112 protein-coding genes, 2 tRNA genes and 1 pseudogene (1 of these 115 running past the window's edge) are annotated in these 111,671 nt (G+C 63.7%); 61 read left to right on the forward strand and 54 right to left on the reverse strand.

Annotation, left to right across the window (positions count from 1 at the left end; genetic code table 11):
- Together ATE71_RS02965 and ATE71_RS02970 are read left to right on the forward strand one after the other, a co-directional pair.
- A pseudogene (locus ATE71_RS02965) lies at positions 1-443 on the forward strand (hypothetical protein); the annotation flags it as partial.
- Positions 444-536: 93 nt separating this feature from the next.
- Positions 537-1,319 (forward strand): hypothetical protein, encoded by a 783-nt coding sequence (locus ATE71_RS02970; protein WP_063132288.1) that lies wholly within the window; start codon positions 537-539, stop codon positions 1,317-1,319.
- A gap of 73 nt (positions 1,320-1,392) precedes the next feature.
- Here ATE71_RS02970 and ATE71_RS02975 read toward each other — a convergent pair whose 3' ends face one another.
- Positions 1,393-3,489 (reverse strand): TonB-dependent receptor domain-containing protein, encoded by a 2,097-nt coding sequence (locus tag ATE71_RS02975; protein WP_235587883.1) that lies wholly within the window; start codon positions 3,487-3,489, stop codon positions 1,393-1,395.
- A gap of 79 nt (positions 3,490-3,568) precedes the next feature.
- On the opposite strand from ATE71_RS02975, the gene ATE71_RS02980 reads away from it, so the two are divergent.
- The 6 genes from ATE71_RS02980 to ATE71_RS03005 all read left to right on the forward strand — a co-directional run bounded on the left by ATE71_RS02980 (position 3,569) and on the right by ATE71_RS03005 (position 9,024).
- A complete protein-coding gene (locus ATE71_RS02980) occupies positions 3,569-3,976 on the forward strand; it encodes a MerC domain-containing protein (RefSeq protein WP_058801973.1) in 408 nt (135 codons plus the stop codon).
- 537 nt (positions 3,977-4,513) lie between these two features.
- Positions 4,514-4,939 carry a curli assembly protein CsgF gene (locus ATE71_RS02985; protein ID WP_235587885.1) on the forward strand — a complete coding sequence of 142 codons (426 nt, stop codon included), beginning with the start codon at positions 4,514-4,516 and terminating at the stop codon, positions 4,937-4,939.
- A gap of 59 nt (positions 4,940-4,998) precedes the next feature.
- Positions 4,999-5,907 (forward strand): CsgG/HfaB family protein, encoded by a 909-nt coding sequence (locus ATE71_RS02990; RefSeq protein ID WP_235587886.1) that lies wholly within the window; start codon positions 4,999-5,001, stop codon positions 5,905-5,907.
- 187 nt (positions 5,908-6,094) lie between these two features.
- Complete coding sequence (locus tag ATE71_RS02995) at positions 6,095-7,672, forward strand: beta strand repeat-containing protein (protein ID WP_058801974.1); 1,578 nt, start codon at positions 6,095-6,097, stop codon at positions 7,670-7,672.
- 133 nt (positions 7,673-7,805) lie between these two features.
- On the forward strand, positions 7,806-8,435 hold the full coding sequence (locus ATE71_RS03000) for a hypothetical protein (RefSeq protein ID WP_058801975.1): 630 nt from the start codon (positions 7,806-7,808) through the stop codon (positions 8,433-8,435).
- 16 nt (positions 8,436-8,451) lie between these two features.
- Positions 8,452-9,024 carry a hypothetical protein gene (locus ATE71_RS03005; protein WP_058801976.1) on the forward strand — a complete coding sequence of 191 codons (573 nt, stop codon included), beginning with the start codon at positions 8,452-8,454 and terminating at the stop codon, positions 9,022-9,024.
- Positions 9,025-9,199: 175 nt separating this feature from the next.
- Here the strand turns inward: ATE71_RS03005 and ATE71_RS03010 are convergent, their stop codons facing one another.
- Genes ATE71_RS03010 through ATE71_RS03020 form a run of 3 tightly spaced genes read right to left on the reverse strand, consistent with a single transcriptional unit; the run spans position 9,200 to position 13,832 of the window.
- Entirely contained in the window at positions 9,200-10,120 is a 921-nt protein-coding gene (locus ATE71_RS03010; RefSeq protein ID WP_058801977.1) for a tyrosine-protein phosphatase, read from the reverse strand.
- Between the two features lie 41 nt (positions 10,121-10,161).
- Positions 10,162-11,178: a 5'/3'-nucleotidase SurE gene (locus tag ATE71_RS03015; protein ID WP_058801978.1), complete on the reverse strand. Its 1,017-nt coding sequence runs from the start codon at positions 11,176-11,178 to the stop codon at positions 10,162-10,164.
- 17 nt (positions 11,179-11,195) lie between these two features.
- Positions 11,196-13,832, reverse strand: coding sequence for a TonB-dependent receptor (locus ATE71_RS03020; RefSeq protein ID WP_058801979.1), 2,637 nt, complete (start codon positions 13,830-13,832; stop codon positions 11,196-11,198).
- A gap of 334 nt (positions 13,833-14,166) precedes the next feature.
- On the opposite strand from ATE71_RS03020, the gene ATE71_RS03025 reads away from it, so the two are divergent.
- Together ATE71_RS03025 and ATE71_RS03030 are read left to right on the forward strand one after the other, a co-directional pair.
- Positions 14,167-15,213 carry a TetR/AcrR family transcriptional regulator gene (locus tag ATE71_RS03025; RefSeq protein WP_058801980.1) on the forward strand — a complete coding sequence of 349 codons (1,047 nt, stop codon included), beginning with the start codon at positions 14,167-14,169 and terminating at the stop codon, positions 15,211-15,213.
- A gap of 393 nt (positions 15,214-15,606) precedes the next feature.
- Complete coding sequence (locus tag ATE71_RS03030; RefSeq protein ID WP_058801981.1) at positions 15,607-16,701, forward strand: membrane dipeptidase; 1,095 nt, start codon at positions 15,607-15,609, stop codon at positions 16,699-16,701.
- 81 nt (positions 16,702-16,782) lie between these two features.
- On the opposite strand, the gene ATE71_RS03035 is transcribed toward ATE71_RS03030, so the two are convergent.
- The 16 genes from ATE71_RS03035 to chrA form a co-directional block, all read right to left on the reverse strand.
- Complete coding sequence (locus tag ATE71_RS03035; protein WP_235587887.1) at positions 16,783-19,689, reverse strand: TonB-dependent receptor domain-containing protein; 2,907 nt, start codon at positions 19,687-19,689, stop codon at positions 16,783-16,785.
- 522 nt (positions 19,690-20,211) lie between these two features.
- Positions 20,212-20,598, reverse strand: coding sequence for a hypothetical protein (locus tag ATE71_RS03040; RefSeq protein WP_058801982.1), 387 nt, complete (start codon positions 20,596-20,598; stop codon positions 20,212-20,214).
- Positions 20,595-20,726, reverse strand: coding sequence for a hypothetical protein (locus ATE71_RS23005; protein ID WP_268801404.1), 132 nt, complete (start codon positions 20,724-20,726; stop codon positions 20,595-20,597). The genes ATE71_RS03040 and ATE71_RS23005 overlap by 4 nt, the downstream gene beginning before the upstream one ends.
- Positions 20,723-21,142 carry a hypothetical protein gene (locus ATE71_RS03045; protein ID WP_152998620.1) on the reverse strand — a complete coding sequence of 140 codons (420 nt, stop codon included), beginning with the start codon at positions 21,140-21,142 and terminating at the stop codon, positions 20,723-20,725. The genes ATE71_RS23005 and ATE71_RS03045 overlap by 4 nt, the downstream gene beginning before the upstream one ends.
- Complete coding sequence (locus ATE71_RS03050) at positions 21,132-21,881, reverse strand: hypothetical protein (RefSeq protein WP_058801984.1); 750 nt, start codon at positions 21,879-21,881, stop codon at positions 21,132-21,134. Before ATE71_RS03050 ends, ATE71_RS03045 begins: the two co-directional genes overlap by 11 nt.
- The gene (locus ATE71_RS03055) at positions 21,874-23,094 is read right to left on the reverse strand and encodes a hypothetical protein (RefSeq protein WP_058801985.1); all 1,221 of its coding nucleotides are present in this window, start codon (positions 23,092-23,094) and stop codon (positions 21,874-21,876) included. Before ATE71_RS03055 ends, ATE71_RS03050 begins: the two co-directional genes overlap by 8 nt.
- Positions 23,095-23,100: 6 nt before the next feature.
- Positions 23,101-23,520, reverse strand: coding sequence for a hypothetical protein (locus ATE71_RS03060; RefSeq protein ID WP_152998622.1), 420 nt, complete (start codon positions 23,518-23,520; stop codon positions 23,101-23,103).
- Positions 23,504-23,764 (reverse strand): hypothetical protein, encoded by a 261-nt coding sequence (locus ATE71_RS03065; protein ID WP_058801987.1) that lies wholly within the window; start codon positions 23,762-23,764, stop codon positions 23,504-23,506. The genes ATE71_RS03060 and ATE71_RS03065 overlap by 17 nt, the downstream gene beginning before the upstream one ends.
- Before the next feature lie 56 nt (positions 23,765-23,820).
- Positions 23,821-24,081, reverse strand: coding sequence for a hypothetical protein (locus ATE71_RS03070; protein ID WP_058801988.1), 261 nt, complete (start codon positions 24,079-24,081; stop codon positions 23,821-23,823).
- 490 nt (positions 24,082-24,571) lie between these two features.
- Entirely contained in the window at positions 24,572-24,967 is a 396-nt protein-coding gene (locus tag ATE71_RS03075; RefSeq protein WP_058801989.1) for a hypothetical protein, read from the reverse strand.
- A 14-nt stretch (positions 24,968-24,981) separates the two neighbouring features.
- Positions 24,982-25,251: a hypothetical protein gene (locus tag ATE71_RS21985; RefSeq protein WP_152998623.1), complete on the reverse strand. Its 270-nt coding sequence runs from the start codon at positions 25,249-25,251 to the stop codon at positions 24,982-24,984.
- Positions 25,252-25,265: 14 nt separating this feature from the next.
- Positions 25,266-25,667 (reverse strand): hypothetical protein, encoded by a 402-nt coding sequence (locus tag ATE71_RS21990; RefSeq protein ID WP_152998624.1) that lies wholly within the window; start codon positions 25,665-25,667, stop codon positions 25,266-25,268.
- Positions 25,668-25,817: 150 nt separating this feature from the next.
- Positions 25,818-27,656 (reverse strand): tetratricopeptide repeat protein, encoded by a 1,839-nt coding sequence (locus ATE71_RS03080; protein ID WP_058801990.1) that lies wholly within the window; start codon positions 27,654-27,656, stop codon positions 25,818-25,820.
- 51 nt (positions 27,657-27,707) lie between these two features.
- Complete coding sequence (locus ATE71_RS03085; protein ID WP_058801991.1) at positions 27,708-28,553, reverse strand: winged helix-turn-helix domain-containing protein; 846 nt, start codon at positions 28,551-28,553, stop codon at positions 27,708-27,710.
- Between the two features lie 1,046 nt (positions 28,554-29,599).
- The gene (locus ATE71_RS22395) at positions 29,600-29,755 is read right to left on the reverse strand and encodes a hypothetical protein (RefSeq protein ID WP_160328001.1); all 156 of its coding nucleotides are present in this window, start codon (positions 29,753-29,755) and stop codon (positions 29,600-29,602) included.
- A gap of 46 nt (positions 29,756-29,801) precedes the next feature.
- The gene (gene chrA / locus ATE71_RS03090) at positions 29,802-30,989 is read right to left on the reverse strand and encodes a chromate efflux transporter (RefSeq protein ID WP_058801992.1); all 1,188 of its coding nucleotides are present in this window, start codon (positions 30,987-30,989) and stop codon (positions 29,802-29,804) included.
- Positions 30,990-31,221: 232 nt separating this feature from the next.
- Between chrA and ATE71_RS03095 the strand changes: the two genes are divergently transcribed.
- From ATE71_RS03095 to ATE71_RS03125, 7 genes are read left to right on the forward strand one after another with little or no spacing between them, the layout of a single operon-like run.
- Positions 31,222-31,653: a hypothetical protein gene (locus ATE71_RS03095; protein WP_058801993.1), complete on the forward strand. Its 432-nt coding sequence runs from the start codon at positions 31,222-31,224 to the stop codon at positions 31,651-31,653.
- A 59-nt stretch (positions 31,654-31,712) separates the two neighbouring features.
- The gene (locus tag ATE71_RS03100) at positions 31,713-32,996 is read left to right on the forward strand and encodes a TolC family protein (protein WP_058801994.1); all 1,284 of its coding nucleotides are present in this window, start codon (positions 31,713-31,715) and stop codon (positions 32,994-32,996) included.
- Complete coding sequence (locus ATE71_RS03105) at positions 32,993-34,234, forward strand: efflux RND transporter periplasmic adaptor subunit (RefSeq protein WP_058801995.1); 1,242 nt, start codon at positions 32,993-32,995, stop codon at positions 34,232-34,234. The genes ATE71_RS03100 and ATE71_RS03105 overlap by 4 nt, the downstream gene beginning before the upstream one ends.
- Positions 34,235-34,274: 40 nt before the next feature.
- Positions 34,275-37,478, forward strand: coding sequence for an efflux RND transporter permease subunit (locus tag ATE71_RS03110; RefSeq protein ID WP_152998636.1), 3,204 nt, complete (start codon positions 34,275-34,277; stop codon positions 37,476-37,478).
- A 58-nt stretch (positions 37,479-37,536) separates the two neighbouring features.
- Positions 37,537-38,259: a HupE/UreJ family protein gene (locus ATE71_RS03115; protein WP_082665053.1), complete on the forward strand. Its 723-nt coding sequence runs from the start codon at positions 37,537-37,539 to the stop codon at positions 38,257-38,259.
- 17 nt (positions 38,260-38,276) lie between these two features.
- A complete protein-coding gene (locus ATE71_RS03120) occupies positions 38,277-38,891 on the forward strand; it encodes a hypothetical protein (RefSeq protein WP_058801998.1) in 615 nt (204 codons plus the stop codon).
- Positions 38,892-38,951: 60 nt separating this feature from the next.
- The gene (locus tag ATE71_RS03125) at positions 38,952-40,286 is read left to right on the forward strand and encodes an MFS transporter (protein ID WP_058801999.1); all 1,335 of its coding nucleotides are present in this window, start codon (positions 38,952-38,954) and stop codon (positions 40,284-40,286) included.
- Between the two features lie 154 nt (positions 40,287-40,440).
- On the opposite strand, the gene ATE71_RS03130 is transcribed toward ATE71_RS03125, so the two are convergent.
- From ATE71_RS03130 to ATE71_RS03140, 3 genes are read right to left on the reverse strand one after another with little or no spacing between them, the layout of a single operon-like run.
- Positions 40,441-41,070 (reverse strand): tyrosine-type recombinase/integrase, encoded by a 630-nt coding sequence (locus ATE71_RS03130; protein ID WP_058802000.1) that lies wholly within the window; start codon positions 41,068-41,070, stop codon positions 40,441-40,443.
- A 47-nt stretch (positions 41,071-41,117) separates the two neighbouring features.
- Positions 41,118-42,941 (reverse strand): ATP-binding protein, encoded by a 1,824-nt coding sequence (locus ATE71_RS03135; protein WP_058802001.1) that lies wholly within the window; start codon positions 42,939-42,941, stop codon positions 41,118-41,120.
- 9 nt (positions 42,942-42,950) lie between these two features.
- Positions 42,951-43,181: a hypothetical protein gene (locus ATE71_RS03140; RefSeq protein ID WP_054588719.1), complete on the reverse strand. Its 231-nt coding sequence runs from the start codon at positions 43,179-43,181 to the stop codon at positions 42,951-42,953.
- Positions 43,182-43,458: 277 nt separating this feature from the next.
- Here ATE71_RS03140 and ATE71_RS21995 point away from each other — a divergent pair, with 277 nt between their 5' ends.
- The 5 genes from ATE71_RS21995 to ATE71_RS03170 all read left to right on the forward strand — a co-directional run bounded on the left by ATE71_RS21995 (position 43,459) and on the right by ATE71_RS03170 (position 48,330).
- A complete protein-coding gene (locus ATE71_RS21995) occupies positions 43,459-44,187 on the forward strand; it encodes a hypothetical protein (RefSeq protein ID WP_149037674.1) in 729 nt (242 codons plus the stop codon).
- 126 nt (positions 44,188-44,313) lie between these two features.
- Positions 44,314-45,786 (forward strand): ribonuclease H-like domain-containing protein, encoded by a 1,473-nt coding sequence (locus tag ATE71_RS21585; RefSeq protein ID WP_082665054.1) that lies wholly within the window; start codon positions 44,314-44,316, stop codon positions 45,784-45,786.
- A complete protein-coding gene (locus ATE71_RS03160; RefSeq protein WP_054588723.1) occupies positions 45,783-46,316 on the forward strand; it encodes a hypothetical protein in 534 nt (177 codons plus the stop codon). Before ATE71_RS21585 ends, ATE71_RS03160 begins: the two co-directional genes overlap by 4 nt.
- Positions 46,317-46,319: 3 nt before the next feature.
- Entirely contained in the window at positions 46,320-47,372 is a 1,053-nt protein-coding gene (locus tag ATE71_RS03165; RefSeq protein ID WP_054588724.1) for an adenylosuccinate synthetase, read from the forward strand.
- Positions 47,302-48,330, forward strand: coding sequence for a dCTP deaminase domain-containing protein (locus ATE71_RS03170; RefSeq protein ID WP_149037675.1), 1,029 nt, complete (start codon positions 47,302-47,304; stop codon positions 48,328-48,330). Before ATE71_RS03165 ends, ATE71_RS03170 begins: the two co-directional genes overlap by 71 nt.
- 86 nt (positions 48,331-48,416) lie before the next feature.
- Here the strand turns inward: ATE71_RS03170 and ATE71_RS03175 are convergent, their stop codons facing one another.
- From ATE71_RS03175 to traA, 4 genes are all read right to left on the reverse strand, one after another.
- On the reverse strand, positions 48,417-49,118 hold the full coding sequence (locus tag ATE71_RS03175; protein ID WP_054588726.1) for a hypothetical protein: 702 nt from the start codon (positions 49,116-49,118) through the stop codon (positions 48,417-48,419).
- 1 nt (position 49,119) lies between these two features.
- Positions 49,120-52,164 carry a class I SAM-dependent DNA methyltransferase gene (locus ATE71_RS03180; protein WP_054588727.1) on the reverse strand — a complete coding sequence of 1,015 codons (3,045 nt, stop codon included), beginning with the start codon at positions 52,162-52,164 and terminating at the stop codon, positions 49,120-49,122.
- Positions 52,165-52,418: 254 nt separating this feature from the next.
- Entirely contained in the window at positions 52,419-52,877 is a 459-nt protein-coding gene (locus ATE71_RS03185) for a DUF6118 family protein (protein WP_058802004.1), read from the reverse strand.
- 9 nt (positions 52,878-52,886) lie between these two features.
- Entirely contained in the window at positions 52,887-55,871 is a 2,985-nt protein-coding gene (traA, locus tag ATE71_RS03190) for a Ti-type conjugative transfer relaxase TraA (RefSeq protein WP_058802005.1), read from the reverse strand.
- 173 nt (positions 55,872-56,044) lie between these two features.
- Between traA and ATE71_RS03195 the strand changes: the two genes are divergently transcribed.
- Genes ATE71_RS03195 through ATE71_RS22785 form a run of 3 tightly spaced genes read left to right on the forward strand, consistent with a single transcriptional unit; the run spans position 56,045 to position 56,983 of the window.
- Positions 56,045-56,368 carry a conjugal transfer protein TraD gene (locus ATE71_RS03195; protein WP_152998625.1) on the forward strand — a complete coding sequence of 108 codons (324 nt, stop codon included), beginning with the start codon at positions 56,045-56,047 and terminating at the stop codon, positions 56,366-56,368.
- Between the two features lie 16 nt (positions 56,369-56,384).
- Entirely contained in the window at positions 56,385-56,600 is a 216-nt protein-coding gene (locus tag ATE71_RS03200) for a conjugal transfer protein TraD (protein ID WP_058802007.1), read from the forward strand.
- Positions 56,601-56,644: 44 nt separating this feature from the next.
- Complete coding sequence (locus ATE71_RS22785; RefSeq protein ID WP_152998626.1) at positions 56,645-56,983, forward strand: excalibur calcium-binding domain-containing protein; 339 nt, start codon at positions 56,645-56,647, stop codon at positions 56,981-56,983.
- 6 nt (positions 56,984-56,989) lie between these two features.
- Here the strand turns inward: ATE71_RS22785 and ATE71_RS03210 are convergent, their stop codons facing one another.
- The 4 genes from ATE71_RS03210 to ATE71_RS03225 form a co-directional block, all read right to left on the reverse strand.
- Positions 56,990-57,430, reverse strand: coding sequence for a MucR family transcriptional regulator (locus tag ATE71_RS03210; protein WP_058802008.1), 441 nt, complete (start codon positions 57,428-57,430; stop codon positions 56,990-56,992).
- A 103-nt stretch (positions 57,431-57,533) separates the two neighbouring features.
- Positions 57,534-58,469 carry a HEPN domain-containing protein gene (locus ATE71_RS03215; RefSeq protein WP_058802009.1) on the reverse strand — a complete coding sequence of 312 codons (936 nt, stop codon included), beginning with the start codon at positions 58,467-58,469 and terminating at the stop codon, positions 57,534-57,536.
- 61 nt (positions 58,470-58,530) lie between these two features.
- The gene (locus tag ATE71_RS03220) at positions 58,531-58,779 is read right to left on the reverse strand and encodes a sigma factor-like helix-turn-helix DNA-binding protein (RefSeq protein ID WP_058802010.1); all 249 of its coding nucleotides are present in this window, start codon (positions 58,777-58,779) and stop codon (positions 58,531-58,533) included.
- A complete protein-coding gene (locus ATE71_RS03225) occupies positions 58,776-59,669 on the reverse strand; it encodes an ArdC family protein (protein WP_058802011.1) in 894 nt (297 codons plus the stop codon). Before ATE71_RS03225 ends, ATE71_RS03220 begins: the two co-directional genes overlap by 4 nt.
- A gap of 546 nt (positions 59,670-60,215) precedes the next feature.
- Here ATE71_RS03225 and ATE71_RS03230 point away from each other — a divergent pair.
- Positions 60,216-60,449 (forward strand): helix-turn-helix transcriptional regulator, encoded by a 234-nt coding sequence (locus tag ATE71_RS03230; RefSeq protein WP_058802164.1) that lies wholly within the window; start codon positions 60,216-60,218, stop codon positions 60,447-60,449.
- Between the two features lie 57 nt (positions 60,450-60,506).
- Here the strand turns inward: ATE71_RS03230 and ATE71_RS03235 are convergent, their stop codons facing one another.
- The 4 genes from ATE71_RS03235 to ATE71_RS03250 form a co-directional block, all read right to left on the reverse strand.
- Positions 60,507-60,830 carry a DUF736 domain-containing protein gene (locus tag ATE71_RS03235; protein WP_058802012.1) on the reverse strand — a complete coding sequence of 108 codons (324 nt, stop codon included), beginning with the start codon at positions 60,828-60,830 and terminating at the stop codon, positions 60,507-60,509.
- 725 nt (positions 60,831-61,555) lie between these two features.
- Positions 61,556-63,331: a ParB/RepB/Spo0J family partition protein gene (locus tag ATE71_RS03240; protein ID WP_058802013.1), complete on the reverse strand. Its 1,776-nt coding sequence runs from the start codon at positions 63,329-63,331 to the stop codon at positions 61,556-61,558.
- A 423-nt stretch (positions 63,332-63,754) separates the two neighbouring features.
- The gene (locus ATE71_RS03245; RefSeq protein ID WP_058802014.1) at positions 63,755-64,966 is read right to left on the reverse strand and encodes a tyrosine-type recombinase/integrase; all 1,212 of its coding nucleotides are present in this window, start codon (positions 64,964-64,966) and stop codon (positions 63,755-63,757) included.
- Positions 64,967-65,162: 196 nt separating this feature from the next.
- Positions 65,163-65,248, reverse strand: a tRNA-Tyr gene (locus tag ATE71_RS03250).
- Positions 65,249-65,327: 79 nt separating this feature from the next.
- Between ATE71_RS03250 and rlmB the strand changes: the two genes are divergently transcribed.
- Positions 65,328-66,095: a 23S rRNA (guanosine(2251)-2'-O)-methyltransferase RlmB gene (rlmB, locus tag ATE71_RS03255; RefSeq protein WP_058802015.1), complete on the forward strand. Its 768-nt coding sequence runs from the start codon at positions 65,328-65,330 to the stop codon at positions 66,093-66,095.
- A 3-nt stretch (positions 66,096-66,098) separates the two neighbouring features.
- On the opposite strand, the gene ATE71_RS03260 is transcribed toward rlmB, so the two are convergent.
- The gene (locus ATE71_RS03260; protein WP_058802016.1) at positions 66,099-66,416 is read right to left on the reverse strand and encodes a 2Fe-2S iron-sulfur cluster-binding protein; all 318 of its coding nucleotides are present in this window, start codon (positions 66,414-66,416) and stop codon (positions 66,099-66,101) included.
- 102 nt (positions 66,417-66,518) lie between these two features.
- On the opposite strand from ATE71_RS03260, the gene ATE71_RS03265 reads away from it, so the two are divergent.
- Entirely contained in the window at positions 66,519-67,136 is a 618-nt protein-coding gene (locus ATE71_RS03265) for a DNA-3-methyladenine glycosylase family protein (protein WP_058802017.1), read from the forward strand.
- Between the two features lie 10 nt (positions 67,137-67,146).
- Here the strand turns inward: ATE71_RS03265 and ATE71_RS03270 are convergent, their stop codons facing one another.
- The 3 genes from ATE71_RS03270 to ATE71_RS03280 all read right to left on the reverse strand — a co-directional run bounded on the left by ATE71_RS03270 (position 67,147) and on the right by ATE71_RS03280 (position 69,928).
- On the reverse strand, positions 67,147-67,905 hold the full coding sequence (locus ATE71_RS03270; RefSeq protein ID WP_160328002.1) for a DUF4253 domain-containing protein: 759 nt from the start codon (positions 67,903-67,905) through the stop codon (positions 67,147-67,149).
- A 218-nt stretch (positions 67,906-68,123) separates the two neighbouring features.
- Positions 68,124-69,755 carry a trigger factor gene (gene tig, locus ATE71_RS03275; RefSeq protein WP_058802165.1) on the reverse strand — a complete coding sequence of 544 codons (1,632 nt, stop codon included), beginning with the start codon at positions 69,753-69,755 and terminating at the stop codon, positions 68,124-68,126.
- 88 nt (positions 69,756-69,843) lie between these two features.
- Positions 69,844-69,928 (reverse strand) — tRNA-Leu (locus ATE71_RS03280).
- A gap of 168 nt (positions 69,929-70,096) precedes the next feature.
- Between ATE71_RS03280 and ATE71_RS03285 the strand changes: the two genes are divergently transcribed.
- The 3 genes from ATE71_RS03285 (at position 70,097) to ATE71_RS03295 (ending at position 72,966) form a co-directional block, all read left to right on the forward strand.
- Positions 70,097-70,294, forward strand: a complete 198-nt coding sequence (locus ATE71_RS03285; protein WP_058802166.1) for a hypothetical protein — start codon at positions 70,097-70,099, stop codon at positions 70,292-70,294.
- Between the two features lie 115 nt (positions 70,295-70,409).
- Entirely contained in the window at positions 70,410-72,107 is a 1,698-nt protein-coding gene (locus ATE71_RS03290; RefSeq protein WP_058802019.1) for an amidohydrolase, read from the forward strand.
- A gap of 88 nt (positions 72,108-72,195) precedes the next feature.
- Positions 72,196-72,966, forward strand: a complete 771-nt coding sequence (locus ATE71_RS03295; protein ID WP_152998628.1) for a hypothetical protein — start codon at positions 72,196-72,198, stop codon at positions 72,964-72,966.
- 47 nt (positions 72,967-73,013) lie between these two features.
- Here the strand turns inward: ATE71_RS03295 and gatB are convergent, their stop codons facing one another.
- From gatB to ATE71_RS03320, 5 genes are all read right to left on the reverse strand, one after another.
- Positions 73,014-74,480, reverse strand: a complete 1,467-nt coding sequence (gene gatB, locus ATE71_RS03300; RefSeq protein ID WP_058802021.1) for an Asp-tRNA(Asn)/Glu-tRNA(Gln) amidotransferase subunit GatB — start codon at positions 74,478-74,480, stop codon at positions 73,014-73,016.
- On the reverse strand, positions 74,473-74,829 hold the full coding sequence (locus tag ATE71_RS03305) for a hypothetical protein (RefSeq protein WP_058802022.1): 357 nt from the start codon (positions 74,827-74,829) through the stop codon (positions 74,473-74,475). The genes gatB and ATE71_RS03305 overlap by 8 nt, the downstream gene beginning before the upstream one ends.
- A 1-nt stretch (position 74,830) precedes the next feature.
- Positions 74,831-76,312: an Asp-tRNA(Asn)/Glu-tRNA(Gln) amidotransferase subunit GatA gene (gene gatA / locus ATE71_RS03310; protein ID WP_058802023.1), complete on the reverse strand. Its 1,482-nt coding sequence runs from the start codon at positions 76,310-76,312 to the stop codon at positions 74,831-74,833.
- Positions 76,312-76,614 carry an Asp-tRNA(Asn)/Glu-tRNA(Gln) amidotransferase subunit GatC gene (gatC, locus tag ATE71_RS03315; protein WP_058802024.1) on the reverse strand — a complete coding sequence of 101 codons (303 nt, stop codon included), beginning with the start codon at positions 76,612-76,614 and terminating at the stop codon, positions 76,312-76,314. The genes gatA and gatC overlap by 1 nt, the downstream gene beginning before the upstream one ends.
- Before the next feature lie 65 nt (positions 76,615-76,679).
- Positions 76,680-78,440, reverse strand: a complete 1,761-nt coding sequence (locus ATE71_RS03320; protein ID WP_058802167.1) for a DUF4153 domain-containing protein — start codon at positions 78,438-78,440, stop codon at positions 76,680-76,682.
- Positions 78,441-78,642: 202 nt separating this feature from the next.
- Here ATE71_RS03320 and ATE71_RS03325 point away from each other — a divergent pair, with 202 nt between their 5' ends.
- The 5 genes from ATE71_RS03325 to ATE71_RS03345 all read left to right on the forward strand — a co-directional run bounded on the left by ATE71_RS03325 (position 78,643) and on the right by ATE71_RS03345 (position 83,035).
- The gene (locus ATE71_RS03325; RefSeq protein WP_058802168.1) at positions 78,643-79,941 is read left to right on the forward strand and encodes a DUF3089 domain-containing protein; all 1,299 of its coding nucleotides are present in this window, start codon (positions 78,643-78,645) and stop codon (positions 79,939-79,941) included.
- Between the two features lie 95 nt (positions 79,942-80,036).
- Complete coding sequence (gene ruvX / locus ATE71_RS03330) at positions 80,037-80,495, forward strand: Holliday junction resolvase RuvX (RefSeq protein ID WP_058802025.1); 459 nt, start codon at positions 80,037-80,039, stop codon at positions 80,493-80,495.
- Positions 80,495-80,812 carry a DUF1294 domain-containing protein gene (locus ATE71_RS03335; protein ID WP_058802026.1) on the forward strand — a complete coding sequence of 106 codons (318 nt, stop codon included), beginning with the start codon at positions 80,495-80,497 and terminating at the stop codon, positions 80,810-80,812. Before ruvX ends, ATE71_RS03335 begins: the two co-directional genes overlap by 1 nt.
- Before the next feature lie 13 nt (positions 80,813-80,825).
- The gene (locus ATE71_RS03340) at positions 80,826-81,821 is read left to right on the forward strand and encodes an aspartate carbamoyltransferase catalytic subunit (protein WP_058802027.1); all 996 of its coding nucleotides are present in this window, start codon (positions 80,826-80,828) and stop codon (positions 81,819-81,821) included.
- Entirely contained in the window at positions 81,812-83,035 is a 1,224-nt protein-coding gene (locus ATE71_RS03345; protein ID WP_058802028.1) for a dihydroorotase, read from the forward strand. The genes ATE71_RS03340 and ATE71_RS03345 overlap by 10 nt, the downstream gene beginning before the upstream one ends.
- A 26-nt stretch (positions 83,036-83,061) precedes the next feature.
- On the opposite strand, the gene ATE71_RS03350 is transcribed toward ATE71_RS03345, so the two are convergent.
- Positions 83,062-83,373, reverse strand: coding sequence for a hypothetical protein (locus tag ATE71_RS03350; RefSeq protein WP_058802029.1), 312 nt, complete (start codon positions 83,371-83,373; stop codon positions 83,062-83,064).
- Positions 83,374-83,553: 180 nt separating this feature from the next.
- Between ATE71_RS03350 and ATE71_RS03355 the strand changes: the two genes are divergently transcribed.
- Positions 83,554-84,126: a DUF4189 domain-containing protein gene (locus tag ATE71_RS03355; RefSeq protein ID WP_058802030.1), complete on the forward strand. Its 573-nt coding sequence runs from the start codon at positions 83,554-83,556 to the stop codon at positions 84,124-84,126.
- 102 nt (positions 84,127-84,228) lie between these two features.
- Here ATE71_RS03355 and ATE71_RS03360 read toward each other — a convergent pair whose 3' ends face one another.
- Genes ATE71_RS03360 through ATE71_RS03370 form a run of 3 tightly spaced genes read right to left on the reverse strand, consistent with a single transcriptional unit; the run spans position 84,229 to position 87,073 of the window.
- Positions 84,229-85,626 (reverse strand): SPOR domain-containing protein, encoded by a 1,398-nt coding sequence (locus tag ATE71_RS03360; RefSeq protein ID WP_058802031.1) that lies wholly within the window; start codon positions 85,624-85,626, stop codon positions 84,229-84,231.
- 20 nt (positions 85,627-85,646) lie between these two features.
- On the reverse strand, positions 85,647-86,333 hold the full coding sequence (locus ATE71_RS03365; protein WP_058802032.1) for a hypothetical protein: 687 nt from the start codon (positions 86,331-86,333) through the stop codon (positions 85,647-85,649).
- Positions 86,334-86,350: 17 nt separating this feature from the next.
- Positions 86,351-87,073, reverse strand: a complete 723-nt coding sequence (locus ATE71_RS03370; protein WP_058802033.1) for a ParA family protein — start codon at positions 87,071-87,073, stop codon at positions 86,351-86,353.
- A gap of 255 nt (positions 87,074-87,328) precedes the next feature.
- Here ATE71_RS03370 and ATE71_RS03375 point away from each other — a divergent pair, with 255 nt between their 5' ends.
- The gene (locus ATE71_RS03375) at positions 87,329-88,585 is read left to right on the forward strand and encodes an SPOR domain-containing protein (protein ID WP_235587888.1); all 1,257 of its coding nucleotides are present in this window, start codon (positions 87,329-87,331) and stop codon (positions 88,583-88,585) included.
- Positions 88,586-88,732: 147 nt separating this feature from the next.
- Here ATE71_RS03375 and bla read toward each other — a convergent pair whose 3' ends face one another.
- Positions 88,733-89,602: a subclass B3 metallo-beta-lactamase gene (gene bla / locus ATE71_RS03380; RefSeq protein ID WP_058802169.1), complete on the reverse strand. Its 870-nt coding sequence runs from the start codon at positions 89,600-89,602 to the stop codon at positions 88,733-88,735.
- A 205-nt stretch (positions 89,603-89,807) separates the two neighbouring features.
- On the opposite strand from bla, the gene ATE71_RS03385 reads away from it, so the two are divergent.
- On the forward strand, positions 89,808-90,683 hold the full coding sequence (locus tag ATE71_RS03385) for a LysR family transcriptional regulator (RefSeq protein WP_058802035.1): 876 nt from the start codon (positions 89,808-89,810) through the stop codon (positions 90,681-90,683).
- Positions 90,684-90,725: 42 nt separating this feature from the next.
- Positions 90,726-90,932, forward strand: a complete 207-nt coding sequence (locus ATE71_RS03390) for a hypothetical protein (protein ID WP_058802036.1) — start codon at positions 90,726-90,728, stop codon at positions 90,930-90,932.
- A gap of 148 nt (positions 90,933-91,080) precedes the next feature.
- On the opposite strand, the gene ATE71_RS03395 is transcribed toward ATE71_RS03390, so the two are convergent.
- Positions 91,081-91,431: a DUF2200 domain-containing protein gene (locus ATE71_RS03395; RefSeq protein ID WP_058802037.1), complete on the reverse strand. Its 351-nt coding sequence runs from the start codon at positions 91,429-91,431 to the stop codon at positions 91,081-91,083.
- A gap of 256 nt (positions 91,432-91,687) precedes the next feature.
- Positions 91,688-92,572 (reverse strand): phosphoserine phosphatase SerB, encoded by an 885-nt coding sequence (gene serB / locus ATE71_RS03400; RefSeq protein WP_058802038.1) that lies wholly within the window; start codon positions 92,570-92,572, stop codon positions 91,688-91,690.
- On the opposite strand from serB, the gene miaA reads away from it, so the two are divergent.
- The 9 genes from miaA to ATE71_RS03445 all read left to right on the forward strand — a co-directional run bounded on the left by miaA (position 92,571) and on the right by ATE71_RS03445 (position 101,508).
- On the forward strand, positions 92,571-93,533 hold the full coding sequence (miaA, locus tag ATE71_RS03405) for a tRNA (adenosine(37)-N6)-dimethylallyltransferase MiaA (RefSeq protein ID WP_058802039.1): 963 nt from the start codon (positions 92,571-92,573) through the stop codon (positions 93,531-93,533). The genes serB and miaA overlap by 2 nt on opposite strands.
- A gap of 74 nt (positions 93,534-93,607) precedes the next feature.
- Positions 93,608-95,362 carry a biosynthetic-type acetolactate synthase large subunit gene (gene ilvB, locus ATE71_RS03410; RefSeq protein ID WP_058802170.1) on the forward strand — a complete coding sequence of 585 codons (1,755 nt, stop codon included), beginning with the start codon at positions 93,608-93,610 and terminating at the stop codon, positions 95,360-95,362.
- 4 nt (positions 95,363-95,366) lie between these two features.
- The gene (gene ilvN, locus ATE71_RS03415) at positions 95,367-95,885 is read left to right on the forward strand and encodes an acetolactate synthase small subunit (protein ID WP_058802040.1); all 519 of its coding nucleotides are present in this window, start codon (positions 95,367-95,369) and stop codon (positions 95,883-95,885) included.
- Between the two features lie 107 nt (positions 95,886-95,992).
- Positions 95,993-97,033 (forward strand): ketol-acid reductoisomerase, encoded by a 1,041-nt coding sequence (ilvC, locus tag ATE71_RS03420; protein WP_058802041.1) that lies wholly within the window; start codon positions 95,993-95,995, stop codon positions 97,031-97,033.
- A 39-nt stretch (positions 97,034-97,072) separates the two neighbouring features.
- Positions 97,073-97,696, forward strand: coding sequence for a DUF6151 family protein (locus ATE71_RS03425; protein WP_058802042.1), 624 nt, complete (start codon positions 97,073-97,075; stop codon positions 97,694-97,696).
- A 91-nt stretch (positions 97,697-97,787) separates the two neighbouring features.
- The gene (locus tag ATE71_RS03430; protein WP_058802043.1) at positions 97,788-98,924 is read left to right on the forward strand and encodes an 8-amino-7-oxononanoate synthase; all 1,137 of its coding nucleotides are present in this window, start codon (positions 97,788-97,790) and stop codon (positions 98,922-98,924) included.
- The gene (gene bioD / locus ATE71_RS03435) at positions 98,921-99,529 is read left to right on the forward strand and encodes a dethiobiotin synthase (protein WP_058802044.1); all 609 of its coding nucleotides are present in this window, start codon (positions 98,921-98,923) and stop codon (positions 99,527-99,529) included. Before ATE71_RS03430 ends, bioD begins: the two co-directional genes overlap by 4 nt.
- A 143-nt stretch (positions 99,530-99,672) precedes the next feature.
- On the forward strand, positions 99,673-100,932 hold the full coding sequence (locus tag ATE71_RS03440) for an adenosylmethionine--8-amino-7-oxononanoate transaminase (protein ID WP_058802045.1): 1,260 nt from the start codon (positions 99,673-99,675) through the stop codon (positions 100,930-100,932).
- 168 nt (positions 100,933-101,100) lie between these two features.
- Positions 101,101-101,508 (forward strand): DUF805 domain-containing protein, encoded by a 408-nt coding sequence (locus ATE71_RS03445; protein ID WP_058802046.1) that lies wholly within the window; start codon positions 101,101-101,103, stop codon positions 101,506-101,508.
- 3 nt (positions 101,509-101,511) lie between these two features.
- Here the strand turns inward: ATE71_RS03445 and ATE71_RS03450 are convergent, their stop codons facing one another.
- Positions 101,512-101,997 (reverse strand): YHS domain-containing (seleno)protein, encoded by a 486-nt coding sequence (locus ATE71_RS03450; RefSeq protein ID WP_058802047.1) that lies wholly within the window; start codon positions 101,995-101,997, stop codon positions 101,512-101,514.
- A 159-nt stretch (positions 101,998-102,156) separates the two neighbouring features.
- Here ATE71_RS03450 and ATE71_RS03455 point away from each other — a divergent pair, with 159 nt between their 5' ends.
- The 5 genes from ATE71_RS03455 to leuA all read left to right on the forward strand — a co-directional run bounded on the left by ATE71_RS03455 (position 102,157) and on the right by leuA (position 106,342).
- Positions 102,157-102,570 (forward strand): hypothetical protein, encoded by a 414-nt coding sequence (locus tag ATE71_RS03455; RefSeq protein WP_058802048.1) that lies wholly within the window; start codon positions 102,157-102,159, stop codon positions 102,568-102,570.
- A gap of 132 nt (positions 102,571-102,702) precedes the next feature.
- Positions 102,703-103,347: a YceI family protein gene (locus ATE71_RS03460; RefSeq protein ID WP_058802049.1), complete on the forward strand. Its 645-nt coding sequence runs from the start codon at positions 102,703-102,705 to the stop codon at positions 103,345-103,347.
- 114 nt (positions 103,348-103,461) lie between these two features.
- Entirely contained in the window at positions 103,462-103,830 is a 369-nt protein-coding gene (locus tag ATE71_RS03465; protein ID WP_058802050.1) for a hypothetical protein, read from the forward strand.
- A 141-nt stretch (positions 103,831-103,971) separates the two neighbouring features.
- The gene (locus tag ATE71_RS03470) at positions 103,972-104,460 is read left to right on the forward strand and encodes a rhodanese-like domain-containing protein (protein WP_058802051.1); all 489 of its coding nucleotides are present in this window, start codon (positions 103,972-103,974) and stop codon (positions 104,458-104,460) included.
- Between the two features lie 205 nt (positions 104,461-104,665).
- Positions 104,666-106,342 (forward strand): 2-isopropylmalate synthase, encoded by a 1,677-nt coding sequence (gene leuA, locus ATE71_RS03475; protein WP_082665059.1) that lies wholly within the window; start codon positions 104,666-104,668, stop codon positions 106,340-106,342.
- Positions 106,343-106,398: 56 nt separating this feature from the next.
- Here leuA and ATE71_RS03480 read toward each other — a convergent pair whose 3' ends face one another.
- The gene (locus ATE71_RS03480) at positions 106,399-108,123 is read right to left on the reverse strand and encodes an AAA family ATPase (RefSeq protein WP_152998629.1); all 1,725 of its coding nucleotides are present in this window, start codon (positions 108,121-108,123) and stop codon (positions 106,399-106,401) included.
- Between the two features lie 140 nt (positions 108,124-108,263).
- Here ATE71_RS03480 and ATE71_RS22400 point away from each other — a divergent pair, with 140 nt between their 5' ends.
- The 7 genes from ATE71_RS22400 to ATE71_RS03510 all read left to right on the forward strand — a co-directional run bounded on the left by ATE71_RS22400 (position 108,264) and on the right by ATE71_RS03510 (position 111,183).
- On the forward strand, positions 108,264-109,271 hold the full coding sequence (locus tag ATE71_RS22400; RefSeq protein WP_058802053.1) for a hypothetical protein: 1,008 nt from the start codon (positions 108,264-108,266) through the stop codon (positions 109,269-109,271).
- A gap of 153 nt (positions 109,272-109,424) precedes the next feature.
- Positions 109,425-109,718, forward strand: coding sequence for a hypothetical protein (locus ATE71_RS03490; RefSeq protein WP_058802054.1), 294 nt, complete (start codon positions 109,425-109,427; stop codon positions 109,716-109,718).
- Complete coding sequence (locus tag ATE71_RS03495; RefSeq protein WP_058802055.1) at positions 109,715-109,930, forward strand: hypothetical protein; 216 nt, start codon at positions 109,715-109,717, stop codon at positions 109,928-109,930. The genes ATE71_RS03490 and ATE71_RS03495 overlap by 4 nt, the downstream gene beginning before the upstream one ends.
- A 305-nt stretch (positions 109,931-110,235) precedes the next feature.
- The gene (locus ATE71_RS03500) at positions 110,236-110,442 is read left to right on the forward strand and encodes a cold-shock protein (RefSeq protein ID WP_058802056.1); all 207 of its coding nucleotides are present in this window, start codon (positions 110,236-110,238) and stop codon (positions 110,440-110,442) included.
- A 3-nt stretch (positions 110,443-110,445) separates the two neighbouring features.
- Positions 110,446-110,709, forward strand: a complete 264-nt coding sequence (gene infA, locus ATE71_RS03505; protein WP_058802057.1) for a translation initiation factor IF-1 — start codon at positions 110,446-110,448, stop codon at positions 110,707-110,709.
- A 96-nt stretch (positions 110,710-110,805) separates the two neighbouring features.
- Positions 110,806-110,961, forward strand: coding sequence for a hypothetical protein (locus tag ATE71_RS22405; protein ID WP_160328003.1), 156 nt, complete (start codon positions 110,806-110,808; stop codon positions 110,959-110,961).
- 27 nt (positions 110,962-110,988) lie between these two features.
- Entirely contained in the window at positions 110,989-111,183 is a 195-nt protein-coding gene (locus tag ATE71_RS03510; RefSeq protein ID WP_058802058.1) for a hypothetical protein, read from the forward strand.
- Between the two features lie 11 nt (positions 111,184-111,194).
- On the opposite strand, the gene ATE71_RS03515 is transcribed toward ATE71_RS03510, so the two are convergent.
- A protein-coding gene (locus ATE71_RS03515) for a choice-of-anchor A family protein (protein WP_082665062.1) crosses the window boundary here: on the reverse strand, positions 111,195-111,671 show its end. Its footprint extends 606 nt past the window's final position; 477 of the gene's 1,083 nt are visible here — the last part of the coding sequence; its start codon lies off the right edge, out of view — the gene reads right to left on this strand; it ends in the stop codon at positions 111,195-111,197.

Here is a 111,671-nt window from a genome sequence, read left to right on the forward strand (position 1 = left end):
AGATTCCGCCGCCGAGCGCGGCACCGCCGCCCCCGCCCACCGCAACACGGCCCCCGAGCGGGCGCGTCTACGGCCCGCCGAATATCGGCGGCAGCCGCTCGTCATCCTTTGCCGATTCGGAACGGGTGGGAACGGCACCGAACGGCGAGGCACTTTATGCGGCGCGCTGGTACCGCGAACCGAGCGATGACGAGCTGCGCGGCTATCTGTCGACCGCGAGCGGGCCCGGCTGGGGGCTGATCGCCTGCCGCACCGTGTCCGATTACCGCGTCGAGGATTGCGTCGCGCTCGATGAATATCCGAACGGGTCGCAGATCAACCGCGCGGTGCTGGCGGCCGCTTGGCAGTTCAGGGTGCGCCCGCCGCGCATCGGCGGCAAATCGCAGGTCGGCGCGTGGGTGCGCATTCGCATCGATTACGACATCCACCGCGGGCGCGGCTAGGCCTGGCCCAGCCGGCTACGGTGCCGGCGTACCCCATGGATGGCGGCGATTTTCGCCTTGGATCGGACGAAATGATATCATATATCATTTGCGATGCCGCCGAGTACCGACCTCCGCCCGCCCGCTTCCGGGCTCTTCCGCGAAATCGAAAGAATCCACGGCGATCGCCCGTGGGGAGCGTTCCTTGACGCCGGGACCGGCACCCATTCGATCGACTGGGTCGGATCGCTCGCGACCGAGCGCTGGACCGCGGTGAGCGGCGCCGAAGCCCATGCCGCGCAAACGGCCGACGCGATTGCCGCAAAGCGCCGCGCGACCGACCGGATCGTCGTCGGCAACTGGGCCGATCCGTCGTTGCTCGCGGGCGAGCGGTACGACACTGTTCTCGCCGACTATCTGCTCGGCGCGATCGACGGCTTTGCTCCCTATTTCCAACACCGGCTTTTCACGCGGCTGCGGCCGCTGGTCGGACGGCGGCTCTATGTCGTCGGGCTCGAGCCCTATGTCGTTGGCGAACCCGACAATGCGGAAGGGCGGATCGTCTGGGAGATCGGGCGGTTTCGCGACGCCTGCCTCCTGCTTGCCGGCGAACAGCCCTATCGTGAATATCCTTCGCAATGGGCGGTCGATCACCTCGAGGCGTCGGGATACCGCGTCATTGCCGCCAAGCGTTACGCAAACCGCTACAAAGAGCGTTTCGTGAACAGCCAGATCGACATGTGCGCCCCGCGGCTCGCCAAGATCGCCGATCGGGACCTCGCCAAGATGCTCGCCGCGCGCGGCGAGGCGCTGCGCGCCGAAGCGCTGGCGCTTGTCGCCAGCGCGAACGGGCTGCGCCACGGCTTTGACTATATATTGGCCGCCGAACCCGTCTGACCGGGCCGAGCTATAATCGGCGGAAGGAGGGGCGCGGGACTGAACGCCCCTCCTTCCGACCGCCCCCTTTGGCCTAGAAGCTGGTCCGCAGTCCGAAGACGAAATTGCGCCCGCGTAGCGGCGACGCATTTTTGATGAACGACGCGTGGTTATAGGCGAGCTCGTTGGTCAGATTGGTCGCGCGCACGAACAATTCGGCGTCGGCCTTTGGCCCGAGCTCCATCTTGTAGGCGAGCGTCGCGTTGAGCATGTCGTAACCCTGCGTCCGCGTCTCGAACGCTGCGATCCGATCCTGTTCGAAGACATGATAATATTCGACGTCGCCCGACAATGCCCCCCAGCGCCCGTCGGCGCGCGCGCCGAGCCGGCCGGCGGGAATGCGGGGCAGATTGCCGAGGCCGTCCTTGAACTTCGCGCGGACATAATCGCCGAACAGCGACACGCCGACATCGCCGAAATCATGCCGCACTTCGCCATCGACCCCGGTGAAGGTCGCGTCGGCCGCCTCGTAGCGGATGAGACGAAAGTCCTCGAACTGGTCAAGCGTGTTGGCGAAGATATAGTCGTCGAACGACTGATGATAGGCGCCGATGGTGAAGGTCGTCGCCCCTTTCGTCTTGCGGAAGGTCAGGTCGACCGACCTGCCCGTCTCCTTGCCGAGCGTCGCGGTGCCGAGCTCATAGGTGTTGGTCGCGAGGTGGATACCGCGCGCATAAAGCTCCTGCACATTCGGCGCGCGCTGCGAGCGCGCGAGCGACAGCGCGAGCGAATAGTCGCCGCCGATGTCCCAGACCGCCGCGCCCGAGATCGAGAAGGGCTTGTGGCTGACCTCGCGGTTCAGCGTCGTCTCGATCTTCTGCCATTCCTGCCGCGCCGCGAGCTCGAAGCGGATCGGGCCGGCCGTCAGCGTTTCCATCAGGAACAGCGCGGTGCTCCGCGTATCGCTTTCGGGCAGGAAGGCTTCTTCGCCAAGCGCGCTGAACTGGCTTTCCGAATGCTGGACCCCGAAGGCGCCGCGCAGCGGGCCGATCGGCTTGTGCGCCAGTTCGAAGCGCAGCTCGTGCGCCTTGTTCTTGAACGTCGTTGCGACCTCGTCATGCTCGATCTCGTCATGTTCGTAGTCGGTGAACGACAGGCGAAAACGGACCTTGTCGAACCCCGGCAGCGGATCTTCATATTCGCTGCGGATATCGAAACGCTCGCTGCGCAGTTTCACGAAGGGCACCTCTTCATGCTCATGATCGTGATCATGGTCATGGTCGTGATCCTCGTCGTCATGGCCGTGGCCGCCGCAGTGCAGGCTGCTGCCGTGTGGGTGGCAGTCCTCATATTCATGGGCGTGACCCGGCAGGCCATATTCGCTGCGCTGGCGCGTATAGGCGACCCCCAGATAGCCGCCGCTGCCGACCCACGAGCCGCCAACGGTGAAGGTCGATGTGTCGTTGTACGACCCGTCGACATGGCGTTCGCCGAACCCTTTGGGCACGCGGTAATCGTTCGACGAGCGGTGGACGCCCTCAACGCGGAGCGCCAGACCCTGCCCGCCGATGGTGATCCCGCCGACCAGCGAGCGTTCGTCGTCGGCGGTGCCGAGGCGGCCCTCGACCGTGCCCGCGATGCCGCCGTCGGGGATCGACGTCGGGACTTTCTCGTCGAGCAGGTTGATCGCGCCGCCGATTGCGCTGCCGCCATAGAGCAGCGCCGACGGGCCGCGCAGCACCTCAATCCCGCGCAGCAGCAGCGGCTCGGTCGTCACCGCATGGTCGGGCGAGATCGCCGACGCGTCGTGGATGCTGGCGCCATCGGACAGCGCCTGGACGCGCGGCGCGGTCTGCCCGCGAATGACCGGCCGGCTCGCGCCGCCGCCGAAATTGTCGAAGTTGATCCCCGGCTGCCCGGCAAGCGTATCGCCGAGCGTCGCCTGACGGCGATGGATGAGTTCTTCGCCAGATAGTGTGATCACCGGCGTCGCCGTCTCGTCGGCGCGCAGGCCAAGGACATTGGCCGACACGACGATCTCGGGATCGGCGGTGCTGCCGGCCTGCATAAAGCCCGTGTGCGACGTGGCCGCCGGATTGGCGGGCACCGGCGGCACCGATTCGGCCGCAAAGGCGACATGCGGAACCGCCGCCGGAACCGCGGCGGACAGGAGGAGAGCTCGAAACTTCACAAAAACCCCTTTCTTCTTTGGACGCCGGCCCTATATGAGATGTTATCTCATCTCACAACCCTGACAGGGCTTTTCTTTCATGTGCGTTCTACTCTCGCGTCCCTCGCGGTGCCTGTCGACGACCGACCTGGTGGAGGGCGCGGCGGTTTCCGCGTCGCTCCTATGCCTCGTCCACTGCCTCGCCCTTCCCTTGCTGCTGCTCGCCCTGCCGATGATCGCCGGGGCCTTCTTCGAATCGGAGATGTTCCACATTGTGGCCGCCGCGCTCGTCGTTCCCGCGGCCGGCCTCGCCTTCGTTCTCGGCTATCGCCGGCATCGCGCCCTGTTCCCGGCCTTGCTGGGATCGACCGGGGTCGCCTGTATCGTCGGCGCGCTATTCCCTGTCCTCGCCGAGCCTGCAGCGGCAGCGGTCACAGCGATCGGCAGCCTGCTGCTGATCGCCGGCCATGTCGTCAACTGGCGACTGCGCCGGGCCATCGCCCGATAAAGGCAGGCTGCCCACCCGCCTGGTACAAGCGGGACGACTGATCCGTAGGAGCGCGCGAAATCATATCGTCATTTGCGCGCCGAACGTCCATTGCCAGATTTCAAGTCAACCCAAAATAATATGGGGTTGCGAGGCGGCGATGCACCAGCGAGCCTTGGAACGGCCTTTTCCTTTTGCATACACGCCGCTTGGGTCGAAAGCGCAAGCAGAAGTGAAAAAGGTAAGTCTTTACATAAACTTTCGCAAACGCCCCGAAGAAAACCAGATTGCACTCCGATTCGATGAATCTTGCGTAAATATATCTTATGTTAACTGATATCTTTACGAAACCTAAGTGCAACATTTTCGTCTCATATCTGTCGCCAAGACGAGATTTATCGGAAAACATGGGGAACCCGTATTATTTTGAGACAGGTTCATTTTTTCCGAGTCGCGGGGTTTCCATTCCCACTTAACTGAATATTAACTCCGACCGGGTCGCGAATCCCCACCCGTTCGGGTTGGGGTGTCATTGCAGCATTCTGCCTGGGGGGGCATGTGACTCGCTACGTCCGATATTTTGCTGCTGCCGCGGCAGGCCTGATTTTTGCGCCGATCGCTTGCGCGCAGGACCTGGTGCATGAGCCCATCAGCCCGACCTTCGGCGGCAACCCGTTCAATTCGAACCATATCCTCGGAACCGCGACGGCGCAGAATGATTACCGCGATCCGCGCGCGACCAGTTCGTCGTCGCAAGCCGACATTTTTGCGCGCCAGCTCCAGTCGCGGCTGCTCTCGTCGCTTTCATCGCAGATCGTCGACGCGATCTTCGGCGACAACCCGCAGGAAAGCGGCACGATCAGCTTCGGCGGTCAGACCATCGAATTTTTCCGTTCGCTTGATTCGGTGACGCTCACGATCCGGAACGACGATACCGGCGAGGAAACGAAGATCGTCGTGCCGCTCTTCGTCGAGGTGCAATGATGCACGGTGCCCTGAAAATTGCGGTTGCCCTTTTGTGCGCGTCGTCGCTCGCGGGTTGCATGACCGTCGGCAAAAGCGGTCGCGATACCTTCGCCCCGAGTACCAGCCTCGCCTATTTCCCGAAAAAGACGCAGACGCAGCTCCTGCTCAACGACTTGCCGAAGCCGCAGCGGCAGGTTGCGGTCGCGGTCTATGGCTTCACCGACCAAACGGGCCAGTTCAAGCCGACCGAGGCAGGACAAACGCTGTCGCGCGCGGTGACGCAGGGCGCGAATTCGATCCTCGTCAAGGCATTGCAGGATGCGGGCAGCCGCTCGTGGTTCACGATTGTCGAGCGCGAACGGCTCGATAACCTGCTGAAGGAACGGCAGATCATTACCGAGATGCGCAAGCGCTATCTCGGCGAGGAGGAGCCTGATCGCAAGGCGCTGCCGGCCCTGCTGTTCGCGGGCGTCCTGCTCGAGGGCGGGATCGTCGGTTATGACTCCAATACCGTGACCGGCGGCGCGGGCGCCGCGTTTCTGGGCATCGGCGCGCGCACCGAATATCGGCAAGATACGGTTACGGTTTATCTGCGTGCGGTCTCTGTACGGACCGGCGAAGTGCTGACGACGGTGACGGCGTCCAAGACGATTGCGTCGCAGGCGCTGGGCGCGAGCGCCTATCGTTTCGTCGCCTTCAAGGAATTGCTCGAGGCCGAATGGGGCATCACCAGCAACGAGCCCGATCAAGTCGCCCTTCAGCAGGCGATCGAAAAGGCTGTCTATGCGTTGGTGATGGAAGGGGTCGAACTCGACCTCTGGAAATTCCAAGATATGAACCTCGCAGGGCCGCTGCGCGATTATTATCGCCGCGAACGCGACGGGATATACGAAGCACGCGACGTGCAGGAGGCCGTCGAAAAGGCGGGCTCGCTGTCGGCGCTTCGGATTGTCGAGGACCAGCAGCAGGAAAAGGAGGGTTCCTGACCGAATATATTGGGGGCGGGTGAATATCTCCAGGCCGGTCCCGAAAAATAAGTCGTTGGAGAAAGGGCACGCAAAGAAGCGGCAACTTCGATGCGTGCAAATATTAGGCTGCGATAACCTGAAAACGCTCGGCGTCTCCTGCGCCGTGGCGCGTTCGTTATCGCCTTTTTGAAAAGGTGATGCAATCATGAAAAGCGTATATCTTACCGCCGTCTCGGCCGTCGCGCTTGCGATTTCGGCCCCGGCTTTCGCACAGATCCAATCGTCGACCGTCGACCAAACCGGCCTCGGCAACGATGCCACGGTGAGCCAGCTCGGCTCGAACAGCAGCGACCTCGACCAGACGGGCAACGACAACATTGCGACTGTCACGCAGGACGGTGCCAATGAATCGACGATCACGCAGGACGCACTCGGCGCCGGCGCTTTCGTCACCCAGACCGGCTCGGGCAACGCATCGACGATCGATCAGGACGACGCGTCGACCAACAATTCGATCAACCTCCCCGAAGATCCCGAAGCGACGGTTGTGCAGAACGGCACCGATAACGCCTCGAACGTTACGCAGGCGTCTGTCGCTCCGAGCTTCAACCTCGTTGGCAACGCCACCCAGACCGGCTATCTCAACGATTCGAACATCGAGCAATATGCGAACGGTCCGGGCTTCACCGGCTCGATCCGCACCAACGTCACGCAGACCGAGGCGGCGATTTCGGACGTGATCCAGTCGGCGACGGGCGACAATGCGAAAAATCTGTTCGCGACGGTCAACCAGAGCGCGTCGACCTCGATCGTCAACCAGACCGCGACGGGCGTCCAGGCGGCCGGCGCAACGGCGGTCGTCAACCAGGAAGCCGGTTCGATGTCGACGATCGACCAGACGATCGACGCCAACAACGCTGGCAACCTCTACGCCAACGTTCGTCAGGACAATGGCGCGATCTCGACCGTCGAACAAAATGCCCTGGGCGACGGATCGAACAATGCCGATGCCAACGTCATCCAGGATGGGGCGAGCAGCTCGTCGATCACGCAGACCTTCGAAAATGTCGGCGCGAACACCTTTGCGGCAACCGTGACCCAGGCCGGCGATGCTCACTCGTCGATCATCACGCAGGATGACAAGGCGCCGCTCACCCAGGCCGACGCCAACCTCTTTGCGACCGTCGTCCAGACCGGCGAAGGCAACAGCTCGACGATCGATCAGGACAACAAGGGTGCGACCGCAACCGTCACCCAGGCTGGCCTGAACAATGAGTCGTCGGTAATCCAGGATGGCGCCGGCCTCACCGCCGATGTCTTCCAGGCGAACGAGAATAACGACTCGTTCGTGACGCAGGTCGGGGCGCTCAACTCGAGCGTCGATGTCGAACAGCTCGGCGAAGGCGGCACCTCGACGGTCAATCAGGTGCAGAATGCCCGCAACGATACGGCGATCGTACGCCAGCTCGCCGGCTCGATCGGAAACGTGTCGACGATCAACCAATATGGCGCGGTACCGAGCGCACCGGCGCTCAATCTCGCCACGGTCGAACAGGGCGGTGAAAGCAATGAATCGCTGCTGACGCAGGCCGGCCTCGATAACGTCGCTTTCGTCGGCCAATATGGCATCGACAACGAAAGCGTCGTCAACCAGACCGGTCTCGATGGCGGCAACAGCGCCACCGTCAACCAGTATTCGGACGGCAACTATTCGAACGTGATGCAGAATGGCGCCGGCAACGTCGCCGTCGTGACCCAGGGCTCGGCGCCTTCGGCCAACTAAGCGGTTTGAAGGGGTGAACTGCACCACCCCTTCTACTCCCGGCGGGCCGGTACTCTCCTGAGGGAACCGGCCCGTTTCGGATGTATACCGACGCCAGGACCGCGCATTGGCGCGGCGAAGAAAGGAAGATCGGATGCCGATCGTCAGACTATCGCTCAAGGCCCTGCTGGCGTTGTTTGCCATTCCTTCGGTGGCCGTGGCAGAGCCGGTACCAGCGCCCGCAGCCCCCGAATCCGCGAGCGAAAGCGGCGCCTATATCGCCCAGATCGGCGCGGGCAACGAAGCGTCGATCGAGCAGGCCGAACCGGGTGCCCGCGCGTCGATCGCCCAGGAGGGTAACGGCAATCGCGCGACGATCGTCCAGAAGGGAAGCGGCGGACATCGCGCCGAGGTAGGCCAGGCCGGTACCGATCATGTCGCCGAGATCGCGCAGGACGGCAGCGGGGAGAATTTGCTCGCGATCCTTCAGGCCGGTGGTCAAAATCATGCCGAAATCCGCCAATATAATGAGGGTGGCCCCACCAATTCGGCGATCGCAAGCCAACAAGGCCGGAATAACGTCCTGGCACTTGTCCAGGACGGCAGCGACAATCAGGCGCATCTCGTGCAAAATGGCGACGGCAATGCTATGACCGCTGCGCAATCCGGAAATTTGAACCGGCTGGATTGGACCCAAAATGGCAGCGGCCTGTCCGATCTGCATATCGAGCAACAAGGCGGCGCAACGATCCAGCTCATCCAGAGCAACGGTCCCGGTAACTAGACGCAAGGAGGTTCGATTGGCGACGCTGTTGTTGACGATATTGCTCTTCGCCGAACCGGCGTCGACCGCCATTGACCAGCTCGGCGCCGACGATCGCGGCGAACCGATCGAACAGGTCGCGAAAGGCGGCAACTCCGCCTTTGTCGAAGATGGGCCGGCGCCTGAAAAGCCTGGCGGCGAGGTTCTCCAGCTATCGGCGGCCGACAATGAGGTTTCACTGGGCCGGGTCGAAGGTATCGATCGTTGCAGCGCAGAGCTGCTTTCCGCCAACGACAAAGCCTATTGCAACCGGCGTATCGAGACAAGATCGGCCGAGTTCCGATCCGATCTCGCCGCGCCGCTCAGCCTCGAGCAGAAGCTGGTCGGCGAACGCCTCTTGCCGCTTCGCGGGATCGAGAAGGCCGCGCGCACCAGCGATGCGTCCGCCGAGGACAGCGACGTCCAGGCGCTCGCATCGATCGCGCTGACGCCGCCCGCCGCCACGCCGCCGAATGATCCGGCCGCGACCGCGCCGGGCAATCTTTCGACGGAAACGCAAGCGCTCCTCGACGCCATCGTCGCCAGGCTTGGCGGCCCAGGCAGCAACTGATTGGCGCGGTCCGACCTTGGGGGGTCGGCGCCACCGTCGGCGAAACAGCAAGCCGATCATCGAACGAACTCGGCCAAGAATACCGCCCCGGGATGACGCGCGGAGTCGGCGCTCGCGAGCCGCCCCATTTGAGGCGGCTCGCTCCGTAGGAACCCAAGCTTGTCAGGCGCCTATGTCAGACCGTAGCGGGTTCGAGCAAATGGGCTCGAATGGCCTTCTTCATTGCCGGCGTAACGCCAAGCTGTTTCTCGATGAAGGCATCGACCGACCCATATTTCTTCGCAAGCGCGTCGAGCGCGGCCTCGATATAGACGGGGTCCGACGCAAGCAGCGGTTCGACCGTTTCCCAAGGCAGTTTGGCAAGGCCGGCATAAGCCGGGTTCATTGCGGCGCTTTCGGTCATTTCCTTGCGATAGTCGACGACATCGTCCGACAGGGCATAGTCGGCGACGACCGCTTCGCGCGGAACGCCGAGCAGCGTCAGCAGCAGGGCGGCGCCGGTGCCCGCGCGGTCCTTGCCCGCCGAGCAGTTGAAGGCAAGCGGCGTCTTGCCCGCGGCGAGCAGGTGGAACATCTCGCGATAAGCTTCGGCCTGTTCCTCGGGCAGGACGCGGTAAAAGGCCGTCATCGTCGCGCGCGACTTTTCGGCGCCCGCATCGGGGCCCATCAGCACGCCCATCAGGTTGCCGCTGTCCATGCGATAGTCGCGCGTCCAATATTCGATATCGCTATTGGCTGCGGCATAGCGGTTCGGTTCGGCCTCGCGCTCGTCATTGGCACGAAAATCGCAAAAGGCGCGGATCCCGAGCTTGTCGAGCGTCTTATAGTCGTTCGCGGTCAAGTTCGCCGGCGTGCCCGAACGAAAGACGGTGCGCCATTTCACCTGCTGGCCGTCGGCCGTTCGGTAACCTCCCAGATCGCGGAAATTCCGCCCGCCTTCGAGATCGAGGACGCGGCGATCGTCCTTTAGCGTTGCCGCATTCCATTCGGCGACCGTTGCCGCAGACGTCCTTTCGGTGGTCTGCATATCGGCGGGCGCCTGCTGGCAGGCGGGCAGCATCAAAAGCGCTGCAAGCGGCAGGAACATCTTTTGCATGAAACTATCCTTGGATCGAAATGGAACGGGATACAGCGTCATCATGGGCGTCGTTCAGCCTTCGCCGCCGCGAGCGACGCCAGCAGATCGCCGACCCACGCGCCCGACGCGGGCTGCGCTTCATAACCTGCCTGCATCGGGCTCACCGCGATAGCGCTGCGATAGACGATCGACTCGTCGTCGGACTGGCCTTCGGTGGGCGGAGTCTGATTGAAATCGAAGGAAAGCCCTGGCAGCGAAGGCAGTTCGGCGCCGTGGCGCTTGGCCATCTCGACCATCGTCGGCGACGCCGACGCCGCCATATTTTCGACGAAGCCCAGCTTATAGGCGTTATAGGAGCCGATCCGCGTCGCGCGCCAGCGAGCGCCGTCCAGCTTATCGGGGAAATTGACGTTGAGCGCGAGGTTGGCGGGCAAGAGCGCCCCGCCCTTCGCGCGCGTGCCCAATGTCGTCACGAGATCGACCGAAAGGCGCGCCACCTCCTCCGATTGCGGGTCGGCGAGCGCCCTGTCGCCGGTGCTGCCGGCACCCGCGCTGAGAGCGATGGCCGGGATACCGCGCACCGCGGCATATTGGGCGTTGCTGACCGTCCCCGAACTCAGGATGATCGCACCGACATTCTGGCCTTCGTTGGGGCCCGACAGCACAAGGTCTGGCGCCTTGCCCCAGCGACGCGCGGCTTCGACATCGAGCCCGTAGAGCAGCGCCATCACTGGCGTTCCCGACACGTAGAAAAAGTCGCCGCGCGGCAGGTCGGGCCGCGTCATCGGCCCGGCGCCGGGCGCGCCGGTCCCCGCAGCATCGTTGAGGCAAGGCTCGGCGAGCGGCGCAAGCGGTCGGGCGATGTGGAGCGCCGCCCCCATGCCGCTCTGGTTGGTGCAGGGAACCGACACGATGACATCGTGCCCATCGGCTTTCAGCGCGCGGTAAAGCGCAACGACGTTGCTGGTGAGTCCGTCGTCGTTGGTCAGCACGATGGTGTGCGCCGCGGCGGGCGCCGCGTGGCAAGCGGCGAGCGCTATGGTCGCGGCGGCAGTGCGAAGCAGCAAGGATCGCATGGCAGAAGCCTCCCTTCTTAGAAGTTGAAACGCAGCCCGAACAGGTAACGCGAGCCGATCTGTTCGACCTCGGTCGGGAAGGCAGTCGATCCCGAATAGGCGAGGTAGACTTCGTCGGTCAGGTTGGCGAGGTCGGCAAAGACGGTCAGATTGTCGTTGACCGCATAGCGGAGCGAAATGTCCAGATTTTCATATCCCTTGCGATATTCGCCGCTGCCAAGCCCGCCGAGCGTGTCGAGCCAGTCGGAGCGCCACTGATAGCTGACGCGCGCCGAGAAGCCGTATTTTTCATAGAAGAGCGACGCGTTGGCGATCGTATCGGAGAGCCCCTGGAAGGCGATGCCGCGCTGCGCCGCATTGCCGCCGGCGGCGGGAATGTCGAACTCGCCGTCGAGCAAGGTCAGATTGCCCTGGAATCCCAGTCCGTCGAAGGGCGACGGCAGGAAATCGAACTGGTTCTGGAAATTGAACTCGACACCATAGAGCTTGCCATTTTCGCCGTTGAAGGTCGAGCTGAGGAGGTAGTTCGAGCGATCGACGCCGCCCGAATTGAACACGTCCGATCCGACCGGCTGCTGACTTTGATAGAAGACATTATCGACCCAGCGATAAAAGCCGGCGACCGACAAAATGCCATTGCCGGGGAGGTAATATTCGACGCTGGCGTCGAGCCCCCACGTATATTCGGGCTTCAGCCCTGGATTGCCGCCGCCGATTTCGCCGGGCGTCGTCGTGTCGTTGATCGACGCCCCGACGCGGATCGCGCCATAGGCGGGGCGCGACACGCCGCGCTGGCCCGCAAGGCGCAGCACCAGGTCGTCGCCCGCTTCGTAGCGCATGTTCAGGCTGGGAAAGAAATCGGTATAATCGCGTTCGACGGCCAGGGCCGTCAGCGTGCCGTCGATGTTGGCGGTCCCCGAGTTGTCGAGCTTGTAATGCTCGATGCGAACGCCGCCATTGATCGTCAGCGCGTCGCGTTCGATCTGCGCGATCGCGTAGCCGGCGAGGGTCTTTTCCTTCTGGTCGTAAAGATCGGTGGCGGGGATGCTCGCGGCCGGATCGAAAAGGCCCGCGCCCTCCAGCGTCTCGAGCAGCGCATCGATATCGGCGCGCATCCGGCGGTTGTCGACATAGTTCAGCGTCACGCCGAGCGGGAATTGCGTATCCCACGGGGTGCCCGTGACATAGGAGTTGACGTCGAAAGGTTGACCGACCGCCGATCCCAGCGCGCCGAGAAAGGCCAGGTTGGCGAAGGAGAAATTATTCCCGGCCACCTTGCGGTCGGCATAATAGAGCCCGCCCTTCAGCGTCAGTCCGCTGTCGAACGCCTTCGCGAGGTCGAGCTTGGCGGTATAGGCGTCGGCTTCTGTCTCCTGTCGCGCGTCGATCATATAGGTGCCACCGACGCTCAAAATGCCCTGGTCGAAATTGGTCAGCGCCGGCCCGCGCTCGAGCACGCCGGCGTTGTCGACGGTGGAGTAGAGGGTGACGACGGGAAAGCGCGGGTCGCTGTTGTCATAGGTCAGCGACGGCGATGCCAGCCCGCTGGTGCTCGACTGGACGAGCGGCAGATAGGTGCTGTTATCGGTCTTGGTATAGTTGAGGCGAAAATTGGCGGTCAGCCCGTCGTCGCCTTCATAATCGCCGCCGAGCGTCGCGATATAGTTGCGGTTGCGATATTCGCCATAGTTGAAGCTGCCACGCAGCGGCACGCCGACGAGGTCGCCGCTGTCGATCGATCGCGTGCCGCTCGCGGCCCGGTTCAGCTGGAACTCGTACTGGTTGCGCTGTTCGTCGTCGTTGAATTCGGTGAAGATGGCCTTTGCGAACAGGCGCAGTTCGGGCGAGGCGGCAACTTCGATGCCGCCAAACAGACCATTGTTCCAGCGTTCGATCTGATATTGCCGGATGTCGAATTCGGTAGGACCGTTCGCGTCATAGGCACCGACCTCGCGATTGTCGGTGAGCTGCTTGCGGCGGTAATGCGATCCGCCGAGCACGACGCCGATGACGTCGTTCGACCAGCTCGCGCGCAGCGATCCCTGGCGCTGTTCGCCCCCGCCCTGGTCCATGAAGCCGTAACCGAGGTCGCCCGTGATGTGAAAGCCGCGCCCGGCGTCGAGCGGCGAATAGGTCTTGAGGTCGATCGTCGCGACGATCGCGTCCGCCTGCAGGTCGGCGGTCAGCGACTTGTTCACCGTCATCTGCGACAGGAGGACCGCCGGAACGGCGTCGAAGCGGAAGGCGCGGCTGTCGCCGCCTTCGTCGACGCCGGTGAGCGGAATGCCGTCGATGCTGACCGAGGTCCAGCGGTTGGGTGCGCCGCGCACCTGGATATAGCGTTCCTGCCCCTGATCGCGCTGCACCGCCACTGCGGGCAGGCGCGACAGCGCGGCGGCGCTGTTCTGGTCGGGGAAGCGCCCCACCGAATCGGCGGCGGCGATGTCGGCCAGGTTGACCGCATCGCGCTTCGCATCGATCGACGCCTCCTGCGATTGGCGGATCGAACCGGTGACGACAATTTCATCGGCATATTCGCTGTTTGGTGCCATATCGGCCTGCTGCGCGGCGCCGGGCGTCGCCAGGATTGCGGAAGCGAGCGTCGATCCGGCAAGCAGGAAACAGCGCGCAGTCTTGGGAGAGTTGACGAACATTCTGAGCTACCCCTTTTCTTGAAGTTGGCGGCCAGCTAGAACGCTTGTATGTAGCTTTTGTGACCGACCCCCACGCTTCAATTACCCCGAAACATTCAGCCCAACACTCTTCCACCTTACCCGACGAGAGCAGCGCGCCATGACACCGAGCGACCCAAATCCGTCACAAAAATTGCGAACATCTGTCACTAATAGCACAGATGAACGCCTGATCCGCGCCCTTGCCGCGCTATGGGAACGACTTGATAAGAGCGAGATATCGGTTCGCACGATCGCGGCAGAGGCCGATGCATCGCCCTCCGCAATCGACTATCATTTTGGAGGATTAGAACAGTTGTTTGAGGCGGCGCAAAACGCCGCGATCGGCGAAGCGCGGCGATGGATGGACGCGAAGCTGGTCGAAATCGGAGACGCCAACGCAAATGATTGGCCGCTCGCCGCCCGTGCCGGCCTGCTCGCCTCGATCATCGACGAGTGGACCGCGGCGCAGCGCCCGCTGGCTCTTGCATGGCGCGAGGCGCAAGCGGCCGGAGCGGCGCCCACGCACCGAACCGACGCGCATCGGCGCTGGGCAGAATTGTGGCGCGAGTTCATCACCGGCCTAAGCACGCAGACCGGGCTCGATCGGTGGAACGAACTCCTGCTTCTGTTTTTCGATGGCGAGGCCGGGCAGCATCTCGTCCGCTGGCGGCGACCGCTCGACCGCGCCCTTCTCGACGAGACGATTTTCGCGCTGTTCGATTTCCTCATCAACGGCAACAATGTGCCGTCTTCCGCTGTGCGCGACTCCTACCAGCACGCCGCCGACGCCGAATATGCCGTATCGCGCCCAATCCTGAACACGGCGACGCCGTTCGACGATGCTGCGGCATCGCTCCTCGCCGACGAAGGGCTTTCCGCCCTGACCTTTCGCGCCGTCGCGAAGCGTGCCGGCGCAACGCTGGGCACAGTCGCCTATCAATTCGGATCGAAGGCGGAAATGGCGCAGCGCGCGGTTCGCCGCCTTTACGAGATGAGCGTCGAATATCCGGGCGCGGATCTGGCAACGTCGCTCCCGGCTTCGCCCGCACAGCTCCTCGACGAGGTTATCGAAGCGGTCGTCACGGGAAATTCGCCGGTACTGCGAGCCTTCGACGAAATATCGCTCCACCTGGCGCGCGGCGACGGCAATCCTGCTTTTCGCGCGGTCACCCGAAGTTTCCGGGACCCCATCGGCGTGGCGGTCGTCGGCCGGTTGCTGCAAATCGACGCTGCCACCACATCGTTAGCCGCAGCATTTTCGTCAATCATCCGCGGTTACGGACACCACTGCCATTCGCTTTCCGCCGACGAAGGCCGGGGGCTTGGGCGGCGCGCCTTGAATGCCTTTGTTCCGTGCTGACCGCGGGAATCTGCAATCGCAATATATAGTGACTGGAGATTAGATCGGCAGACGACCCGACGGTCGAGGCGGGGCGATTTCGGCCAGTCGCCTTTGCGGCGGCTTCGCCGGCTCCGGAAGCGGGCAGACGTCGGCCCCGCGCATTGCCGCCACCAAATAAGCCGGCAGCCCGCATGAAGCGGGCAAAATTTTTTTCCCGTGGCCGAGCGGGTTCGAACGCAAAGTTCAATCGACACCGATACAGACATGCCATGTCGGAACGCGGCACCGCAAAAAATGCCTCCCGCTCTCCACGATTTCCCAAATCCTCTGGTGTTTCGTCTCCCTGTATCACTACAGACAGGATGATATGCCCACAGGATTAGACACATGATTTCACCACGCCATTCGACGATGAGCCGCAGATCGTTTCTTGCCGCAGGTGCGGCGTTGATGCTCGGGAGCGAAGAGGGCGCGGCGGCCGCAGGGAAGCGTCGGCTTGCCATGGACGGCCTGAGCTTCCTGCCCGACGATCTCGCCGAGCTTCGCGCGGCAGGCCTTGGCGGCATGATCTGCGACATTTCGGAAGTCGAGGAGGTCCGCGACGCGGACGATGTTCCCCGCTATTTGCGGACCTATGAAAAATGCAGCGCGGCGCTCGATACGGTGGTAACGCGACTCGCGAACCAGCGCGAAGCGTTTGTCGCGTTGAAGGGTTCGGACATCGGGTCGCGCCCCGGCTGCGCGACCTTCCTGCAATTCCAGTCGTGCGAGCCCGTCGGCACCGACCTGACGCGGATCGCCGATTTTCATCGCCGCGGCCTACGCGTCCTGCAATTTACCCATCACAACGACAACCTCTTCGCCGGCGGTGCGCTCGAGCGCGAATGGAGCGGACTGACGCCGCTCGGCATCGAGGGGCTGGCCGAGATGAACCGCTCCGGAATCGTGCCCGACGTTTCGCACGGGTCCGAACCGACGATGCTGGAGGCGGCACGGCGCAGCACCACGCCGATCCTGCTGTCGCACGGCGCGTGCAAGGCGATCGTCGACCATCCCCGCTGCGCCTCCGACGCCGTGATCCGCGCGATCGCCGACAAGGGCGGCATGATGGGCATTTTCATGATGAGTTTCTGGCTGACGCGCGATGCCGTTCCGACGGTCGATCATTTGATCGCGCAAATCCGCCATGTCGCGAATGTCGGGGGCGTCGATGCGGTAGGGATTTCGAACGACTTTCCGATGGCGGGCCAGACCAACCTCGTTGCACTGAACAACGACAATGCTGCGGGTGTGCAAGAATATCTGCCCTGGTGGCACGCGATGCGCGACCAGCGAATCGCTGGCTTCGACTGGACGCCCGAGCATGTGGTGATCCCCGCGCTCAACAATATCGGTCGCATGGCGACGATCGCCGCGGCGCTCGACAAGGCAGGGTTTGCGCCCCGCGAGGTCGACAAGGTCATGGGCGGAAACTGGCAGCGTGTGCTTACCGACGTACTGGGCTGAGACAAAAGAAAAGGGGCGGCCCCGCGAGGAGCCGCCCCTTTTCTTTTCTGCGGCCCCCGGCGAACCGGGGGCCCATGGTCTTTAGAAGCGGAAGTCCACACCGGCGTAGAACAGACGGCCGTAAAGGTCGTAAGTCGTTGCCGACGTCTGGGCGCCCGGGAAGGTCACAGGGTTCGTGTCACCGAACACCGGCGGCTTCTTGTCGAACACATTGTCGATGCCGAGGTAGAATTCATACTTCTTGCTGTCGTCAATACCGAAGCGCAGCTGGGCATCGTGGTACCAATAGGCACCGGTGCTGATGCGGTTCGGATCGGTCAGATCGTCGACGACCGACGACAGATAGTTCACGCGCCAGTTGAGCGAGACATTATCCCAGCCAACGGTGGCCGAAACATTGACCTTGTCACGGAAACCCGTGCCGAGACGGCCGCAGCTATAGCAGTCAAGCTGGCCGACTTCCTTCTGCGTCGGACCGCCCGGATAGGAGGTCTGCTGCTGTTTCAGAAGATGCGTCCAGAAGGCGGACAGGTCGAACCGGCCCGCTTCGCCGAAGGTCGTGCTGTACTTGACCTGCGTGTCGATGCCCGAAACGAGGAACGAACCGGTGTTCAGGTTGAACGCATCGACCTGCGTGACCCGGCCGGTCGCGTCGCGGGTGATATTGTCGCAGAACAGCGCGTCTCCATTGCCGGTCATGCACTCGTTAAGCGAGGTCTGCTGGCCGATGATGCCGATCGCGTTCTTCAGCTTGATCCGGTAATAGTCGACCGTCAGGCTGAGCCCCCGGGCGAAGCGCGGCTGGAACACCGCACCGAGCGTCAGGGTCTTCGCGGTTTCCTCTTCGAGGTTGGGGTTGCCGCCAAGGAAGCCGTTGATCGTCTGGATCTGCGCCGTCGAATAGACGAAGCCGCCACCGTTCGCTGCGGCCGCGATGGCCGGGATTGCGAGACAGGCTGCCGACAGGCTGCCCGCCGGAACGGTGATCGGCGCGCCGTCGCCTTCACCTTCGCGCTGGTCGCACGGGTCGACAATCGCGGGGAAGGTTTCGCTCTGGGCCGAGAAGAGCTCCGAGATGTTCGGCGCGCGGGTCGCTTCCGAATAGATACCGCGGAAACGGATATCCGGAATCGGCGCCCATTCACCGCCGGCCTTCCAGCTCCACACGCCGCCGACCGTCGAATAGTCGGAATAGCGCACAGCGCCTTCGAGGCCGAGATAGTGGAAGAAGGGACGATCCGACAGGACCGGCGCGACGACTTCGAGGAAGCCTTCCTTCACATTATACTTGCCGCGGGTGTCGGTCAGCAGGTTGCCGAGCGTCTGGCCGAGGTTTGTCGCGTCGTCGAAATCTTCGCTGCTCTTTTCGCGCCGATATTCGAAACCGGTCGCAAAGCTCAGCGCGCCGCCCGGAAGTTCGAACACTTCGCCCGACACCGACGCAGAGAAGACGTCCTGCTTCACCTTGGCACGATATTCCGACAGCTGGCCGCCACGGGTCACATAGTCGGCGGCTGCGGCCGAAACCGTGTTGAAGCCGAAGATGTCGATCGGCGCGCATGCCGCGTCATCGTTGTTCGGATCGGCGTCGGCGTTGATGCTGCAGACGGGGCCGTTCGGGCCCGCGACGGCGTTCAGCGCGTTGACATATTGCGGACCAAAGATCGTGCCCGAACGGGTGTAGTCCTTGGTTTCGCCATGGCCGTAATAGACCTCATAGTTGAGGCTGTCGGCAAAGCTGCCGCGCAGGCCGGCGACGGCGCGCCAGGTTTCGCGGTCGTTTTTGTTGCTGCGGTCGAAGATGTCGTTCGAACGGCGGCGGAACGGTAGGTCGGTCGTGCTGATATCGTTGTCGGGATCGGCATCGTTGTTGAGGATCGGTGCCATCGTCGTGACATAGTCACGGATCGCCTGAGGCACGAAGGGGTTGCTGAGCGGAATGCCCGCATAGGGCGTACCGTCGGCGTTAACGAGGTCGGTGTTGGCAACCGCCTGCGGCTCGAGGCTCGAACGCGACTTACTCTTGGCATAGCTGCCTTCGAAAAACAGCGTGGCATTGTCCGACAGTTCGTAGCTTGCGAGGCCGGTCAAGAGATAGCGCTCGACCGGAACGCCGAGGTAGCGGTCCTGGTTGCGGTTGTACCCGTCGATGTTGGCGCCTTCGTAAGGCTTCAGGGTGTTGCCCGGGCCATAAGTGAAGGTGCCGGCGCCCGGTGCGAACGCGCCGCTGGGGCTGAACAGACCCTGCGAAGCGAACGAGCTGCGGTTCGGGTTGTCATTCGCAGAGAAATCGCGATTGCGCGAACGCAGGCCGTTATCGCGATCGTAGCTGCCGTTGACGACGATATGGCCGCGGCCATCGGCGAACGCCGTACCGGCGGTCAGGCTTGCGAGATAACGACCCGAGTCGCCTTCGTCGCTGATCGTGCCCTGACCATGGAAGCGGATGCCTTCGAACTTGTCGTCGAGGATGAAGTTGACGACGCCCGCGATCGCTTCCGAACCATAGACGGCCGACGCGCCGCCGGTCACGACCTGGACGTCCTTGATCAGGTCGGTCGGGATGGTGTTGAGGTCGACGACCGAAGTGCCCGGCAGACCGGCCACAAAACGGCGGCCGTTGACGAGGACGAGGGTGCGTGCCGAACCGAGGTTGCGCAGGTTGACGGTCGCGATCCCGTTGCCCGTGGTCGAGAAGTTCGTCGAATTGCGGCTGATGTTCTGGCCGACCGACGGCAGTTCGTTCAGCACGTCCTGAATGTTCGCCGCACCGGTCTGCTGGATCTGCTCCTGGCTGACGACCGAAACGGGAACCGACGAGGTAAGGTCGGCGCGCGCGATACGCGAACCGGTGACGACGATCGTGTCTTCGCTGGCCTCATCGGCGGGGGTCGCATCCTGCGCGTGCGCGGGGACAGCAAGCATCGCCGCGCTGAGCGCAAAGGGGGCGGCCGTCAATTTCAAAAAGGAGAGAATGTCTTTTTTCACAGTGCAGTTTCCTCGCTGCTTGGATGGCAGAAACAACGAGGACGGCACTTAGGAGGGACTGCAACCTAGCGCCGCCCCCGGATGGCCGCGATGCGCGCGCGGCAGCGTTCGGTAAAGGGAATTTGATCTGACTGAGCATTTTTTACAACTTTGTGACACGTTTGCAACAGCGAGGCCATCCTGCTGCTGGCGAAGCCAAGCAAGGCTCAGCAAGCCGCACGTCCGGCTTTCGTGCCGAACCTTGTTCCTGAAACTGGCCGGTAGGAGACCGACCGCTTTTACCAGTGGATTGAAGATAGCCGACATTCGGCACGTCGCAGCGACGACGCGAATCGACCGAAATAGGTCGACACCCCAAGGCGTCAGACGCTAGCTCAGCTTCGACGCTGCCTGCCGGTTGGGCAAACTTCGAGCGTCGCGCGTACGCCAAGCCATCCTTTCTGAAACCAGCGGGAAGTTCAATGACCCCAAGCGGGCCGTCGGCTGCGTCCAAGCGATGCAAGGTGTTAAGGGCCCGACGGGCTATGGATTTGGCCACTCGTTCTCAAAGCGCCAGCCAAGGAATGTCTTGATATCGGAAATCGCATCGGCGGCTCGGCCGCTAACGATCCGCTCTTCGTCACGAAGCGAAACCTCGAGGATATGTTGGATCCTTGCCTGACGATCGAGTTTGCCCAAGACCCGCGCCAGATGTCCGAATGCGGTGCACGCGTTGCCGCGCACCCACGCATCGGCGTGAAGCGCAAGGTCAAGGCAGATACGCTCGACGTCCACATTGTCCGGCGGGTCCATAGAGAGCGCGATCGGCAGCACCCGCAAATCGCGGATCGGGCCGTGGGCAAGAATGTCGTCGATGGCGTCCGGTGTGAGTTCACGGTCGATCATCTGTCCGGGTTCCTCATAGATCATGGCGACTCGTCCCCGAGTGGTGCGAAACGGAACCGGCCGATGGTGTCGAGCAGACGTTCGACCTTGCCGATCACCGCCGCGCGGTCGCGGCTTTCGAAGGAAAGACGTTTCTGCCCGTGGACACTCACGGCCCCTCCATCGGCTCGCCGGTCAGCCCGCTGCTCGCGGAGCCGTCACCGCAACCTTGGCCACCATCGCACACGCTGTAACCTTCGCAGATCGCCGTCACCCGCGCTCGCAACCGTTCGGGCAGGCTTTCGCCTTGCGGCATGTCGCGTCGATCGAAGATCACGCGCCGCATTCCGGGTTCGACGGTTTCCCAACCCTCTCGCAATTGCTGCGCGGCGCCGGCGGTCCCAGCGGATGCTTCGTCGACGGCCTCGGCATATTTGAGATCGAGCAGCAACGCCTCGATCCGCCGCAATCCATAGCGCAGCTTGCCCAGCGAAGTCAGAAAAGCGTCGATGCGCTCGCCCGCCAGATCGGCGGCGGCATGGTGCCTCCGCCCCGCCGCGCCCAATCGAAGCGGGAGGCTATTTTTCATAGATGTAGGTCGCCCGGCAAACCCACGCCCGATCGTCGCTTTCGCCCGTCTGACGGCACTCTCGCCTGCCGCGATCGACCACCGTCCCGCCTTCGGCCGCGGCGCGCCGATCGGCTCGCAGGTTCAGGTAATTGGCCGCCACGAATTCGGTGCTGCCGAATCCGTCGGCGTCGAACGAAAATCGGCTGGCGGCGACTGGTTCGGGCACATAGGGCTCGTCGCTGTCCTGTCCGTGAGGGACCAGATATTTGGCCGACACCCAGCCGGTCAGGCATGGCCCCTCATAGGGGCGGACGCTTCCGACATTTTCTTCGGCGCGGCAGCTATCGTCGGTCGGCAGATAGCCATTCGCCTGATAAACAATGCCGATCCAGCTGCCGTCGCTGTTCTGGTCGCAGATATAGACCGGCGCATCGTCCTTCAGCTTGTCGATGCGCTTGGCTTCGACCGTCGGCCCCTCGCGCACCGCGAGGAAATCGTCGGCGCCGCCGGGGAGGTTGGCGACCGATCCGACACCGCGGCACGCATCGGCATGGGGACCGCCGGTGCCGACGCGAACGGGGCGCCGCAGCGAAGCGGCTTCTACGCCCGCGGGAGTGGCGTCGTTCTTTTCGGTCGCCACCTCGATCGGTGCGGGCTCCTCGCGCGCCGGGGCCGCACTTTGCTGCCCCAACAAATACATGACCGCACCGACAAGCAGTACGATCACCGCGACCAATCCCCCCACCATCTTATTCATGACCCGTTCCTGTCGCCGTTTGCTCAACCTCCACAATCTTTCGATGCGCCCTTAGATTGGCGGCGTTCATTGCCTGCCACGCATCGGCAACCCCGGTCAGCGGCGTGCGAAGCGTCACCGTGTCGATGCGCCCATTTTCCAACCGCATCGCGAAGCTCGCGGTCACGAACGCAGCCTCTGGGTCAAGCATCAGCCGCATGTCCTCGGCCGTCGGCAACATCGCGGCATGGATGCGATAGCTGTCAAAGCTGGTATAAAAGGCGGGCGCATTTTCAGGCAGCGAGTGAAAGCGGACGGGCGAGCCCAGCGCGCGGCGCGATCCGTCGGCCATTTCGATGGCCAGCGTCGCGGCATCGCTGTCGATCAGAATGTCGAACATATAGGTTTGAAAATGAAGGCGCGGACGCTGGGCATAGCGCCCCACCTGCGCGGGCATTCCTGTCTTGTCGGCAAGCTCGCGCACCTGTTTCGTCGTCGCCGCATCGAGCTCGTCCGCTTTCTGGCGCAGCATTTCGATGCTGAACGCCCATTGGCCGATATCGTTCGCGAGCGGCCGTCCGTCTTCGCCTTTCACCGCCTCGTTGATCGCGGCGATATGGGCAATCCCGCTCACCGAATGCCCATCGAGCATGGGGCCACGATCGTTCGCCGGACGCCAGCGCTTCGGGGCGAACGCCGCACCTTTGGAATATAGGTCGCCAACCTTGTTCCAAGCGAGGCCACGCACAAATCCCCACTTGTCCGCTACCAGTTCGACACCGGGCAGCGCAGGGCCGGACAGCTGTGCGCAAAAGCGGTTATCGCTCCGCTGACGCGCGCATAGATGTTCGAGCGCGGGACGATAAAACTGCCCCTTGCACTTGGCGATGTTGGGCAGATGCTCGGCCGCCCTACGCTCCAGCATCGCCAGCCGACGGCGCTCCTCGGCCTGCGCCGAATCTTCCTTGTGCGTGCGTTGCAAGGCGTCGCGGCGTCGGGCGATCTCTTCCGGCACACCCTCGAACGAATAGGCGATCACGCAGACTTCGTGGTTCCAGTTGGCGTCGGCGAACGCGGGTCGCTTCGCCGCCGACGCCGCCTGTTCGGCGGCAGACATGCTGCCGCCCCAGGGAGAGGGAATGAGCGGAAGGGTGGGCTGGGCATAGGCCGGCCCCACAATCGTCACGAAGGCCGCAGCCACCGCAAGATATATGTTCGCCAGGCGCATCGTCATGATCCTTCAGGGATAGCCCGATCCATAATAGGCCGGGTGCGGAATGCAGGGACGGCCGTCGAGCGTCGCGTCATAGGTATAGGTGCCCGTCAGCGAAGGCGGGCGGCCGTCCGAATACCAGGTTGCGTTGAAGCCGCGCCCGCCATTGGCCCATTGGGGACAGCGATAGGCGGAGGAATAGCGGCGCTCATAGCCGCCGCGCCGGTAGCGGGGACGGTAGTCCTCATCATTCTCCAGCCGCCGGATCGCCGCGCGCTTGCGCTCGAGGCAGACGCTGTCGTGCCCGACGAAGCGCCCGTCGCGATAGATCGAGCATTGCTCATAATCGCCATCGGAAAGCGATTGAGCCGCGGCGGCGGCGGGCAAGAAAAACAACGCCAGCGCCACCCCGACGCCAATGCCGCCCGCCTCAGTCGAGATAGACATCGACATAGCAACTGTGAATGACGCGCGTCCCATCGCGCCTCGTCCGGACGTCTCGCGTCTTGCACTCGCCGCAGGTGCCAACGCTCCTGAAGCGCTTGCCGTGAACGCTTCGGGCATTGCGTTCGGCCGCGGCGCAGGCTTTTTCGACCGTATCGCCCTGCCCCCCGCTCTTCCTCACCTCTGCCTGGGCCGGACTGGAAGCCATGGCGATGCCCAGCACCGCGGCGACAAACGCCATTTTCATGGTATTTCCTTTCCTTCAATGCGAACTCGCCGATCAATAATCGTGATCGAAGACTGTCAGCGCCGCGGCTCGTAATAGATGTTGACCGAGCAAAGGTAGCGGCCCTCGCGGCGGTTCCGCTCGGTGCAGTCGCCGCACTTGCCGAAGCCCAGAACCTTCACGTCGCTATAGACGCGCAGCCCGCTGGCGGTGGCGCGGTAACAGGCCTGTTCGTGCGTATCGCCATAGCCGTGGACCTTCTTCACCTCTTCGGCAGCAATCGCCTGCGCCGCGAACGCAGCGCCGAGCGCGCCGACGGAAAACAAAATGCGCTTCATCGCAATTCTCCTTTCATGACGGATGATTTCGGCCTCGCAGCGTCACGAGGTTCGTTACCTCGGAGCAGCGCTGCCTTTCGGACGATCGGGTCGGTCGGGCGTGCGGTTGTAGGAAATGACCGTACAGACATGCTTGTATTTTGAGCCCTTGCTGAACGCCGCTTGTCCGCAGTTGCACGAACTATAAGCCTGATGGTGTCGGGGGCTGTCCGCATAGCTCAGGGCAACGCGCCGGGCGGTCGTACAGGCATCGCCCTGCGTTTCGCCATAGCCGCGACCCTTGGTTTGATAGACGCTGCCTTCTTTCGCGAGAGCGCCCCCCGAAAACGTCAACGCACAAAGTGCCGCGGCACCCCATATTGCCTTCGTCATGCCGGCTTCCTTTCCATCCGTTTGAACGCGACCAGTTTGAACACGCTAAATGAGAATCCCATGGCTTGCCTGGCGGCACGGTCTGCAAGCGCACCCCTCACCCCGCCACGGGCCAACCCTATCGGCCACCCGGGCGCCATCCGGTCATGACATGCTCGTATAGAGATTTGGTCGTTTGATAGCGGTAGAGCTTCTCGGCATGCGCCTTGTCCCCCTTCTCTACGCAACGCTTTTCATATACCCTGTCGGCGGCGGGGTATTTGCCCTCGACATAGCGGAGCAGGCTGGCCTCGATCTCGCTGCGAGTGGACAAGTCCATTGCCTTCGCTGCGGGAAACAAGGCGGAGTGGTAAAAAACCACCCGGCTACCGCCATTCTTTCCGCCCTTGGAATAATAATTGGCGACGTGACAATGATAATAGCTGACGCCGCTCTGCGCCGCAGCGGTCGCGGCAGGGCCGACGAGCGTTGCCGGCATCGCGGCAATGGCAAAAATACGAGTGATCGGCTTCATGACAAATCGCTCCCTCAGTTTAAACCCGTTCGAACCAGAACTTCATATGTCACCCGACATCGATAGCCTGCCGACGGGCCGTCGCCTTTCGACGCAACGGGCGCGCAGGCGCAGGTGCGAATGTTCAGCCCCAGATATTTGCGCGCCTCCGCCACCGCCCGTGCGCGCGCTGCGGCGCAACCGCCCGCCTCGCTGCGCCCCGTGGCGTCGACCGTCCGCACCGCCCAGCGCGCATCCTGCGCCGAGGCTCCCGGAGCCGCCGCCGCGCAAATCAGGGCCGTCAATGCACTCGCACCTCTCACCGCACCGGCTCGACCTTGCGCCACGTAATGTTGACCAAGCCACCGCTGTTCTTGTGACTGCAAAGATAGCAGGAGCCTTTCGACTCCTCACGGCTCCTGACTACGAGCTTGCAGGCACGGGAGGACCTGCCGTTGTTAAAATGAAGCGTCCAGCAGACAGACATGTCGCGGTTCGTGTTATTGCGAAGGATCGTATATCCCGAACCGCCGCCTTCATATTCACACGCCTCCATCTCCACTGCGCGGCCGTTCGGCCAGAAGGTGCGGTAACAGCTCGACGGCTGCGCTCTTGCTTCGCTCGCGACCGGAATCCCGGTGGTGTAGCCGGCTCCCGCAAGCACGACCGCCAATGTCAGTGCAGAAAAAATGAACCGGCGCGATCCAGTTTTCGATGCCATGACGACTTTCCCTCCACGTTGAACGATGGAGTGTCGGCTAGCTGACGCCGCTGCTGAAAATCTTTGCCCGGCCGCTGAAAAAGACTGAAATATCTTACCGGCCGATTCTGAAAATTATGAACTGCAGCCTTTTCAGAAGGTTGCCGTCCATCACCGCATCGCGCGCGCATCCCGTCCGGCGATCCTTTTCGCTTCGGCCAGCGCCGGATAGGTCGGCGGCAAGCGGTCAGCGGCGTCCAGAGCCGACAGGCAAGTCCGCGCCGACTGCCGGGCCGCCGCCTCGTCGCGCCGCGCCAGCGCGATCCGCGCCGACAGGCAATGCAGACGCGCGCGCCACGGATGGTCGGGCATAAAACCGCTGCGATCCATCGCCTGCGCCGCGCGGCGGCGTTCGTCCTCGGCCTCGTCGGTCTTGCCCAATGCCGCCAGAGCGCGCGCCCAACGCATATGGAAATGCGCCGCTTTGCCCTCGCGACCATAAAGCACGCGGGCGCCCGTCTGCCGCGCTTCGCGCAGCAGTGCGGCGGCGCGATCTTCCTCGCCCGTTCGCGCCTCGGCCAGCGCCAGTTCGCTCATCGCATAAAGCGTCCAGAAATGGTCCGATCCCAGGCTTTCGCGATAACGCGCGAGCAGCGGGCGCAGGATCGCACGAGCGCCGGCCCAATCGCGCTGCCACAGGGCAGCGATGCCGCGGCTATAGTCGGGCGACAGCGATTCGGGATGATCGGCGCCCAGCGACGCATCGAAAATCGTTTGGGCGCGCTCCAGATGCTCCTCCGCCTTCGCAAATTGCCCCGCCGACACCAGGAAATCGCCATAGTCGGCATGCGCCCAGCCGGTCAGCGGATGGGCATCACCCAGCGTCGTCTGCCGAATCGTAAGATGCCGCCGGAACGCGCCTTCGGCTAGGTCGAAGCGCGCCAGCTTGCGCAGGCTGAGCGCGTTGAACCATTCGGCGTCGGCGCGTTCGGCAGCCGATAAGCCTTTGGCATGTTGCAGCACGCCCGCGAGTGCCGCGGCCGCCGCGTCATATTCGCCGATTTCGAATTGCAACTTGGCGCGGGTGATTTGCGCCGCGCGCAGCTGCGACGAGCGTGTCGCGCGGGCGACCTGTTCGGCACGCAGACAGATGCGTTCGGCGCGGCGCGTTTCGCCTGCCAGCCGCAGATTTTGGCACAGGCCGATATCGACGGGGACATTCTGGCGCGCCATCGCGCCGTGCAGCCGTGTGTTAAGCACCTGCGCCCGATCGAAATGGCTCACTGCCTTTTCATATTCGCCCCAGCCCGAAAAGGCTTGCGCGACGGTGCGGTGTAGAATCGCGCGCGCGGCGGGATCGTTGCGCAGCCGATTGTCGATCGTCGCGGCAGAGCGTTCGACGACTTGCCGCACCGACTGGTCGCGATACCCCGGTGCATAGGGATCGGCGGACGCCAGTAGGTCGGAAGACAGAAAGGCGAGCAGCACCTCGACCTCGCGTTCCTGTTCGGCCAATTGTGCGCGCGCGGAAAGGACCCACCATGCGGCAAATCCCGCCGCGGCCAGGCCGATCGCCGCGATCGCCACCGCAGCACTCGTGGTCGCGCGGCGCCGGTCACCGAACAGGCGCGCACGAAGCCGCGTCACGAGGCCGCTGCCCGCCGCGGAGCCAGCCGCCAAGTCCGTGAGACGCCGGACCGGACCGGTCAGCCGATAGCCACTGCCATAAACCGCCTCGATTCGCGCGCCATCGGTGCCCAGCGCCTGCCGCAGCCGACCGATCGCCTTGGCCAGCGAATTTTCGTGGACGACACGGCCCGGCCAGCCAGTTTCGAGCAGTTCGTCCTTGCCGAGCGGTGCATCGACGTGGCGCAGCAACGCGGCAAGCAGCGCGGCGCAGCTGCGATCGATCTCAACGGCCTGGCCGGCGACGGTCAGGCGACCGGCCGCTTCATCGAACAGGGTGTGGCCGAACCGCCACCGGCCGGATTCGCTGTCGTTTACCCCCATGTCCTTGTCATAGCCGCAAAACGGTGCGGCACAATGCGCCGGGCGCAGGCATTATCGATCGTCGCGGGCCGGGAGCAGGAAACTGTACAGCCCGTCCGAAGTCACCGCGACCCCCTGCCCGCCGTGCTCCGCCAGCAGGTCGCGCTGCGCCTGCGACGGCATGATCGTATAGAGATAAAAGGGCGTGTGATCGCCGCGCGCGCGCATCGCTTGTACAAGCTCCAACCCGGCGAGCGGATTGCCGTGGCGCCCCATGTCCGACACCACCGCGTCGTAGCGATACATGGCGAGCAGCTTCAGCGCATCCTCGCTCGACGTGACGCTATAGACCGCCATGCATCGCCGTTCCAGAAAGCGCCTTTCCTTCGCATTATTTTCGGGATGATCGTCGACCCACAGGATACGGCCCATGACGTCGGGCGCTTCCCCGATCTTAAGCGCCGACTCGTTCGGCTGAGCACGGAAGAGGGCGGCGGCGAGCAGCGCGCAAATCCCGACGATCGCGACCAGCGCGAGGAGGACACGCGGGCGGCGCCACGGCGGCGACGGGTTCGAAGGCGTTGAAGGCGTCGGCGCCTTGTCGGTATCTTGGACGAACCGATAGCCATGCCCATAGACCGCCTCGATACGCCAGCCATCATCACCCAGCGCCTGGCGCAGTCGCCCGATCGCCTTGGCGAGCGAATTTTCGTGAACGGCCCGTCCCGGCCAGCCCGTTTCCAGCAAATAATCCTTGCCAAGAGGCTCGTCGGCATGACGGACAAGCGCCGCGAGCAGCGCCGCGCAACTGCGATCGATCTCGACGGATTGCCCGTCGACAGTCAGCCGCCCATCCGCTTCGTCGAACAGAATCGCGCCGAAACGCCACCTGCCGGATTCGTCGTCGTCTACCCCCATGGACTTTTCATAGCCGGAAACTGGCTGCACTCAATCCGCTCTGTCCCGCGCCATGTCTCTGGAAAAGTAGCGCGATCAATGCAAGCCAAGCCATCGCGCGTGCTCCAACTAAATCCTGTAGGAGACCGGCCGGAGAAGCGTTCAGTGCCTTCTTCGGCGGTCTAGATTTCGGGTCGTTCGGAATCGCCGCGCTGGACAAGATAGCGAGGCGTCAGGCTCGCATCCTCGATCTTGGGGAGAATGACATTCGTACCCGACCGGCATTCTGCGAGTGCGGGAACGGGGGAGCTTAGGAAGCTCGTCGAGCTTCGACGTGCGGATCTTGGCGATTAACCCAAGCCGCCTCGATATCCGAGCGAAGTCCTCGACGCCCCGAGGCTCTTCGCCCCGCCCGCGGTCATGGATCATCCGCGCGGGATCAGCGGGCGTCCCGAGAAATTTCGCCAGAAGAACGAAACAGATAAGCGAAGGGTCGAGCGGCTTCTCGGGCAAAAGTTGAACTGCCTCCGCGGCGGACGCGTGTTCGGCCACATTCGCTTCGTCCGCGTCCGACATGCGTCCCTTATCTAAACCTCAAATTCGAACCAGCGCCGCGCACTGTCGGCCACTCGCGGAGCTTCTGGCTGCCGTATCATTCTTTCCGCCGCGAAGAATAGGCATCTAAAATTACTGTCTAATCTGGAGGCAAATAGTCTCGAAGCGACCATGCGCGGCTCCCGAGTGTTAGAATGTGAAGGACGTTGCTGCGGCTGCCGAGCTTGGGGATGATCTTCGGGTTGCGAAGGTCGCAGGATCGGCCGGCACAGGCTTCCAGCAATTTTAGGAGATATCCTCGGACCACAGGGTGGCGGCAGGGCTGGATTCGAGCCCGCCAGCGTCGCTTGCCGACGCGGTCCAGCCAGGAAGGGCTGGTTCGATCGCGATGTCGGGGAGATGGTGGCAGGGCTTGTATCGAACCAGTAGACTAACTATTGATTTTATTATCTTTATTTTCCAGATAAATTTTTCTATCCCCACATTTACCCCCACACTCCCTGTGTGCTGGGTCAAAAATAACCACAGTTCGAATCCAAAAATGCATCGTCGAATCGGTCAAAATTGAGCAGGTGGCGGGGCGCATCAAGATAGTCAAAGGCGTCATGTTGTGCAGCCGCGCCGGACGCTATTAAGGCCGCATCGGCTCCGCTATCCATTGATGACATCCGACCTCCCCCAAAAGGGCAATCGGCACGGGCGCCTATCATGGCATCACAGACCCAATAGCCAGCCCGCAATGCCGCCGGCGATGACGAGCGCGGGCAGGACGAACTTCCCCTTGAGCCGCCAGACGAGAATGAGCGCAGCGACGAAGAGCAGCACTGGCAATAATATACTCGATGCCCGGGCGACGGTCGACCAGCCCAATTGAACTAGCGTAGCGGCGATCACGCCAACCACGGCGGCGGCCACGCCAGCGAGAAGCCCGTGCAGTGCCGGATTCTCGATCACGGCTTCGAGGCGCTCGAAGAAGATCATCGAGAAGGCAAAGGCTGGGAGGAACATGCCCGCCGTGATGGCGATGGCACCTGCCCATCCGCCTGCGACATAACCCGCGAAAGTCGCGAATATGACAAGCGGCGCCGGCAAGACGCCCGCAAGAGCGACACCATCGAGAAACGAGCCATCGGAGAGCCAGCCCCGCCCAACGGTGTCGGCTCTGACATAGGGAATGGCCGTATAAGCGCCCCCGAAGGTCAACATGCCGCCCTTCAACCCTGCCGCGAAGAGCGCGAGCGCCGTGACCGTCCCGCCCGCGCCTCCGGAGGTGACCGGTTGAAACGGGTTGGCTGCCGGAATGACGAAACCCAGTGCCACCGCAGCGAGGGCGATAAGCACGGCGATCGTCCGCCTTTCCGATATCGCATAGACCAGCCCGCCAGCCAGAAGCGGTATCCAGAATGAAACCCCGGCGAGCGTGGCCGCAAAGCTCGCCGCGGCAATGATCCAGAGCAACAGATCTTCGAGAATATGACTGCCGATCCGGTGCACGGCACGCAGGATGATCGCGAGCACCACAACCTGAATTCCGAAAAAGATGCTGGCTGCGCCGGGTAAGCCGACGATCCAGCCTTCATAAAGCCATGCCGCGAGAAGCATCAGGAAGAAGCCGGGCAGCATGAAGCCGAGCCCGGCAAGCAGCCCGCCGATCCGGCCACGCGCCACCATGCCGAGATGGACGCAAAGCTCGTGCGCCTCCGGCCCCGGAAGAATCTGCATGACCGCCAACAGCCGGTTGAAGCGCGCGGGCGATATCCAACGCTCCTCCTCGACGAGGGCGTGCCGCACCATCGCGATTTGTGCGACGGGGCCGCCGAAGGCGAGGCAGCCGAAACGAAGAAATTTCAGGAACAGCCGTGTGAGACTAAGGGTCGGCGGTGAAGGTTCGGACGTCGTCATGCCAAGCGCGCTCCTGCCGCGAATCGCGGCCCGTGGAGCGGAACTTGGGCGGCTTCCCGCCTGGACGGGCGTCCGCATTGCCCGTTCGCGCAGCTATATCGCCCGCGCGGACAAAAGGAAGACAGAGTTTCCAGCCTCGCGGCGCGCTGGCCTATGCCCGCTCTTTCAATTCGGCGCTGATGTCCGCCCCGCCGGGTTGCCAACTGGCGGCCTCCCAATTACACGCTTTGGGGTGATCCGTTCGACTGCCCTTTTCGACCGTCTGATCGCGGCACTCTGCGTCGCGCTGATGATCGCCTATGCGGCGGCGGTGCCGGCGAAGGCGGCCGACCAGATCCAGCACAGCCCGGCCTTCATGATCTCGCACGACCATGGCGATGTCGGTAATTTTACGCTCGACGCGGTGCATGACAGTCACGACGAGCATGCCGATCATCATGACGATGCGCCTGCCGATGACGAAGGAACGCGCGCCGACCATTTGGCGGGCGGACATCATCATCATGGCGATACCGGACCCAATCTACTCGTGCCGAATGCGGCGGTGGCGGCAGCAATTGCGGTCAGCGCAGCGCTGCATGGCATCGGCAAGGACCGGCAATTCGCGGGCCTGAGACCCATCGGGCCCGAGCGCCCTCCCAGACTTGGCTCGCTGACCGCCTGAGTTCCCGCGCCTCCTGAGGCGTGGGATGTTCCCATGCCTTTCAGCGAGGCCATTATCACATGTACTTCAAATCTCGAGCGCGCCTCGGCGCGCATGCTATCCGCAGGGCCCTGCTCTCCGGAGGCGTCCTGCTGGCTGCGAGCGCACAGCCTGTCTGGGCGCAAAATCTAGGTCTCGACGAAGCGCTATCGCGCGTCGCGACAAGCGATCCCGCCATTGCCGCGAACGCCGCGCGCCTCGAGGCCGCGGACGCCGCCATATTGCAGGCCGACGTCCGACCGCGCGATGTCGTCGGGGTCGACTTCGAGGATTTTGCGGGCACCGGTCCCTATTCTCCGCTCAATCGCTCGCAAACCACCGGCTGGTACGAGCGAACCTGGGAGCGCGGCGGCAAGCGCGAGGCGCGCATCGGCGCCGCGCGCGCCGACGTCGCTGTTGTCGGTGCGCAAAACCGCGTCCGCCTGCTCGACCGGCTTGCACGGGTACAAGCGGCGTGGGTCGAGGCGCTCGCCGCCGAGGCGGCTATTCCCATTGCCGAGGCGCGGCTCGCCGATCTGAAGCGCGTCGAACTCGATGTCGTAAAGCGGGTCACCGGCGCGCTCGATCCGTGGTTCGCCGCCGAGCGAGCGCGCACCAACGTGACGCAGGCCGAGATTGCGGTCGAACAGGCACGCGAGAATGCCCGTATCGCCCGCTCCGCATTGGCGGCCTGGTGGGGTGGAACGGGAGAATTCAAACTCGATCCGGCGCTGTTCCAGAATGTCGAGTTCTCCGTTCCGGCGGGCGGAGATTCGGTCGATGTCGCAGTGCTGAACGCCGAGCTCGCGGCGGCTGGTGCCAAGGTTAAGCTCGCGGAGAGCGGCAATGTCGCCGACCCCAGCGGGCGTGTCGGCCTGCGTCATTTCGGCGAAGGCAACGACTTCGCGGTGATGGTCGGCGGCTCGATTCCGCTCGGAACCAAGGCGGCGAACCGCGGCAATGTGATCCGCGCCGAGGCCGACCAGCGCGCCATCGAAGCGGATGTCGCGGTCGCACGGATCGAGATCGAACGCGAGATCGACAAGCTGATCGCGGACCGCCGCCTGATCGCGGCCGAAGTGAAGCGGATCGATGCCGAAGTGCTGCCGAGCGCAAATCGCGCGACGCGGCTGATCCGCGACGGGCTTGCACGCGGCGGCACCGCTTTCACCTTCCTTGAATATGCGCAGGCGCAGACCGCCGTGAACGAGGCGCAGACGCGCCGCGTCGAACTGCTCCGGCGCTTTCATTTGCTCGGCGTAAGGCTCGACCGTCTCACCGGTCGCCACACGCCCCTTCTTGCCACGATGGAGACGATCCGATGACCAAATATCTGCTGGGGGCGGCATCGGTCATTGCCCTCACCCTTCTCGCCGCCTGCGGCAACACCGCTACACCCGAAAAGGAAGGTGCCAAGGCCGCGGCCGGCGAATATGAGCGCGGGCCGCATCGCGGCCGAATGCTCCGCGACGGCAATTTCGCGCTCGAGATCACCATCTTTGAAGATGGCGTCGATCCCGAATTCCGCGTTTACGCCTATCGCGATGACAAGCCAGTTAAGCCGGGCGAAGTCCAGCTGACCATGGAGCTTGTTCGCCTGGGCAACAAGATCGACAAATTCGCCTTCGCGCCGCAGGACGACTTCCTGCGCGGCAATGGCGTCGTGACCGAGCCGCACAGCTTCGATGTCCGCGTGCAGGCGTCGGAAGGCGGCCGCAATCATAAATGGGCCTATCAGTCCTATGAGGGCCGCACGACGATTACCCCCGAGGCCGCCAAGGCCGGCGGGATCAAGATCGAAACGGCGGGCGCCGCGACGGTCAGCGAGCTCATCGACATGGGCGGCCGGGTCGAGGTGACCCCCGAAGGCCGCGCCGAGGTCCGCGCCCGCCTGCCAGGACTGATCGTGTCGCTCAGCGGCAAGATCGGCCAACAGGTCCGACGCGGCCAAGTCCTGGCCCGCGTCGAGTCGAGCCATTCGCTTCAGGTCTATACGATCACCGCGCCGATCAGCGGCACGATCGTCGAGAAGAATGTGAATGTCGGCGACACCACCGGCGACCGCGCGCTGTTCGCTATTGCCGATCCAACCAACCTCCACGCCGAGTTCTTCGTCTATCCGCGCGACGCCGAGCGGGTTCGCGTCGGCCAGCCGGTCATGCTCAAAAGTCTGTCGGGAGAAGGCACGATCGAGAGCGTTGTCGAAGCCGTGGTGCCGACCGCCGATGTCGCGAGCCAGACGCTGCTCGCCCACGTCCATCTGCCGCGCGTGGCCGCGCGAACATTCCGCCCCGGCATGGCCGTCGAAGGCAGCTTCGCAGTCGCACAGGCCAACGTGCCGCTCGCAGTCCGCACCAAGGCGATCCAGCGCTTCCGCGACTTCGAAGTCGTCTTCGCCAAGGTCGGCAACACGTATGAAGTCCGAATGCTCGAAATCGGACGGCGCACGCCCGAGTGGACCGAAGTCCTCGGCGGGCTGGAGCCCGGAACCCAATATGTCTCCGATGGCGCGTTCCTGATCCGGGCCGACATCGACAAGTCGGGAGCGAGCCATGACCACTGAGACCGTTCCCGAGCCCGCTCCGCCTTCGGGCAAGCCGGCGCTGCTCGAGCGCCTCATCGCCGGTGCGATCCGCTTCCGTTGGGCGGTCCTCGCCGTCGTCCTGCTCCTCTGCGCGATCGGCGTCTGGAGCTTCCAGAAGCTGCCGATCGACGCCACCCCCGACATCACCAACGTCCAGGTCCAGATCAACAGCGAGGCGCCGGGCTTCTCGCCGCTCGAGGCTGAACAGCGGGTGACCTTCCCGGTCGAGACCGCGATCGCGGGCCTGCCCGGCCTCCAATATACCCGGTCAATTTCACGTTACGGTTTGAGCCAGGTCACCGCGGTGTTCGACGATGGGACCGACATTTATTTCGCGCGGCAACTCGTCAACGAGCGGCTGCAATCGGCGCGCGAACAGCTCCCAGCCGGGGTCGCGCCCGAAATGGGGCCGATCGCGACGGGTCTTGGCGAAATCTTCATGTACACGCTCGAGGCCGATCCGGGAGCGCGGAAGCCCGACGGGGGTGCTTACACGCCAGAGGATTTGCGCACTCTTCAAGATTGGGTGATCCGGCCGCAGCTCCGCAACACGCCGGGTGTCACGGAAGTCAACAGTATCGGCGGCTATGAGCGCCAATATCATGTGACCCCGATCCCCTCCCGGCTCTCGGCTTACGGCCTCACCTTGCGCGACGTCGTTCAGGCGCTCGAGCTCAACAATGACAATGTCGGCGCCGGCTATGTCGAGCGCTATGGCGAGCAATATCTCGTCCGCACGCCCGGTCAGGCCAATGGCATCGAGGACCTCAAAGCCATCATCGTCAGCAACCGGAACGGCATCCCGATCCGCGTCGCCGACGTTGCCGACATTGACCTCGGTGAGGAATTGCGGACCGGCGCCGCAACTGAGAACGGCAAGGAGGTGGTGCTCGGCACGGTCTTCATGCTGGCCGGCGAGAACAGCCGGATCGTCGCACGCGCGGCTGCAGAGAGGCTCGAAGTCGCCGCCAAGGCGCTTCCCGCTGGCGTGAAGGCCGTCCCGATCTACGATCGCACGAACCTCGTCGAACGCGCGATCTGGACCGTCGAGAAGAACCTCCTCGAAGGCGCCCTGCTCGTCATCGCGGTGCTGTTCCTGCTGCTCGGCAATATCAGGGCGGCACTGATCACCGCGGCGGTCATCCCGATCTCGATGCTCATGACGATCACCGGCATGGTGCGCGCCGGGGTGTCGGGGAATCTGATGAGCCTCGGCGCGCTCGACTTCGGCCTGATCGTCGACGGCGCCGTCATCATCGTCGAAAACTGCCTCCGCCGTTTTGGCGAAGCGCAGCACAGGTTCGGGCGCCTGCTCACGCGCGACGAACGCTTTGCGCTCGCCGCCTCGGCAAGCTCCGAAGTCATCCGCCCTTCGCTGTTCGGCGTGCTGATCATCGCTCTCGTCTATGTGCCGATCTTCGCGCTGACCGGCGTCGAGGGGAAGATGTTCCACCCGATGGCGATCACCGTGGTGATGGCGCTGACGGCGGCACTGATCCTCTCGCTGACCTTCGTCCCCGCCGCCATGGCGCTTTTCGTCAAGGGCAAGGTCGAGGAGAAGGAAAGCCGGCTTATGGGCTGGGCGCGCCGCGCCTATGCCCCGGCGCTCGCTGCCGCGCTCAAGATGAGGGTGGCGTTCGTCGGCGGCGCGGTCGCACTGGTGGCTATAGCGGGGTTCGCCGCGACGCGGATGGGCTCGGAGTTCGTGCCGAACCTCGACGAAGGGGACATTGCGCTCCATGCCTTGCGCATCCCCGGCACGAGCCTCAGCCAGGCGGTGAGCATGCAGACCGCGCTCGAAGCACGGATCAAACAGTTCCCCGAGGTCGACCGGGTGGTCGCGAAGATCGGTACGGCGGAAGTCGCGACCGATCCGATGCCGCCTTCGGTCGCCGACACCTTCATCATCCTGAAGGATCGGAAAGACTGGCCGGATCCGCGCAAACCCAAGACCGAGCTCGTCAAGGAAATGCAGGCCGCGGTCGCGAAGATTCCCGGCAATAATTACGAGTTCACCCAGCCTATCCAGATGCGGTTCAACGAGCTCCTCTCGGGGGTTCGCGCCGATGTCGCGATCAAGGTCTTCGGCGACGATCTCGATACCTTGCTCGAAGTGGGCAAGTCGATCGAGGGCATCGCCGCCGGAATCGAGGTTGCGCAGGATGTCAGCGTCGAACAGGTCACCGGCCTGCCGATGCTGCAGATCACGCCCGACCGCGGCGCGCTTGCACGCTTCGGCCTCAATGTGAACGACGTCCAGCAAGCCGTCGCCGTCTCGATCGGCGGCGTCCAGGCGGGGCAGATGTTCGAGGGCGACCGCCGCTTCCCGATCATCGTCCGCCTGCCTGAGAATATCCGCGAGCGGGTCGACGAGATCGGAAGGCTCCGTATCCCGCTGCCGGGAAGCGGTCCTTCGGTCAATCCCGCCACCGGCATGGCGATGGACACGGGCCTGCGCGGGTTCGTTCCCCTCGCCGACGTCGCCAAGGTCGAAGTTGCGATAGGTCCGAACCAGATCAGCCGCGAGGACGGCAAGCGCCGCGTCGTGGTAACTGCTAACGTCCGCGACCGCGACCTTGGCTCCTTCATCGAGGAGTTGCAGGCCAAGGTCGGCTCCGAGGTCGAAGTGCCAGCCGGATACTGGATCACCTATGGCGGCACGTTCGAGCAGCTGATCTCGGCGGCGAAGCGCCTCCAGCTCGTGGTTCCCGCGGCGCTGCTGCTGATCTTCGGGCTGCTCTACCTGCTGTTCCGCTCGGGCAAGGATGCGGCGATCGTCTTCTCGGGGGTGCCGCTAGCGCTTACCGGAGGCGTTGCCGCGCTGCTGCTGCGCGGAATGCCGCTGTCGATCTCGGCGGGGGTGGGCTTCATCGCCCTGTCGGGCGTCGCAGTGCTCAACGGCGTGGTGATGCTGAGCTTCATCAAGCAGCTCCGTGAAAGCGGAGCCGAGCTGGAGACAGCGATCCGTGAGGGCGCCGTCACCCGCCTTCGTCCGGTCCTCATGACGGCACTCGTCGCGAGCCTGGGGTTCGTGCCGATGGCGTTCAACGTCGGCGCGGGCGCCGAGGTCCAGCGTCCGCTCGCGACGGTAGTGATCGGCGGGATCGTCTCGTCGACGATCCTGACGCTGCTCATACTGCCGGCGCTTTACCGCATGGTTCACGGACGCCGGCCGCAAGAAAACCAACCCGAGCCCCCAGCGGCCAAGCCCATCCCGGCTTGATCGCTTGCCCCGCGTGCCCGTTCGGCGCGCGGGGCGTTCCCCTTCAAGGAGACTATCCATGTTCACCCGCACGCTCGCGCCACCGGGGTCAACAACTCGAAGGCTTTTGCTTGCTACAAGCCTGATCCTCCTCTTCCTCGCAGCTGGCGCCGAAGCCTGGGCCCACAATGTCGCCGAAGGCGACAAGGGCTATATCCAGGAAAGCAGCGGCGTCCTCTTCTGGCCGTTCGTCTATCTCGGCGCCAAGCATATGGTCACCGGCTACGACCATCTGCTCTTCCTCTTCGGTGTGATCTTCTTCCTCTACCGGATGAAGGACATCGGCCTTTATGTGACGCTTTTCGCGATCGGCCATTCGACGACGATGCTGTTCGGTGTGCTCACCGGCATCAGCGCGAATGCTTATGTCATCGACGCGATCATCGGGCTGTCGGTCGTCTACAAGGCGCTCGACAATCTCGGCGCCTATCAGCGCTGGTTCGGCTTCCAGCCGAACACCAAGGCCGCGACGCTCATCTTCGGCTTCTTCCACGGCTTCGGTCTCGCGACGAAGATCATCGAGTTCGAGATCGCCAATGAGGGGCTGATCCCCAACCTCCTCGCATTCAACATCGGCGTCGAGATTGGGCAGCTGCTCGCGCTAGGCGCCATCCTGATCCTCATGGGGTACTGGCGCCGCACCCCCAGTTTCATGCGCCATGCCTTCGCCGCCAACGTGCTGCTGATGACCGCGGGCTTCGTGCTCGTCGGCTACCAGCTCGCCGGCTATGCCATCAGCTAAATCAGAGGAAATTCATCATGTTCAATTCCCAGCGTCCCAAGCTCGAAGACCTGCCGACCACCGGTCAGCTCCTCCGCGCCACCGGCCTTGCGATCGTTGCCGCCGGCGCGATCCTCGTCACGGTCGTCCTTCCCAGCGAATATGCGATCGACCCGACGGGCATCGGCCGCCAGCTCGGCCTCACCCAGATGGGCGAGATCAAGGCACAACTCGCCGAAGAAGCCGCTCAGGATGCGGCGGCCGAAGCAGCTGGCGCGGCCCCCGCCGCGGTTGCAACCGCAAGCGCCTCCGCGCCGAAGGCAGCCGAAACCGGACAGCGCACCGACACCATGAAGCTCACGCTCGCCCCCGGTCAGGGCGCCGAGATCAAGGCGACCATGGCGAACGGGGCAAAACTCTCGTTCGACTGGTCGGTCGAGGGCGGCCGGGTCAATTTCGACACGCATGGCGATGCGCCCGGCGTCGATTATCACGGCTATGGCAAAGGCAAGGAGACGACGGGCGAGAAAGGCGAGCTCGTCGCGGCCTTCGACGGCAAGCACGGCTGGTTCTGGCGCAATCGTTCGGCCGCGCCGGTGACGATTACGCTCCGCACCGAAGGCGCCTATACCGACATCCGCCGCGTCGTCTGACACGCGGCAACCGACCTCTGGCCGGCACCCCCGGCCGGAGGATCAATTCAGGATCGATCCATGCTCGACGTGCTCGCGAACCGCACCTACCGTCATCTCTTTTTCGCGCAGATCATCGCGCTTGTCGGCACGGGCCTCGCGACCGTCGCGCTCGGCCTCCTCGCCTATGACATTGCGGGGGCCGATGCCGGCGCCGTCCTCGGCACCGCAATGGCGATCAAGATGGTCGCCTATATCGGCATCGCGCCGGTGGTCGGTGCCTATGCGAACCGCCTGCCGCGCAAGACCTTTCTCGTCGCGATGGACCTTGTTCGCTGCGCCGTTGCGCTGGTGCTGCCCTTTGTCGACCAGGTGTGGCAGGTCTATCTGCTGATCTTCATCCTGCAATCGGCTTCGGCCGGCTTCACCCCCACCTTTCAGGCAACGATCCCCGACGTCCTTCCCGAAGAGAAGGACTATACCAACGCCCTCTCACTCTCGCGGCTTGCCTACGACATGGAAAGCCTCGCGAGCCCGGTACTCGCCGCCGCGCTGCTCGGCATCATGAACTTCCACTGGCTCTTTTCGGGAACCGCGATCGGTTTCGCGGCCTCGGCGTTGCTCGTGCTGTCGGTGACTCTTCCCAGCACCACCGCGAAACCACAAGCCGGCGGCGTCTGGGACAAGACGACCCGCGGCGCCCGGCAATATCTCAAGACCCCGCGCCTTCGCGGCCTGCTCGCGGTCACGCTGGCCGCCGCGGCCGCGAGCGCGATGGTCATCGTCAACACCCCTGTACTGGTGCGCGGGGCGCTCGGCCTCGATCAGAGCGCCGTCGCGATCACCCTCGCCGCGTTCGGCGGCGGCTCGATGATCGCTGCGCTCCTGTTGCCGCGCCTCCTAGACCGCATCGCCGACCGGCGCATCATGATCAGCGCCGCGCTCTTCATGACCACTACCCTCGCGGCACTCGCGGCTGCCTGGTCACTCTCCGATCCCTCCGAACGCTGGCCGATCATCCTCGCGGGCTGGTTTGCGCTCGGTCTCAGCTACGCCGCGAGCATTACGCCCGGCGGCCGCCTGCTACGGCGCTCATCGGGGTCGGAAGGTCGCCCCGCCCTGTTCGCAGCCCAGTTCGCGCTCAGCCATATCTGCTGGCTCATTGCCTATCCGCTTGCGGGCCAAGTGGGTGCCGGTTGGGGCATGAACTCTGCACTGGCCGCGAGCGCCGCGCTCGCGGTTGCCGGAACGCTGCTCGCGATCCTGATCTGGCCAAGCGAGGATCCTGAGATCGTCCAACACAGCCACGACGATCTACCCGCTGATCACCCGCATATGGTCGAAAGCCACGCGAATGGCGAGGCGACGCACGCCTATGTCATCGACGAGCTTCATCCGAGCTGGCCAGAACGGTGATGGCCGATAGTCGACCCTCTCGGTGTAAACGAGATGCTCTAGAATAACGGCCACTGGCCGGTTGGAGACTGTCAGCTTTCGGGGACCAAAAAAGGAGAGCGGACGTTCTAAGGCACGCCAGAGCGTTCGCTCCCAGAATTTCGAGTTTTTAGCGCTAGACTTCGATGCCCTCCGCCAAAGTCAGCGCGTCTTCGACGTCGACGCCAAGATATCGAACCGTATTCTCAATCTTGGTGTGACCGAGCAGAATTTGCACGGCACGCAAATTCCCAGTGGCCTTGTAAATGATCGACGCCTTCGTTCTGCGTAGCGAATGCGTTCCGTAGTCTTCGCTTCGGAGGCCAACCGCAGTAACCCATTCGTCAACGAGACGCGCGTATTGCCGCGTGCTCATATGCGCTGAGTGATCGACGCGGCTTGGAAACGCGTAATCTTCGATCGATCCGCCGCGACGCTCAAGCCAAGCCAATAGGCTCCCGCGTGCATCCGACATGATTTCGAACTGCACCGGTCGACCGGTCTTCTGCTGAATGACCATCGCCCGCGTTCTCAACTCACCGCCGGCGACAAGGTCGCCGATCTTTATCTTCACTAGGTCGCAGCCTCTCAGTTTGCTGTCGATCGCAAGATCGAAAAGCGCCCGGTCTCGAAGCCGATGCTCCCGATCCAGATGAAAGCGAATTGCCCATATCTGTCGTGGCTTCAGCGGACGCTTTGCACCTACCTTTCGACCGGCATTCCACGCCGGTCGTGGAGGTAAATAGTCGAATTCTGACCTACCCATGATCGTTCTCCTGTGGCCAAAATGGCCAATAGGAAAACACTCAAGCCTTAAGCCGCGCGCTCGGTCTCTTCTTCGATTTCGATCCGGCTGGTTTTCAGCGATTTTCCGAGCGAACGCCGCGCATCTTGCATAGAATCGAAATAGTTGTCAGCGGCGAGACTTAGGCTTTCCGGCTCCAACGCTTTGCTCATGGCTTCCTCGTCCCACTGCTTATTCAACCGTTTCGCGAGCGCGAACACCACGGCGAGGCCGACGCGTTGAATCATCGAATTGCGCGAATGGCCCCTCGCCATGACCTGCATCACCTCGGGATCCGGCGTATGAGCATACTCCTTGATCAACTGGTCAAACATCTCGCCTACCGCCGGATATTTCATATTGATGAACAACTCGCCTGACTTGGGATAGTAACGCCCGGCGCGGCCGATGATCTGCTTCTCCTCGATCTGTTCGTTGTCGTCGAGCGGTATAAGTTTGGGCGCCCGTTCGAGATTCTGTGAGAGGCGTGCCATCTGAGCGCCCGAAGGCACGATGGTCAGGTCGTCAGGCTTATGCCGCGGCGCCGATGTTCCGCCGCCAGAGCCAGCGCCCGTCGGCGTCGCTCCCCTTCCCGTTCCGGGGTTCACGGAGAGGTCACCGCCGACTTCAATCTTCGGCGAATTGGACCGCACTCGTAGACGGTTCAGAAACTCCTGCAGCTTGTCGCGTATCTCGTCGCTGGAATCTGCCGTGTTGGGTGCCATAGCGTGAATGAGGTCAACCAGCCATTCGGGCCGGTGCTCCAATACCTGCACAGCAAAGTCGCTGGCCTCGACCTGCTCCTGCTCGCCCTCAATATACCGCAGGAACTGACGATATCCTTCCGGACGCACAGCGAAATCGTCGGGGAGTTCGATATGAACCGAGATGTGCTTCGCTCCGAACGGAATTCCGAACGTGGGCGCCTCGATCGTCCAATAACGACCCGACAGGACCCCGTACATCTCGCCGTGAAAGACAACCGCGCAGGTGCTGACATCGGAGGTGATCGAGCCGCTGACCGAGCGATTGTGCGAGGTGTCGTTGAACGGTTCGTCGTAGATATAATGGATTTTGATGCCATTCGGCAGTTCGGCGGTCTCGTGGCGGGCGAAGGTGCCTTCTTCGCGCCGTTCGGAGATCGGCCGGAACCGCCGCGACCCAGTCTTGCGCGCATGTGTACCCTCCATGTGCCGAACTTCAACGTTGCCCGGCAACGTATAAAAGCGGTGATAAAGATAGTTCGCGAGCCAGAAGCGCTTCTGCAGTGGATCGCCGTCATAGGGATCCTCGACAGTGTTTTGCTCCATCCGGTTGCCAAGGAGCGTGACCTCGGTCCAGTCGGCATCGAGCGAGCGCTCGCCTTCACTGGCGATCAGCCCCGTCACCTCGACGACATCGCCGATGTCGTTTCCGTCGGTGTCGAAACGGCGTAGGCGACCGTAGACGCCTTCACGTTCGCACAGGATGGTCTCGTGAACACGGCCGTCCTTGCAGGAGCGGTAGCGCAGGCCCCGCTTGTTGGACGGGAGCGACGCGACCTTGGCGCCCATTCCGAAATTCTTGTCGAGACCCTTTTCTTTGCGGATGGACGCCGCGAGATTGGTCATCCGTGCAAGCTCTTCCTCATCCATCCCAGGACCGTTGTTCCAGATCGTGAGCTTGGGGGTGCCTTGAACGTCGCTGACAAGGAATTCTACCTTTCCGTCCTCAGGCGCATCAGCGGCCGCTTCAAGAGCGTTTTTGAACAGCTCGCGGACCATCATGACCTTGGGACAGCGTTCGATCGTGCTGGTGACCAGAAAGTCTTGGTCATCGACGCGAATGGCTGAAACCTGACTATCGGCGCTCATGCTCTCTCCTTAGAGTTTGAACCGGGCTCTCCGACGGGCATTCGGTCCTTGGAACCGCGCCTCGACCTTCCCGACCTCGTCCCGCAATGCCTTCAGGATCCTCTTCACCTCGGCTTCGTCCCAAGCGTAGAGCTGCGTATTCGAGAGATTGCCGATCCGCTCGATCGCTTCGAGAGCCTTGTCCGTGCGATTCTCTGCCAGCTCCCGAAACTTGCCCCTCTTCTTGTCAGTATCCGCCATTTTTAACCTTCTGAAGCATGCATGATTCGCATTATGCCTACGCGAAAATATCATATTCGTCTAATACTGTGGAAAATATGATGCGCTGCCTTACATAATTTGCGGAAAAATTGGTGCAAATTTCCTCAATATGGATCGCAATCTTATGACACACTCCCCAATGGATGGCCCATAGAAAGGCACAAGGCGGAACGCTCCACAGCGGCAATGAGAGGATGACCCGAGCATTTTTAATAGTTATGGAAACGGTGCAGCGTCAGAACGGTGAGATCAGCAATTGCAGAACAGATATGTTGGCGACGCCGGCGACTATGTAAAGCTCGCCCTCCTTCGCGCGTTGTCGCCAGGCTTGAAGCTTGGCGTTGCTTGGTATTTGTACCCAGATGAGGGCCACAATGATGATGGGAAGCACATCGCGTATCTGAAAAACGCGTCACATTGGCGCCATCTCGACCCCACGCTGTTTGATCATCTTGGCAGTATCGTGGAGTCGGGTCGAAATGTTGCGGCGATCGAGCGCAGGTGCGGATTGGAGGCCATGTATTCTAGCGAATTGCTAGATCACCAAAAGCTTCATTCTCGACTCCGGTCAGATGCACGCGCAGACTGGTTCGCCCGTGTGAACCAACAAATGCAGAACTGCGAGCTTGTCTTTGCCGATCCAGACAATGGCCTAACCGACGACCAGCCAGCACGTCGTAGCAAGCCTCGCTTCGGGAAGAGCCTGCCTATCACAGAAGCGCTTACCCTCGCGGCAGGCCGATCCGCGCTGATCTACCATCATAATAGCCGGTTCAAGGGTGGCCATGATCTTGAAGTCGATCATTGGCTTGGCAAGCTCGGCGAGAACAGTCTCGCCATCCGTGCCAACGCCTACAGCTGCCGAACGTTCTTTCTCGTCAATCCCACAAAGCTTTTGGTGGAACGGGCGCGCGCCTTCTGCGCGACCTGGCGCGATCACAAAGTTCGCCTGCACAAAAGAGCTGGCTCGTCCGCCTCGTCCTAAAATTGGCTCGGCGCCCTCCGATTTCCCATCTGTCCGATCGAGCCTAAGTGGCGTAACATAGTGGAGTCTCCCTCAACTTATGCAGCTCGGCCGAGCCGCGTCGGACAAATTTGAGTGAGATAGTTTTTGCCTTCCGTTGGAGCCAAGGGTTTTTGTCAGGATGATCATCAAGCCATTCCTGACCTCAAAACTGATCTGGACGAGGGTAATCTGCTGATGCTGCTCGACCTTTTCTCTCCGACTGCGGAGAATAGCAGATTGGCCATTACCGATCAGGAATCGAGGGTGGCTGCGAAACCTGCTCATCAACGGCCCAAATCTAGTGCCGATCTGACGCCGCTCTTCGTTCATCCTAACGAAGTGCTGTTTCTCGATATCGAAACTACTGGGCTGAGCCGCTATTATGACTATGTAACGCTCATCGGCTTCGCCATCGGCGGCAAATATGAGGTCGTTCTTGCGGGAGAGGATCCTCAGCCATTTCTTAATGCGCTCGCAAACGCTCACAGTTTGGTCACATTCAACGGCTCGGGATTCGACCTCGCATTTTTGGAAGATCTGATCGGAGAGATCCGGTGGCCCGCGCATCATGTCGATCTTCGATATAGTTGCCGGTCTATGGGGCTATCGGGAGGCCAGAAAGAGATAGAACGGATTCTGGGTATCGATTGCCGCGCCGGTGTTGAGGACGTCGACGGGGCAGGCGCGGTTATTCTCTGGCACCGCTACATGCGCGGCGATCGGATCGCTTTGCGGCAACTTATCGAATATAATCGTGCGGACATCCAAGCGATGCAGCTAATTCTCGATCACGTAGTTCGAGCGCGGACGACTAGCGACCTATTCTTACGGCCAGATCAGTTGCGAGGCTTATGCCTCGCGCGATTGAAACGATCAGGTTTCGCAAATGCCGATGCAGTCCTGCCCCCGCCTCCAACAGATCTTCGCAGCGTCGTTCACTTTATGGACTTGTTCGGAGGCACGCCTGCTGAGACCGCAACCGTGGTCGGCCTCGATCTCACCGGGTCGGCAGAACGGCTTTCCGGCTTTTGCCGCATGCGCGGATGCGAAGCCGAGACAACTACATTAGGCGACGACTCTGCGATTATCGATGCCGTCTTGGCGTCTGAACCGGATCTGGTTTCGATCGACTCACCGCTCTGCTTGCCGGTGGGCAGGACTAAGGTGACAGACGACGACCCCGCCCGAAATGAGGCTGGAATTTTGCGAGTCAGCGAGCGGATACTCAAACGGAGGGGCATCAACGTCTATCCCTGCCTGTTGCCGAGTATGCAAAAGCTTACCGAGCGCGGAATCAGGCTGGCGGCCGCCCTGCGCAATCAGGGCTTGCAGGTGATCGAATGCTATCCTGGTGCTGCCCAAGATATCATGGGGATCCCACGCAAGGGTGCGGGTGAGGAATGGTTGAAGCTAGGACTGTCGGAATTTGGCGTCACCGGACGGTTCAAAAACGACAAGCTCACGCATGACGAACTTGATGCGATTACCTGTTCTCTTGTAGGGTTTTTCCATCTGGCTGGCCGCACCGAAGCGCTCGGCGGAGAAGGCGAAGAACCGATGCTAGTACCAAAGATATGAGCCAAGCCCGCGTGATCGTGATTAGCGGTGAAGTGGCCGCAGGGAAGACAACCGCGGCGAAATTGCTTCGCAGCCAAGGGTTCCAATATGCACGCATAAGTCAGGCAATTCGGACGCGCTGGGACGGCTCATTTGGGGAAAAGCCGCCCCGAAGCTGGTACCAAGACATGGGGATGCAGCTGCATCGCGAAATCGGGCAGTGGGCGCTGTGCCAAGAGACCCTCGATCTCATACCCGACCCCTCGGTGGATTTCGTGATCGACGGCGCCCGATGGCATGAGGACATATCTTTTTTCAGGACGCAATTTGGATCGGATATGCTACATATCCACCTAGTCGCATCCGCCGACGTGCGCAAAATGCGCTTCGACGCGCGCGAAAAGGATGTCTCTTTCGAAGAGGCTGATGCAGACGAGGTCGAGCTTGAGGTCAAAGAGCTGAACCTGAATGCCGACATGGTCTTCGATAATAGTACGAACGATCTCTCCAAGCTGGAAGAGTTTATCAATTTCGTCATGAAAAAGGTTTGAATCATGCCCGTTAGCATCGTCGTCGGTGGCCAATATGGATCCGAAGGCAAAGGCAAGGTAGCGCTAGCGCTAGCGCGGCAGGAACGCGGCGAAGCTGTGGTGGTGAGGGTCGGCGGCCCCAATTCCGGTCATACCGGTTATGACCGAAGCGGGCGGCGCTGGGTATTGCGACAGCTCCCCGTTGCAGCGGTCGACGGAGTTCGCCTGATCGTGCTCCCCGCGGGATCTTATCTTGATCCCGACCTGCTACTTGAAGAAATCGCATCGCTGGGCCTTGCCCCGGAGGATGTTGCCATTAGTCCGCAAGCGCGCGTCATTACATCTGGACATATCGACCATGAGGTGAACTCCAAAATCAACCAGTCCATCGGCTCAACCGCGACTGGTACCGGTGCTGCGGTCGTCGCGGCCATTCAGCGGGGCGCGCCAGATGCGGGCCCGGCCGCTGCCTTCGCTAAGAATGACGATCGACTTAAACCCTATGTCAAATCCACGATTGACCTCTTGCGCCAAGCTCTGGACGAAGGTCGCCGGGTCATCATCGAAGGAACGCAGGGCTTTGGGCTCTCTCCGCTCCATTCCCCGCATTGGCCCAATGTGACGAGCCGCGACACCAGTGCAGCGGGCTTCCTATCGGAAGCCGGCCTGGCGCCCACTGATGTCGACGATGTAACACTTGTGCTGCGATGCTGGCCCATTCGGGTATCGGGAAACTCGGGGCCGTTGGAAACCGAGACCGATTGGGAGACGGTAACGCGTGAAAGCGGAGCGCACATCGATCTCAGCGAATTTACGAGTGTTACCAAGAAATTACGAAGAGTCGGCCGCTTTGAATTCGATATCGCGAAGCAAGCGATCGCGGTGAACATGCCGACGAGGATCGTCCTCAATCACCTCGATCATGTCGATTGGCGCTGCCACGACGGCGCGCTTACAGGTGCAGCGCAGGAATTCATTCACTTTGTCGAGCGGGGGCTGAACCGACATGTCGATTGGGTTGGCACGGGTGTGGACAGCTTTGTCAAGCTGGGCCTGCTATCTGCTCTTCGGGCCTAAGCCTGTTCCCGCCGTGCCGAAAGCCCAGCCAGCCGATGCCCGCTCTTTGGACCCGGCAACGACGAAGAAAGACTTCGATGATCGAGCGGATTGGTGGGAATTCACGGATCCTTTTGATGACTTGGACCCGGCGCTACTGACGGCAGAACAGATCAACAATTATGCGCGTGTTACCGGTCTTATTCGGCCTTTTGATGAGAAGCTGTTGAAGGGAGCCACCTACGAGATCGGCGTAGGGGGCAATGTATATTCTTGGGATGACAAGAAAAAGAAGAAGGTCTTACCGGTGGCAAATGTCGGCGAGAGCGGAATCGTTCTCGAGGCGAACTCGATCACGTTTGTCGAGACCGACGTGGAGTTTCGCCTACCGCAATATATCGCGATGCGCTTTAACCTTCATATCAAGCTGGTTCATCGCGGTCTCCTGCTCGGCACAGGCCCGATCGTCGACCCGGGTTTTCGGGGACGCCTGCTTATCCCCCTGCACAATCTGACGAGTCAGCCGCTTACCATCAAACAGGGCGAGAAAATCGTCTGGATTGAATTCACCAAAACCTCGTTTGGCCAGTCATCGGATCGCGAGGGCTATCGCAAAGAGCTCCCGAACTTCAAAGTCTTTCCGAAGAACAAAAGATGGATCGAGGCGGAGGCCTACCTACAAAAAGCCAACTCGGGCAATCCTATCATGAGCTCGATTTCTGGATTTATTTCCAAAACTAACAAACAATTAAAGAGAAACACCAGATGGGTGAATACGCTCGGAATTACGGGCTTCATAAGCATTGCGCTGACCGTGTTTGGCGGTCTCTACGCAAGCTTGACCGTCCTCAACAATGCATGGACCGCTGTGAACACAGACGTTGCTCAGCGCAAGGAGCTAGAGGCCCGGCTACAACGTCTTGAACGATGCTTAAAGACCGCGAAGGTTACGAACAAACCGCCCACACCCGACTGCTGATCGCTGAGTTCTAGCGGGCGTCGATTGAATTGATGTTCGGAGTTTGCGCTTGGCGCCCATTGGCGCGGCGAGCAAACGCCGATCGTCTATAGCCAGAGATGAAACAGACTTATCGGCCCTGGCTCGCAGCTATAACTATCCCCCACATATCTGAAATCCCGTCGATGCGACGACTGCTGGGCAGTCGGGTGGAGATCGGGCCTTGCTACGGGGTGGGAAAGCGTCTGCATTGTGTCTGAACGCGCGCGCGCGCATTTGATGAGATGGGGTGCGAGCCTACTCGTCACGCTCGAGCCATCGCGGACATAGGCTAGCATGATCGCCGATCGGTGCGCCCAAGCATATTCCCCGGCAACAAAGCGCGCGATGCCCTCTTTGCAGTATAGGCTAACACGCTTTGCGTTCGGATGGTCGATGATCTTGCACTCGACTAAGAATGGGAAATTGCGGTTGCCGACGGTGAATACGAGCGACAGATCGGGTCGCCCTTCGATTTTGGCGCCGTTATAGCTCATCGACTCCCGGCCCCGGTGCACTGAGTGGACCAGATCCTTCCAAAGCTTCTGTGTTTGGCAGAAATGATTGAGTCGTGGCTCGAGGAGGGCGTTGACCTCAGCCTCGTCTCCGCTAAGCAAAGCCGGAGCTCCATTGGCGAGAAGCTCATGCCATGCCAGCGAGATCGTCTCGAGGATGATCTTCAAATGACGATCGTCGATCTGAACCAGAGGCAAACGCACACCGCTGGTTAGCTCCGCTATATGGTTGGGGCGCGCCTGCTTGACCGCCATATTATGTAGTGCGCCTGCCCGACAGAAAATCGACATTATCCCAAATAATGCGCCGCGCAACGAGACGCGCTTGGCTAACCGACCAATAGCGCGCCTGATTAAGCCGGCCTACGAAGAGGCAATCCAATTGCTCATCCCAATACAGGAGTTCGCTTGCGGACATCGTGTCTGCCATATGCCGCATCGCTTCCATAAGCGGCCGATCGGCCGACGCCTTTCTCTCCCCTGCGCCGGCTGCAACCGCGATAAATTGCCAAGGCGACAAAGGCGGCGCCTCCACAGCCGTGATAGTAAACTGGCGACCGAAATTCTCACCCCAAGGAGCTAGCTCAGCTTCCAACCGCTCGGAGAAAGCTGCTCGAGCAAGTGCGCCAACGGGCGCCCGAGCTGCGATTCGGTTTTTGCCGAAGGGGAGCGCAAAGGCGAGTGTATCGGAGATCACCTGAATGTCATCGGGTGTGAGATTGAACAGTGACCCCACCCACTCGTCGACTTTCTGCCAAACCTCGGGTGTTTCGGCGTCTGCGAGCTCAGCAAAAAGCGCGGTAGCGCATGCGCGATTCTCTGCCGTTAGCGTCTCGAAAGGCAGCAACGGAGCTTCTTGGATAACAAATTTCTCGACCGGGTCGCGTTCAACACCGAAGCCCCCGCTTGTGATCAAGGCGTGCCAGAGCGCGATTTTACTACTGATGATCAGGCAAAGATATTTGACCAGATCGGCGGCCGATTCCTGCCGATGCGCGGTGTAGCCGTAATAGCTTTGGTTGAATGTCAGGTCTTCTAGCGAAACGGCTGTCTTGATCCGCCCGTCTCTGGCGTCGGGGGATTTTTTCACTAGCAGCATCGGCCCAGTATAAAGGCTCAGCGAGCGCCGCTGATCGAGACGCGGCATGCCCAGATCACGAAACAGTCGGAAGCTCGACGTGTCCAAGAGCACGCCGCGAAACGCCTCGTGATCCAGTAAAGGCAAGTCGAGCATTTTCTCCGCGGAATAGCCGGGCAGATGGTCTTCAAGGGGATTGGGCCTGCTACCTTCAAAGAGATTTCCGAAGCCTTTTCCGGCGCAGTTCGGTTGGTTGACAGTACCGCCATGCAGACCCTGCCAATATTCTCCAAATGTCGAAAATTGCGTCGCGGACAATCGCTCGAAGATGTCGAGGTCGAGCCGCGTGCCCCGAAACAGGATTTTCAGTAGCTCGGGTCTTTGTCTTAGCTCGTCGATTGCGATGGTTTCGGTATTGGTCGGGTCGATCCTCCACCCTCCGCTGGCAGTAAGTGGGCCTTCTAGATGGGGGCTGACGTACCGAAAAGCGGCGCCCGCGGCGGAGCACCGATTGCGAGCGAAGAACAAACAAAATGGCGCAGCCACTTTGGGCCAAACCTGCGATTGGCGAACCTCTGCGCCGTTCACCACACCGGTAATATCGATAGCCCGGCAGAGCGCCGCAAGCGCCTTGTCCATGCCTTCGCCACGTTGGAATAGCAGGCGACCATGCAAGGCGAAGGCGATCTGTCCGTCCGGTTTCGCCCATTCCATGGCGCGCCAGACAAATGGCAAATCAAGCGCTTCGTTGGGAAGCGGCGCCGCGATCCGGTCGTTCAATCGTTCGCGGGCGATCTGAGCTGTTCGCTTGATGACCGATGGCCAGTCGGCGAGACCTGTTGCGGAAGACCAGGGCGGGTTCCCGATCACCAGATCATATTGGCCAGCGTGCTCGGGGCCTACTTGGTCGCCCAAACTTCCGAGGCTGCCATCTGCTGCCTCGTCGCTCTGACCGAGTTCAAAAATGACGGTCTGACGAAGATCGCGGCTGAACTTGAGCTTCTCGACAGGCTTGGGTGCAGCATCGAGTTCGATCGAAATTAAATAAAGACCAAGTGCCGCGAAGCGCAGCGCGGAGTCATTGATATCAAATCCGCGGATTTGATCGTAGAGAATCTGGCGGAGAGCCTTCGTATCGGGCCGTTTGCCATCATGCTGCCAACGCTCTTTTACGATTTGCCGAAACGCGGTGATCAAAAAAACTCCCGCCCCCGCCGCCGGGTCCAATATTTTCGCCGTGTGCGCTACGCCTTCGCGCCGCAAGGTCGCGAACGTCGCATGAACCATAAGATCGGCGATGTGCCTTGGGGTATAGTAGCTGCCCTCCTTACGCTGCTTGTCCTTCTGGTGCCGGCCCAAGTAGCGCTCATAAGCTTGACTCAGAACCCCCACGGGGATGTGTGCAAAGTCGAGCCTTGCCCAATCCTCCGCCCATTCGATCGGCAATTGCCCGTCCGGGGCCCGCCGCATGATGTTTCCAACGGTCTGGAACGCCGCTTCCGGAATGGAGTGGATACTGGCATCCGACAGCGGCAGGAAATCCCCGTTGAACGTTTCATCAAGCCAGACCGACACCTTTGCCGCGCTTGCAGCGCTGTCGAAAAGGTGGTTGATTCCGCCATCGCAAGCTTGGCTAACAGTGCCGGGCAACAGCCCGCGATCAGCCAAGAAGCGCGTAAATAGCGCTCGCCCCACTAGCGAAATAGCGTCCCCGTCGTCGATTTTCAGAGCCACGAGGGCATCAAGCGCTGCCGTCAAAAGGTTCAAAATTACGTCGCTGATCCAGACCTGACGCGACGACGCATTCGGCCGTGTATTAGCGATGAATGGGATGACCATGCCAAGGTCGTCCAGCTCTTCGGAAATTGCCCGCGTTGCGTCGAAGGATTCGTTGTCCAGGCCGACGCTGTGAAAGCTGAGCCTTCCCATCTGGAGCACCGCGATGTACGGGGCGTCGCCGCGCATGGCGACCAAGCGCCGGAGACGCGCCAATCCCTCCGGGTCACCCGTCACCGCGTCGCCATCGACAAGCATAAACAATGGCCCGCTCTGCCACTCGTACACGCCCATCAGTGCCGAAATTGGATCGGTCTTCCCTGTTGATCGTGCTGCTGACAGCGTGGCGTAAGGCAAGAGGTGAACTTGGTCACCCTCATCATCAAAGTTGAGGAAGCAGGCTGGGTCCCCCCCGTGCTCCGCTATGATATCCTTGAACGGGATCATTTGGTTCAGCGCAGTAGATTGGGGCGGAATCGGGAATGAAGCACGGTTTTGCCGCTACCGTCGCTCATGGTGCCCCCTGAAAATTGCGGCGACGCCCTGCCGCTCGTAATCAGTTATCGCGAGCGGACTCTTCATGCAACCGCAATGATCTAAAACCGGCTCGCGCATCGGCAGAATGACTGCTTTGAAGCGCATCCAAATCGATGATCGAACGACCGACTTCGGGCGCAAAGCTGACAGTACCCTTGAGCCGGCTAATTCAAAACTGCGACGCCGATCAGCGCCAGGAATAATCCGAACAAAAGACCACCGGTTGCCGCCCAGGTGACCCACCAGTCCTGCTCTTCGGTCGAGCGGCGCTGCTTGATCATGCCCTCGACACGGCCAAGTGTGCGCGCCAAGGTGTCGCGTGCTTCGCCGATCGATTTGGCGTCATCGGCTCGGTAGCTCATCAAAGCTTCGTGTATCTCCATAGCGATCGTTCGCGGCGTGAGCTGCATCGCTGGCTTCCCGTCGATGCTTTTGATGTGCTCCTCGATCTCGCCGAGACGGGAGGCGATATCGCGCAAGGTGGGCAAATAGTCGGGAAGTTTTTCCTTCGCTGATGTGAGGCCTTGGATCGCGGTTCGCTGCAGGGAGATTTCATGGCGCAGCTCTTCGAAGGCTTTGGCGGCATCGGCGGCGGGCGGGGTGCGGGCTGATTTCTGGGTCATGGGAGCAGCTTACATCGAGATACCCATGCCGCGTCCACGCCCGAGATATTGCTGGAGATCGTGAGACAACGATCCTGTCGCAGAGGGTTTCAGGCCAAGGTCCGCGCGTCGATTCTGTAGCAGCGACTCGAGCTGCGGGTCCCGGTGCAGGCTCTTCGCCATGTCGTTGAGGTTGGCGCGCGCCTCGTCCCGCGCGGCATAGGTTGGCGCCTTGCGCGCCAGCGCACTTTCCTTCTTCCACGAGGCGACGAACAGCTCGGCGCGCTTCTCGGCCTCGGCGGTGAGCCGCCTTGCCGCAGCCGCCTGCCGCACCTGCTCGCGGGCCGCGCGCTCGGCGGCCGCGCGCTCGGCGGCACGTTCGGCGGCCCGGACCGCGACCGCGCTGTCCATCGCCGCGATCGCGCCCGTGGTCCGTCCTGCCGCTGCCTCGCTGGCCAGCTGGTAGCTTTTCCCGAACGCTTCGCGCAGATCGCGCGCGCCGCCAGGCCGAAGCGCATCGAGATCCTGCCGGGCCTTCCTGTAGGCATCGAGCTCGTGCGGCAGTTCCTTCCCGCCGGCGCGCCGGACATCGACGATCTCCTTCGTCACCCGCGCAAAGCGCTCGACCGCCTTGTCGAGCGCCGACGGGGCCGCGGCCGTATCGAGGGCGCGGGCGCTGACGCGGACGTCCGAGAGCCCGACGGTTCGCCGCAGCTTCGGCACCTCCTCCCGCAACGGCTCGCGCGAGACGGTGAGCTTAAGCCCGTCGAACATGCTGCACTTGGGCTCTGCCGCCTGCGCGGTCTCCCGAACCCGATAGTCGCTCGCCATATCCTTGCCACGCTCGCGGCCAAGCGTGCGCACAAGCTTCGACTGGCTGGCGAAGTCATCCTTGCCATAATGGACGTCGACCGCCTCGCGATGCCGCGACAGGGCCACATAGGCACCATGCCGATCCATGCCCGGCGTCGCCAGTAGCTGCACCCGATCGACCGTCATGCCCTGCGCCTTGTGGATCGTTGCCGCATAGCCGTGATCGACATGGGCGTAGTCCTTCAGATCGAACGCCACGCGCCGCCCGTCGTCGAGCGTTACTGCCATGCGCGCCGGGCCGACGCTCTCGACGCTACCGAGCGACCCGTTCTTCACACCCAAGTCACGTTCATTCTTGAGGAACATGATGCGGTCGCCTTCCGCAAAAGCGCGCTCGCCGCGCTCGACATTGAGCGCAACCTCATTGCCGAGCGCCTCGCCCGCTTTCAGCCGCTCACGCACCGCCTCGTTGAGCTCACGGACCTCGTCATTGGTGTGGGTCAGGATGATCCGGCTCGCATCCGGATAGGCCTGCCGGTCACGATCCCACGCATCGACAAGCTCCGCGCGAGCAGCTTCGCGTGTGTCGGCGACGTGGACAAAGCCAGCATCCGCATAGTGCCCGATCGCCTCGCCGGTCCGCCCGGTGGCAAGCTCGCGCGTCGCGTCACGCTGCCAGTCCTCCTGCTGGCGGCGGATATCCATGATCTCGACGGCTCCATGACGCTCGGCGGCGGCACGGAACGCGGCACCAGCCTCGATCGCCTGGAGCTGCTCGGGGTCGCCAACAAGAACGACCTTCGTGCCTTGGCGTTCGGCTTCTGACACGACACGCTCGAGCTGCCGCGTGCCGACCATGCCGGCTTCATCGATGACGAGGATATGTTTGTCAGTCAGCCGCTCGCGATCATTCGCCCATTGATGCTCGATACTTGCGAGCGTCCGTGAGCCGATCCCCGAGCCATGCTCCAAGCCTTCCGCGGCAATGCCTGACAGCGCGGCGCCCTGCACCTGATAGCCCGCCGCTTCCCAGGCCTCGCGGGCAACGCCGAGCATCGCGCTCTTGCCCGTCCCGGCATAGCCGATGACATTGCTGACGCCGCGTGCCGATGTGACATGTTCGAACGCACTGCGCTGTTCGGCGGAGAGCTCGAGGCCCCGCGCCGAGGCATTCGCCAGCGCCCGTTCGCGATGGCGCTCGGCAACGGCATGATTACGCCGCGCATCGAGCGTGGCGGTCGCCCGCTCAAGCCGTTCTTCGGTCTCGATCATCGACCGCGACGTGAACCGATCATCGCCGCGTCCATCCTGACCGATCGCCACGAGCTCAGGCGACGATTTGACCGCCGACATGACGGCGTCGAACTGCTCCTTGCCGTCGCTATGCCGGTGCACGAACATCGCGAGGTCGCGGCTCGTGAACGTCGCCTGACGGTGCGTGATCGCGTCGAGCGCGATGCCCGGATCGGCGAGGATCTTCTCTCCGTTCGACCGCGCGATCTCGATATGCTCGGCGAGCCGGTCGGCTTCCAGCCCTTCGGCTGCCATGCGCGACGCCGCCGGGCCGATCTTGTGCTGCGGTTCGAGGTCGATGCCCTGTGCTTCCAAGGTTCGATGATCGACGCGCGCGTCGATATCGAGCTCGGCTAAGCGGGTGTTGACGTGTTCCGCCCAGGCTTCGCGCCAATGGGTCAACAGTTCGGTGCGGTTCCAGTCGCGGACCTTGGCGCCGAACTCGGCCGATCCGTCTTCGCCGATCCTGATCTCGCGCATCGTCAGCATGACATGCGCGTGCGGCTTCGCCAGCCCGTCGGCACCGATATCCCAATGGACATTGAGATCGGCGATCATGCCCCGGTCGACGAACTCGGCTTGTACAAAATCACGAGCGAGCTCGATGCCCTGTTCCTGCGTCATCTCGCGCGGGATCGCGAACTCGACTTCACGGGAAAGCTGCGCGTCCTTCCGGAGCTCGGCCGCCTCGACATCGTTCCAGAGTCGTTCCCGATCGCGCCACTGCTCGTCAGCGCCCTCTGACAGCATCACCTCGCTGTGAACGACGCCCGCCTTGTTCGAGAAGTCATGGCTGCGGCCGAGCCGCTCGTCATGGAGCCGGTCGGCCGAGCGATAGGCGGCCGCGGCGACCGCGCTGCTGCCCGCGGCGCGGGAAATGACTTTTGCCGAGAAATGATAGATCGCCATGAGGGCTATCCATTTACAGCAAAACGAGCACGTCGGCACGACGTATAAGCGCGCCCTCACACGATTTCATCGCGCTCGGGATCACAGCTTCTCACAAGATTTCAGCTACTTGAACGACGTTGAGACTCGGCATAGCTGGTTCGTCCGACCCCAGGAACATGGAAGGACAGACGATGCGCAAACCCCGCGATTTTGACGCCGAACTCCAGGCCCTCACCGACAAGGCGAAGGCGCTCAAGACGAAGAAGCAAAGCCAGCTCGGCGAGCTGGTGATTTCGACAGGCGCGGACATCCTATCGATCGAGCTGCTCGCGGGCGCGCTGCTCGACGCGGTCGGCGCGGACGCGACGCGAAAGGAGACGTGGCGCAAGAGCGGCGCGAGCTTCTTTCGGGGCGACAGCGCCCGCGCTCGCAAGGGAGCTGGCCGCAGCGCGGGCGGCGCATCGCCGGACGGTTCAAGCGCGCAACCGCCTGCAGGCGAAGCGGACGCGGCATGACACGCGGGCGTGGCAGGTGAAGCGCCGCGAGCGCACGCGCCAGCTGATCGAGCTGGGCGGGCTCATCGCCAAGGCCGACCTCGTTGAGCTGACCGGTGACGATCGCGCGGTCCTGCTCGGCCTGCTCGTCGAGGCGGCGGCAACGCTACGCAGCGAAGCGCGCGAGCAGCAATTGCTGCTCTGGCGACGGCGCGGGCAGCGCGCCTTCGATGCAGCAGCGACCGACCTGTAAGGCTCCCTTACTGGAGATTTACCTTCGGCTGTCATGATCCGGGCATGGCACGGCAATGGCAGCAGCATAAAGGGAGACGCCGGCCGAAGAATTCGGCCGTCAATTTTCTCGTCGGCGCAGGGGTGGTCGGCGCGGTCGTCGGCCTAGGCTCCGCCGCGACCACCCCCGAAGGACGCACGCAATTAATGTCGGCGGCGAGTGACGCGGCGGTAGCGACCGGGATGGCTCGTGCGCGCGAACCGAAAGAGGGTGATTATTGGCGACGCTGCGACGACGCGCGCGCAGCTGGCTCGGCACCGATTTATCGGAGCGAGCCGGGCTATCGCGATGACCTCGATGCAGACAATGACGGGATCGCGTGCGAGCCCTATCGCGGGCAGTAGCGAGCGCTATTTCGCTTTGGCGCGGCCGTGCGTTGCGGGCTTACGGCCCCCGCCGCGCCCCTTGGTGCCGAGACCAATCTGCTTCGCAAGTGCACGGCGCGTTTCGGCATAGTTGGGCGCGACCATCGGATAATCCTTCGGCAGGTTCCATTTCGCGCGGTAATCTTCAGGCGTCATGCCATAATGCGTCATCAAATGGCGGCGCATCATCTTGAGCTTTTTGCCGTCTTCGAGACAGACAATATAATCGGGTTTGATCGACGCGCGGACCGACACGGCAGGCTGCTGCGGCTCGGGTTCGGGCTCAACCTTGGAAGACAGACCGGACAGCGCTTCATGCACTGAACGGATGACAAGCGGGATGTCCGAAATCGCGACGCTGTTGTTGCTGACGTGGGCGGCGACAATATCGGCGGTCAGCGTGACCAGCGTTTCGGCATCTTCCATTTGCGTTTTCCTTCGAGGTCTAACCACTTCGGTTGTCCCTTAGCGCCACATTCCCTTTCGGACAAATGACGTAGTTCTCGCAAATGGAATAAATCATGCCGCGCTATTCTGGCGGCAGTCGCCCAGCCGTGCGGCGAAGCTGTTCGAGCCGCTCCGAACAAATGGCATGCACGACCCGCCCGAGTTCTTCGACGCGCGCCCCAAGCCAGCGCAATTCCTCTTCGGTGATGCGGTAGTGCTTCGAGTAGCGCGCCTTCACATAGGCTTCCTTGAGCTTCTCGAAGTGCCTGCGATCCGATTTCAGTTCGCGCGGCCAAACATCGACGAGCCGCATATCAAGGCGTTCTGCCTGGGTACGCAGAAAGCCCAGATTGTGGACATGCGGCGTATAGAAGGTGCAGACCAGAAGAACGCCGTGATAGAGGCTCTCCGTGCCCTGATGTAGAAGAAACGCCGCTTTCTTCCAGTCTCGTTCTTCCAAATAGAAGCGGTACCCTTTTAAGAAACTCGCTGCGCCGGGTATCCACTCATCAAAATACTCCTGCGCCATGTCGAGCGCCTCATCGGGCGTCTTCGGCTTGGGCTTGTGCAATTCCTTGTCGTCATATTCGTAGAGGGCGATGCCGTCCTTCGCGATGTCCATGAAGAAATAGCGGCCATGCGCGAGGCCATCGTTCACTTCCTGCATAGTATGAATGATGAGGTTCACCGGCGTGTGCAGCGTCTTATCGATCGCCAGTTCGCGGTCGAGCCGATCCTCGATCTTCGGCCAAAACTCGACCTTGTCGGTGAGGCGCTTGTCGCTGACAATAATGAGCAGATCGAAGTCCGAACGATAGCCCTTGGCGGTGTGCGGCTCGTCGACCCAGCCGCCGCGCGCATAGCTGCCGTAGAGGATGATCTTGTCGATCCGGCCCTTCTTCTTCCAGCTCATCGTCGCGAGCGCGATGCTGTCGGCAAATTCCTCGAAGATGATCTGCTTCACGCGCTCGAGTTCGCGCTGCTTGTTCGCGGGCAGATGATCGAGATCGGTTCTCATTGTTATCACCCTGTAATTGCGAAGGCCGGATGGCAAGCGCCATCCGGCCTTCGCGCCGTCCTCAAAGCCGGAAACGCCACCACCATGGATCCTTTTCGTCCATTGCAGTCATGAGGACGCGAAGGCTTCCGACAAAATGCCATTCGACATCGGCGACGGTGATGCCGAAGCGCTGTGCGATTTCCGAATAGCTCAATTCCTCGACACGGATCGCGAGGAAGACCTTGCGGTCCATTTCCTCCATCCGGTCGACAGCGCGCTCGGCGCGCCACAGGCGAAGCCGGTCCTCGCGGCTCGTGGGCGCGCTCATTGCGCCGCTCCTGCAAAGGCCAGAAGGAAGTCCGCCGCCCTGCTCGCCTGACTGGCGGCGCGGAAAATCGCCTTCTCGTCGCCGCGCAGCACCGACAGCCATGACGCGATGTAATCGGCATGCCTGACCGTCGGCGCGATGCCGAGCGATGCGCAGGTGAATGCCGACGCCATTTCGGCGACAAGTTCTTCCTTGGCATAGCTCTCCGATCCGAAACAGCCCTTCTGGTCGCGGTCCAAACGGCTGCGGTTGCCGGTCCAATGGCCAAGCTCGTGCAGCGCGGTGCGATACCAGTTGATCGGCTCGTGGAATGCCGCCTGCGGCGGCACCTGCACAAAGTCATAGCTGGGGCTGTAGAAAGCTTCACCGCCGCCGGTGTGGAACCGCGCCCCAGACGCGGCAATCAGCGTATCGGCCTCGGCAATGGCGAGCACCGGATCGGGGCTGACCATCGGAGCGATAGAGCCGTCGGGCAGTCCCTCGCACTGGTCGACATTGAACACGACAAATCGCTTAAGGAACGCCACCTGCCGCGCCTCACGATCCTCGCCGCGCGCGGCTTCGGCTTCCGCCTTCGGGGTGAACCGGTCGGCATAGCAGATGACCGTGCCTTTCTCGCCGCGCCGGACATTGCCGCCTGCGGTCTCGGCCTGCCGGTAAGTCAGCCAGCGCTGCGACGTATAGCCCTTGGCGACAACCTCGGCCCACAGGATCAGCACATTGATCCCGCTATATTTGCGCGTCGTTCCCGCATTCTGCGGCATCGTGCATCCGCAAGACGCGCTATCCCAAGGCTGCACCCATGGCAGCCGCCCTTCTTCGAGTTCGTCGACGATCCGGTTCGTGACCTCGGAATAGAGGCTTGCCATCTCGATCCTTTCCTTACGCATGTCATTTCTCCTTCCCGCCAACCGCACCCCGGCCCGGAAGGGGGCGGAGGTGGGCGGCAGGAAGGAGCCGGCAGACCCGCATCATCGGGCGGTCCGCATCCGCAGGACCGGAACGAAGAGCAGGACCCGCAGGGTTGCGGCCCGGCCGGGCGGGGCTAAGGCGAGTGACGCCCACCTCCGTCCCCGCCGTGCCGGGACAGACAACGCCGCCGCGACGCGGCGTCCGCATGCGCGCCAGCGGCGCCCTCATCCCAAGCGAATCAGAACATCGCCGTGCCGGACACGGCGCGTCATTTCGGGCGCGGCCGTCGCCGACGGCCTCATTTTCCCCGGGCGCTGTGGTGCGCGAGACGCTGTGAGAAAAAAAGTTCGCGCTACGCCAATACAGCCCGCAAACCTCCACGGACGCCCATGGATGCCCACAGCACTACGCCAACGTACGACGCCAAAAACGGCGGATTTCTGCGGTGTTGACGTAGGCCTACTCGATCCCCTTCTATGATCTCACGTCGACGTATGATCCCCCAGCATATGGAGAAACACCGCATGACTTATCAGTCCCCCCTCCGCCTCATGCGCCTCAATGAAGTCCTCGATCTCACCGGGCTCAGCCGCGCCACCCTCTACCGAAAGATCGCCGCTGGCACCTTCCCGCCGCAGCACAAGCTCGCGACACGCTGCTGCGGCTGGCGCGCCAGCGAGATCAACATGTGGCTCCGCAATCCCGCGTCCTTCACGCTCGCCGACCTAGTTTCTAGCCCGGACGGCGGCCCCATCTGAAACACCAGGCACGCCAAAGCCCCGCATCGCCGAAGCGATGCGGGGTGGAAGCTCGCCTCAGTCGGCGGGGTTCCAGATGAGGGCGTAACCATCCTCGCCATCCTGCCCGGCGGCGCGGCCGAGGTTCGCATAAAGCCGGCGCGGTCCGAACTCGGGAGCGGCGAGGCTCAGCGACACATAGGGTTCGCCCGAAACCTGACCGACGCGGATCCAGCCGGCACCGATTTCGACGCCTTCAGACCAGACCCGATAGTCGGGCTGGACATCGCCGCTCTTGGAGCGGTTGGTCCGGATCTCGATCGCCGCGCGGATCGAGAGAGTCTTGAGCTGGCCCACGAAACCCGTGTCGATGGTGCCGTTCACAAAGCCGATAGCTGCCATTGGTCGTCTCCTTCATTGTACCGCGGGACCATCCCCGCGGCATGGGCGGACCAGGGACCGGCGCATGAGGCGTTCCGCGAACCCGACAGGGCCGCAGCGAAGCGGAGGAGTGCGGCGTCGCGATTATTTGGAGCGAAGCGGCCGCGAGGAGCGTGCGCAGCACGCGGGGACATAATCGCGCCGACGCACTTTCGCGGGACGCGGCGCCGGTCCAGGTCCAATCGCCTGTCGCCGGGATTGTCCTGCGAAGCCGGTGGAGCGAGCCTGCGCCATTGGTGGAAACGATCAAACATCGACATTTGAGTGAGAAAAGCGATCTGCAAGCGCTTCGTGGCTGCCTAGGGAACGGCCTAGGACGAGCTGGCAATCGCGATCGCTTCGGGATCATTCGCAAGGTAAGAAAATCATGCCGGACACATACGGTTTGGCGTTTTCGTACAATGCAGGTCGCCCAGCCGACATTATCGGGCTCGGCAACTTCCGTCCGGGCTTGGCGATTAGCGACCCCGGCAAGTCAGGGACGGTGGGGCGAAGGATGCAGCATCCTCGTATGGGCGGCGCGAAGGCAACTTCGCGTCGCCCTTTTCTTTGGCCGAACCGCGCGACGGCGCCGCTTGCGGCGATGGCGCGCGAAAAATCATGAACACCGCGCCGGCCCACAAGGCCGACGCGCCATTTTGCTCCGCAGAAATTGAGGCGGGCGACCGAAGCCGCCCACCGTCATTTCATGCTGCCAACGGCTGTTCGTCTTCGCCCTCGGGTTCGGGAGCAGCGGGAACCGCAAGATCGTGCGCGACCCGCCGCGCCGATTTGACGCTGCCCACTCCGCCACGCGCCGTATAGGCCGAAGGCGGAAAAGCCATCCACTGTGGCACCCATGGCTCAGCCTTCGTCCGACCGTTCGTGCCCTCAAGGCAATCGGCGATGATCGCTTTCAGCGCCTTGCCCTTCTCACCCGCGTTCGCCGCCGCAACCTCCGGTCCCGCGACCTCGCCGGTGATGGCGAGCAGCACTTCGCGGTCGCGAAGCTGGTCGAAGAAGGCCGCGTCCGCCGACCAGTGCTGGCGCATGTCGGTGCCGAGATGGAGGCCGATCATCTCCACCGCCTCGCTTCCGGCCTGTAGCGTCTCGCCCATGACGATTGCCACAATCTCCATCACCAGCGGATCGGGCAATTCGAGCAGCCGCGCGAATAGCGGCGCAAAAGGGGGACGATGGAGCGGCCTTCCGGTGACGGTGGGCGCTTCCGGATCGAAGCCGAGCACGTCGAGCACCGCGCGGCGCTTGAGGTCGAACGCCGCCTCGGCGGAGCAGCCCTCGACGCTTTCGGCAATATCTTCCTTCGGCGCTCGCTGGGCCTCGACATCGACGCGCCACAGGTCGGCGCCCGAGATGATGTGCGCGAGCATCGCCCTTAGCGCGACTCCACCTTGTCCTGCCAGATCGGCGCGCACCGCCGCATGGCGATGAAGATCGATATAGGCATTGAGCGGACCCGACACCTCGGGACGCACCGGCTTCGCAAGCCCTGTATCGCCCTCGCCGTCCGCGCTACCGCCCGAAAGCCGCTTCGCTTCCTTGGCGGTGACGAACCCTTCGTGGAAGGTCACTTCGCCGCTCTCGCGCACCTCGACATAGATACGACCGCCCTTGCGCTTGCCTGCATGGGCATGGTCCCACGAGCGGAACCAGTCGCCGCGCGGCATGACAACGACATCGGACCACCCCGCTTCGAGATACTCGGCCTTGCGCGCTTCGATGGCGGCGGTCTGCGCCGACCAGAAGGCATCGCCGTCGGCAAAGAAGCTGTCCTCGCCGAACAGGTCCGACACGATAGCGAGTTTCGTTTCCGCAACATCGAACAGCGCGTGTTTCACCGCGATGGCGGTGCCGCCGAACAGCCACGCTTTCAGCTGATGGCCAGTCGGGCAATAACTGCCCTCATCGTCGAACAGCGCCAGCCATGACTTCTGCTGGCTTTTGGAAGCAAGGGTCAGATGCCGGACGGTGCCCGCATCGATCTCGCCGCCGCGATAGAGGGTGCGGATACGCGGAAGCAGATTGCCGAGCGCGAGAATGCGCTTCACCGCGCGCGGCTCGAACCCGAAACTATCCCCGACCTCCTCTACACTGCGCCCCGCCTTGACGAGCGCGACAAACGCTTCCCACTGGCTGACCTCGTCGGGCTGCACCCGCGCAAGATTTTCGAGCATCGACGCTTCGAGCGCATCGGCATCGTCGCCCTCGTCGAGAATGGCGCAAGGAATGGGCCGTACCGCCCCACCCTCACGCGCCACGGCGCCGACGGCGGTAAAACGCCGACGCCCCGCGACGATCTCGTAATGACCGTCCGCACAGTTCGGACGGACCAGCAGCGGAACGAGCACGCCCCGCGCGCGAATGCTCGGCATAAGGTCTGCGACGTCGGGGTCTTTCCCCTTCCCGCGCATATTGGCGGCTGCGATGGACAGGTTGCCCAGTTCAATGAAATCCAGCTTCATGGCGTTCTTCCTTCTCTCTTCAACCACAGCCGGCCCCGGACGGCGGGGCGGGCGGCGAGAAAAGGCGACGGGACCGCGCCAAAGGACTGCGCGCACCCGAAGGGCTGCAACGAAGTGTAAGAGCCGGGCATCGCCCGGCTTGCGCGACGGCCGAGCGGTCCCATAGCCGTGCGCCGAACGGCCCGCTGTCCGTGGCCGGCACAACGGCAACGCCGCCGTGCGGTCAGCGCGGCGTCAACATCGGAGAACAGACGCGCCCTTGGCGAAGCCGCAGGCGGGACGGCGTGCGCGCGCAGATGTGCTTAGCCGCTGCCCCGACAAGATCAGCGAGCCAAGAGCGCCGCGCGGCAACCCAAGCAAACGTGCGACCTCTGGCGGCAGCCTGCCGCCGCCAGTGTGCGCTCAATTGACGCCGAGCTCAGTTTAGGCCGGCGAAGCCGTATTTTCCGGTGCGACGACGCCGCCGGCACAATAGTTACCCCACGCCTCCATCAGCCTGACACGCGCGCCCGGCTGCGCTGGTGTGCCGAGATAAGTTGTACGGCGATAGGCTGCCTGCACCGCGTCGGGTGTCTTGTGAGCCAGCGCGGCCTCGACCACGGCGTCGGCGAAGTCTTCGTTGGCCGCCCAGTCGGTGAATGTGGAGCGAAAGCCATGCACATGGAACGGCTCGCTCATGTCGCGCAGCACTTTGAGCAGCGTCATATCGGACATCGGCTTTCCCGCTACGCCCGGAAAAACAACATCGGTATCAGGAAGGCGGAAGGCATTCGCTTTGGCGAGCACCGCCAGCGCGGCGTCAGACAGCGGCACCATGTGCGCGTTGCCCCGCTTCATGTGATCGGCCGGAACGGTCCAGAGGCGCCCTTCCAAATCGAATTCGGACCATGTCGCGAGCCGAACCTCCTGACTGCGCACGCCCGTAAGAATCAACAGCTCGAGCGCCAACCGCCCGAATGCCGGCTTGCGATGCAAAGCCGCGATGAAGTGGGGCATCGCGCTGTAAGGCATCGCCTTGCGATTCTCGCGCGATTTCACCTGGCGGGGCAGTCCGCGCCCGGCTTTCAGGCTGCTGTTGCCCGAGGGAGCTTCGGTGGAGCGCCAGCCTTTCGCGTGTGAATAATCCAGGACGACGCAGATTCGGTTGCGCACCTGACGCGCCGTTTCGGGAATCTCCTGCCAGATCGGCAACAGCACATCGATGATGTCCGCCGCGGCGATTCCTCCGGTCGCAACATCGCCCAATTTCGGAAAAGCGTGAGTCTCGAGGCTGGCAAGCCATTGCCGCGCATAGCTGGCGCTTTTCCATCCCGCCGCATTTTCCATATGATATTGGCGGGCCGCCTCGCGGAATGTCACCTTGGCGGCAGCTTCGCTCTTTCTTTCCGCCAGTACATCGCGACGATCGATCTTTACGGCCTTGCGAAGTTCGTTGGCCTTTTGACGAGCCTCCAAGAGCGATAACAATTTGGCGCTGCCCAAGCCGATGTCATGACGCTTGCCGTCACGTTGCAGACGCAAAAGCCAATACGCTCCACCGCTTTTGTTCACCTTCAAAAACAGCCCGTCGCCGTCTTGGTATGTACCAGGACGTGTCATAGCTGCCTTAATTGCCAAAGCTGTAAGCTTTTTCATAGGGTTAACCCCAAATTCTCTCCCCACACTTGGGAGGCCGATTCTCGAAGGTCAAAAAATCTATCCCCACATTCCTCCCACAGTTTTCACTGCGCTGCAGTGATATGGAATGGGATGCAGAGGACCGAGCCAAGCGAGTATACGCTAGGTTTTCTGCCATTTCTAGGGATTTTTGGGATGCCCTCGGACCGGAGGGTGGTGGACAGGGCTGGATTCGAACCAGCGTACGGAAAACCGGGCAGATTTACAGTCTGCTGCCTTTAACCACTCGGCCACCTGTCCATTGGGGCCCGCTTTGGGAAGCGGTCCAATGGCGAAACGAGGCTTGCCTGTCAATGCCAGTCATGGGAAAGGCGCGCGCATGAGGCAATTTTCTCGTCACCGTCGCCCCGCCGGCCAGAACCAGCGCGGACAGGCCATCCGTTTCTGGGGCCGCCATGCCGTATTGGCGGCGCTCGCCAACCCCGAACGCACCGTCAAACGCATCTGGGGCACGCGCGAAGCATTGGGCCAGCTCGACCTGCCGCCGGTGATTCCCATTTCCTACGCCGACGTCACCGATCTTGCGCGGCTCGTCGCGCGCGATGCGCCGCATCAGGGGCTGGTGATCGAGGTCGACCCGCTCGAGGGCGTCTATCTCGGCGACCTGTTGCAGGAAGAAAGCGATGCCGACAGCAAGCGCCCGCTGATCGTCCTCGACCAGGTCACCGACCCGCACAATATCGGCGCCGTCCTGCGCTCGGCCGCGGCCTTCGACGCCGCCGCGATCATCACGCAGGACCGCCACAGCCCGCCCGAAAGCGGCGTGATCGCGCGCTCGGCGTCGGGCGCGCTCGAAACCGTGCCGTGGGTGCGCGTCGTCAACCTGTCGCGCGCGCTGGAGGAAATCGCCGAGGCGCAATATTGGCGTATCGGCCTGATGGGCGACACCGAAACAACGCTGGGCGAAACGCTCGACGGCAGCAAGGTCGCGCTGGTGCTCGGCTCCGAAGGCGACGGCATGCGCCACAATGTCATGGAACATTGCGACGTGCTGGCAAAGCTCCCCATCTCGCCGCGGATGGAGAGCCTCAATATCTCGAACGCCGCGGCGATCGCGCTCTACGCGGTCGCGACGGCAGGCCAGTAAGGCTCAATCCTCGGCGGCGATCCGCACGCGGAGGCCGTCGAGCGCATCGCTGAACGGAATCTGGCACGACAGGCGCGATCCTTCGTCGCGGTCGGTGGTCGAATCGAGCAGGTCGTTCTCGTCCTCGCTCATCGCGGGCAGCTGGTCGGTCGCGCCCGCCTCGACATGGACGTGGCAGGTCGCGCACGAACAGCAGCCGCCGCACAGCGCGAGCAGTTCGTCGAAGCCGGCGTCGCGGATATTTTCCATCACCGTCAGGCTGGTGTCGCCCTCGATCTCATGCTCGGTTCCGTCGCGCGTCACGACAATCAGCTTCGCCATGCTAGTCCCCATATCTTTGGTGTCGCTGGCGCTATGTCGCGCGTTGCGCCCCAAATCAAGCGTTGCTAAAGACGGACGCAGGAACAAAAGGAGAATATCGCGATGGGCCTCAGTCAGCAGCAGCTGAACGCGGGAATCGACGCGCTCGCGGCGAGCGACGCCAATTTCGCGCGCGCGCTGGGCCATGCGGGCTATCCCGAACCGCGCATCCGTGCGCCCGGCTACACCACGCTGCTGCGTACCATCGTCGGGCAGCAGGTCAGCGTCGCCGCGGCCAACTCGATCTGGAACAAGCTGGAGGCGCAATTCGGTGAGGGGTGCCCCGCCGAGGTGATCGCGGCGGCCGATTTCGACACGCTGCGCGCCTGCGGCCTGTCGGGGCAGAAACAGGGCTATGCCAAAAGCCTCGCGCAACTGATCCTCGACGGCGACCTCACCTTCGACGCGCTCCCCGCCGACGACGAAGAAGCGATCGCGCTGCTCACACGCGTCAAGGGCATCGGACGCTGGTCGGCCGAAATCTACCTGCTCTTTGCCGAGGGGCGCCCCGACATCTGGCCCGCGGGCGATCTTGCGGTGCAGGAAGCCGTCGGCCGCATCCTCCAATTGGGCGCGCGGCCGAGCGAGAAACAGGCGCGCGAACTGGCCGAACCCTGGCGCCCGCACCGCGGCGCCGCGGCGATCTTCAGCTGGCACTGTTACAATATGGACGTGATCTGACGCGCTTTGGTCAATCCCACCAGAAATACCACCAATCCGAGGTCATTAATCCCGCCGCCAGCGCCGCGATACCTCCAACGCCCTGATCGACGATATCCGAGCAATAGGCATATTGCTCCCGGGCCAAGGCAATCGCTTCGTCGCGATCCGTTGGCCGCCGCTGTACCTTGATGTTCATGACATCGCCGCTGATGCCCACAATCTCGGCACCATAGTTGGTCGCCCAACGCCGCATGGCCGCCACGTGGATCTCGGCGGGCGGACACGCGTTCCACCCGCCCCACTTCAGATAGGCCGGAACGTCCCAGGATCGCGTCGTGGGCAGCAAAAGGATGTGCGCCTGCGGATAGGGCTGGCCGGAGAGTATGTCGTTTGCCACCGTGAACGCGGTTTCGTCGGGCGGGACAGCGGGCCAGTCGCCAAGCTCCGCCACATATTCCTCACCTTCGGGGCCGAGTTCGGGATGCGCCTTTAAATAATCGGCCCAATCGGCTTTCTCTCTGGCGCGCAAATCCCACAAGCTCTTGGGATGTTCCAGCCCCGCGCCCGCCGCGAGGATCGCTTCGACCGGACGATCGTCGAGCTCCAACAGCTGTTCCGCCATTCGGCCAAGATCGTCATCGCCGCCCACGACGACTGGCCAGACATCCTGCCGCGAGAGGCGAAGCGCTTCCCAGCGCGTCAGCGCTTCCGACCCTGGAACCTCGATCCTCTCATAGGGGATTTTACCAATCAATTCGGCGACTTCCGGGCTCCAGCGGGACGACATCGATTGTGCGCTTTCGGCCGCACGCGAGCAGCCGGGTAACAACGCCAAGAGCGCGGCGCCCTGAACCATCAGCGTTCGGCGCGAAAACAGCGGCGGCCCGCTTCCCATCCCGTCTCGACCCATAAACCGAACGTCCCCCGTTAGATTCGACCGCATCGACAAAAAAAGCCGGCAGGAGAAACCCCCTACCGGCTTTTTTGATCGGCGAACAGTTCGCCTTATTTCTTGGCAGCCGCCTTCTTGGCCGGGGCCTTCTTCGCCGGCTCGGCCTTTTCGGCTGCAGCGGCCTTTGCCGGAGCAGCCTTCTTCGCGGCAGCGGGCTTGTCCTCGGCCTTCTTGGCGGGGGCAGCTTCAGCCTTCTTCGCCGGCGCCTTCTTGGGCTCGGCCTCGACCTTTTCTTCCTTGGCCTCTTCCTTCACCGCGTCCTTCTTGGCGGCCGGCTTCTTCGCGGCGGCCTTTTTGGCGGGCTTTGCGTCATGATCATGGTCGTGGCCGCAGCCCGGACCATGGACGTGGCCATCGTCGTCGGCTTCGATCGCGGCTTCCAGTTCCTCGCGGGTGGTTTCGCGATCGCTGATCTCGGCCTTTTCGAACAGGAAGTCGACGACCTTGTCCTCATAGAGCGGCGCGCGCAGCTGGGCCGCGGCGAGCGCGTCCTGCTGCACATATTCGATGAAGCGCTGGCGGTCTTCGGGGCGATACTGCTGCGCGGCCTGCGCGATCAGGCGCTGCATTTCCTGATTCGACACCTGCACGCCATGCGCCTGGCCGATTTCCGAGAGGAGCAGGCCCAGGCGGACGCGGCGCACCGCGATCGCATGATAGTCGTCGCGATCCTTTTCGAGTTCGGCCTTCGCCGCTTCGGGATCTTCCTCGTGGCTGACTTCATGCTCCAGCTGTTGCCAGATCTGGTTGAATTCGGCCTCGACCATCGTCGGCGGCACGTCGAAGTCGTGCGAAGCGGCGAGCTGGTCGAGCAGCTTGCGCTTCATATAGGTGCGCGTCAGGCCGTTATGTTCCTGCTCGACCTGATCCTTCATCAGCTCTTTCAGCTTGTCGAGGCTTTCAAGGCCGAGCGACTTGGCGAAGTCGTCGTCGATCTTCGACGCGGCGGGAACCTTCAGTTCCTTGACCGTGATCGCGAATTCGGCGGGCTTGCCCTTCAGGTTCTCGACCGGATATTCGTCGGGGAAGGTGACCTTCAGCACCTTTTCGTCGCCGACCTTGGTGCCGACCAGCTGGTCCTCGAAGCCGGGGATGAGCTGGCCCGAGCCGATTTCAACCGCCATGTCCTCGCCGGTGCCGCCGTCGAAGGCGACGCCGTCGACGCTGCCGGCGAAGTCGATGATGACCTGGTCGCCGGTCGCGGCCTTCTTGCTCTTCGGCGCTTCCTCGAAGCGCTTCATCTGCGCGGCGAATTCCTCGATCTTGGCCATCACCGCCTTGTCGTCGGCGGGAACGGTGAGTCGTTCGAGCTTCAGGCCTTCGATCGACGGCGCCTCGATTTCGGGCAGCACTTCGAGCGCGACGGTCAGCTCGGCGTCCTTGCCGGCTTCATAATCGTCGGCCAGCGTCACCGCAGGCTGCAGCGCCGGGCGGAGCTTTTCCTTCGCCATCAGGTCGCGGACGCCCTGGTCGATCGCCTTGTTCAGCGCGTCAGCCGACAGCGCGGCGCCGTGCATCTTGCGAATGAGGTTCGGCGGAACCTTGCCGGGGCGGAAACCGGGCATGCGGACGGTCGGGGCGATGCTCTTCACCTCGTCGTCGACGCGCGCGTCGATATCCTTGGCGGTGATCGTGACGCGATATTCGCGCTTCAGGCCTTCGTTCAGCGTTTCGACGGTCTTCATTGCCTTGGTCTTATCCTTGCTCAAAATCTCGTATCCGAACCCCGCCAATATGGCGAAGTTCCTCATGATCCCGGCCTGCATTGCAGAATGGTGCGGGCGAAGGGACTCGAACCCCCACATCTTGCGATACTGGTACCTAAAACCAGCGCGTCTACCAATTCCGCCACGCCCGCAGGTGTCTTTCGGCCGGGTGCACGAAATCGCGCGCTGCCGCGCACGCCCGTGCGGGCCGCGCGGGGCTATAGCAGACGCGTGGCCGAGGGCAAGGGGCACAAGGCGCGATACTCTGCGGGCGGAACATGCTTCGCGTCCGTTCGTTGAACGGGTCAAGGAGAATGATCATGGCGAGCAACCCCGACCCGCTTCCCAAGCCCAAACCCGACACGATCGAACCGCAGTCGCCGCCCGAACAGCCGGTGCAGCCGACCCCGCTCGAAGACCCCGCCGGCCAGCCAGCCGAAGTCCCCGGCCGCCCGGGCGGCGGCGATATCGACGAACCCGGCCGCGGTCCCAGCGAAGTCCCGCCGCAGCAGCTTTGATGGGCCCTTCCCTTCTCGTCATTCCCCGAACGCGGGGGTGACGAAGATTAGGTTGCTCAGCAATGCTTGACCTCTTCCCCAACGCTCAGCACGATGCGTTGCAGGGGAGAGAGACATGAAATTGACCGCCGCCATTGCGTTGCTCGTGGCAACCGCATCGCCCGCCGCCGCGCAGGAAACGACGCTCTACCACGGCGGTCCGATCGTCACGATGGACGGAGACACGCCGCAGGTGGTCGAGGCGGTGGTCACGACCGGCGACCGCATCGCCTTCGCCGGCGCCGAGAAACAGGCGCGCCGGACGGCGGGCAAGGACGCTGCGATCCGCGACCTTCGGGGCGCGACGATGCTCCCCGGCTTCATCGACGCGCATTCGCATTTTGCCGTCGCGCTCCAGATGGCGGGCGGGCTCGACCTTTGGGACAAGGCGCTGCCGCCCGTCACCGACATCGCCGGCCTGCAAGCCGTCGTTCGCGACCATATCGCGCGGCGCGCCATTCCCAAGGGCGGCTGGGTCGTCGTCTGGCAATATAATGAAGAGGCGCTTGCCGATAAACGCCACATCACCCGCGCCGAGCTCGATGCGGTGTCGCCCGACCACAAGATCGTGCTGCTCCACATCTCGCTCCACGGCCTCGTCGCGAACAGCCCCGCGCTCGCCGCGGCGGGCCTGTCTGACGCGAGCCAGCCCGAACCCGGCGGGCTGATGCTGCGCGACGCCGCTGGGCGCCTCAATGGCGTGCTGCTCGAAAAGGCGATGTACCGGCTGCTGCCCGCGCTGCCGCAGCCGACCGCCGAGCAAAAGCTGGCGATGCTCGACGCCGCGCAGGCGCGCTATTTTGCCGAAGGCTATACGCACGCGCAGGACGGCGCGACCCAGCCCGCCGACCTCGCTTTCTTCACGGGCGCCGCCGCGCGCGAACGGCTCAAGATCGATCTCGCCTTGCTGCCGATCTTCACCGGGCTCGACGCGTTGCTCGCCGATCCCGCGCTGCAATTCGGCACGTACGAGGGCCACGTGAAGCGCCAGGGCATCAAATTCATCCTCGACGGCAGCCCGCAGGCGCGCACCGCCTTCTTCACTCGCGACTATGCGCGCGGCGGTCCCGATGGCGCGCATCCCTGGCACGGCCAGCCAATCGTGACGCAGCAGGAGTTCGAAACGCTCGCGCGCAAGGTCAGCGACCGTGGCTGGCAGCTCTTCGTCCACGCCAATGGCGACGCGGCGATCGACATGGCGATCAAGGGCTTCGACGCGCTCGGCATCACCGCCGCCGACGACCGCCGCCCGGTCGTCATCCACTCGCAATTCCAGCGCCGCGACCAGCTCTCAGCCTACCGGCGCATCGGCGTCGGCCCCGCCTATTTTTCGAACCACAGCTGGTATTGGGCCGATGTCCACCGCACCAACTTCCCGGACGAAGTGGTCGATTTCATCAGCCCCTTCGCCTCGGCGCGTGCCGCGGGGCTGATCGCGTCCAACCACAGCGACTATAGCGTCACCCCGCTCGACACGCGCTTCATGCTCTGGACCTCGATGGCGCGCGTCTCGCCCACCGGCGTCGTCAGCGGCGAGAGCGAGCGGCTGGACGCCTATGCCGCGCTACAGGCGCTCACCACCGGCCCCGCGTGGCAGGCGCGCGAGGAAGACCGCAAGGGCCGCATCAAGCCCGGCCTGCTCGCCGACTTCGTCATCCTCGACAAGAACCCGCTGACGACGCCGGTCGACGCGATCAAGGACATCAAGGTTGTGGAAACCATCAAGGAGGGCCGCAGCGTTTGGCGGCAGCCAGCCGGCGCCGCTTCGCAATGATTTTTTCCTTATGTGTCGCCCGGCGACACTTGGTGGCCGAACGGCGGTGCGATAGGGTGCCACTGCTTCAGCAACGGGAGTCACCGCCATGCGTCACGCTTTGCAATTATCGCTTCTTGCCTCCGTCGTCATATCCGTTCCCGCCTTTGCCCAATCGGCGCCCGATGTCGCCGATCTGGTCGGCGCGCGCGGCGCGGGGGGCGAAACCCAGTTGCTCGCACGCGGCTATGAGTCGCGCCATTCGAACACGGTCGGCGACCAACGCTACACCTTCTGGTGGAACCAGCGCACCGGCCGCTGCATCTCGGTGGCGACGATGGACGGGCGCTATTCGGCGATCATCGGCGTTCCGGCCGAAAATTGCCAGGATGGCGGGTCGCGCGGCGGCTATGCGCCCCCCGCCGATCATCACGCGCCGCCCGCCGATCCGGCGTATCGCGACGCCGGTTCGCTCGTCCTCGTCTGCTACGGCGCGGGCAACCGCCCCAGCGTCACCACCGCCCCGCGCTACGACTGGAACAGCTCAAAGCATAAATGGGAATGGGGCAATGATGTCGTCAGCACGACGCAGGGCTTCAACAGCGACGTCCAGGTCGAACTTTACGGCGATCATGGCCGCATCCATCTTGGCCCGAAACTCGTTCCGCCCATTCACTCGGGCGGGCATGAAGGCTGGTGGGACCTCGAAAATCTGATGGTAACGCCCGACCGGATCACCGCGACTTACCGCCTCAACGGCCTCAACAAGCCCAAGGTCGACATCGACCGCCGCTCGGGCCGCATCCAGCTTAAGGGGCAGACCGACTTTTCGGGTCAGTGCGACATCGGAAACTGGGGCGGAGGTCAGCGGCGCTTCTAAAAGGCGAAGCGGCCGGGGGCGACCCCGGCCCGCCACAGCCGCCAGCCTTAGCCGAGGGCCTTTTTCAGCAGTTCGTTGACGACCTGCGGGTTCGCCTTGCCCTGCATCGCCTTCATCGTCTGCCCGACGAAGAATCCGAACAGGGCTTCCTTGCCGCCCTTATACTGCGCGACCTTGTCCTCGTTGGCGGCGAGCACCTTGGCGATCTCGGCCTCGATCGCGCCGGTGTCGCTCGTCTGTTTCAGCCCTTCGCGATCGACGATCGCCGCGGCGCCGTCGCCGGTTTCGAGCATCTTCTCGAACACCGTCTTCGCGATGGTGCCCGAAATCGTGCCGTCGGCGACGAGGCCGAGCAGTTCGCCCGCCTGCGCCGGGGTAACCGGGCAATCCGCGAAGCCCTTGCCGAGCCGGTTGAGCGCGCCGAACAGCTCGCTCGATACCCAGTTCGCCGCCGCAGCCGGCTTCGCGCCGGTCTCGAGCAGCGTGTCGAACCACAGCGCGCTCTCGACCTCGGCCGTCAGCACGTCGGCGTTATACGCCGAAATGCCTTCGCTCAGATAGCGCGCGCGCTTGGCGTCGGGCAGTTCGGGCAAGCTGTCGCGGCACTCGGCGAGGAACGCGTCGTCGAGTTCGAGCGGCAACAGGTCGGGATCGGGGAAGTAGCGGTAATCATGCGCGTCTTCCTTCGAGCGCATCGAGCGCGTCTCGTTGCGGTCGGGATCATAAAGCCGCGTTTCCTGCACCACCGTGCCGCCGCTCTCGATCAGTTCGACCTGGCGTTTCGCCTCGCCCTCGATCACCGCCATCACGAAGCGCACCGAATTGACGTTCTTCGTCTCGGTGCGCGTCCCGAATTCGTCGCCGGGCTTGCGCACCGACACGTTGACGTCGGCGCGCATCGAGCCTTCTTCCATATTGCCGTCGCACGACCCGACATAACGCAGGATCGAGCGCAGCTTGCGCACATAGGCGCCGGCTTCCGCAGGCGAGCGCATGTCGGGGCGCGAGACAATCTCCATCAGCGCAACGCCCGAGCGGTTCAGGTCGACATAGGACATCGTCGGATGCTGGTCGTGCATCAGCTTGCCGGCATCCTGCTCGACATGGATACGCTCGATCCCGATCACCTTGTCCGCCGGAATCCCCGCCTTCTCATCGGCCGCGATCGTCAGCGAACCTTCGCCGACAAGCGGATGATAAAGCTGCGAAATCTGATAGCCCTGCGGCAGGTCGGCATAGAAATAATTCTTGCGGTCGAAGCGCGACCATTTGTTGATCTGCGCCTCGATCGCCATGCCGGTGCGTACCGCCTGCCGGATGCACTCGCGGTTCGGCACCGGCAGCATCCCCGGCATCGCGGCGTCGACCAGCGACACCTGCGTGTTCGGCTCCGCCCCGAACGCCGTCGCGGCGCCCGAAAACAGCTTGGCGTTGGAGGTGACCTGCGCATGGACCTCAAGGCCGATCACGACCTCCCACTCGCCGGTTTCGCCCTTGATGCGATAATCAGTCATAGAATCTGTTCTTCTCTTTCGCCCACGCTGGAAGTCGCCAGAGTTTGCCAGCGTCCTTCTTTTCAGCGGACAAATTGCCTTCGTTAAACCAAATCAGAACGGCGAGAGCAGCGACGGTCCCTACTATCGCTAGCCACCAACCCTCTAATCCGAACCACTCTTTGCAAGCCAGCGGCACTCCAACCAATGCAACTACGGCCGAAATGCTCCGAACGATTCCCCAAGCAGCATTTAGTGCAAACTTGTCTCGTTGATCGATTGCTTCGTTCAACGCCTCAAAGTGATCTTCGAGACGTCGTTCCAATTGATCTAATCGGTACTTGATCTCTAAGATCTCATTTTCGGCCATCTTACCACCACTTCTCCGCCCGCGCCGTAAACCCGGCCCGCTCCTCAATCGCCAGCCCGGCGTTCAGCACGCCCTGCTCGTCGAAGGCCTTGCCGATGATCTGCAGCCCCAGCGGCAGCCCTTCGCGGTTCAGCGCTGCGGGCACCGACATCGCGGGCAGCCCGGCGAGGCTCGCGGGCACCGCGAACACGTCATTGAGGTACATCGCCAGCGGATCGGCCATCTTCTCACCCAGCCCGAACGCCGCCGACGGCGCGGTCGGCGCGAGGATGACATCGCAGCTTGCGAACGCCTGTTCGAAATCGCGCGCGATCAGCGTCCGCACCTTCTGCGCCTGCGTATAATAGGCGTCGTAAAAGCCCGCCGACAGCACATAGGTGCCGATCATGATGCGGCGCTTGACCTCGGGCCCGAAACCGTCGGCGCGCGTCGCGGCGTACATGTCCTGCAACCCCGCCCCCTGCGGCAGGTCGCGGAGCCCGTAACGCACGCCGTCATAGCGCGCGAGGTTCGACGACGCCTCGGCGGGCGCGATGATATAATAGGCGGGCAGCGCATATTTGGTGTGCGGCAGGCTGATCTCGACCACGTTCGCGCCCGCATCCTTCAGCATCGCAATGCCCGCGTCCCACATCGCGTCGATGTCGGGATCGATGCCTTCGAGGCGATATTCCTTGGGAATACCGACCGTCTTGCCCTTGAGATCGCTCGACAAAGCCGCTTCCCAATTGGGCACCGCCAGATCGAGGCTGGTCGCGTCCTTCGGATCGAAGCCCGCCATATTTTCGAGCATGATCGCGCAGTCGCGCACGTCGCGCGCCATCGGCCCCGCCTGGTCGAGCGAGCTGGCGAACGCCACGATGCCCCAGCGCGAGCAGCGGCCATAGGTCGGCTTGATCCCCGAAATGCCGGTGAAGGCCGCGGGCTGGCGGATCGAGCCGCCGGTGTCGGTCCCCGTCGCCGCGGGGCACAGCCGCGCCGCGATCGCCGACGACGACCCGCCCGACGATCCGCCCGGCGCGAGCGCGGCATTGCCACCGTCCTTGCGCCGCCACGGCGAAATCACATTGCCGAAATAGCTCGTCTCGTTCGACGACCCCATCGCGAACTGGTCGAGGTTGAGCTTGCCGAGCATGCCGCAGCCCGCGTCCCACAGTTTCTGCGAAACGGTGGACTCGTACCGCGGCACGAAACCTTCGAGCATATGGCTCGCCGCGGTCGTCTGCACGCCATTGGTGCAGAACAGGTCCTTCATCCCGATCGGCACGCCCGACAAGGGTTTCAGCGTCCCCGCCGCGCGATCGGCGTCGGCCGCTTTCGCAGCGGCGATCGCATGCTCGGGCGTCTCGACGATGAACGCATTGAGCGCCTTGGCGCCCGCGACATTGGCGTTGAACGCCTCGGCGACCTCGACGGCGCTGAAATCGCCCGCGCGGTGCCCGTCGCGGATCTGTGCGACGGTCAGATTGGTAAGCTCGGTCATTATTCGATTACCTTGGGGACGCCAAAGAATCCGTGCTGCGGCGCGGGTGCATTGGCGAGAATATCGTCGCGGCGGTTGCCGCCGGTCAGCGGGTCGGCGTCGACGATATCGTCGCGCAGCCGCAGCTTGTTCGGGATCACCGCGGTCATCGGCTCGACCCCGGTCACATCGACCTCGCCGAGTTGTTCGACCCAGCCCAAGATGCCGTTGAGTTCGCCTTCCATCGCGGCGGCTTCGGCATCGCTGATCGCGATGCGCGCCAGCGACGCTATTTTCCTCACTGTTGCCTGATCGATTGCCATTGATTCCTGCCTTTGCGGGAGAAGAGGCGCCGCTAGCACCCTGCCCCGCGCGCTTCAAGCGGCGGCTATTCGAAACTGCCCGATTGCGCCACGCCGTCGACCGTTATCCGGCGCTGTGACACCGTTTCAACCTCGATGCGCGCTTTCGACAAGTCGACCGCTGGCTTTTGCCCGGCCGCCGCAACAGTGCGGTCGCCAACCACCCACTGTCCCGCGTCATTTTGCGTCACGAAATCGACGTTCAGCGACTCGCCCGGCGCCGTCTGCCCCAGCACGCCGAGCCGCCGGTCGTCGAGCCATACCGCAACGCAGGCTTTCGCGCGGCTGCACATATAGCTGCCCGCGATGCGATCGATCGCCTCAGTCGGCAACGCACGGTCCGCCGGGACGACCCGCAGCCGCTCGGCAAAAGGCTTCAGCAAGGTCGGACCGCGCGGCCCCAACAGATCCCAGCGATTCTTCGCCGCCAGTGCCGCCGTCGCTGCGTCCGCGCGTGCCTTTTCGGGCGAGCGCGCTAGCACCGCCAGCGCCGCGCGCCCGCTCGGCCCGAAATCGAACGCCATCGCCGCCCAGTCGAACTTTTCGGGCTTGGTCGTCCCTGCATTGAGCCGCGCAAGCTGGTCGCGCGTCGAGATTGCGCCGAAATCGACGATCGGCAGCGCGAGGAACAGCGCTAGCAACATCAATGCGATCGCCAGCTTCTGCTGCAAGGGCCGCAACCAATCGTCGAAATCGCGCCGCCCGCGCACCACGGCCCACAGCCCCGCAAGCCCATAGGCCAGCGCAATCATCGCCGCGATCACGCCCCAGATGCGCTCGGGCGTCCAGCCATATTGGTCGATCCGCAGCATCATCGAATAAAGCGCGATGATCGCGAGCGGCAGCACCGCGACCGCCAGCACCGGCGCCGCCCAGCGTAGCGCGGGGTTCGTCGCGCGGTCGTCGCTACCGTTGCCGATCACTGCATTGGCGAGCAGCACCGCAAAGGCCGCCACCGCCATCATCAGCGCCGCGGTCGAAAAGCCCGAATCCCACAGCTTTTGCAGGCCCGTTCCCGCAAGCGAGACGAGGAACAGCACGAGGGCGACCGCCAGCACGGGCGCGAGCACCGCGAGAACGATCATCACCAGCCGTTGAAGCGTGGCAACGAGCTTGTCGCGCTCGCGCAGCAGGCCGACCGCGCCGCCGAACGCCGCGCCCGCGAGCATCCATCCGAACCATTCGTCGTTCAAAAGGTCGTAGATCAGGTTGATCCCGATCAGCTTGAACATCTGCCCGATCAGCACGATTAGCAGGAAGGTAATCCCCACGAACGCGAGACTCGCTGCGCCGATCACCGCGTCGGTCCACGCATGGCTGTGGAGCCGCTCGTAGGGCATCGCCCACAGCTTCCAGAACCGCCAATCGGGCGCAACGTCGCGCCGCGTCTGGAACAAGGGGGTCGCGACCAGAACCGCGAGAACCCCCGACCAGAAGGGCCATTCGATGGGGATTCCATCGACATTGGATGTTGCCGACTGCCATCCTATCAGCGCCAGAATGCCGCCCCATAACAACGCAAAGCTCGCGGCCCATCGCCAGCGCCGCAGCTCAACCCCGAGCACAAAGGCAATCGACGAGACAGAAACAAATGTTGCCCCCGCTATTTGCCAGCGCTCGAATGGATGCAGCCAAGGGCGCTTCGTCACCTGATAGTAAATAAGCCCCGCCAGCGCACAGATCGCCGCCATGATCCACGGGCGCAGCGGCCATGGCGGATCGCTGTCGTCGAGGCGTGCGGCAAGGCGGGACGAATCGGAGGCGGCAGGTGCCTTGGCGTCGGTCATGGGCGCAATCTGGGCTTGTTTCATGCGCGCGGGCAAGCCAAAGCTGCGCGCCATTACGGGAACCAACGCCCGTTGTCGTTCGTGTCGAGCGAAGTCGAGACACCCGTCGAGGCAAACTATAGCCGAGGGGCATCTCGACTTCGCTTGATGCGAACGGATAAAGATACCCGAAACGATTTCTTTCTCCCCCATGGAGCCCCATTTGGCCCGCAAATTCCTTTACTTCATCGCCGCGATCATCCTCCTCGTCCTCGCCGCCGGGGTCGTGTACCAACTGTTCCCCGGCTGGATCGCGCGCACCGCCTTCGTGCCCAGCACCGAGTTCAAGCCGCAGGCCGCGATCGCGCCCAATGCCTATGACGATCCCAAGATGTGGTTCGCGCGGCCGGGGATGGAACAGGATCCCTCGGCGTGGCGCCCCGCCGCCGACGGCAGCGAAACCCCGGGCACCGAGCTGCCGGGCGAGAAAGCCGCCGCGCCGCTGATCCCGCCCGCCAAGGCCGCGCAAGCGGCGACGGAAACGTCCTTCCGCAAAGGCGACGCCGCAGTCTTCTTTGTCCACCCGACCAGCTATTACAGCCGCTCGAGTTGGAACGCCCCGCTCGAGGACCGCGATTCGGACCACCGCGCCAATTTGTTCGTGCAGGGCATGGCGAGCGCCTTTGCCGACGCGGGCGAAATCTGGGCGCCGCGCTACCGGCAGGCGACGCTTGGCGCCTTCCTCGCCGAAGACCGCGTCACCGCGGGCAAGGCGATCGATTCGGCTTACCGCGACGTCGAGGAGGCGTTCGACGCCTTCCTCGCCGGCATCCCCAAGGACAAGCCGATCATCCTCGCGGGGCACAGCCAGGGCGCGCTCCACCTCACTACCCTGCTCAAGACGCGGATCGCGAGCACGCCGCTCGCGAAGCGCATCGTCGCGGCCTATGTCGTCGGCTGGCCGATCAGCCTCGACACCGATATCGCCGGCCTCGGCCTGCCCGCGTGCCAGACCCCCGAGCAAAAAGGCTGCATTCTCGGCTGGGCGACCTTCGCCGATCCCGCCGATCCGGTGATGGTCACCGACGCCTATGATGGCACGATCGGCTTCGATGGCCGCCCGCGCGCCGGGACCCGCATGCTCTGCACCAATCCGCTCACCGGCATCCCCGACACCGAAGCGCCGGCGGAGGCGAATATCGGCACGCTGAAACCCACCGAAGGCTTCAAGTCGGGCGCGCTGATCGCGGGCAAGATCGGCGCCAAATGCGACGATACGCGCGGTTTCCTGATGATCGGCGATGCCGACGTGGCGAAAAATTACGTCGTCGCGGGCTATGTGCTCCCCGGCAATAATTACCATGTCTACGACATCACCCTCTTCTGGGCGAATGTCCGCGCCGATGCGCTGCGGCGGTTGGCGACTTACGAAGGCAAGCCGTCGCCGGTGCCGCCGCCTGCCGCGCCGGTTGCTCCGCCGACGCCTTCGACGGCCCCACCCGCTGCGGCACCGAAAACCTGATTCCGTTCGCATCGAGCGAAGTCGAGATGCCCGTCGTTTGCGCCCGCCTTCACGGTGTCTCGACTTCGCTCGACACGAACGGCTAGGGAGGGCGCATGATCACCACCGCCGCCCCCGATTTCGCTGCAAACTTCCCGGCCGGCGGGCGTCTGATGGGCCTCGACGTGGGCACCAAAACGATCGGTGTCGCCTTTTGCGACACGAACTGGAGCTTCGCGACCCCCGACAAGACGATCGTCCGCAAGAAATTCTCGGTCGATCTCGAAACGCTGAAGACCCTCGTCGCCCAGCACAATATCGTCGGCCTCGTCGTCGGCCTGCCGCTCAGCATGGACGGCAGCGACAGCCCGCGCACCCAAAGCACGCGCGCCTTCGCGCGCAATCTCGCCCCGCTCGGCCTGCCCCTGCTGCTCTGGGACGAACGCTGGTCGACCGCCGCGGTCGAGCGCGCGATGATCGCCGCCGACGTCAGCCGCGCCAAACGCGCCGAACGCGTCGACAGCGCCGCCGCGGCGTTCATCCTGCAAGGCGCGATCGACGCCCTCACCCGCTAATGACGGAATATGTCGTCTACTGGCTGATCGCGGCGAACCTGGTCGCTTTCGTGCTGATGGTGCTCGACAAGCACAAGGCAGAGGCCGGCGCCCGGCGCATTCCCGAGGCGACGCTGCTGCTCTGGGCGTTCCTCGGCGGGGCGTTCGGCACCGTCCTCGCCGCACGCCTCGTCCGTCACAAGACGCGCAAGCAACCTTTCGCGACCTGGATGCTGATCTGGCTCTGGTTCGACATCGCCCTGCTCCTGCTCTGGGCGACCGGAATATTGCAGTCGTGGCTTGCCTCGGCGCTTGCGTATTTGGACGGCGCAACCTAAACGCTCGGCTTTAATGACAAGCTCCACGATCCGACCCGCCAGCGACTATCCGCCCGGCGGCGATGCCTTTCGCCATCGCCACCTGACCGGCATCGCCCAGCTCACCCCGTGGGAGATTTCCTACGTCCTCGACGCCGCCGAAGAGTGGGTCGACCTGAACCGCAGTGGCGCCGCGAAGCATGACGACCGCCTTGCCGGCCTCACGATCATCAACGCCTTTTTCGAAAATTCGACGCGCACCCTGCTGTCGTTCGAAATCGCGGGCAAGCGCCTCGGCGCTGACGTCGTCAACATGCACGCCGCACAATCGAGTGTGAAGAAGGGTGAGACGCTGATCGACACCGCAATGACGCTGAACGCGATGCGCGCCGACGCGATCGTCATCCGTCATGCGTCGTCGGGCGCGGTGCAGCTGATCGCCGACAAGGTCGACTGCCCCGTGCTCAACGCGGGCGACGGCCGCCACGAGCATCCGACGCAGGCGCTGCTCGACGCGCTGACGATCCGCCGGCGGAAGGGCCGCGTCGAGGGGCTGACCATCGCGATCTGCGGGGACGTGCTCCACAGCCGCGTCGCGCGCTCGAACATTCTCGCGCTCACCCTGCTCGGCAACGAAGTGCGTATCGTCGCGCCGCCGACGCTCACCCCGCCGGCGATGGAACGTATGCACGTCACCACCTTCACCGACATGGACGAAGGCATCAAGGACGCCGACGTCGTGATGATGCTCCGCCTCCAGAACGAGCGCATGGACGGCGCCTACCTCCCCAGCGCGCGCGAATATCATGCGCTCTACGGCCTCACCCCCAAACGCCTCGAACAGGCGAAGCCCGACGCGATCGTCATGCATCCCGGCCCGATGAACCGCGGAGTCGAGATCGACAGTAGCATCGCCGACGATGCAGACCGCTCGACGATCACCGAGCAAGTCGAAATGGGCGTCGCCGTCCGCATGGCCTGCCTCGACATTTTGACGCGCCGCCAGCGGGGAGTGCCGGGATGGAATTGAAACCGCTCCACATCGTCAATGCGCAGCTCGTCGACGGCGACACCCCGCGCGCGGGTAGCCTGCTCGTCGCGGGCGGCCGCATCGCCGCGCTCGACCCGACCGATATCCCCGAAGGCGCCGAAACCGTCGATGCCAAGGGCCAGTGGCTCGCCCCCGGCATCATCGACCTCGGCGTGTTCGCGACCGACAAGCCTGCTTTCCACTTCGGCGGCATCACGCGCGCCGCGCTGATGCCCGACAACGGCCCGCTCGACGGCGCCGGGCTCGTCGAGCGCGCCGCGAAGGGCGGCAAGCCCGACCTCTGGGTCCACCCGCTCGCCGCCGCCACGAAAGGCCTCGAAGGCCGTGAACTCGCCGAAATCGGGCTGATGAAACAGGCTGGCGCGCGCGCCATCGCCACCGGCCGCAGCCGCATCGCCGACAGCGGCGTCATGCGCCGCGTGCTGTCCTACGCGGCCTCGCTCGGCCTCGTCACGATCATCCATGCCGAGGATGAAGGGCTCACCGCCGGCGCGGTCGCGACCGACGGCGAGATGGCGACGCGCCTCGGCCTCGCCTCCGCGCCCGCCGTCGCCGAAGCCATGGCGATCGCGCGCGACCTCGCGCTCGTCGAGGAAACCGGCGCGCCCGTCCATTTCCGGCAGGTCACGACCGCGCGCGGGCTCGACCTGATCCGCGCCGCGAAAGCCAAGGGCCTGCCCGTCCTCTGCGGCATCACCCCCGCGCATCTTTTGCTCTCCGACACCGCGATCGGCGATTTCCGCACCTTCGCGCGCCTGTCGCCGCCGCTGCGCAGCGAGGACGACCGACAGGCGTGCCTCGCCGCGGTCGCCGACGGCACGATCGACGTCCTCGCCTCGGGCCACGACCCGCGCGGTCCCGAGGACAAGCGCCTCCCCTTTGCCGAGGCGCTCCCCGGCATGGCGGGCGCCGAAACCCTGCTCGCGCTGGGGCTCGGGCTCGTCCGCGACGGCCATATCTCCCCCGGCCGCCTGTTCGACCTGCTCGCGGCCACCCCCGCCTGCCTGCTCGGCGTCGACGCCGGGAGACTCGCGGTGGGCCAGGAAGCCGATCTTATCCTCGTCGATGCCGATACGCCCTGGCAGGTCGATGCCAAGAAGATGGCGGCCTGGGCGGGCAACACCCCCTTCGATGGCATGCCCGTACAGGGCCGCGCGACGATGATGTGGAAGGGCGGATTGCGGATACGTTAGGTCCGTTTTGGGGTGGGAAGCGGCCGTCAGTCCGTGACCAACGCCTCACCGATGAAGCGACCCTCCCACAGATAAAATCTGCGCGCGCGACGCATCTTCTCCGCACCTTCGGACGAGAGAAATACGAAGCCCACTTGCCGCTTGATTCCCAGCTCTAAAGGCTGATCGCCCAGTTGGAGCCGGGCATCCCAACCTTCAACGCGGGTCTGCTTTTCAGTGAAGCAGGGGCAACCATAGCCGGGCTGGATGGCAGTTGCTCTTCCGCCCTCCTCGGTTGGATAAATGAGCACGTCGGCAATAAGATCCGGCGCCCTTGTTTGCCAAGGTTCGGTTGTCATGATCTGGCGTATATGCGGCTATCTGGCAATGTCCGCAACCGGTCGTTAGCAGCCGCCCTTACCCCTCGCTCTCGCTGATATCCGACGTCCCGCGCCATCATCCACCGATACAGGCTTTATCTCGCTGATTTAATTCGATAGCTTTCGGCCCGGACATCGATCAACAGCGAGGAAACCGCGATGCGTCGCCCTGCCTTGGCAACCCTCCCCGCCGCCCTGCTCGCCGCCGCCCTGTTTGCGACCGGCGCCACGGCGCAGGTGCAGCCCGTTCAAGGCCTTCCTTGCGCGCAGGGGCTTCCCTGCAACGCCCCGCCGCCGCAGGTGCTCCAGCAAATGTACGGCGCCGGCACCGCCGCCCCGCCGCCGGGGCAGGTCATCCCCTTCGCTCAAGAAAAACAGGAATATGTCGGCGGCTATATGGTGAACAGTTTCGCCGCGATCGCCTTCTGGCGCTCGGCGTCGGGCCAGCCGGGCTACTCCTATGGCGCGCTGCGCGGCGACAATCGCGAACAGGCCGAAGGCTATGCGATGACCGCGTGCCGCGAGGCGGGCGGGCAGGACTGCGTCGTCGGCCTGTGGGGCGCGAACGGCCATTTCGCGATCGCGCGCGACAAGCAGGGGCAATATTATGCGGGCTTCGCGGGGACCCCGGGGGGCGCGAAGCGCTCGGTGATGGGAAGCTGCAAAAGCGCGGGCGCCAAGTGCAAGATCGTCGAAACGCTTGAAAGCATGCCCTATTTCTTCCGCTTTTAGGGGCCGGGCGGACGGCAGCCGTCCGCCCAAATCCGCCGCCCCGAATGAAAAGAGGCGCAGCCTTCCGGCCGCGCCCCTTCCCCTCTTCCATGAAATCCGGTGTCAGCGCGCGGCAAGGCGCAGCGGGCTGGCCTTCGCCGCCCACTGGATGCTTTCACTGCCGCCCATCGCGCGGACGAAACAGACCTGGCCCTGCGCCTTCAGTTCGTTGCACAGGCTTTTCGCATCGGCACGCGTCGCGAGGCCGTTGACCGTCAGGCGATAATAGGTGCGGCCCTTCACCGTCGCGGCGTGGCTCGACGCCGGGAAATCGGCGAGCATGCGATTGCGTTTCTTCAGCCCGCCCCATTTCTCCTTGGCGATGCCCAGGCTGTCATAGGCGCCAAGTTGCACCGCCCAGCCGGTCGGCTTGTTGCGGTCGAACGCCGCGGGAACGATCCGCGTCGCAAGTTCGATCGCCTGCTGCTGCGCGGGGCGCAGCACGCCGCCATTTTCGCCCGCCACGCGCGGCGCGGCGCGATAGGGCGCGGCATCGGCCAGGATAACGGGGGCGGCGGGCTTCGGCTGCGGCAGTTCGGTGACCGGCACGACGCCGCCCTCGCCCCGTTCGGGCATCGGCAGTTCGACGCTGCGGATCGCGCTGTCGGCATCGGCTAGCACCGGCGGCGGCGGCGCATAGGCTTCGACCGGCGCCGGGTCGGCGCTGGCAAGCTGCGCCGCGTCGGCCGTGTCGGCCGCGGCCATTTGCGTTTCGCCGAAATTGCTGAGCGCGAGGCGGACCGGCATACCGGCGTCAGCCCGCGCCTTGGTGCCGATCAGGCTCGCGACGCGCATCGTCGCATCGGGCGTTTCGGCCAGTTTCGACCATTCGGCCATGCGGCCTTCAAGCTTCGCCGGCGACAGATCCTGCGACGCGAGCATACGCGCCTGTGCCCATCGGCCCGACAGGCCAAAGGCGAGCGCCAGGTTCTGCCGCGTACGGGCGCTGGCATCGGGCGCGCGCGCCGCTTCGCTCAGCACATAGATTGCGCCTTCATGGTCGCCGGCCAGCGCCAGCGCCAGTCCGATGTCCGATGCCGGCACCGTATCGCGATGGTCCTGAAGCAGCTTGATCGCGTCCGCGGTCTTGCCCTGCGCGATCTGCGCCAGCGTCAGCGCGATGATCGTGTTGCTGTCGCTCGCGCCCAGTTCGACCGCCTCGGTCAGCGCAGAGGTCGCCGACGCGAAGCGCCCGTCGTTCAGATAGGCTTGGCCGAGCAGGGCGCGATAAGCGGCATCGCGCGGGCTCGCGGCGACCGCGGCTTCGGCCAGGCCGACGGCCTTGCTGACCTTGCCGTTTTCCAGCGCGGCGCGCGCCTGCCCCGCCGATTTGGCGGCGACGGCGGGCTTGCCGGCGGCGCGCGACGGCGCATCGGCCATCTTGCCCATGCCGCTGCATCCCGTGGCAGCGCCAAGGACAAAGCCGTAGACGGCGAGGTTCATCAACATCTTGCGGTTCATGACAGGGTCCCCTTATTCGTTCAGCGCGGCATCGTCTGGCGCGTCGGGCGCGCCGCCGGCAGGCGGCTCGCCATCGCGTCGATTTCGGGCAGCGACGCCAGATATTCGTCGAGCAGGTCGGTCAGGATCACCTGCGACGACCGATTGGTGACCGCGCTGGCAAGGCGCAGGCGCAGATGGCGTTCGGCGTCGAGGCGCAGCGTGAACGCCGCCTTTTCGCGGGCCCGTGGCGCGCGCGGCGCCTTCGCTTTCGGCTCGGCCTTCGCCGGTCGCGCCTCGACCTTGCGCGCCACCGCGGCGACGCGTTCGATCAGCGATTCCTGCTGGCGCACGACTTCGGGCACTTCGACCGCTTCGGCTTCGAACGCGTCGGCGCCATGATCGTCGACCGGCGCCACGAAGCCAGGCGTTTCGTCCGGATTGGCGTCATAGGCGGCGCCGTCGTCGACGGCATGTTCGGCCTCGACATTATGCGCCAGCACCGATCCGGTCAGCAGCGGCTTCAGGTCGACCATGCGCGCGGGTTCGCTCGACTGGTCGGGATCGACATCATAGCCCATGTCGTTCCAGCCAAGATCGTCGTAACCGCCGGAATTGAGCGGTGCGGGGCCGCTGCCGAGCGGCTGGCGGCGCATCGCGGGACGCGCCCCGCCCTTGCGGGCCAGCAGTCCGGCGCTCAGCGATGCGAGGGGTTTCGGTTCGCCCATGGTTCCCGTCCCTCCCGTCACTGACCGGCGATGCGGCGGCCGAAGCCACCGCCCATCGGGCGGACCGCGCCATAATTGCCCTGCGTCGGGATCGGCGCGGCGAATACGGTACGACGGAAATTCTTTTCGAGGCGGTCGTTCATATAGGTCCACAGTTGGCGGACTTCCTCGGCCGACCGGCCGTTGGGGTCGACCTCCATCACCGTGCGTCCGTCGATCATCGACGCCGCATAATCGGTGCGGTGGTGCAGCGTGACCGGCGCGACCGTGCCATGCTGCGACAGCGCGACCGCGGCCTCGCTGGTGATCTTCGCCTTGGGCGTCGCGGCGTTGACGACGAACACCAGCGGCTTGCCCGCGCGTTCGCACAGGTCGACGGTGGCGCCGACGGCGCGCAGGTCGTGCGGGCTGGGGCGCGTCGGGACGACGATCAGTTCGGCGACCGAAATCACACTCTGGATCGCCATGGTGATCGCCGGCGGCGTATCGATAACGGCAAGCTTGAAGCCCTGCTGGCGCAGGATTTCGAGGTCCGAGGCCAGCCGCGCGACCGTGGTCTGGGCGAAGGCCGGAAGGTCGGTTTCGCGCTCGTTCCACCAGTCGGCGAGCGAGCCCTGCGGGTCGATGTCGATCAGGACGACCGGACCGGCGCCGGCAAGCTGAGCCTGCACCGCCAGATGCCCGGACAGGGTTGTCTTGCCCGACCCGCCCTTCTGTGAAGCCAATGCCAATACGCGCACTGCGTTACCCCCTCGGAAAATCCAGATTTCGGCGAAGGGATGGCATGAGGGGCGCTAAAATTGAGTTAACGATGATAAAAAGAAGGTGAACGAGTTCCGCATGTTCGTGGTAAACGGGCCCCTAATGCCACCCTGTCCCATAACGGATCACATTTGGGGCCTCGCGCGTGTCGCTAACGCCATGTTAGCCATTTCGTCCCTAAAAGGCCCTCGGGGACTGCATCGGCTGTCATGCCGCGCAAGTCATTGGAGAATATGATGCCTTCTTTCCGCACCGCCGCCTTGCTGGCCCTTCCGCTGATCGGGGTGTCGCTGGCGGCGCCCGCGCTGGCCGACGTCAAGGACGGGGTCGATGCCTGGCAGGCGGGCAATTACCAGGCCGCTGTCGCCGAATGGCGTCCGCTCGCGATCGCCGGCGATGCCGATGCGCAATTCAACCTCGGCCAGGCGTACAAGCTCGGCCGCGGCGTCCCGACCGATCTCGGCCAGGCCGAAGCCTGGTATCGCCGCGCCGCGAAACAGGGGCATCTGCAGGCCGAGGATAACCTCGGCCTCGTCCTCTTCACCGCGAACCGGCGCGAGGAAGCAATGCCCTATATCACCCGTTCGGCCGAACGCGGCGAACCGCGCGCGCAATATGTCCTCGGCACCGCGCTATTCAACGGCGACCTTGCGCCGCAGGACCTGCCGCGCGCCTATGCGCTGACCAAGCGCGCGAGCGACGCCGGGCTCGGCATCGCCTCGGCGCGCCTTGCGCAGCTCGACAATCTGATCCCGCTCGACCAGCGCCAGCGCGGTCTCGCGATGCTGCCCGAAATCGAAAAGAGCGAACAGCGCGCGCGCCTCGCCGCGGTGAACGCCTCGGCGCCGCCGGCGCCCAAGCCCGCGCCCGCCTCGCCGGTCAAGGTCGCCAGCTTGCCGCCGTCGATCCCCGGCACCAGCTATACGCCGCCGCCCGTCATCGCGACGCCCGCTCCGGCACCCGTGCGCCCCGCGCCGGGGCCGATCCGCAGCGTCGAAGTGCCGCCCTCGCCCGCCGCTAGCGCAGCGACCGCCGCCGCGATCGAAGCCACCACCGACGCCGCGACCGCCGCGGCTGCTGCGGCCACCGAACCCGGCACGACCTACAGCGCGCCGCCCGAAAGCGCCGATGCACCGGCGGCAAAACCGGCCGATCCCGCGCCGCCGCCGCCCGCGAAACCGGCGCCGAAACCCGTCCAGAAGGATCCGGTCAAGGTCGCCCAAGCCCCTGCCCCGGTGCGCGTCCACAGCGGCGCTGCGAGCCCCTGGCGCGCGCAGCTCGGCGCCTTCGGGGTCGAAGCGAACGCGCGCAACCTCTGGAAAGCGCTCGAAAAGAAGAGCAGCGCGCTCGCCGCGCGCCAGCCCTATCTGGTCAAAAGCGGCAAGCTCACGCGCCTCCAGGCCGGCGGCTTCGCGAACAAGGGCGAGGCCGATAGCTTTTGCGCGGCGATGCGCAAGGACGGCCAAGCCTGCCTGGTCGTCGATAAATAGACGCCGATCCTCCTTGTCGCGCAGCGATGGGGAGGTGGCAGCGCGAAGGGCTGACGGAGGGGCCATGGAGCATTCTCGCCGCCCCTCCACCATTCGCTCCGCGAACGGTCCCGCTTCCAATGGCTTCGCCACGGAGAGGACATCCCATCATTTCACCTTACCCGCCTTCTCGGCGGCCAGCCGCTTCGCCAGCGCCGTGCGCGACCGGTCGGCATAGGCGCGGCACGCACCCGGCGCGTCGTTATATCGCCCCGGCCCCGCATTGTCGGGATGCGCGGCGATCAATATGTCGCACGGCATCGCATCCATCTTGCGATAGCTTTTTCGAAAGCCGGCGACGAACGCCGCACCGGCCTTCGAGGTAAAACGATAACCCTCCGCCGACACGGGGTTGAGGCTCGACGCAAAGACCATTGCCTTGCACGCACTGCCCTCGCACGCCTGCCAGCGCCAGCTCATGCTGCCCATCGTGTGCCCCGGCGTCGCGACCGCGGTGATCGCCGCCTTGCCAAGCTTCAGCACCTCGCCGTCCTTCACGACGCGCACCTCGGCCACGGCGGGCCAGCTTCCGCCATAGGCGAGCTGCGGGTCGTCCTTCGCATGCCGCCCCATGCGCAGCCCCTCGGCGCCGCGCGCGCTCGCCACCACCGTCGCGCCGGTATCGCGCGCCAGCGCGGCAAGCCCGCCCGCGTGGTCGAAATGCGGCTCGGTGCTCAGAATAAATTTGATGTCTTTGGGCTCGAATCCCAGCTTCCGGACATTGGCGAGAATCGCGGGCGCGGCCTGCGGCAGCGCGCCGTCGACCAGCACCAGCCCGTCGCCCGTGTCGATCAGCGCGACGCTCATCCCGGCAAAGCCGACGAGATAGGTGTTGCCGAAGATTTTCTCCGGTTCCGCGGGCTTCAGCCATTCGTCGGAATGCGACGTGGTAATCGGCTTCGTCAGCGGATCGACCGCCGGAACCGGCGCCCCGCTCGCCGCCGCGAGCCATGCGAAAAGGCTGATTGCTTCGATCATATTCATCTCCCTTCGCCGCGAAAATGCCAATCGATCGCCCCCGGGGCAAAGCATCATTTCTCGACAAAGCCATGAAAATATTTCATGTCTTGCCATTCTTTCTTCGTCATCCCGGACTTGATCCGGGGATCCATATTTCCGACGGCGGCGCGGGTGGACCCCGGGTCGAGCCCGGGGTGACGAGACCGGATAAGGCACTAGCCCCATGGACCGCGCCCAGCTCCCCTTGAACGCCCTGCGCGCCTTCGAGGCGGCCGCGCGCCACCTCAACTTCACCCGCGCGGGGCTCGAGCTCCATGTCAGCCAGGGCGCGGTCAGCCATCAGGTCGCCGAGCTCGAACGCCGCCTCGGCACGCGCCTCTTCCACCGCCTGCCGCGCGGCCTCGCGCTCACCGACGAAGGCCATGCGCTTGTCCCCGCCGTCGCCGAGGCGTTCGATCGCGTCGCCGCGACGCTCGATCAATATGCGGGCGGCCGTTTTCGCGAGGTGCTCAAGGTGGGCGTCGTCGGCACCTTCGCGGCCGGCTGGCTGCTCCCGCGCCTCGATGCCTTCGCGCGCGCGCATCCCGCGATCGATCTGCGCATCGCGACGAACAACAACCGCGTCGACCTCGCTGGCGAAGCGCTCGATTATGCGATCCGTTTCGGCGACGGCGCGTGGCACGGCACCCACGCCGAACCGCTCGTCGCCGCGCCGCTGGCGCCGCTCTGCGCCCCTGTCGTCGCCGCGCGGCTCAAATCGCCCGCCGACCTGATCCACGAGCGGTTGCTCCGTTCGTACCGCGCCGACGAATGGGCGCTCTGGTTCGCCGCGGCGGGCGTTCCCCCGCCGGTGCTGCGCGGCCCGATGTTCGACAGTTCGGCGCTGATGGCTGCGGCCGCGACGGCGGGTCAGGGCGTCGCGCTCGCGCCGCCGTCGATGTTCGCGCGCGACCTCGCCGCCGAACGGCTTGTCCAGCCCTTCGCGCTCGAAATCGACGTCGGCCGCTACTGGCTCACCCGCCTGATGTCGCGCGCCGAAAGCGACGCGATGCGGCGGTTTCGCGGCTGGCTGGCCGACGAAATCGCCGCCGGCGCCTGACGCCACTGGACAGGGGGGCCGCCGCGCCGCTACCGGCGCGCCATGGGTATCACCGCGACAATCATGAACATCGCCACCGGCCAGCCGATCCAGAAAATGAGCTTCGGTCGCATGCCGAAACCATGGGCCAGCTTCAACCTCGCCACCGGCGAACTCGTCACCGCCGAACGGATCGACGTGGGCAAGCCTGAACCCGGCAAATTCGCCGCGCCAGTGCATGTGTGGGTCAAGGTCAAGTCGCCGGCCTGATCCCGCGATCGCCTCCCGCCGCGCCGCGCCGACGGCACGCCGCCCGCATCTCTCCGCCCCGGCAGATTCCGCGTCAAAGTTAACATCGCAAACATAGGCTCCGCTCGAACGCCGCCAATGTTAACATTGTCAAGACTACGGGAAAGCTTCACGCGCGCAGGATTTTTTCCATCTTCTTGCCGCGCGCCAGCTCGTCGATCAGCTTGTCGAGATAGCGGATTTCCTTCATCAGCGGGTCCTCGATAGTTTCGACCCGGATTCCGCAGATCACGCCGGTGATCAGTGCGCGCGCCGGGTTGGGCTTCGGCGCCGCCGCAAAGAAATCCTCGAATGTGGTGCCCTTCGCCAGCTCGGCCTCCAGTGCCGCCTGGCTATAGCCCGTCAACCAGCGGAAAATCTCGTCGACCTCGGCCTTCGTCCGCCCCTTCTTCTCTGCCTTGGCGACATAGTGCGGATATACGCTCGCAACGCTGATCGAATAGATGCGGTGCTTGGTCATGCCATTCTCCCGCCCGCACGATAGCGCGCCCTAATCCGGTCGTCACCCTGACGTCGGTTTTGGGGTGGAGAGCTGTGCTTCAATCCTCCCTGTCGCGAAGCGATGGGGAGGGGGACCGCCGCGCAGCGGTGGTGGAGGGGCTGCGACGCCACGCCCATCAGCCCCTCCGTCAGCGCTTCGCGCTGCCACCTCCCCATGGCTGCGCCACAGGGAGGATATTATGACCGTTTTCAGCCATAACCCGCCCCCTATCGGCCTACCCCATCACCCACTGCCGCCGCGAATAGCCCTGCGCCCACAGCAGCGCGGTCAAATCATGATGCCGGATCACCGCCGCGGCGGCCTCGCCCGCCGCGGGATGCGGATAGTATCCGACCCCCAGACCCGCCGAGGTGATCATCGGGATATCGTTCGCGCCGTCACCCACTGCCAGCGTCTCGGCTAGCGGCAGGCCGTGCGCGGCCGCCACCGCTTTCAGCGTTTCGAGCTTCGCCGAGCTGTCGACGATCGGCTCGCGCACCCGGCCGGTCAGCTTGCCGCCCGCAATCTCCAGCTCGTTCGCGACCACCTTGTCGAACCCGGCCGCCTCGCCGACAGGCGCGGCAAAGGCAGTGAAGCCGCCCGACACCAGCACCGAATGCGCGCCATGCGCCTTCATCGTCTGGACCAGCGTCCGCGCCCCGCGCGTCAGCTTCACCCGTTCCATGCGGCAATCGGCAAGGACCGTCTCGGCCATGCCCGCGAGCAATCCGACGCGCTCTTCCAGCGCGGCGCGGAAATCGAGTTCGCCGCGCATCGCGCGTTCGGTGATCGCCGCGATCTGCGGCTTCAGCCCGGCATAATCGGCCAGTTCGTCGATGCATTCGACCGTGATGATCGTCGAATCCATGTCGGCGACGATCAGCTTCTTCGTCCGGTCGCCCAGGGGCTGGACGACGACGTCGAGCGCGCCATGGTCCATCAGCGCGAGTTCCTTGCGCGCGCTGACCAGGCTGCCCTGAAATATGATATCGGCGGCGTCATGCTCGTCGAGCCAGTGCGGCGCGCCGACGTCGTGCCCGGTGGCGTCGAGCCGGTCGATCGCTTCGCGAACCACCTCGTCGGTCAGCTTTCCGGCTGCTATCAGCGTCGCGACGAACATGGCATCTCCTTCTTTCTCGACCGCCAAAGCGCGGCTGCCCGTGGCACTTATCGCCGGACCCACCGCCAGCGGCAAGAGCGCTTTGGCGGTCGCGCTCGCAAAATCGCTTGGGAACGGGACGGTTATCAATGCCGACGCGAGCCAGGTCTATGCCGACCTCGCGATCCTGTCGGCGCGCCCTTCGGACACGGAGATGGAGGGCGTGCCGCATCGCCTGTTCGGCCATGTCGACGCGGCAGACGCGCATAACGCCGCGCGTTGGGCGGATGAGGCGCGCGATGCGATCGCCGCCGCGCACACCGTTGGCGAGGTGCCGGTGCTCGTCGGCGGCACCGGCCTCTATATCCGCACGCTCCTCTACGGCATCGCCCCGGTTCCCGAAATCGACCCCGCCGTTCGCGCTGCGGTGCGCGCGATGCCGGTGGCCGAGGCGCATGCCGCGCTTGCCGTCGCCGATCCCGCCGCCGCCGCGCGCCTCAATCCCGCCGACAGCACGCGCGTCGCGCGCGCGCTCGAGGTCGCGCGATCGACCGGCCGCACCCTCACCGACTGGCAACAGGCGCGCGAGGGCGGCATCGCGGGCGATATCGCGCTCGCGCCGGTGATCCTCCTGCCGCCGCGCGACTGGCTGCGCGCGCGCTGCGATACCCGCCTCGTCGAGATGTTCGACGGCGGCGCGGTCGAGGAAGCCGCGGCGCTGATCGCGCGCGGGCTCGATCCCGACCTGCCCGCGATGCGCGCGATCGGGGTGCCGCAGGTCGCCGCTTTTCTCCGCGGCGAAATCAGCCGCGCCGACGCGCTCGAAGCCGCACAAGCCGCCACGCGCCAATATGCAAAGCGCCAATATACCTGGTTCCGCCACCAACTTCCCGCCGATTGGTCGCGCCATGACGAGTCATTAAACATCGATTCCATTGACCAATTAGCAATAATATTACGTGATAAGCTGTTGACAGGATAGAATCATACACCTATTGCCCGCAACCCTGTTGCAGCGCACAAGCGCTGCGTTTTTGCGTGGAAAGGAAGTTCGTCGTGACGGAAATGAGCGGTGCCGACATGGTGGTTCAGGCGCTGGTCGACCTCGGGGTCGACACGGTGTTCGGCTATCCGGGCGGCGCGGTGCTTCCGATCTACGACGCGCTCTTCAACCACCCCTCGATCAAGCATATTCTCGTCCGCCACGAACAGGCCGCGACGCACGCGGCCGAAGGCTATGCGCGCTCGACGGGCAAGCCCGGCGTCGTGCTCGTCACGTCGGGCCCCGGCGCGACCAATGCCGTCACCGGCATCACCGACGCGCTGCTCGACTCGATCCCGATGGTCGTGCTGACGGGGCAGGTGCCGACGACGCTGATCGGCACCGATGCGTTCCAGGAATGCGACACGGTCGGCATCACGCGCCATTGCACCAAGCATAATTATCTCGTGATGGACCCCGACCGGCTCGGCCCGATCATCCACGAGGCGTTCCATATCGCGACGCACGGCCGCCCCGGCCCGGTGGTGATCGACATTCCAAAGAATGTGCAGGTCGCGACCGGCACCTATTCGGTGCCCGAATTCATCCAGCACAACAGCTATCGCCCACAGGTCGACCCCGACGCCGATGCGATTGCCAAGGCCATCGACCTGATCGCGGCGGCCGAACGCCCGATCTTCTACACCGGCGGCGGCGTGATCAACGCCGGCCCCGATGCCAGCGCGGCGCTGCGCCAGCTCGTCAGCCTGACCGGCGCACCCGTCACCTCGACCCTGATGGGGCTCGGCGCCTTCCCGTCGGACGATCCGAAATGGCTCGGCATGCTCGGCATGCACGGCACCTATGAATCGAACATGGCGATGAACCGCGCCGACCTGATCATCGCGGTCGGCGCGCGCTTCGACGACCGCGTGACCGGCCGCCTCGACGCTTTTTCGCCCGATTCGAAGAAGATCCACATCGATATCGATCGGAGCTCGATCAACAAGATCGTGCCGGTCGACCTCGCCGTGGTGGGCGACGCTGGCCGCGCGCTCGATGCGCTGATCGCCGCGTGGCAGGCGAAGAAGCTGTCGGCGCGCGACTATGGCGAATGGTGGCGCCGCATCGACGGGTGGCGCGCGACGCGCTGCCTCGACTTCCCCGAAAAGAAGGAGCCGAACGCCGCGATCATGCCGCAGCGCGCGGTGAAGGCGCTGTTCGACGCGACGCGCGGCCGCGACCCGATCATCACGACCGAGGTCGGCCAGCACCAGATGTGGGCAGCGCAGCACTTCGGTTTTGCGGCCCCCAATCGCTGGCTCACCTCGGGCGGGCTCGGCACGATGGGCTATGGCTTCCCTGCCGCGGTCGGCGCGCAGATCGCGCACCCGGGCCGCCTCGTCATCTGCATCGCGGGCGAAGCCTCGCTCCAGATGAACATCCAGGAAATGGGCACGGTCAGCCAGTACCGCCTGCCGGTGAAGATCTTCATCCTCAACAATGAGTGGATGGGGATGGTCCGCCAGTGGCAGGAACTGACGTACGAGAGCCGCTATTCGAACAGCTATTCGGACAGCCTGCCCGATTTCGTGAAGCTCGCCGACGCTTACGGCTGGACGGGGCTGCGCATCGACACGCTGGGCGAGCTCGAGGCGGGCATCGCCACGATGATCGACACGCCGGGTCCGGTGATCGTCGATTGCCGCGTCGCGCAGCTCGCCAACTGCTTCCCGATGATTCCCTCGGGCGCAGCGCACACCGATATGATCCTCCAGCCGAACGACATCGTCGGAACGATGGACGACGAAGCCAAGGCACTGGTGTAACCCCATGAAAATCAAGACCGAAGCCGGCGAGCGCCATGTGCTCGCCATCACCGTCGACAACGAGGCCGGGGTGCTCGCCAAGATCACCGGCCTGTTCACCGCGCGCGGCTATAATATCGAAAGCCTGACCGTGGCCGACATCAGTTCGGACCACGCGCTGAGCCGCATCACCATCGTCACCAACGGCCCGCCGCCGATCATCGACCAGATCATCGCACAGCTCGACCGGCTGGTCCCCGTCCACCGCGTCATCGACCTCAACGACGCGGGCGAGGCGCATGTCGAGCGCGAGATCGCGCTGGTCAAGGTCGCGGGCACCGGTGACAAAAGGATCGAGGCGCTGCGCATGGCCGACGTGTTCCGCGCCAAGGTCGTCGACACGACGCTGTCGAGCTTCATCTTCGAAATCACCGGGACGAGCGACAAGGTCGACCGCTTCATCGCGCTGATGCGCGAATGCGGGCTGGTCGAGGTCGGGCGCACCGGCGTCGTCGCCATCGCCCGCGGGCCGGAGGCGCTCTGAGTTTTAACAGGAATGACGGTCCAACCTTCGTCACCCCGGACTTGATCCGGGGTCCATGGATGCCGGATCAAGTCCGGCATGACGAATGAAAATAAGGGAAGAATGACATGCAGGTTTATTACGATCGCGACGCCGACCAGGAACTGATCAAGGGCAAGAAGGTCGCCGTTGTCGGCTATGGCAGCCAGGGTCACGCGCACGCGCAGAATATGCGCGACAGCGGCGTCAAGGAGGTCGCGATCGCGCTTCGCCCCGGTTCCGCCACCGCCAAAAAGGCCGAAGCCGCGGGCTTCAAAGTGCTGTCGAACAAGGAGGCCGCCGAGTGGGCCGACGTGATCATGATCGCCGCCCCCGACGAGCATCAGGCGAAAATCTATGCCGACGACATCGGCCCGAACATGAAGCCCGGCGCCGCGCTCGCCTTCGCGCACGGCCTCAACATCCACTTCGGCCTGATCGACGCGCGCCCCGACATCGACGTCTTCATGGTCGCGCCCAAGGGCCCCGGCCACACGGTGCGCAGCGAATATCAGAAGGGCGGCGGCGTCCCCTGCCTGATCGCGGTCGCGCAGGAAGCGCAGGGTGCCGGCGCGTCGGGCAATGGCTATGCCAAGGCGCTCGCCCTTAGCTACGCCAGTGCCGTCGGCGGCGGCCGCAGCGGCATCATCGAGACGACGTTCAAGGAAGAGTGCGAAACCGACCTGTTCGGCGAACAGGCGGTGCTTTGCGGCGGCATCACGCACCTGATCCAGGCGGGTTTCGAGACTTTGGTCGAGGCGGGCTACGCCCCCGAAATGGCCTATTTCGAATGCCTCCACGAAACCAAGCTGATCGTCGATTTGCTCTATGAAGGCGGCATCGCGAACATGCGCTATTCGATCTCGAACACCGCCGAATATGGCGACATCAAGACCGGCCCGCGCATCATCACCGAAGAGACCAAGAAGGAAATGAAGCGCGTCCTCGCCGACATCCAGTCGGGCCGCTTCGTCAAGGACTTCGTGCTCGACAATCAGGCCGGCCAGCCCGAGCTGAAGGCCAGCCGCAAGGCCGCGGCGGCGCATCAGATCGAAAAGACCGGCGCCGAACTGCGCGCAATGATGCCGTGGATCGCCAAGAATCAGCTCGTCGACAAGGCGAAGAACTGATCGCTTCCCCAGTCGCGGGCGAGGAGCTAGGTCCGGGCCATGGCATCCGATATCTCCTTCGCCTGCGACTGCGGAACGGTCACCGGAACGATGCGCGTCATTTCCGGCGAGGGCGACCATGTCGTCTGCCACTGCACCGACTGCCAAGATCTCACGTATCATCTCGGCCACGCGCAGCTACTCGACGCGCAAGGCGGTACCCCGCTCTATCAGACACGATGCGCGCGCATGCATCTCGACACCGGCCGCGAGCGGCTCGCCTGCCTCCACCTGACCGACGCGCCGACGCTGCGCTGGTACGCCGCCTGCTGTCGCACACCGCTGTTCAATACGTTCAAGAACGGCAAGCTCCCCTTCATCACGATCCTGACCGCCGCCTGCGATCCGGCAAGACGCGAAGCAGCGTTCGGACCACCGCGCGGCCATCTCTTCACGCAGGATGCCATCGGCGACGCCAGCGCCCTGCCCAAAATGGGCATGGCCACCCTGATGCGCCGTTTTTTTGTCCGCGCGATCAAGGATGTCGTCGCGGGCGACCGGCGGCGATCCGCGCTCTTCGACGCCAAAACCCTCGAACCGATCGCTACCCCGCACCGGCTGACCAACGAAGAACGGCAGGCGCTGGAAGGGCGTCGAACCGACATGGATCCGAGCCCCGCATAGAAACAGCGTCATTTCCGCGAAAGCGGCAACCAGTAGCGACCTCGGCTTGCCGGGTTCCCGCTTTCGCGGAAATGACGAAGGATAGAACAGAATGACCGTCCCTCCCTTCGCCGCCCACCGCGCCGATCTCGCCGCCCTCGCGCGCGATAGCCGCCGCCGTGCGCTCGCGCCGCGCGCGGGCCGCGATTTCGCGTCGAACGACTATCTCGGTCTCGCCGACAGCGAAGCGCTCCGCGCCGCGCTCGCCGCGGGGATCGAACGCGGCCTGCCTGCGGGGTCGGGCGGATCGCGCCTGCTGCGCGGCAATCACGAAGAGCATGAAGCACTCGAAGCGCACGCCGCGCGCCATTATGGCAGCGAGGCCGCACTGTTTTTCGCGACCGGTTTTGCCGCCAACGCCGCGTTGTTCGCGACGCTGCCGCAGCGCGGCGACCTGATCGTCCACGACGAACTGATCCACGCGAGCGCGCACGACGGGATGAAACTCGGCCGCGCCGGCCATGTCGCCGCCGCGCACAACGACGCGCAGGCTTTCGACGATATCATCGCGCGCTGGCGCGCCGGCGGCGGCGCGGGAACGCCGTGGATCGCGGTCGAAAGCCTCTATTCGATGGACGGCGACCGCGCCCCGCTCGCCGCGCTCGCCGACGTCGCCGGCCGCCACGACGCCATACTCGTGGTCGACGAAGCGCATGCAACCGGTGTGTTCGGTCCCGGCGGCGCCGGGCTCGCGCATGGCCTTGCGCGCCGCGACAATCTGATCACGCTCCACACCTGCGGCAAGGCGCTCGGCGCCGAGGGTGCGCTGCTGTGCGCGCCGCAGGTCGTGTGCGACTTCCTCGTCAACCGCGGCCGCCCGTTCATCTTCTCGACCGCGCCGTCGCCGCTGATCGCGTGGACGGTGCGGCAGGCGATCGAGGTCGTCGCCAACGAGCCCGAACGGCAGGCGCGGCTCCACGCGCTCGTCCGCCACGCGGCCGAACGTCTCGTCCCGCTCGGCATCCCCGCCAGCGGCACGCAGATCCTGCCCGTGATCGTGGGCGATAACGATCGCACGATGCGCATCGCGGGTAGCCTGCAGGGCGCCGGCTTCGACATTCGCGGCATCCGTCCCCCGACGGTGGCCGAAGGGACCGCGCGGCTGCGCATCGCGATCACACTCAATGTTGACGAGGCTAACATCGACGATATGGCCGATGCACTTGCGCAGGCGATGGCTGCGGCATGACGCGCTTCGTCGTCACCGGCACTGACACCGGGATCGGAAAAACCATCTTTTCCGCCGGCTTGGCGCAGGCGACCGGCACGCCCTACTGGAAACCGATCCAGTCGGGGCTCGAGGACGAAACCGACAGCGAGGTTATCGCGCGCCTTGCGGGCGTATCGATCCGCCCCGAAGCCTACCGCCTCGTCACCCCCGCGTCGCCGCATATCGCCGCCGAAATTGACGGCGTTAACATCGATACGAAGACGCTGACTCCACCCCCCGGCGACCTGATCGTCGAGGGTGCGGGCGGCGCGCTCGTCCCGGTCACGCGCACGACGCTCTACGCCGACCTTTTCGCGCGCTGGCAAATCCCGGTGATCGTGTGCGCGCGCACCGCGCTGGGCACGATCAACCACAGCCTGCTCACGATCGAGGCGCTCAAATCGCGCGGCGTCCCGCTTCACGGCGTCGCTTTCCTCGGTGACGCGGTCGAGGACAGCGAGGCGATCATCGCGAAGCTCGGCGGCGTCCGCCGACTGGGCCGCCTGCCGATCGTCGACCCGCTGGACAGCGCAACGCTGGCAGCGGCGTTCAAAGCAAACTTCCAGATCGCCGACTTCGTCTAATTTTCGTCATTCCCGCGGAGCCGAAGGCGGCGCGCAGCGCCAACGCGGGAACCCAGCGAGACAATAAATCCGCCCGCAGGGTGGCATTCGGCCAGCAAGGGTGCCACTGGGTTCCCGCGTTCGCGGGAATGACGAGGTAAGATATGACGCAAAACCCCAACTCCCCCGTCTGGCACCCCTTTACCCAGCACGGCCTCGGTGATTCCATCCCACTGATTTCGCACGCCAAAGACAGCAAGCTCTACGACGCGGAGGGCAACGGCTGGATCGACGCCATATCGAGCTGGTGGGTCACCACGCACGGCCATTCGCACCCGCGCATCATGGCGGCGATCCGCGCCCAGACCGAAAAACTCGACCAGCTCATATTTGCCGGCTGGACGCATGAGCCCGCCGAAAGCCTTGCCGCCGAACTGGTCCGCATCACCCCCGACCCGCTCACGCGCGTCTTCTTCTCGGACTCGGGATCGACCAGCGTGGAGGTCGCGCTCAAGATGGCGCTCGGTTACTGGTACAATATCGGCGAGCCGCGCAGCCATATCCTCGTGCTCGAACATAGCTATCATGGCGACACGATCGGCACGATGTCGGTCGGCGAGCGCGGCGTCTACAACCGCGCGTGGCAGCCTTTGCTGTTCGACGTCGGCACCATCCCCTTTCCGCACGACGGGCAGGAACAGGCGACGCTCGACGCGCTCGAAGCCGCGTGCCGGCAAAAACCTGCCGCCTTCATCGTCGAACCGCTGATCCTCGGCGCCGGCGGCATGCTGATCTACCCCGCGTGGCTACTCGCGGAGATGCGCAGCATTTGCGCGCGCCACGGCGTCCTGTTCATCGCCGACGAGGTGATGACCGGCTGGGGCCGCACCGGCACGCGTTTCGCGTGCGACCAGGCAGGGGTGATCCCCGATATCGTCTGCCTGTCGAAAGGGCTGACCGGCGGCGCGATCCCGCTCGCGGTGACGCTCTGCATCGAGCCCATCTTTCAGGCGCATTTTTCGGACGATCGCGGCAGGGCCTTCTACCATTCGTCAAGCTATACCGCGAACCCGATCGCGTGCGCCGCCGCTGTCGCCAACCTCGAAATCTGGCGCGACGAGCCGGTCCAGCAACGCATCGATGCGCTCGCCGACGCGCAGGCGGCGCATCTCGCGATGCTGTCGCACGACCCGCGCGTGACCAATCCGCGCCGCCTCGGCACCATCGCCGCGCTCGACATCGCCGTGCCCGACGCAGGCTATCTGTCGACCCTGACACCGCGCCTGACCGCCTTTTACCGCGACAAGGGCGTCCTCCTCCGCCCGCTCGGCAACAGCGTCTATGTGATGCCACCCTATTGCATCACACCCGCCGAGCTGGCGCAGGTTTGGGACAGTATCGCGGCGTCGATCGAGCGCGTTTAACGCCAACAATATTTGCGGGCGATACAAGCGTCATATATATTGACTAATGCGAAGAGAATTTCTTGATACCGCTTCAGAACCGATCTGAAATCAACCGCTTGTAAATATCATTTCCCTATGGCCGCAAGGGCGGGAAGATGGCCCGCGTCAGGGCTTCGGGGGAATGATATGGACTATATGCTTATGCCGCTCATGCGCTACGCCGATTTCAGCGGTCGGTCGCAACGCATGGAATATTGGATGTTCACGCTTTTCTACCTCGCGATGATCGTCCTGCTCATAGGCCTCGCGATCTTCTTCGGCAGCCCCCCGGGCGAAGATCACACGCTTGCCGAAAATTATTTCCTCGTCGTCACCGGCCTGTTCGTCGTCGGCACGATCATCCCGTCGATCGCGGTCACCGTACGGCGCCTCCACGACCAGGATAAATCGGGCTGGTTCTATCTGATAAGTTTCATCCCCTATATCGGCGGGCTCGTCCTGCTGTTCTTCATGTGCGTGGACGGCACGCCGGGCCCGAACCGCTATGGTCCGGATCCCAAGGGCGGCCGCGGCTATGGTGACCTTTTCGCCTGAGCGTTACCCGCCGAATTTCGCGTCGTCGGGCATTGCCACCCAGTTCGTCTCGGCGGCCGCGATATAGCCGGCGCGGTCCTCGTCCCACGTCGCCTTCACCTCCTGGTTGAAATTGAGGTACAGCTTGCCGTCCACGACCGCATAGGCCAGCGGGTCGCCCGGCGCGAGATAGCCGCGCGACATCGCCCATGCGCAATGCCCGCCGTAACGCGGCATAAAGGCGTCGGGATTGGCCTGGAAACGCGCGGCATTGGCGGCATTGGCGAAATGATAGACGGCGCCGTCATGCTCGACGGCAAAGGCCGCGTCGCCCTTCACCGGCACGCCGTCGCCGTCGAAATAGCTCACCGTGTCATAGCCGCTGACGGCAATGTTGCCACCGTCAACACCGACATAGACCGGCTTGGCATAGGCATAGGGCGTAAAAGCCGCGAGCGACAACGGCGCCGCCACGGCGGCGAGCAGGGCGAACAGGGCTTGGTTTTTCACGATCGATCTCCATCTCGAAGGGATCGGCCCCGTGCCGTCCCCCGTCGCACCCCGGTTCGCGCCGAAAAGCCAGTCGGTTACGCGGGCAGTTCGGCTTAGGTTCATCTGCGGCAATCCATCGCGGACGCAGGGGATATGGGGTCTGGGAATATGATCTGAATGACGCAGAAAGCCGGCTTCCTCCTTCCCCTTCTCGCCGCGCTCGCTTTCGCGGTACCCGCGTTCGCGCAGGACGACGACAGCCTCGCGCAGTCGGGCGAGCCGCCGCAGCGCACCTCGGTCCTCTACACCTATGGCGACGAACCCTGCCCCGAAGCGCAGGAGGGCGAGATCGTCGTCTGCGCGCAGCAGCCCGAAAGCGAACGCTATCGCGTCCCCAAGGAATTGCGCGAGGAACTGAAGGAAGACGAAGCGGTCGGCGGCGGCAGCTGGGCCTCGGCGGTCGACGGTTATACAAACGGCGCGGCGGCGGCGGGCCGGCCGAACAGCTGCTCGCCCGTCGGCAGCTATGGCTTCACGGGCTGCGCCGCCGCCGCGCTGCGCCAATGGTTCGAGGCCCGCCGCGCGCCCTGACCGCCCCGGCGCGCCCCGCATGCCCTTCCAGCGTCCACCGCGCGCCGAACCGAAACGCAGCGTTTCTCCGCCGCTTGTTGACGCCATCCCTCGCCTTCGCCTAGCTTCCGCCTCCCCAACAGGAGACCGTTCATGCGCCGCATTGCCCCCCTTGCCGCTATCGCCCTTCTCGCCGCCGCCGCATCGCCGCTCGTTCTTGCGCAGGGCGCCTCGGCCCCCGGCGCGCCCGACAAGTCGCGCGTCACCGCCGGCACCTATGTCGCCGACCCGGGCCACACGATGGTCGTCTGGGAAGTCGATCATTTCGGCTTCAGCAAATATTCGGGTATTTTCGGCGACGTCGCCGGCACGCTCGTCATCGATCCCGCCAACCCCGCCGCCGCGAAGGTCGAGGTGACGATCCCCGTCGCCAAGGTCACCACCGCCAGCGCCGGGCTGACCAGCCATCTGCTGCGCGCGGGCAAGGACGGCGGCAAGCCCGACTTCTTTGGCGCGGCCCCCGCCGACGCGAAATTTGTCTCGACCTCCGTCGTGCTCGACGATGACGGCGACGAGGCGAAGGTCACGGGCAACCTCACCCTCAACGGCGTGACCAAGCCCGTCACGCTCGACGTCGATTTCCACGGCGCGGGCACCAATCCTTATAACAAGAAGCAGACGATCGGCTTCCAGGCCGAAGCGACGATCAAGCGCAGCGATTTCGGCATCGCCTATGGCATTCCGGCAGTCAGCGACGCGGTCGAGCTCGAGATCCACGCCGCGTTCGAAAAACAATAAGCGCGCGCGCCGGGTGCGCGGCATCGGCCCGCGCTCCCCAATCTGTCACACATGGCCGCTATGACGGGGGCGGGACCAGCGATGGCCCGCCCCTTTTCGTACAGGAGCCATGCGATGAGCGAACTGGTACGCGAAATTGTCGAAGTGAACGCGTCGATCGACGGCGACGAGGAAAATCCCCTGCTGATCGTCGAGGTCGAAGGCCTTGCCCCCACCGCGGGCTGGACCAACGTCCGACTCGAACCGCATGTCGCCATCACCCCGCCCGACGACGGCGTGCAGGATTTCGATCTTGTCGGCGACCGGCCGCGCACCCCGTCTTCAGGCGATGCCGCCGAGGCGCTGACCGAAGTCGAGGCCGGATGGGAAGGCCCGCTCGAGGATTGGTGCATCGGCGTGCGCGTCCACGCGATCGACAATATGCTCGAGGACGAAGTTTACGAACCCTGGGACGAGGACGACAGCGAGAGCGAGGCCGCCTGACCCTCCTCTCCGACGTTCCCCTGTACTGCGCCGGGCCGTGGGGCCCACCCTTTACCTGAAAAGGCGGCCCGGCGGCATTTTCGGTTCATCGCACAGCCAGCCAAGGCGGCCTAACCTCCCCCTCATCAAGGGAGGATCAACATGCGCAGCCTGCTTCTCGCCCTCGCGGCCCTGACCGCCACGCCCGCCTTCGCGCAGGCCAATCCGCAGATCGACTATCCAGCCTTCGAGGCGCTCACCGCCCGCGTCGCGCCGCAGCGCGCGCAACGCCTCATCGCCTTCGACGCCTTCAAGGCAGAGGCGGCCAAACCCGGCGCCCTGCTCCTCGACGCGCGCTCGCAGGACGCCTTCCAGCGCGGCCATATCAAGGGCGCGGTCAACCTGCCGCTCACCGATTTCACTGCGGACAGCCTCGCCGCGGTGATCGGCGCCGACCCGAACCGCCCCATCCTCATCTATTGCAACAATAATTTCTCGAACCACGCGAGCCCCGTGCCGCTCAAATCGGCGCCGCTCGCGCTCAATATCCAGACCTTCATCAACCTCGTCGGCTATGGCTATCCGAACGTCCGCGAGCTTGCCGATATCGTGGATTTCAACGATCCCAAGGTCGAGTGGGTGACGGGTTAGGCGCCCAACCCCGCGCAATTTTCACACTCCCCCCTTGCCAAGCGCGACATTTTGCATCACTAGGGCGGCCATGCGCGGCAACGCCCTTCTTCTTCTGCGACTTACACGCCCTTGGGCGTGACACTGGCTGCGCGCTAGTCGCGGCCACCCGCTCAAGGGTCCGATCGACAAGCACTCGCAACCACCCGGAAGAAGTTTGAACCCCATGACCATGCTCCGCGACCCCTCGGTCAAATATAGCGCCTTTCCGCAGGTTCCCTTGACGGACCGCCAATGGCCCACCCGCGTCACCACCAGCGCGCCGATCTGGCTTTCCACCGACATGCGCGACGGCAACCAGTCGCTGATCGACCCGATGGATGCCGAAAAAAAGGCGCGCTTCTTCGACCTGCTCGTCAAATGCGGGTTCAAGGAGATCGAGGTCGGTTTCCCCAGCGCCGGCGCGACCGAATTCGACTTCATCTCGGGGCTCGTGAAGAACGGCCGCATCCCGGAGGGCGTCACGCCGCAGGTGCTGACGCAAAGCCGCGCCGACCTCATCCGCACCAGCTTCGACAGCCTCGAAGGCGCGAAAACCGCGATCGTCCACGTCTATAACGCGGTCAGCCCCGCGTGGCGCAAGATCGTCTTCGGCATGGAGATGGACGAGATCAAGGGCATCGCGATCGAGGGCGCCAAGCAGCTCCGCGACAATGCCGCGCGCCTGCCCGGCACCGACTGGCGCTTCGAATACAGCCCCGAAACCTTCTCGACCGCCGAGCTCGATTTCAGCATCGAAGTCTGCGAAGCGGTGATGGACATCCTGCAGCCGACGACCGACAAGCCGATCATCCTCAACCTCCCCGCAACGGTCGAGGCATCGACCGCGAACATCTACGCCGACCAGATCGAATATTTCTGCAAGAATTTGCCCAACCGCGACCGCGCGATCATCAGCCTGCACACCCACAACGACCGCGGCACCGGCGTCGCGGCGGCCGAACTCGGCCTGCTCGCGGGCGCCGACCGCGTCGAGGGCTGCCTGTTCGGCAATGGCGAGCGCACCGGCAACACCTGCCTCGTCACCGTCGCGCTCAACATGTACACGCAGGGCGTCGACCCGCGGCTCGACTTCTCGAACATCGACGAGGTCATCCAGACGGTCGAATATTGCAACAACCTGCCCGTCCACCCGCGCCACCCCTATGGCGGCGAGCTCGTCTACACCGCCTTCTCGGGCAGCCATCAGGACGCGATCAAGAAGGGCTTCGCCGCGCGCGAACGCCAGAACGACGAACGCTGGGAAGTCCCCTATCTGCCCATCGACCCCGCCGACCTCGGCCGCAGCTACGAAGCGGTGATCCGCGTCAACAGCCAGTCGGGCAAGGGCGGCGTCGCCTGGGTGCTCGAACAGGACAAGGGCCTGAAACTGCCCAAGAAGATGCAGGCGAGCTTCAGCCATGTCGTACAAGCCTTGGCGGACCAGACGAGCCGCGAACTCGGCGCCGAGGACATCTGGCACGCCTTCGAGGGCCAGTATCTGGCGACCGAAGCCAAACGCTTCCAGCTCGTCGACTGGTCGGAGACGCACGCCGCGGGTTCTGGGGGCACCGACCGCATCTTCGCCGGCAAGCTCACCATCGACGGCATGCAGCGCAGCGTCAGCGGCCGCGGCAACGGCCTGATGTCGAGCGTCATCGCCGCGCTCAGCGAAAGCGGCGGCCCGGTGATGGACATCGTCGACTACAGCGAACACGCGATCGGCCAGGGCAGCAATGTGCAGGCCGCGGCCTATGTCGAATGCCGCACCGCGGACGGCAGGAGCCTGTTCGGCTGCGGGCTGGATACCGACGTGGCGACGGCGAGTGTGCGGGCGATATTGTCGGCGGCGAATGGGGCTTAGAGCCGACACTTCGCCTTTCTCGTTCCCTGCCGTCAGCACACGGCGGGGAACAATCGTCATGCCAACACAAAATTCCTAACGCGTATCATGAACGCTCGAAGAGGATGATCATCCTGCAATTTACCGTCGGTGATCGCTGCCAGCGCGGCCTCAGTCCACGCACTCTTGTTGCGTGAGTAATCGACGATGCCGGGCAGCCAAGCTTCTCGCTCTCCGCATGGCACAATGAACAGTCCAATCCGAGCGCATTCAGCCTCAATGTTGTCGAATAGCGCTCGGCCACCCAGCGTCAGCCCTTCACGACCTAGCCGCTTCAGTTCTGACCATGCACTCGCCTTGTCTTTCACCGACCTAAGCGGATAACGAAGAGCATTAAATCGATCACGAGGCAAACGGTCCGAACGGACGATTGCTAGCATCTCTTGTATAGCGATATCCGCTGCCGCCAATCGATCCTCAGGTCGATCCGCAGCCTCGATGTCGTCCATCAGCCTCTGATAATCGCCTTCATAACTGCTCCAAGCACCACCAAGCGCTTCCACAAGACGGCGGAATTCGGAACCGTCTCGAAGTATATCGAAATCAACGATAACTGCATGTCCCGTTCCCATATTTCTGTATGGGTCAGTCATTTTTATCGCCGCCGATTTGCCATAGGCGTTCAAAAAATGAATAGAACCACTTTCATCGATTTGTTCTAATACTCGGCGATAAATCGCAACATCAGAGTCTGACTCAGCAATCACAACGCCCCGGTAAAAGAGCCCATCTAAAACCCGGGCTGACGACAGCAAAGAGTCCTTTGTAATTTCCTCCAAGTCGCTCGATTGAATCAATCTGGAGTGAAAGCCTGAGTCCGTCTGCGTGAGCCTAAGAATCTGAACATCGCGCGTTTCGCCAATGATACCACGCAGCACTTCGGCGCTATGCGTCGCCACGAAAACTTGCGCCCCAATCTTGTTTAGACGGGCGAGTGCCCTGCCCATCAAAAGCGCCTGCGGCGGATGCAAGAACGCTTCGGGTTCGTCAATGAGCACTATCGAGCGATCGGTGGTCGCTGCAGCCGTAACGACGCCGCAGAATGCGCGCACGCCGTCGCCCTGCTCCTCTGCTTTACGAAGAGCGCCCAGCGCCGATTTGCGATCTTGATAGTGAGTAGGCAATCCCTCGGCGTCGCCCAACACAAGCCCAATCTGAAATGGAACGCTATCGTCCACAATTAGATCACTCTGAAAGGCGCCCCGTATTTGGAAATTGATCCAATCGCCCACCTCAGGAGCAGCGGCTTGCATCGCCGCGGCAACGGAACTTGGTCCGACGATGTGCTGCTCCGCCGCTTTTTGCCGAGCGATGAGATTGAGCCTAGTTTCAGTACCAAGGTTAGCTAAGAAAAAATATCCAAAACCCTCTAATGCACTTTGCTGTTGAGAATCATTTGATTGCCGGGATTCTCCAGACATATAAGGTTGAAGAACACTTTGATGATGTCGGATGTGTTCTGATTTAACCAGATCGATTCCTAGGCGGTCGAAAATCAAATTCCCTTTGTCATCCAACTTCAAATTAGATGCCAGTTTATCAAGTAAGCCATGCCAGCTTGGAAGAGCCTCTATATCAGCGCTAGATATGCTGGGCGTGTGCGCACGAGGAGTGGCTACCTTCGAGCGCAAATCGCGGAGAAACTGGCTCTTGCCGCCGTTGTTTGGCCCAATCACCACTGTTAGTCCACCGGGACTGAATGAAGAGCCGCTAGTCAAATCGACTTTTGATACTTTTAGCAAGTTCGTCCTCCCTGAGCTTGTTTAGAATAGTTTTCACTTGCGGTGGAAACAAGACGCTACAATCCAATATAAAATCACTTTCCTACATTTCACCCATATGGTTCATTCTGTCGGTTTCACCCAACCGAAAGGACGAATCGATGGACGACGCCACCCCCAATCCCGCCGACATCCCCGCCCCCGGCAGCTATCACTGGACACCCAAACTCCAGCGCGATTTTCTCGAAGCCTTTGCCACCAACGGGTCGGTGAAGATTTCGGCGGCTCAGGTCGGCATGTCACCGTCCGCCGTCTATCAGCTCAAACAGCGGCCGCAGGGCGCGGCGTTCAAGCTCGGCTGCGCCGCGGCGACACTGATCGCGCGCGGGCGGCTCGCCGACGAGTTGCTCGACCGCGCGATCTGGGGGCACGACGAGACGACCACCGTGATGCGCGAGGAGGACCGCAGCCTCTATAAACGCCGCCGTATCGACAGCCGCCTCGGCCTCGCGATGCTCGCGCGGCTCGACCGCATGGTCGAAACGCGCGCGCAGGCGGGCGAAGAGATGCTCGCGCAGGTCATCGCCGGCGACTGGCCGGGCTTCCTGTCGCTGTTCGACGCTGCAGAAGCCGCGCGCACCCCCGCCACCGAAGCCGCATCCGAAGGGACGCCCGAAGGCGCCGCCGAAACCGCCCCCGCCCCCGCGACCGAAGGCATGGCCGCCGCGCTCGCGCTCTGGCTCGCCGCCCGCGACAACCGCGCCAACCCGCTCGCGACCCTCTGGCGCGGCACCGCGATCGCGAATGAAGTTACGCAGATTTCCGCCGATTCCGAAGCCTGCGAAGACGCCGGCGAAGCGGACGCCACCCCCGAGGAAGAGGCCGCGGCGATGACCGTCTGGCGCAGCTCCTCGACCGGCGAGCTGCGCACCAATTTCCCGCCGCCCGACGATTATCTGGGCATCGAGGAAGGCGAATTCGGCGACCAATATTATGAACGCACGCTCGACGCCGCCGAGGAAGAGGCATGGGAAAACGCCCGCGCCGAGGCCTTCGCGCCCTTGCGTCAGGCCGGGGAAACCGCTCGCCGCGCCTTCTTCGCCCTCCCCGACCCGGCGAACGATCCGGCGCCCGAGGGCGGGAAAGCGCGCAAAAGCGCGAGCGGATGATCCTCGCGGCAAAGCGATGGGGAAAATCGCTTCGCCAGGCCTTATAATCCGCCGCGCGCGTCCCCACATGAGGATCATCGCGGCACATACGTCCTGTAGGCCGCCGCGGCTGAGAGACCGCGCGCTCCCGCTTACGCAAGAGGAGGCGCCCGCATGCAGTCCGACACCCCGCCCACCGATCCCGAAACCCCGGCCCCCGCAAAGCGCCGCACCGGCTACGCATTTCGCCCGAACCGCGCCGCGCTCCCGCGCGACGAGGCGCAGCGACAGGGCGATATCAGCCAGCTCGCGTTCCTCAGCATGGGTGGGCGCGACCGGGCGATCACCTTCCTCAATGGCGAGGATGCCGAACTCGGCGGCCGCCCGCTCGCGCTCGCGACCGCCAGTGCCGAGGGGTTTTCCCGCGTCGCCGACGCGATCCGCGCGCGCGCCGCGAACGACGCGTGAGCCGCGCGATCAACCTCAGCCTCGCCGAAAGCGAACTGATCGCGCTCTGCCGCTCCGCGCGCATCGGCGTCAGCGCGATCGAGCCGCTGAAATCGGGCGGCACGCGGCTTGTGTGCATGACCCGCGAGGGTGCCGACGAAATCCGCAGGCGGCTCGCGGGCAACATCATCGACGGCGAAGTCGATCGCCATCGCTTCTATCGCCCGCCATAGCGATACGCGCCGGGCACCGAAATATTGGCGCTTTATCGGCCTGTTCGCGGGAAATAATCGGGGGCTTTCCGATAGCAATTCCGGGCGCGGCGCCGCGGAATAATCCGCTCTGTCCGGCCCGCGCAATTCCGCGACAATTGGGCGTGACCTTGACTTTTTGTGGGCAATCGCCCATATGGGTCGGGCTAACGTCGCATGCGACGGAAATTGACGGCCTTCCGGGGCACTATCTTCCCTTCACACGCTACCAGCTCCGCCGGTGCTTTTGCCGGTGGATTCCCGTTTCTCGTGAAAGGAAACACCCCATGGCCATCGGCATCGTAAAATTCTTCAACAATGACAAGGGCTACGGCTTCATCGAAAATGAAGACGGCTCGGGCGACAGCTTCGTCCACATCACCGCGGTCCAGGCCGCGGGCATGGACACGCTCAACAAGGAACAGCGCGTTTCCTACGAACTCGAAACCGGCAAGAATGGCAAGGTTTCGGCCGTGAACCTCCAGTCGGCCTGATTATTGGCTAAAGAGGAACTCATGACGTTCGAGGGGCAGGTCGACGAGATCCTGCCCGACGGGCGCTTCGGCGTCGTTCTCGAAAATGGTCATCGGGTCATCGTCTATACGGCGGGCCGGATGCGGCGTTTCCGCATCCGGTCGGTCGTCGGCGACGCCGTGCGCGTCGAAATGACCCCCTATGACCTGACCAAGGGCCGCCTCGTCTACCGCGAACGCGGGGGCGGGCCGGTTCCGCCAAGCCAGCGCAAACGGCGCGGGCTCTGACAAATGGAGCCAGCGCAAACGGCGTGGGCTCCGACCGAAGGGGGCGGCGAGCCGCGCCGTCCTCCAACAACAAAACACATGAAACCAAAGATAAAGATGATGACTATGTTTACGAATAATAACGCAATTTTTCCCGCTCTGCCCGCGCTGTCGCTGGCCGGCAAGGCGATGACGGCGACCCCGCCGCGCCGCCGCCGCCCGACGCTGTCGCGCCGCGAGCTCCGGCGCCTGATCGCCGACATGGTCGATTGATCGACCCTATATTTTAAGGAAGCAGCCATGTCGGCCACGATCGAATTCTACCGCACCCAGGCCGAAAAATGTTCGGCCGAGGCCGAGGCGTCGGCGCTGACGCAGGTCCGCGACCGCAATCTGCGCGCCGCGGCGGCGTGGCAGGCGATGGCCGACAAGCTGCTCCACACCGAAAAGCTCCGCGCCGAAAAGACCGCGGCAGTGGCGGCCGAAAAGGCCTAGCGCGCCGCGCCCTATCGGGCGTCGCTTTTGGCGCGGCGGCGGCGCCACAGGATCAGGCCCGCGACGCCCAGCCCGAACAGGCCGAACATGCCGGGTTCGGGCACCGGCACCGCGCCGCCCGAGCTGCTCCCGCCGCCCCCGGTCGAGCTGTCGCCGCCTCCCGACGGCGGCGTGACATATCCGCCCTTGAAGGTGCCGATATGCATCTCGCCGTCCTGCTTCAAATTCCCGAACACCGCCGAACCCTGGATATAATTGCGCGTCTCGGCATCGGCGAGCGGCGCCAGCACCGACCCGCCCCACGCCGTGCTCAGCTTCAATTCCTCGGCATCGGGGAAATTCCAGATGACATGTTCGCCAAGGTTGTTGGTGCCGCCGAGGAAATTGTCGTTGAGGGTTACCGACCGCCCGCCGACATTGACGATCGCCGTGTCGGCACCGTTCAGGTTGAACTGGATCTCGCCGATCCGGTCGAGGTCGGCGGCGCT

The organism is Sphingopyxis sp. H115 (assembly GCF_001468465.1).
Lineage (GTDB): Bacteria > Pseudomonadota > Alphaproteobacteria > Sphingomonadales > Sphingomonadaceae > Sphingopyxis.

What these genes read in the sequence shown, in the direction of transcription:
- ATE71_RS03465 (WP_058802050.1), top strand. Translation starts at nt 103,462, where the DNA reads ATGAGCGAACTGGTACGCGAAATTGTCGAAGTGAACGCGTCGATCGAC.
- ATE71_RS03080 (WP_058801990.1), bottom strand. Translation starts at nt 27,656, where the DNA reads ATGGGGGTAAACGACAGCGAATCCGGCCGGTGGCGGTTCGGCCACACC.
- ATE71_RS03130 (WP_058802000.1), bottom strand. Translation starts at nt 41,070, where the DNA reads ATGGGTAGGTCAGAATTCGACTATTTACCTCCACGACCGGCGTGGAAT.
- ATE71_RS03100 (WP_058801994.1), top strand. Translation starts at nt 31,713, where the DNA reads ATGTACTTCAAATCTCGAGCGCGCCTCGGCGCGCATGCTATCCGCAGG.
- ATE71_RS03320 (WP_058802167.1), bottom strand. Translation starts at nt 78,440, where the DNA reads ATGACCGACGCCAAGGCACCTGCCGCCTCCGATTCGTCCCGCCTTGCC.
- ATE71_RS03290 (WP_058802019.1), top strand. Translation starts at nt 70,410, where the DNA reads ATGAAATTGACCGCCGCCATTGCGTTGCTCGTGGCAACCGCATCGCCC.
- ATE71_RS03360 (WP_058802031.1), bottom strand. Translation starts at nt 85,626, where the DNA reads ATGAACCGCAAGATGTTGATGAACCTCGCCGTCTACGGCTTTGTCCTT.
- ATE71_RS03220 (WP_058802010.1), bottom strand. Translation starts at nt 58,779, where the DNA reads ATGAGCGCGCCCACGAGCCGCGAGGACCGGCTTCGCCTGTGGCGCGCC.
- ATE71_RS03385 (WP_058802035.1), top strand. Translation starts at nt 89,808, where the DNA reads ATGGACCGCGCCCAGCTCCCCTTGAACGCCCTGCGCGCCTTCGAGGCG.
- ATE71_RS02995 (WP_058801974.1), top strand. Translation starts at nt 6,095, where the DNA reads ATGAAAAGCGTATATCTTACCGCCGTCTCGGCCGTCGCGCTTGCGATT.
- tig (WP_058802165.1), bottom strand. Translation starts at nt 69,755, where the DNA reads ATGAAGACCGTCGAAACGCTGAACGAAGGCCTGAAGCGCGAATATCGC.
- ATE71_RS03305 (WP_058802022.1), bottom strand. Translation starts at nt 74,829, where the DNA reads ATGGCCGAAAATGAGATCTTAGAGATCAAGTACCGATTAGATCAATTG.
- ATE71_RS03105 (WP_058801995.1), top strand. Translation starts at nt 32,993, where the DNA reads ATGACCAAATATCTGCTGGGGGCGGCATCGGTCATTGCCCTCACCCTT.
- ATE71_RS03075 (WP_058801989.1), bottom strand. Translation starts at nt 24,967, where the DNA reads ATGAAGCCGATCACTCGTATTTTTGCCATTGCCGCGATGCCGGCAACG.
- ATE71_RS03490 (WP_058802054.1), top strand. Translation starts at nt 109,425, where the DNA reads ATGCAGTCCGACACCCCGCCCACCGATCCCGAAACCCCGGCCCCCGCA.
- ATE71_RS03115 (WP_082665053.1), top strand. Translation starts at nt 37,537, where the DNA reads ATGTTCACCCGCACGCTCGCGCCACCGGGGTCAACAACTCGAAGGCTT.
- ATE71_RS03120 (WP_058801998.1), top strand. Translation starts at nt 38,277, where the DNA reads ATGTTCAATTCCCAGCGTCCCAAGCTCGAAGACCTGCCGACCACCGGT.
- gatA (WP_058802023.1), bottom strand. Translation starts at nt 76,312, where the DNA reads ATGACCGAGCTTACCAATCTGACCGTCGCACAGATCCGCGACGGGCAC.
- ATE71_RS03430 (WP_058802043.1), top strand. Translation starts at nt 97,788, where the DNA reads ATGACCGTCCCTCCCTTCGCCGCCCACCGCGCCGATCTCGCCGCCCTC.
- ATE71_RS03510 (WP_058802058.1), top strand. Translation starts at nt 110,989, where the DNA reads ATGTCGGCCACGATCGAATTCTACCGCACCCAGGCCGAAAAATGTTCG.
- ATE71_RS03285 (WP_058802166.1), top strand. Translation starts at nt 70,097, where the DNA reads ATGGCGAGCAACCCCGACCCGCTTCCCAAGCCCAAACCCGACACGATC.
- ATE71_RS22400 (WP_058802053.1), top strand. Translation starts at nt 108,264, where the DNA reads ATGGACGACGCCACCCCCAATCCCGCCGACATCCCCGCCCCCGGCAGC.
- ATE71_RS03345 (WP_058802028.1), top strand. Translation starts at nt 81,812, where the DNA reads ATGGAATTGAAACCGCTCCACATCGTCAATGCGCAGCTCGTCGACGGC.
- ATE71_RS03425 (WP_058802042.1), top strand. Translation starts at nt 97,073, where the DNA reads ATGGCATCCGATATCTCCTTCGCCTGCGACTGCGGAACGGTCACCGGA.
- ATE71_RS03230 (WP_058802164.1), top strand. Translation starts at nt 60,216, where the DNA reads ATGACTTATCAGTCCCCCCTCCGCCTCATGCGCCTCAATGAAGTCCTC.
- ATE71_RS03000 (WP_058801975.1), top strand. Translation starts at nt 7,806, where the DNA reads ATGCCGATCGTCAGACTATCGCTCAAGGCCCTGCTGGCGTTGTTTGCC.
- ATE71_RS03135 (WP_058802001.1), bottom strand. Translation starts at nt 42,941, where the DNA reads ATGAGCGCCGATAGTCAGGTTTCAGCCATTCGCGTCGATGACCAAGAC.
- ATE71_RS03240 (WP_058802013.1), bottom strand. Translation starts at nt 63,331, where the DNA reads ATGAAGCTGGATTTCATTGAACTGGGCAACCTGTCCATCGCAGCCGCC.
- chrA (WP_058801992.1), bottom strand. Translation starts at nt 30,989, where the DNA reads ATGACGACGTCCGAACCTTCACCGCCGACCCTTAGTCTCACACGGCTG.
- miaA (WP_058802039.1), top strand. Translation starts at nt 92,571, where the DNA reads ATGGCATCTCCTTCTTTCTCGACCGCCAAAGCGCGGCTGCCCGTGGCA.
- ATE71_RS03225 (WP_058802011.1), bottom strand. Translation starts at nt 59,669, where the DNA reads ATGCGTAAGGAAAGGATCGAGATGGCAAGCCTCTATTCCGAGGTCACG.
- ilvC (WP_058802041.1), top strand. Translation starts at nt 95,993, where the DNA reads ATGCAGGTTTATTACGATCGCGACGCCGACCAGGAACTGATCAAGGGC.
- ATE71_RS03030 (WP_058801981.1), top strand. Translation starts at nt 15,607, where the DNA reads ATGAGCCGCAGATCGTTTCTTGCCGCAGGTGCGGCGTTGATGCTCGGG.
- ATE71_RS03020 (WP_058801979.1), bottom strand. Translation starts at nt 13,832, where the DNA reads ATGTTCGTCAACTCTCCCAAGACTGCGCGCTGTTTCCTGCTTGCCGGA.
- ATE71_RS03335 (WP_058802026.1), top strand. Translation starts at nt 80,495, where the DNA reads ATGACGGAATATGTCGTCTACTGGCTGATCGCGGCGAACCTGGTCGCT.
- ATE71_RS03215 (WP_058802009.1), bottom strand. Translation starts at nt 58,469, where the DNA reads ATGAGAACCGATCTCGATCATCTGCCCGCGAACAAGCAGCGCGAACTC.
- ATE71_RS02990 (WP_235587886.1), top strand. Translation starts at nt 4,999, where the DNA reads ATGACCGTCGGCAAAAGCGGTCGCGATACCTTCGCCCCGAGTACCAGC.
- ATE71_RS03260 (WP_058802016.1), bottom strand. Translation starts at nt 66,416, where the DNA reads ATGGCGAAGCTGATTGTCGTGACGCGCGACGGAACCGAGCATGAGATC.
- gatB (WP_058802021.1), bottom strand. Translation starts at nt 74,480, where the DNA reads ATGACTGATTATCGCATCAAGGGCGAAACCGGCGAGTGGGAGGTCGTG.
- bioD (WP_058802044.1), top strand. Translation starts at nt 98,921, where the DNA reads ATGACGCGCTTCGTCGTCACCGGCACTGACACCGGGATCGGAAAAACC.
- ATE71_RS03040 (WP_058801982.1), bottom strand. Translation starts at nt 20,598, where the DNA reads ATGATCTATGAGGAACCCGGACAGATGATCGACCGTGAACTCACACCG.
- ATE71_RS22785 (WP_152998626.1), top strand. Translation starts at nt 56,645, where the DNA reads ATGGCACGGCAATGGCAGCAGCATAAAGGGAGACGCCGGCCGAAGAAT.
- ilvN (WP_058802040.1), top strand. Translation starts at nt 95,367, where the DNA reads ATGAAAATCAAGACCGAAGCCGGCGAGCGCCATGTGCTCGCCATCACC.
- ATE71_RS21990 (WP_152998624.1), bottom strand. Translation starts at nt 25,667, where the DNA reads ATGGCATCGAAAACTGGATCGCGCCGGTTCATTTTTTCTGCACTGACA.
- traA (WP_058802005.1), bottom strand. Translation starts at nt 55,871, where the DNA reads ATGGCGATCTATCATTTCTCGGCAAAAGTCATTTCCCGCGCCGCGGGC.
- ATE71_RS03445 (WP_058802046.1), top strand. Translation starts at nt 101,101, where the DNA reads ATGGACTATATGCTTATGCCGCTCATGCGCTACGCCGATTTCAGCGGT.
- ATE71_RS03050 (WP_058801984.1), bottom strand. Translation starts at nt 21,881, where the DNA reads ATGAATAAGATGGTGGGGGGATTGGTCGCGGTGATCGTACTGCTTGTC.
- ATE71_RS03270 (WP_160328002.1), bottom strand. Translation starts at nt 67,905, where the DNA reads ATGTCGTCCCGCTGGAGCCCGGAAGTCGCCGAATTGATTGGTAAAATC.
- ATE71_RS02980 (WP_058801973.1), top strand. Translation starts at nt 3,569, where the DNA reads ATGTGCGTTCTACTCTCGCGTCCCTCGCGGTGCCTGTCGACGACCGAC.
- ATE71_RS03045 (WP_152998620.1), bottom strand. Translation starts at nt 21,142, where the DNA reads ATGAAAAATAGCCTCCCGCTTCGATTGGGCGCGGCGGGGCGGAGGCAC.
- gatC (WP_058802024.1), bottom strand. Translation starts at nt 76,614, where the DNA reads ATGGCAATCGATCAGGCAACAGTGAGGAAAATAGCGTCGCTGGCGCGC.
- ATE71_RS03265 (WP_058802017.1), top strand. Translation starts at nt 66,519, where the DNA reads ATGGGCCTCAGTCAGCAGCAGCTGAACGCGGGAATCGACGCGCTCGCG.
- ATE71_RS03245 (WP_058802014.1), bottom strand. Translation starts at nt 64,966, where the DNA reads ATGAAAAAGCTTACAGCTTTGGCAATTAAGGCAGCTATGACACGTCCT.
- ATE71_RS03140 (WP_054588719.1), bottom strand. Translation starts at nt 43,181, where the DNA reads ATGGCGGATACTGACAAGAAGAGGGGCAAGTTTCGGGAGCTGGCAGAG.
- ATE71_RS03375 (WP_235587888.1), top strand. Translation starts at nt 87,329, where the DNA reads ATGATGCCTTCTTTCCGCACCGCCGCCTTGCTGGCCCTTCCGCTGATC.
- ATE71_RS03165 (WP_054588724.1), top strand. Translation starts at nt 46,320, where the DNA reads ATGCCCGTTAGCATCGTCGTCGGTGGCCAATATGGATCCGAAGGCAAA.
- ATE71_RS03055 (WP_058801985.1), bottom strand. Translation starts at nt 23,094, where the DNA reads ATGACGATGCGCCTGGCGAACATATATCTTGCGGTGGCTGCGGCCTTC.
- ATE71_RS03060 (WP_152998622.1), bottom strand. Translation starts at nt 23,520, where the DNA reads ATGTCTATCTCGACTGAGGCGGGCGGCATTGGCGTCGGGGTGGCGCTG.
- ATE71_RS03195 (WP_152998625.1), top strand. Translation starts at nt 56,045, where the DNA reads ATGCGCAAACCCCGCGATTTTGACGCCGAACTCCAGGCCCTCACCGAC.
- ATE71_RS02970 (WP_063132288.1), top strand. Translation starts at nt 537, where the DNA reads ATGCCGCCGAGTACCGACCTCCGCCCGCCCGCTTCCGGGCTCTTCCGC.
- ATE71_RS03350 (WP_058802029.1), bottom strand. Translation starts at nt 83,373, where the DNA reads ATGACAACCGAACCTTGGCAAACAAGGGCGCCGGATCTTATTGCCGAC.
- ATE71_RS03070 (WP_058801988.1), bottom strand. Translation starts at nt 24,081, where the DNA reads ATGAAGCGCATTTTGTTTTCCGTCGGCGCGCTCGGCGCTGCGTTCGCG.
- ATE71_RS03390 (WP_058802036.1), top strand. Translation starts at nt 90,726, where the DNA reads ATGGGTATCACCGCGACAATCATGAACATCGCCACCGGCCAGCCGATC.
- ATE71_RS03340 (WP_058802027.1), top strand. Translation starts at nt 80,826, where the DNA reads ATGACAAGCTCCACGATCCGACCCGCCAGCGACTATCCGCCCGGCGGC.
- ATE71_RS03365 (WP_058802032.1), bottom strand. Translation starts at nt 86,333, where the DNA reads ATGGGCGAACCGAAACCCCTCGCATCGCTGAGCGCCGGACTGCTGGCC.
- ATE71_RS03455 (WP_058802048.1), top strand. Translation starts at nt 102,157, where the DNA reads ATGACGCAGAAAGCCGGCTTCCTCCTTCCCCTTCTCGCCGCGCTCGCT.
- ATE71_RS03470 (WP_058802051.1), top strand. Translation starts at nt 103,972, where the DNA reads ATGCGCAGCCTGCTTCTCGCCCTCGCGGCCCTGACCGCCACGCCCGCC.
- ATE71_RS03295 (WP_152998628.1), top strand. Translation starts at nt 72,196, where the DNA reads ATGCGTCACGCTTTGCAATTATCGCTTCTTGCCTCCGTCGTCATATCC.
- ATE71_RS03170 (WP_149037675.1), top strand. Translation starts at nt 47,302, where the DNA reads ATGTCGATTGGGTTGGCACGGGTGTGGACAGCTTTGTCAAGCTGGGCC.
- ATE71_RS03085 (WP_058801991.1), bottom strand. Translation starts at nt 28,553, where the DNA reads ATGGGGGTAGACGACGACGAATCCGGCAGGTGGCGTTTCGGCGCGATT.
- serB (WP_058802038.1), bottom strand. Translation starts at nt 92,572, where the DNA reads ATGTTCGTCGCGACGCTGATAGCAGCCGGAAAGCTGACCGACGAGGTG.
- ATE71_RS03235 (WP_058802012.1), bottom strand. Translation starts at nt 60,830, where the DNA reads ATGGCAGCTATCGGCTTTGTGAACGGCACCATCGACACGGGTTTCGTG.
- leuA (WP_082665059.1), top strand. Translation starts at nt 104,666, where the DNA reads ATGACCATGCTCCGCGACCCCTCGGTCAAATATAGCGCCTTTCCGCAG.
- ATE71_RS03010 (WP_058801977.1), bottom strand. Translation starts at nt 10,120, where the DNA reads ATGCAAAAGATGTTCCTGCCGCTTGCAGCGCTTTTGATGCTGCCCGCC.
- ruvX (WP_058802025.1), top strand. Translation starts at nt 80,037, where the DNA reads ATGATCACCACCGCCGCCCCCGATTTCGCTGCAAACTTCCCGGCCGGC.
- rlmB (WP_058802015.1), top strand. Translation starts at nt 65,328, where the DNA reads ATGAGGCAATTTTCTCGTCACCGTCGCCCCGCCGGCCAGAACCAGCGC.
- ATE71_RS03175 (WP_054588726.1), bottom strand. Translation starts at nt 49,118, where the DNA reads ATGGCGGTCAAGCAGGCGCGCCCCAACCATATAGCGGAGCTAACCAGC.
- ATE71_RS22395 (WP_160328001.1), bottom strand. Translation starts at nt 29,755, where the DNA reads ATGTCATCAATGGATAGCGGAGCCGATGCGGCCTTAATAGCGTCCGGC.
- ATE71_RS03185 (WP_058802004.1), bottom strand. Translation starts at nt 52,877, where the DNA reads ATGACCCAGAAATCAGCCCGCACCCCGCCCGCCGCCGATGCCGCCAAA.
- ATE71_RS03160 (WP_054588723.1), top strand. Translation starts at nt 45,783, where the DNA reads ATGAGCCAAGCCCGCGTGATCGTGATTAGCGGTGAAGTGGCCGCAGGG.
- ATE71_RS03460 (WP_058802049.1), top strand. Translation starts at nt 102,703, where the DNA reads ATGCGCCGCATTGCCCCCCTTGCCGCTATCGCCCTTCTCGCCGCCGCC.
- ATE71_RS03355 (WP_058802030.1), top strand. Translation starts at nt 83,554, where the DNA reads ATGCGTCGCCCTGCCTTGGCAACCCTCCCCGCCGCCCTGCTCGCCGCC.
- ATE71_RS03065 (WP_058801987.1), bottom strand. Translation starts at nt 23,764, where the DNA reads ATGAAAATGGCGTTTGTCGCCGCGGTGCTGGGCATCGCCATGGCTTCC.
- ATE71_RS03395 (WP_058802037.1), bottom strand. Translation starts at nt 91,431, where the DNA reads ATGACCAAGCACCGCATCTATTCGATCAGCGTTGCGAGCGTATATCCG.
- ATE71_RS03440 (WP_058802045.1), top strand. Translation starts at nt 99,673, where the DNA reads ATGACGCAAAACCCCAACTCCCCCGTCTGGCACCCCTTTACCCAGCAC.
- ATE71_RS03015 (WP_058801978.1), bottom strand. Translation starts at nt 11,178, where the DNA reads ATGCGATCCTTGCTGCTTCGCACTGCCGCCGCGACCATAGCGCTCGCC.
- bla (WP_058802169.1), bottom strand. Translation starts at nt 89,602, where the DNA reads ATGATCGAAGCAATCAGCCTTTTCGCATGGCTCGCGGCGGCGAGCGGG.
- ATE71_RS22405 (WP_160328003.1), top strand. Translation starts at nt 110,806, where the DNA reads ATGATGACTATGTTTACGAATAATAACGCAATTTTTCCCGCTCTGCCC.
- ATE71_RS03210 (WP_058802008.1), bottom strand. Translation starts at nt 57,430, where the DNA reads ATGGAAGATGCCGAAACGCTGGTCACGCTGACCGCCGATATTGTCGCC.
- ATE71_RS03500 (WP_058802056.1), top strand. Translation starts at nt 110,236, where the DNA reads ATGGCCATCGGCATCGTAAAATTCTTCAACAATGACAAGGGCTACGGC.
- ATE71_RS03180 (WP_054588727.1), bottom strand. Translation starts at nt 52,164, where the DNA reads ATGATCCCGTTCAAGGATATCATAGCGGAGCACGGGGGGGACCCAGCC.
- ATE71_RS03125 (WP_058801999.1), top strand. Translation starts at nt 38,952, where the DNA reads ATGCTCGACGTGCTCGCGAACCGCACCTACCGTCATCTCTTTTTCGCG.